94 protein-coding genes and 1 tRNA gene (2 of these 95 cut by a window edge) are annotated in these 115,343 nt (G+C 44.5%); 50 read left to right on the forward strand and 45 right to left on the reverse strand.

What is annotated here, in order from left to right; translation table 11 throughout:
* Window positions 1-804, forward strand: the 3' end of a protein-coding gene (locus AC23P2_RS09725) for a hypothetical protein (protein WP_487773007.1). Its footprint begins 1,251 nt before the window's first position; only the last 804 of its 2,055 coding nucleotides appear in the window; its start codon lies off the left edge, out of view; it ends in the stop codon at window positions 802-804.
* 92 nt (window positions 805-896) lie between these two features.
* Here AC23P2_RS09725 and AC23P2_RS09730 read toward each other — a convergent pair whose 3' ends face one another.
* The 3 genes from AC23P2_RS09730 to AC23P2_RS09740 all read right to left on the reverse strand — a co-directional run bounded on the left by AC23P2_RS09730 (window position 897) and on the right by AC23P2_RS09740 (window position 8,517).
* Window positions 897-2,459 carry a RagB/SusD family nutrient uptake outer membrane protein gene (locus AC23P2_RS09730; RefSeq protein ID WP_487773008.1) on the reverse strand — a complete coding sequence of 521 codons (1,563 nt, stop codon included), beginning with the start codon at window positions 2,457-2,459 and terminating at the stop codon, window positions 897-899.
* A gap of 32 nt (window positions 2,460-2,491) precedes the next feature.
* Entirely contained in the window at window positions 2,492-5,671 is a 3,180-nt protein-coding gene (locus tag AC23P2_RS09735) for a SusC/RagA family TonB-linked outer membrane protein (protein WP_487773009.1), read from the reverse strand.
* A 740-nt stretch (window positions 5,672-6,411) separates the two neighbouring features.
* Complete coding sequence (locus tag AC23P2_RS09740) at window positions 6,412-8,517, reverse strand: S9 family peptidase (RefSeq protein WP_487773010.1); 2,106 nt, start codon at window positions 8,515-8,517, stop codon at window positions 6,412-6,414.
* 148 nt (window positions 8,518-8,665) lie between these two features.
* Here AC23P2_RS09740 and AC23P2_RS09745 point away from each other — a divergent pair, with 148 nt between their 5' ends.
* The 8 genes from AC23P2_RS09745 (at window position 8,666) to AC23P2_RS09780 (ending at window position 15,522) form a co-directional block, all read left to right on the forward strand.
* Window positions 8,666-10,060: an aldehyde dehydrogenase family protein gene (locus AC23P2_RS09745; RefSeq protein WP_487773011.1), complete on the forward strand. Its 1,395-nt coding sequence runs from the start codon at window positions 8,666-8,668 to the stop codon at window positions 10,058-10,060.
* Window positions 10,061-10,190: 130 nt separating this feature from the next.
* On the forward strand, window positions 10,191-10,502 hold the full coding sequence (locus AC23P2_RS09750; protein ID WP_487773012.1) for a type II toxin-antitoxin system HigB family toxin: 312 nt from the start codon (window positions 10,191-10,193) through the stop codon (window positions 10,500-10,502).
* A 289-nt stretch (window positions 10,503-10,791) separates the two neighbouring features.
* Entirely contained in the window at window positions 10,792-11,139 is a 348-nt protein-coding gene (locus AC23P2_RS09755) for a helix-turn-helix domain-containing protein (RefSeq protein ID WP_487773013.1), read from the forward strand.
* A 15-nt stretch (window positions 11,140-11,154) separates the two neighbouring features.
* A complete protein-coding gene (locus AC23P2_RS09760; protein WP_487773014.1) occupies window positions 11,155-11,601 on the forward strand; it encodes a hypothetical protein in 447 nt (148 codons plus the stop codon).
* A 180-nt stretch (window positions 11,602-11,781) separates the two neighbouring features.
* Window positions 11,782-12,540, forward strand: coding sequence for a glutamine amidotransferase-related protein (locus AC23P2_RS09765; protein WP_487773015.1), 759 nt, complete (start codon window positions 11,782-11,784; stop codon window positions 12,538-12,540).
* A gap of 55 nt (window positions 12,541-12,595) precedes the next feature.
* Window positions 12,596-13,198, forward strand: coding sequence for a hypothetical protein (locus AC23P2_RS09770; RefSeq protein ID WP_487773016.1), 603 nt, complete (start codon window positions 12,596-12,598; stop codon window positions 13,196-13,198).
* A 92-nt stretch (window positions 13,199-13,290) separates the two neighbouring features.
* Window positions 13,291-14,067, forward strand: coding sequence for a 3-keto-disaccharide hydrolase (locus tag AC23P2_RS09775; RefSeq protein WP_487773130.1), 777 nt, complete (start codon window positions 13,291-13,293; stop codon window positions 14,065-14,067).
* Between the two features lie 78 nt (window positions 14,068-14,145).
* Window positions 14,146-15,522: a glycoside hydrolase family 30 protein gene (locus tag AC23P2_RS09780; RefSeq protein ID WP_487773017.1), complete on the forward strand. Its 1,377-nt coding sequence runs from the start codon at window positions 14,146-14,148 to the stop codon at window positions 15,520-15,522.
* 33 nt (window positions 15,523-15,555) lie between these two features.
* On the opposite strand, the gene AC23P2_RS09785 is transcribed toward AC23P2_RS09780, so the two are convergent.
* Together AC23P2_RS09785 and AC23P2_RS09790 are read right to left on the reverse strand one after the other, a co-directional pair.
* On the reverse strand, window positions 15,556-16,131 hold the full coding sequence (locus tag AC23P2_RS09785; RefSeq protein ID WP_487773018.1) for a helix-turn-helix transcriptional regulator: 576 nt from the start codon (window positions 16,129-16,131) through the stop codon (window positions 15,556-15,558).
* Between the two features lie 705 nt (window positions 16,132-16,836).
* On the reverse strand, window positions 16,837-17,409 hold the full coding sequence (locus AC23P2_RS09790; protein WP_487773019.1) for a helix-turn-helix domain-containing protein: 573 nt from the start codon (window positions 17,407-17,409) through the stop codon (window positions 16,837-16,839).
* A 236-nt stretch (window positions 17,410-17,645) separates the two neighbouring features.
* On the opposite strand from AC23P2_RS09790, the gene AC23P2_RS09795 reads away from it, so the two are divergent.
* Window positions 17,646-18,356, forward strand: a complete 711-nt coding sequence (locus AC23P2_RS09795; RefSeq protein WP_487773020.1) for a LytR/AlgR family response regulator transcription factor — start codon at window positions 17,646-17,648, stop codon at window positions 18,354-18,356.
* Between the two features lie 6 nt (window positions 18,357-18,362).
* Window positions 18,363-20,246 carry a sensor histidine kinase gene (locus AC23P2_RS09800; RefSeq protein ID WP_487773021.1) on the forward strand — a complete coding sequence of 628 codons (1,884 nt, stop codon included), beginning with the start codon at window positions 18,363-18,365 and terminating at the stop codon, window positions 20,244-20,246.
* Between the two features lie 126 nt (window positions 20,247-20,372).
* Here the strand turns inward: AC23P2_RS09800 and AC23P2_RS09805 are convergent, their stop codons facing one another.
* From AC23P2_RS09805 to AC23P2_RS09820, 4 genes are all read right to left on the reverse strand, one after another.
* Complete coding sequence (locus AC23P2_RS09805) at window positions 20,373-20,954, reverse strand: helix-turn-helix transcriptional regulator (RefSeq protein WP_487773022.1); 582 nt, start codon at window positions 20,952-20,954, stop codon at window positions 20,373-20,375.
* A 261-nt stretch (window positions 20,955-21,215) separates the two neighbouring features.
* Window positions 21,216-22,181 carry a glycosyl hydrolase family 18 protein gene (locus AC23P2_RS09810; protein WP_487773023.1) on the reverse strand — a complete coding sequence of 322 codons (966 nt, stop codon included), beginning with the start codon at window positions 22,179-22,181 and terminating at the stop codon, window positions 21,216-21,218.
* A 90-nt stretch (window positions 22,182-22,271) separates the two neighbouring features.
* Complete coding sequence (locus AC23P2_RS09815; RefSeq protein WP_487773024.1) at window positions 22,272-24,836, reverse strand: GH116 family glycosyl-hydrolase; 2,565 nt, start codon at window positions 24,834-24,836, stop codon at window positions 22,272-22,274.
* Between the two features lie 23 nt (window positions 24,837-24,859).
* On the reverse strand, window positions 24,860-26,623 hold the full coding sequence (locus AC23P2_RS09820; RefSeq protein ID WP_487773025.1) for an SGNH/GDSL hydrolase family protein: 1,764 nt from the start codon (window positions 26,621-26,623) through the stop codon (window positions 24,860-24,862).
* Window positions 26,624-26,754: 131 nt separating this feature from the next.
* On the opposite strand from AC23P2_RS09820, the gene AC23P2_RS09825 reads away from it, so the two are divergent.
* Complete coding sequence (locus AC23P2_RS09825) at window positions 26,755-27,993, forward strand: MFS transporter (protein WP_487773026.1); 1,239 nt, start codon at window positions 26,755-26,757, stop codon at window positions 27,991-27,993.
* Between the two features lie 181 nt (window positions 27,994-28,174).
* Complete coding sequence (locus tag AC23P2_RS09830) at window positions 28,175-29,347, forward strand: cytochrome-c peroxidase (protein ID WP_487773027.1); 1,173 nt, start codon at window positions 28,175-28,177, stop codon at window positions 29,345-29,347.
* Window positions 29,348-29,461: 114 nt separating this feature from the next.
* On the opposite strand, the gene AC23P2_RS09835 is transcribed toward AC23P2_RS09830, so the two are convergent.
* From AC23P2_RS09835 to AC23P2_RS09850, 4 genes are all read right to left on the reverse strand, one after another.
* A complete protein-coding gene (locus tag AC23P2_RS09835; RefSeq protein WP_487773028.1) occupies window positions 29,462-30,826 on the reverse strand; it encodes an alpha-L-fucosidase in 1,365 nt (454 codons plus the stop codon).
* A 171-nt stretch (window positions 30,827-30,997) separates the two neighbouring features.
* A complete protein-coding gene (locus AC23P2_RS09840; protein WP_472490830.1) occupies window positions 30,998-32,056 on the reverse strand; it encodes an isoaspartyl peptidase/L-asparaginase family protein in 1,059 nt (352 codons plus the stop codon).
* A gap of 80 nt (window positions 32,057-32,136) precedes the next feature.
* Window positions 32,137-33,573, reverse strand: coding sequence for an alpha-L-fucosidase (locus tag AC23P2_RS09845; protein WP_472490829.1), 1,437 nt, complete (start codon window positions 33,571-33,573; stop codon window positions 32,137-32,139).
* Window positions 33,574-33,652: 79 nt separating this feature from the next.
* The gene (locus AC23P2_RS09850; protein ID WP_472490828.1) at window positions 33,653-35,068 is read right to left on the reverse strand and encodes a glycoside hydrolase family 125 protein; all 1,416 of its coding nucleotides are present in this window, start codon (window positions 35,066-35,068) and stop codon (window positions 33,653-33,655) included.
* Window positions 35,069-35,428: 360 nt separating this feature from the next.
* Between AC23P2_RS09850 and sov the strand changes: the two genes are divergently transcribed.
* A complete protein-coding gene (gene sov / locus AC23P2_RS09855; RefSeq protein ID WP_487773029.1) occupies window positions 35,429-42,829 on the forward strand; it encodes a T9SS outer membrane translocon Sov/SprA in 7,401 nt (2,466 codons plus the stop codon).
* Between the two features lie 297 nt (window positions 42,830-43,126).
* On the opposite strand, the gene AC23P2_RS09860 is transcribed toward sov, so the two are convergent.
* Both AC23P2_RS09860 and argB read right to left on the reverse strand, forming a co-directional pair.
* Window positions 43,127-43,591: a RidA family protein gene (locus AC23P2_RS09860; protein WP_028522147.1), complete on the reverse strand. Its 465-nt coding sequence runs from the start codon at window positions 43,589-43,591 to the stop codon at window positions 43,127-43,129.
* Window positions 43,592-43,626: 35 nt separating this feature from the next.
* Window positions 43,627-44,418 (reverse strand): acetylglutamate kinase, encoded by a 792-nt coding sequence (argB, locus tag AC23P2_RS09865; protein WP_487773030.1) that lies wholly within the window; start codon window positions 44,416-44,418, stop codon window positions 43,627-43,629.
* A gap of 78 nt (window positions 44,419-44,496) precedes the next feature.
* Here argB and recO point away from each other — a divergent pair, with 78 nt between their 5' ends.
* A complete protein-coding gene (gene recO / locus AC23P2_RS09870) occupies window positions 44,497-45,192 on the forward strand; it encodes a DNA repair protein RecO (protein WP_487773031.1) in 696 nt (231 codons plus the stop codon).
* A 296-nt stretch (window positions 45,193-45,488) separates the two neighbouring features.
* Here recO and AC23P2_RS09875 read toward each other — a convergent pair whose 3' ends face one another.
* Window positions 45,489-46,217: a metallophosphoesterase family protein gene (locus AC23P2_RS09875; protein ID WP_487773032.1), complete on the reverse strand. Its 729-nt coding sequence runs from the start codon at window positions 46,215-46,217 to the stop codon at window positions 45,489-45,491.
* Between the two features lie 379 nt (window positions 46,218-46,596).
* On the opposite strand from AC23P2_RS09875, the gene AC23P2_RS09880 reads away from it, so the two are divergent.
* From AC23P2_RS09880 to AC23P2_RS09900, 5 genes are all read left to right on the forward strand, one after another.
* Entirely contained in the window at window positions 46,597-46,782 is a 186-nt protein-coding gene (locus AC23P2_RS09880; RefSeq protein WP_487773033.1) for a hypothetical protein, read from the forward strand.
* 74 nt (window positions 46,783-46,856) lie between these two features.
* Window positions 46,857-47,231 carry a helix-turn-helix domain-containing protein gene (locus AC23P2_RS09885; RefSeq protein WP_487773034.1) on the forward strand — a complete coding sequence of 125 codons (375 nt, stop codon included), beginning with the start codon at window positions 46,857-46,859 and terminating at the stop codon, window positions 47,229-47,231.
* An 84-nt stretch (window positions 47,232-47,315) separates the two neighbouring features.
* Complete coding sequence (locus AC23P2_RS09890; protein ID WP_487773035.1) at window positions 47,316-49,274, forward strand: alpha-1,4-glucan--maltose-1-phosphate maltosyltransferase; 1,959 nt, start codon at window positions 47,316-47,318, stop codon at window positions 49,272-49,274.
* A 12-nt stretch (window positions 49,275-49,286) separates the two neighbouring features.
* Window positions 49,287-50,705, forward strand: a complete 1,419-nt coding sequence (locus tag AC23P2_RS09895) for a pyridoxal phosphate-dependent decarboxylase family protein (protein ID WP_487773036.1) — start codon at window positions 49,287-49,289, stop codon at window positions 50,703-50,705.
* Window positions 50,706-50,759: 54 nt separating this feature from the next.
* Window positions 50,760-51,494 carry a class I SAM-dependent methyltransferase gene (locus tag AC23P2_RS09900; protein ID WP_487773037.1) on the forward strand — a complete coding sequence of 245 codons (735 nt, stop codon included), beginning with the start codon at window positions 50,760-50,762 and terminating at the stop codon, window positions 51,492-51,494.
* A 473-nt stretch (window positions 51,495-51,967) separates the two neighbouring features.
* Here AC23P2_RS09900 and AC23P2_RS09905 read toward each other — a convergent pair whose 3' ends face one another.
* The 10 genes from AC23P2_RS09905 to AC23P2_RS09950 form a co-directional block, all read right to left on the reverse strand.
* Window positions 51,968-52,099, reverse strand: a complete 132-nt coding sequence (locus tag AC23P2_RS09905; protein ID WP_487773038.1) for a hypothetical protein — start codon at window positions 52,097-52,099, stop codon at window positions 51,968-51,970.
* Between the two features lie 32 nt (window positions 52,100-52,131).
* Window positions 52,132-52,377 (reverse strand): PIN domain-containing protein, encoded by a 246-nt coding sequence (locus AC23P2_RS09910; RefSeq protein WP_487773039.1) that lies wholly within the window; start codon window positions 52,375-52,377, stop codon window positions 52,132-52,134.
* The gene (locus AC23P2_RS09915) at window positions 52,377-52,592 is read right to left on the reverse strand and encodes a hypothetical protein (RefSeq protein ID WP_487773040.1); all 216 of its coding nucleotides are present in this window, start codon (window positions 52,590-52,592) and stop codon (window positions 52,377-52,379) included. The genes AC23P2_RS09910 and AC23P2_RS09915 overlap by 1 nt, the downstream gene beginning before the upstream one ends.
* 34 nt (window positions 52,593-52,626) lie before the next feature.
* A complete protein-coding gene (locus AC23P2_RS09920) occupies window positions 52,627-53,301 on the reverse strand; it encodes a restriction endonuclease subunit S (RefSeq protein ID WP_487773041.1) in 675 nt (224 codons plus the stop codon).
* Between the two features lie 23 nt (window positions 53,302-53,324).
* Window positions 53,325-54,869 carry an HsdM family class I SAM-dependent methyltransferase gene (locus tag AC23P2_RS09925; RefSeq protein WP_487773042.1) on the reverse strand — a complete coding sequence of 515 codons (1,545 nt, stop codon included), beginning with the start codon at window positions 54,867-54,869 and terminating at the stop codon, window positions 53,325-53,327.
* Window positions 54,870-55,027: 158 nt separating this feature from the next.
* Window positions 55,028-55,459 carry a type I restriction enzyme HsdR N-terminal domain-containing protein gene (locus tag AC23P2_RS09930; RefSeq protein ID WP_487773043.1) on the reverse strand — a complete coding sequence of 144 codons (432 nt, stop codon included), beginning with the start codon at window positions 55,457-55,459 and terminating at the stop codon, window positions 55,028-55,030.
* 158 nt (window positions 55,460-55,617) lie between these two features.
* Window positions 55,618-55,691 (reverse strand) — tRNA-Asn (locus AC23P2_RS09935).
* Window positions 55,692-55,820: 129 nt separating this feature from the next.
* Complete coding sequence (locus tag AC23P2_RS09940; RefSeq protein ID WP_028522138.1) at window positions 55,821-56,096, reverse strand: PH domain-containing protein; 276 nt, start codon at window positions 56,094-56,096, stop codon at window positions 55,821-55,823.
* Between the two features lie 32 nt (window positions 56,097-56,128).
* Window positions 56,129-56,749, reverse strand: a complete 621-nt coding sequence (rsmG, locus tag AC23P2_RS09945; protein WP_472493283.1) for a 16S rRNA (guanine(527)-N(7))-methyltransferase RsmG — start codon at window positions 56,747-56,749, stop codon at window positions 56,129-56,131.
* A gap of 11 nt (window positions 56,750-56,760) precedes the next feature.
* On the reverse strand, window positions 56,761-57,936 hold the full coding sequence (locus AC23P2_RS09950) for a glycosyltransferase (RefSeq protein ID WP_487773044.1): 1,176 nt from the start codon (window positions 57,934-57,936) through the stop codon (window positions 56,761-56,763).
* Between the two features lie 137 nt (window positions 57,937-58,073).
* Here AC23P2_RS09950 and tgt point away from each other — a divergent pair, with 137 nt between their 5' ends.
* The 4 genes from tgt (at window position 58,074) to glf (ending at window position 63,532) form a co-directional block, all read left to right on the forward strand.
* Window positions 58,074-59,207, forward strand: a complete 1,134-nt coding sequence (tgt, locus tag AC23P2_RS09955; protein ID WP_487773045.1) for a tRNA guanosine(34) transglycosylase Tgt — start codon at window positions 58,074-58,076, stop codon at window positions 59,205-59,207.
* 171 nt (window positions 59,208-59,378) lie between these two features.
* On the forward strand, window positions 59,379-60,890 hold the full coding sequence (locus AC23P2_RS09960) for an OmpA family protein (RefSeq protein ID WP_487773046.1): 1,512 nt from the start codon (window positions 59,379-59,381) through the stop codon (window positions 60,888-60,890).
* A 110-nt stretch (window positions 60,891-61,000) separates the two neighbouring features.
* Window positions 61,001-62,290 carry a nucleotide sugar dehydrogenase gene (locus AC23P2_RS09965; RefSeq protein WP_487773047.1) on the forward strand — a complete coding sequence of 430 codons (1,290 nt, stop codon included), beginning with the start codon at window positions 61,001-61,003 and terminating at the stop codon, window positions 62,288-62,290.
* Between the two features lie 141 nt (window positions 62,291-62,431).
* On the forward strand, window positions 62,432-63,532 hold the full coding sequence (gene glf, locus AC23P2_RS09970; protein ID WP_487773048.1) for a UDP-galactopyranose mutase: 1,101 nt from the start codon (window positions 62,432-62,434) through the stop codon (window positions 63,530-63,532).
* A gap of 72 nt (window positions 63,533-63,604) precedes the next feature.
* Here the strand turns inward: glf and AC23P2_RS09975 are convergent, their stop codons facing one another.
* Window positions 63,605-63,886, reverse strand: a complete 282-nt coding sequence (locus tag AC23P2_RS09975) for a GNAT family N-acetyltransferase (protein ID WP_183975150.1) — start codon at window positions 63,884-63,886, stop codon at window positions 63,605-63,607.
* 6 nt (window positions 63,887-63,892) lie between these two features.
* Window positions 63,893-65,224 (reverse strand): 4Fe-4S dicluster domain-containing protein, encoded by a 1,332-nt coding sequence (locus AC23P2_RS09980; RefSeq protein WP_487773131.1) that lies wholly within the window; start codon window positions 65,222-65,224, stop codon window positions 63,893-63,895.
* A 137-nt stretch (window positions 65,225-65,361) separates the two neighbouring features.
* Here AC23P2_RS09980 and AC23P2_RS09985 point away from each other — a divergent pair, with 137 nt between their 5' ends.
* From AC23P2_RS09985 to AC23P2_RS09995, 3 genes are all read left to right on the forward strand, one after another.
* Window positions 65,362-69,282 carry an AAA domain-containing protein gene (locus AC23P2_RS09985; RefSeq protein ID WP_487773049.1) on the forward strand — a complete coding sequence of 1,307 codons (3,921 nt, stop codon included), beginning with the start codon at window positions 65,362-65,364 and terminating at the stop codon, window positions 69,280-69,282.
* 116 nt (window positions 69,283-69,398) lie between these two features.
* Complete coding sequence (locus AC23P2_RS09990; protein WP_487773050.1) at window positions 69,399-70,682, forward strand: LVIVD repeat-containing protein; 1,284 nt, start codon at window positions 69,399-69,401, stop codon at window positions 70,680-70,682.
* Window positions 70,683-70,698: 16 nt separating this feature from the next.
* Complete coding sequence (locus tag AC23P2_RS09995) at window positions 70,699-71,289, forward strand: hypothetical protein (RefSeq protein WP_487773051.1); 591 nt, start codon at window positions 70,699-70,701, stop codon at window positions 71,287-71,289.
* A gap of 274 nt (window positions 71,290-71,563) precedes the next feature.
* On the opposite strand, the gene AC23P2_RS10000 is transcribed toward AC23P2_RS09995, so the two are convergent.
* The 6 genes from AC23P2_RS10000 to nadD all read right to left on the reverse strand — a co-directional run bounded on the left by AC23P2_RS10000 (window position 71,564) and on the right by nadD (window position 76,212).
* Window positions 71,564-72,190 (reverse strand): DUF2441 domain-containing protein, encoded by a 627-nt coding sequence (locus tag AC23P2_RS10000; RefSeq protein ID WP_487773052.1) that lies wholly within the window; start codon window positions 72,188-72,190, stop codon window positions 71,564-71,566.
* Window positions 72,191-72,712: 522 nt separating this feature from the next.
* Window positions 72,713-73,165, reverse strand: a complete 453-nt coding sequence (locus AC23P2_RS10005) for a hypothetical protein (RefSeq protein WP_487773053.1) — start codon at window positions 73,163-73,165, stop codon at window positions 72,713-72,715.
* A 136-nt stretch (window positions 73,166-73,301) separates the two neighbouring features.
* Window positions 73,302-74,048, reverse strand: a complete 747-nt coding sequence (rnc, locus tag AC23P2_RS10010; RefSeq protein ID WP_028522124.1) for a ribonuclease III — start codon at window positions 74,046-74,048, stop codon at window positions 73,302-73,304.
* A gap of 12 nt (window positions 74,049-74,060) precedes the next feature.
* Entirely contained in the window at window positions 74,061-75,314 is a 1,254-nt protein-coding gene (fabF, locus tag AC23P2_RS10015) for a beta-ketoacyl-ACP synthase II (protein WP_028522123.1), read from the reverse strand.
* A gap of 31 nt (window positions 75,315-75,345) precedes the next feature.
* Window positions 75,346-75,582, reverse strand: a complete 237-nt coding sequence (locus tag AC23P2_RS10020; RefSeq protein WP_028522122.1) for an acyl carrier protein — start codon at window positions 75,580-75,582, stop codon at window positions 75,346-75,348.
* A gap of 57 nt (window positions 75,583-75,639) precedes the next feature.
* Window positions 75,640-76,212: a nicotinate (nicotinamide) nucleotide adenylyltransferase gene (gene nadD, locus AC23P2_RS10025; RefSeq protein WP_487773054.1), complete on the reverse strand. Its 573-nt coding sequence runs from the start codon at window positions 76,210-76,212 to the stop codon at window positions 75,640-75,642.
* Window positions 76,213-76,319: 107 nt separating this feature from the next.
* Between nadD and AC23P2_RS10030 the strand changes: the two genes are divergently transcribed.
* The 3 genes from AC23P2_RS10030 to AC23P2_RS10040 are packed head-to-tail and all read left to right on the forward strand — an operon-like array spanning window position 76,320 to window position 78,795.
* Window positions 76,320-77,507 (forward strand): M20 metallopeptidase family protein, encoded by a 1,188-nt coding sequence (locus tag AC23P2_RS10030; protein ID WP_487773055.1) that lies wholly within the window; start codon window positions 76,320-76,322, stop codon window positions 77,505-77,507.
* A gap of 4 nt (window positions 77,508-77,511) precedes the next feature.
* Window positions 77,512-77,976, forward strand: coding sequence for a hypothetical protein (locus AC23P2_RS10035; protein ID WP_487773056.1), 465 nt, complete (start codon window positions 77,512-77,514; stop codon window positions 77,974-77,976).
* A gap of 45 nt (window positions 77,977-78,021) precedes the next feature.
* A complete protein-coding gene (locus tag AC23P2_RS10040; RefSeq protein ID WP_487773057.1) occupies window positions 78,022-78,795 on the forward strand; it encodes a glucose 1-dehydrogenase in 774 nt (257 codons plus the stop codon).
* A 114-nt stretch (window positions 78,796-78,909) separates the two neighbouring features.
* Here the strand turns inward: AC23P2_RS10040 and AC23P2_RS10045 are convergent, their stop codons facing one another.
* On the reverse strand, window positions 78,910-79,914 hold the full coding sequence (locus AC23P2_RS10045; RefSeq protein WP_487773058.1) for a 4-hydroxyproline epimerase: 1,005 nt from the start codon (window positions 79,912-79,914) through the stop codon (window positions 78,910-78,912).
* A gap of 154 nt (window positions 79,915-80,068) precedes the next feature.
* Between AC23P2_RS10045 and AC23P2_RS10050 the strand changes: the two genes are divergently transcribed.
* Window positions 80,069-81,589, forward strand: a complete 1,521-nt coding sequence (locus AC23P2_RS10050; protein WP_487773059.1) for a P-loop NTPase family protein — start codon at window positions 80,069-80,071, stop codon at window positions 81,587-81,589.
* A gap of 180 nt (window positions 81,590-81,769) precedes the next feature.
* On the opposite strand, the gene AC23P2_RS10055 is transcribed toward AC23P2_RS10050, so the two are convergent.
* From AC23P2_RS10055 to AC23P2_RS10065, 3 genes are all read right to left on the reverse strand, one after another.
* Complete coding sequence (locus AC23P2_RS10055) at window positions 81,770-82,072, reverse strand: helix-turn-helix domain-containing protein (RefSeq protein WP_487773060.1); 303 nt, start codon at window positions 82,070-82,072, stop codon at window positions 81,770-81,772.
* Window positions 82,073-82,100: 28 nt separating this feature from the next.
* Window positions 82,101-82,559, reverse strand: coding sequence for a hypothetical protein (locus tag AC23P2_RS10060; RefSeq protein ID WP_487773061.1), 459 nt, complete (start codon window positions 82,557-82,559; stop codon window positions 82,101-82,103).
* Window positions 82,560-82,743: 184 nt separating this feature from the next.
* A complete protein-coding gene (locus AC23P2_RS10065; RefSeq protein ID WP_487773062.1) occupies window positions 82,744-83,733 on the reverse strand; it encodes a hypothetical protein in 990 nt (329 codons plus the stop codon).
* A 287-nt stretch (window positions 83,734-84,020) separates the two neighbouring features.
* Between AC23P2_RS10065 and AC23P2_RS10070 the strand changes: the two genes are divergently transcribed.
* The gene (locus AC23P2_RS10070; protein ID WP_487773063.1) at window positions 84,021-85,055 is read left to right on the forward strand and encodes a tetratricopeptide repeat protein; all 1,035 of its coding nucleotides are present in this window, start codon (window positions 84,021-84,023) and stop codon (window positions 85,053-85,055) included.
* Between the two features lie 49 nt (window positions 85,056-85,104).
* Entirely contained in the window at window positions 85,105-85,989 is an 885-nt protein-coding gene (locus AC23P2_RS10075; RefSeq protein WP_487773064.1) for a DMT family transporter, read from the forward strand.
* Window positions 85,990-86,022: 33 nt separating this feature from the next.
* On the opposite strand, the gene AC23P2_RS10080 is transcribed toward AC23P2_RS10075, so the two are convergent.
* Window positions 86,023-86,550 (reverse strand): hypothetical protein, encoded by a 528-nt coding sequence (locus AC23P2_RS10080; protein ID WP_487773065.1) that lies wholly within the window; start codon window positions 86,548-86,550, stop codon window positions 86,023-86,025.
* Between the two features lie 48 nt (window positions 86,551-86,598).
* Between AC23P2_RS10080 and AC23P2_RS10085 the strand changes: the two genes are divergently transcribed.
* Entirely contained in the window at window positions 86,599-87,417 is an 819-nt protein-coding gene (locus tag AC23P2_RS10085) for an endonuclease/exonuclease/phosphatase family protein (RefSeq protein WP_487773066.1), read from the forward strand.
* Window positions 87,414-88,289, forward strand: a complete 876-nt coding sequence (locus AC23P2_RS10090) for an AraC family transcriptional regulator (protein ID WP_487773067.1) — start codon at window positions 87,414-87,416, stop codon at window positions 88,287-88,289. The genes AC23P2_RS10085 and AC23P2_RS10090 overlap by 4 nt, the downstream gene beginning before the upstream one ends.
* On the opposite strand, the gene AC23P2_RS10095 is transcribed toward AC23P2_RS10090, so the two are convergent.
* The 3 genes from AC23P2_RS10095 to AC23P2_RS10105 are packed head-to-tail and all read right to left on the reverse strand — an operon-like array spanning window position 88,283 to window position 89,546.
* Entirely contained in the window at window positions 88,283-88,657 is a 375-nt protein-coding gene (locus AC23P2_RS10095) for a DoxX family protein (RefSeq protein WP_487773068.1), read from the reverse strand. The two genes, AC23P2_RS10090 and AC23P2_RS10095, sit on opposite strands and share 7 nt — an antisense overlap.
* Window positions 88,654-89,073 carry a VOC family protein gene (locus AC23P2_RS10100; RefSeq protein ID WP_487773069.1) on the reverse strand — a complete coding sequence of 140 codons (420 nt, stop codon included), beginning with the start codon at window positions 89,071-89,073 and terminating at the stop codon, window positions 88,654-88,656. The genes AC23P2_RS10095 and AC23P2_RS10100 overlap by 4 nt, the downstream gene beginning before the upstream one ends.
* An 11-nt stretch (window positions 89,074-89,084) precedes the next feature.
* The gene (locus tag AC23P2_RS10105; RefSeq protein ID WP_487773070.1) at window positions 89,085-89,546 is read right to left on the reverse strand and encodes a VOC family protein; all 462 of its coding nucleotides are present in this window, start codon (window positions 89,544-89,546) and stop codon (window positions 89,085-89,087) included.
* 128 nt (window positions 89,547-89,674) lie between these two features.
* Here AC23P2_RS10105 and AC23P2_RS10110 point away from each other — a divergent pair, with 128 nt between their 5' ends.
* Both AC23P2_RS10110 and AC23P2_RS10115 read left to right on the forward strand, forming a co-directional pair.
* Window positions 89,675-90,649, forward strand: a complete 975-nt coding sequence (locus AC23P2_RS10110; RefSeq protein ID WP_487773071.1) for a GlxA family transcriptional regulator — start codon at window positions 89,675-89,677, stop codon at window positions 90,647-90,649.
* A 111-nt stretch (window positions 90,650-90,760) separates the two neighbouring features.
* Window positions 90,761-91,666, forward strand: a complete 906-nt coding sequence (locus tag AC23P2_RS10115; protein ID WP_122933939.1) for a dihydrodipicolinate synthase family protein — start codon at window positions 90,761-90,763, stop codon at window positions 91,664-91,666.
* Between the two features lie 133 nt (window positions 91,667-91,799).
* Here AC23P2_RS10115 and AC23P2_RS10120 read toward each other — a convergent pair whose 3' ends face one another.
* The 3 genes from AC23P2_RS10120 to AC23P2_RS10130 all read right to left on the reverse strand — a co-directional run bounded on the left by AC23P2_RS10120 (window position 91,800) and on the right by AC23P2_RS10130 (window position 93,805).
* Complete coding sequence (locus AC23P2_RS10120; protein ID WP_487773072.1) at window positions 91,800-92,042, reverse strand: hypothetical protein; 243 nt, start codon at window positions 92,040-92,042, stop codon at window positions 91,800-91,802.
* Between the two features lie 68 nt (window positions 92,043-92,110).
* Window positions 92,111-93,121 carry a helix-turn-helix transcriptional regulator gene (locus AC23P2_RS10125; RefSeq protein ID WP_487773073.1) on the reverse strand — a complete coding sequence of 337 codons (1,011 nt, stop codon included), beginning with the start codon at window positions 93,119-93,121 and terminating at the stop codon, window positions 92,111-92,113.
* A 51-nt stretch (window positions 93,122-93,172) separates the two neighbouring features.
* Entirely contained in the window at window positions 93,173-93,805 is a 633-nt protein-coding gene (locus AC23P2_RS10130) for a transposase (protein ID WP_487773074.1), read from the reverse strand.
* 624 nt (window positions 93,806-94,429) lie between these two features.
* Here AC23P2_RS10130 and AC23P2_RS10135 point away from each other — a divergent pair.
* From AC23P2_RS10135 to AC23P2_RS10195, 13 genes are all read left to right on the forward strand, one after another.
* Window positions 94,430-95,530, forward strand: coding sequence for a slipin family protein (locus AC23P2_RS10135; protein WP_487773075.1), 1,101 nt, complete (start codon window positions 94,430-94,432; stop codon window positions 95,528-95,530).
* A gap of 148 nt (window positions 95,531-95,678) precedes the next feature.
* Window positions 95,679-97,118, forward strand: coding sequence for a sulfatase family protein (locus tag AC23P2_RS10140; protein WP_487773076.1), 1,440 nt, complete (start codon window positions 95,679-95,681; stop codon window positions 97,116-97,118).
* Window positions 97,119-97,267: 149 nt separating this feature from the next.
* Window positions 97,268-98,125 carry a sugar phosphate isomerase/epimerase family protein gene (locus tag AC23P2_RS10145; protein WP_487773132.1) on the forward strand — a complete coding sequence of 286 codons (858 nt, stop codon included), beginning with the start codon at window positions 97,268-97,270 and terminating at the stop codon, window positions 98,123-98,125.
* Window positions 98,126-98,414: 289 nt separating this feature from the next.
* Entirely contained in the window at window positions 98,415-101,432 is a 3,018-nt protein-coding gene (locus AC23P2_RS10150) for a SusC/RagA family TonB-linked outer membrane protein (protein ID WP_487773077.1), read from the forward strand.
* Window positions 101,433-101,447: 15 nt separating this feature from the next.
* Complete coding sequence (locus AC23P2_RS10155; RefSeq protein ID WP_487773078.1) at window positions 101,448-102,821, forward strand: RagB/SusD family nutrient uptake outer membrane protein; 1,374 nt, start codon at window positions 101,448-101,450, stop codon at window positions 102,819-102,821.
* A gap of 158 nt (window positions 102,822-102,979) precedes the next feature.
* Complete coding sequence (locus AC23P2_RS10160) at window positions 102,980-103,537, forward strand: RNA polymerase sigma factor (protein WP_487773079.1); 558 nt, start codon at window positions 102,980-102,982, stop codon at window positions 103,535-103,537.
* Window positions 103,538-103,568: 31 nt separating this feature from the next.
* The gene (locus AC23P2_RS10165; RefSeq protein WP_487773080.1) at window positions 103,569-104,579 is read left to right on the forward strand and encodes a FecR family protein; all 1,011 of its coding nucleotides are present in this window, start codon (window positions 103,569-103,571) and stop codon (window positions 104,577-104,579) included.
* Between the two features lie 184 nt (window positions 104,580-104,763).
* Window positions 104,764-108,108 (forward strand): TonB-dependent receptor, encoded by a 3,345-nt coding sequence (locus AC23P2_RS10170; RefSeq protein ID WP_487773081.1) that lies wholly within the window; start codon window positions 104,764-104,766, stop codon window positions 108,106-108,108.
* Window positions 108,109-108,141: 33 nt separating this feature from the next.
* Window positions 108,142-109,623 carry a RagB/SusD family nutrient uptake outer membrane protein gene (locus AC23P2_RS10175; RefSeq protein ID WP_487773082.1) on the forward strand — a complete coding sequence of 494 codons (1,482 nt, stop codon included), beginning with the start codon at window positions 108,142-108,144 and terminating at the stop codon, window positions 109,621-109,623.
* Between the two features lie 26 nt (window positions 109,624-109,649).
* Window positions 109,650-111,023, forward strand: a complete 1,374-nt coding sequence (locus AC23P2_RS10180; protein WP_487773083.1) for an FAD-dependent oxidoreductase — start codon at window positions 109,650-109,652, stop codon at window positions 111,021-111,023.
* Window positions 111,024-111,083: 60 nt separating this feature from the next.
* Window positions 111,084-112,235: a hypothetical protein gene (locus AC23P2_RS10185; protein WP_487773084.1), complete on the forward strand. Its 1,152-nt coding sequence runs from the start codon at window positions 111,084-111,086 to the stop codon at window positions 112,233-112,235.
* Window positions 112,236-112,354: 119 nt separating this feature from the next.
* Entirely contained in the window at window positions 112,355-113,668 is a 1,314-nt protein-coding gene (locus tag AC23P2_RS10190; protein ID WP_487773085.1) for a sulfatase family protein, read from the forward strand.
* 87 nt (window positions 113,669-113,755) lie between these two features.
* Window positions 113,756-115,343: the 5' portion of a family 78 glycoside hydrolase catalytic domain gene (locus AC23P2_RS10195; RefSeq protein ID WP_487773086.1), read on the forward strand. It continues 1,256 nt past the right edge of the window; the window shows 1,588 of its 2,844 coding nt (coding positions 1-1,588); it begins with the start codon at window positions 113,756-113,758; its stop codon lies off the right edge, out of view.

Genomic DNA, 115,343 nt, shown 5'->3' on the forward strand with positions numbered 1-115,343 from the left:
ATCAGCGACATCACGGGTTTGTGGCTCAACAAAGGCATTACGGGAGCCGTATTTGATTCCATCGAAACAGATGTTCGCATCAAACTCCACGGCGACGGCTATTACTTTGGGTTTCCTAATGTACCCGATGGTAGGCACCGAGTGGGGACGTTCATTAGTCATATTCCTGCCAAACGTAACTACGTTCAGCCATTGAGTGCTGATTTGACGATTGATAAATTACACATTGGGAGGGGCTCAGGGGTGATTTTTGCGATGGGAAATGCTAAAATTGGAAGTATCACGCAGGACAACGACAGCCGAGGAGTGTTTGAAAGTCGCGAGAATCGGTTTAAAAATGCCGACCTTTTGTACAATGGTTTTATTGTAGATAAGTGCCAAGCGACGGATATTCTATGGCGCTTTAATTGGTTCGTTAACCAAAAACAATTGACGGACGAAGCGACCGTTCAGGCGGGTGAAAGGTATGAATTTAAGAACTTTACGGGCAACAATTACTTAGAATCACACACGACATTTACGGCGTCCAACGAAACTTCATCGTACGTGACTGCGTACCGATACGATGGCGATGCGACGATTCAGCGCAACGTGGAGCAGTTTCTACAGTTTGTTGAATTTAATTGGACCAACGTCAAAATGAAATTGATTGATGGATCGTCTAGTAATTTTGCACGACGTTTTATGCCCACTAAATACACCGAAAAACCACTGCTTCTGAACCTATCTCGTAAGCCTAGGCCTTTGAAGGGCTGGAAAATGGATTGGAAAACCAGCGTGTTTACGCAATGTGTGATTGAGTAAAAGCCCATAAAAAAAGCTCCAATCGCCAAAACGATTGGAGCTTTTCAACAACTTCCCGAAAGTTTTAAACTTTCGGGAAGTTCACCCGATTCCTAGTTAGGATAACCTGGGTTTTGTGGTTTCAAGTTAGGGTTGTTAAGCATTTCTTGCTTTCCTAACGGCAACAACAAGTGTTTTTCTTGCAAAGCTTGGTTCGAGCTTAGGTTTACGTGACCAACAAAGTTGTCGAAACCGTTTGTCTTCTCGTTATATACTTTACGAAGACGTACCATGTCAAACCATGTGATTTGCTCATAGCACAACTCGTGCCAACGCTCTCTCCAAACCGCCTCGCGGAATGTTGTTTGCGTATAAGTACCAAGTGCAGGAGTGGTAAGCTGGGCACGATCTCTGATGCGTTTGAACGCGTCATACGCAGCTTGTGTAGGACCACCTACTTCGTTTTGAGCTTCAGCAAACAACAATAACACTTCAGCATAACGGATTTGAGGTACGTTCAAGTTGTTTTGACGACTACCAGCTGTACCAGAAGTACCATTTGCTGTACGGTTAAAGTGTTTGAAAATATAAGGCGCGCCTAGCTCAAAACGAGCTCCGTTTCCGTTGGTGAAATACGTTGTGTAAAAATAACCATCTTGGTCTTTAGCGCGTAAGTCACCTGCTTCGTACGACTTGTAGAAGAACGACGTAGGTACTGTACTTCCTGTTCCTGATGGACCGTTGTAGGTTACAGGTTTGAAGTTAGGATACATGTTATCCATTGGGTTACCAGCTACCGACGTGTTGTATTGAAGCATGAAAAGGTGCTCAATACGGTTCTTTGTGCTTTCCTTGTGAACGTCCTCGTAGGTAGGGAAGAGGTTAATCGTTCCAGGGTTTGCATTGGCGTAAGTGATTACTTCCAACGCTTTGTCTGCCGCTAGTTTATAGTGAGCCGCTCCTTTGTTAAGAGGGAAGCCAGCCATTGTCAAATAAACACGAGCTAGCTGTGCTTTCACCGCCGCCAAGTTAGCGCGTCCGCTTGCATCCATCCAAGCCAAACCAGCACTTTCTGCTGCCACCAAGTCATCAACAATAAGCTTATATACTTCTTCTTGAGGAGCACGACCTGGTTGGAAGTCTTCCGAAGCCGCCGTTTGAGGTTTTGTTACCAATGGAATATCACCCCATAAACGTACAGCCGTGAAGTAAGCAGAAGCTCTCAAGAAGCGAGCTTCTCCCAATACTTTCTTTTTCTGTGCATCGGGCATTGTTGTAATACCAGGTACTTTATCAATTACTTGGTTAGCTTGCGCAATTACTTTGTACAAACCGTTCCAATAGTTGACAACGTGCGCGGTGTTTCCGTCGTGAACCAACCCATAAAGGTTGTTCAAGTCAGAGTTTTGCGCCGTTTCGGTGGTTGAAGTTCCTGTAAGGGCTTCTAACAACTGCCAGTTTGACGAGAAAATACCCGCACCATCGCCCATGAAACGCAAGTCAGCATATACCGAGGCCAAAGCTGCTTCTGCGTGGTCTGGAATTGTATAGAAGTTATCGGGAGTAAGGTTTGAAGGGGCTTGTTCGCTCAAGAAATCCGAACAGCTCGAAGGCCCGATGAGAACGGCTCCGATAAGTGCGGCTTTTCCTAGGTTCTTTATAATGTTTAGTTGCATGATAATGTTCAATTTAAGTGAAAGAGTGTGAATTAGAACCCAACCTGAATACCCAACATGTAAGTAGTAGGTTTAGGGTAGTTGTGCCAAATCATCCCTTGTGAGAAAGCACTGTTACCGTCTCCTTGGTTGGTTGGAGTAACTTCTGGGTCACCAACAATCTTGTCTTTCAATGCCAAGAAGAAGTTTTGGGTAGTAGCATACACTCTTAGACGGCTCAACTTCAATTTACTTGTTACGTGGCTAGGAACTGTATAGCCCAACAAGAGGTTTCTACCACGAAGGAACGAACCATCTTTGATCCACCATGAGTCAACGTTAGTTACGTAACCTGCACGTGTATCACGGATTTCAGCAATCATCGAGTTTTGGTTTTGTGGAGTCCACGCGCCCAATACCGAAGTATAGCTGTTTGCCAATGCTTGACGGTCTTCACTTGCGTGAAGGTTCATCATCATAACGTCGTTTCCGTACGAGAACTGAAGCTCAAGAGTAAGGTCGAAGTTATTGTAACGGAACGTGTTTGTCATCGCACCCCATGATTTAGGGCTACCATTTCCGATGATGCTACGGTCAGCGTCAGTAATGGCTTTGTCACCGTTTACGTCAAGGTACTTGATGTCACCAGGAAGAATCGTCAAACCATTACGGTAGCTAGTGTATTTAGCTGCTTCTTCGCGCTCAGCTTCGCTCCATACGCCCAAACGCGTAAGTCCCCAGAACGAACCTACTGGCTCGCCGATACGGATGACGTTGGTTGGGTTAGTAAAGTTAGGACCACCTACGTTGAAAATGTCTGAAGGTGTTGCCAACGAAAGTACTTTGTTGCGGTTAAATGAAATGTTGAAAGTTGTATTCCACTGGAAGCCACCACGGTCGATGTTCACAGTGTTGATACCAAGTTCAAATCCTTTGTTTTGCATCGAACCAACGTTTTTACGGATTGTTCCGTAACCGCTTGTACGTGGTACTGGAGCATCCAAAAGCATGTCAGTTGTCTTACGATAGTAGTAGTCAGCTTCGATTGACACTTTTCCTTTGAAAAGAGAAATCTCTGCACCTACGTCAGCTTGAGCTGTTTTTTCCCAACGTAAGTCTGGGTTAGCCAAACGAGAAATACCTGTACCCGACACACGTGAGTCGTTATAGATAGTAGCATAGTTAGAGCTCAAAAGAGACAAAGAAGAGTAAGCTGGGATTTCTGAGTTACCTGTCAAACCGAAGCTAGTACGTAATTTCAAATTAGAAATAAACGAGTTGTTTTTCAAGAACTCTTCTTCAGACACACGCCATGCCAACGCTCCTGATGGGAAGAAGGCAAATTTGTGGTTTTCCCCGAATTTCGATGAACCGTCGGCACGTCCTGTTACTGTTACCAAGTATTTATTGGCCAATGAGTAGTTGATACGTCCAAAGTATGAGTTAAACGCAAAACGAGACGCTCCTGAGCCTACTGCAGGGTTAGTTGCACCTGCCCCTAAGTTGTTGTAAAGGAAGTAGTCTGTGGCAAAGTTGTTAATACTCGCACTCATAGAGAAGAGGTTCGTTTCTTGCCACGAAATCCCCAAAAGGGCGGTCAACGAGTGCTTGTCGCCAAACTGTTTGTTGTACGTCAAGTAGTTTTCCAACGACCAGAAACTCTCTTTACGGTTGCTAGTAGAAGCGTTACCGTTACCACCGATGTTGAGCGTACGCGTTTGCGACTGGTTGTTTTCTTGTGTTTGTACGTTGACACCAAACACCGTACGCATTTCAAGTCCTTTTGCAAGGTTGATGTTTGAGTACATACTTCCTACCGTTGTTTGGGTATTTAAGATGTAAGTACGGCCCATCAAACGGTGCAAAGAGCTCATTGTTCCTTCTGCATAAGGATAATCGCGGTTGTTGGCATACGTTCCGTCAGCGTATTTAGTAGGCATGAACGGGAAGTCTTCCACAATCTGACGAGCTACGGCATCACCTTGATCGACAATGTTTTCGCTTTGGTTATTGTAGCTCAATGTACCCCCTACTTTCAACCATTTTTTGATTTGATCGTCGATGGTAAAACGTCCAGAATAACGCTTCATGTACGAAGTTTTGAGAAGCCCTTGGTCGTCGCGGTAGCCCAATGAGAAGGAGTACTGCGTGCGCTCGTTACCACCGCTGAAACCCAACTGATGGTTTTGAGAAAGACTATTTTGTGACGTTTCTTTGAACCAATCGGTATCGTAAAGTGGGTTACCGTTGCTGTCAAAGATACGCGGGTCAGTGCGGCGGAGTTTAGGGTTTAAGTACGCCCATTTACCCGCTGCCCAACCTGTTGGGTCATACTTAGCCATGTTTGCCCATGCCAAATCTTCAACGGCAAGGTATTCTTTGGCGTTGAGTACTTGTGGACGGTTTGGCCCGATGGTGTTTACGCTGAAATCAGCATTGTAGGTAACAGTACCTTCGCCTGCTTTTCCTTTTTTGGTAGTTACCAAGATAACCCCGTTGGCGCCACGTGCCCCGTAAATCGCCGTAGAAGAAGCATCTTTCAATACTTCTACCGACACGATGTCGTTCGGGTTGATGTAGTCAATTGCCGAGCTAAATTGGTTTTGGTTTCCTTGTGGAAGCATCACCCCATCGACTACATAAAGTGGGTTGTTTGACGAGTTGATAGAGCTAAAACCACGAACACGAATCGTAGTACGACCACCTGGGCGACCAGAGTTAGTGTTTACTTGAACCCCTGGCATACGTCCCGAAAGGGCTTGCGTCAACGAAGGCGCAGGACGCTCCATGAGTTGTTCGGCTTTTACCGAACCTACGGCACCTGTTAAGTCAGATTTCTTCAAAGTACCATAACCGATAACGACGATTTCTTCAAGTACTTTGCTGTCCACTTTCATGGTCAGGTTAAGCACATTTTGGTTACCCACTACTACCTCCTGTGGCTCATAACCAACAAAAGAGAGAACCAATGTTGCTTTTTCAGGTACATCAAGACGGAACTGACCGTTTGCGTCAGTTACAGTTCCTTTTTGTGTTCCTTTGATGACGATACTTACCCCTGGCAGCGGGCTGTTGGTTTCGTCCACAATTTTACCAGTGATGGCCTTGTCCACGGCAGTGGCTTCAACAAGAATGGCGTGATTCCGCGTTGGCACTCCTGCTACAGGAGCTGCATAAGCGAAATGGAGGCAGGAGAGAGACAATAGGAGGGGCGCCGAAGAATTTCGTGCCATCCTAACAACCCGCCGGTGTGGTTGTAGTTTTCTTTTCATACAAGTTAGAATTCTGTGCTGGTGTGAGCAGCGTTTAGGGTGGAAAATAGGTTAAAGATATTAACTATCACCTCATACAAGGGACAAAACTAGGCAAACTACTCTATTGTTTTATAAAAAAAGTGTTAATAGATATAGGTATAATTTAATAATTTTATTAACTGTATGTCTTTTTATTTTCGCCTTACTTTATTTTATTATAAATATTATGGTTTGATGAACGCGCTGGGTTTTGGTATAAATAGTATAATAAAAGAAGAGTATTGGCTAAGAAGGATATTAATGTAGTTTGTTATGATTGAGTTTTAGGCATATTTTTTATTGTATTGCTCAAAATGTAACAAACAAAGTTTAGCGCTGGGTGTAATATTTTGGGTTTTACCTGTTAAAATATGTCTTTTAGTGAGTAAAAATAGACGGCATTTTTTGCAAAAAAAAGTTGCATATTTTGCAAACTGTAAGAACAGAGGGATTAATTAGTAGTTAAAGTGTAGAATATTGTACAAAATGAAGCGAAAGCAGATGAAATATGAAGTAGGAAAGATTTGTAAGAGAGTAAATTTTGCTAAAATTGAAAATGACACTAGATGATAGATTTTTAATCTATGCCTTATAATTTGAATGGGTCAGACAATAAGCCGATGGCTGAAAGAGTAACAGACTTACCAAGTTTTAAAAACTTGGTAAGTCTAGGTTACAACTTACAATTTCTTCAGAAAGAAGGCCGCAATGGCTTTGTTGACGTTGACCTGATTTTGGTGTTTCATAAAATGGTGAGTATCATCCACAATCACTAGGGTTTCGTGGTAAATGTTTTTATCTTCTAATCGGCGAACAAGGTCGGTGCTTTGGCTAAAGCGTACATTGCGGTCGTCGTCGCCATGAATGATAAGTACGGGCGATTTCCACGTATCCATATAGGCAATAGGGGATGATTTCCACGCCACTTCGAGGGCATACTGGGCATCGGGGGCGCGGTCGTACTGGTCGGGAAGTACCATGTTACGCGTACGCTCAATGGTGCGGTCATGTACACCGTGAACATCCACGCCCGCGGCAAAAAGCTGCGAATCTTTGCCCAAAGCCATTGCCGTCAGAAATCCACCGTACGAGCCCCCGTACACCCCAATTCGTTTGGAATCCACTTGGCTTTGTTTGGCAAGCCATTCGCCCGCGGCCTTGATGTCAGTGTATTCCGAAGCACCATAACCACCTCCATTTTTGGGATTATGAAACTCAAATCCGTACCCAATTCCCAAACGATAATTGACAGAAAGAACCACAAATCCCAAACTCGCTAAGTACTGATTCATGGCGTAGGCGTTGGCATAATAGTCGGAATAGTGCCAACCAAGGAGCATTTGACGAGGTGGCCCGCCGTGGATATAAACAATGGCTGGTTTTTTGGAAGGACTTCCCGCTTTTTCAAAAAGTTGTCCATGAACGGTAAAGCCGTCGGGGGTTTTGAAGGTAACTTGTTTGGGCGTCACCAACGACGACGCAGGATATTGGGCAGGAAGCTTGTCGGCCGCGAGGAGCTGAGGAGTAGCATTAGAAGTAAGCGCAAGTACGTGGGGCATGGGTGGGCGCTGGGAAGTAGCGCCAATGAATGCTATCGCTGCGCCATCGCCAGTTAAAACAGGCGACCATTCTAATCCTGAGCCTGGGGTAATGACTTGCATATCGGCGCGGTCAACGGATACTTTTACTACGTGGCGACGGTCGATGTCGAGCGGGTCAGTACCTGCATTGGCCGTAAATAATAGCGTTTTTTTGTCAGAACTCAGTTGAATATGTTCACACATAAAATTGCCAGGAGTCAGTAAAATAGGCGCCCCTCCTGACTCGGCCAACGAGTACAAATGTGGCCAACCGTCGTGGTATGATAAAAAGATAATGCGGCTGGCCGCCCAGTGTAAATTGGTAGAACCGTGGGTGGTGGGAAAGGTGCCATTCAGGCGCTTGGGTGATGTCCAGATAGGCGTTGTCGTACCCGTTGAAAAATCGAAGGTAAGAATCGACCAAGGAGTAGGACGGCGGGCCAAAATAGAATCTGGCTTTCCGCCGAGACCGTTGGTGCGAACAAAAACTAATTTTTGACCGTCGGGCGACCAGCGTGGCGATTGATCACGTTTGAATTGCGGGTCAATCCACCGAATAGGTGTTTGGGCATCGGTATAGACACCAATAAACTGGTGGTCGGTGCGGTTGGATTGGAAGGCAATGCGGCTACCGTCGGGCGACCAAACGGGTAAACTATTGGTGCCACGGGACGTAAAAAGCACCGTAGCAGGTGCGGCACCGTCGATGGGTACGGTATAAATTTGTCCCCCTCTAGTGTATGCTACCTTATCACTTTTGGGAGAAATGACGGGGTTTTCGCCTTCGCCTAGCGATTTGGGCTCTCCTCCCGAAAAAGGAATACACCATACTTGGACTTTGGTTGGTACAGGATGAAAGCTAGGGTTGACAGGGAGCTCGTCGTTCCAGTTGGAACCGTGGTCGCCCCCGCGAACATAAATGACCCATTTTCCGTCGGGTGAAATGGCCACACTACTAAGTTCTTGCCCATCGTCTTGGAGATAATTAGTGAGACGACGAGCGGTAAACGTTGGTCCTTCGGCGACGTAAATGTTGCGCTGACCTTGTTCATTAAAAGCCCAAGCAATGCGAGAACCTGTGGCAGCAGCGGTGAGTTCGTTGGGAAACGGATACGCTTTAAGGGCATCCATGTCAAGTTGTTGGGCAAAAATAGCCATCCAGCCACCCAAAATGAGGTGAATAAAGAGGGTGTAGAAAAATTTCATACGATTAGGTTTGCGATGTTCTCAAATGTACAAAATAAAGTAGTACCATCGGAGGTAAATTCGGCCTTTTGGGAGGTAGTATGCGTAGCGGCTTTGCTGTATTTTAAAAATTAACCCGTATTTTTCGGACTTATATGTCACCAAACTGATGAAAACGTTTCAAGTCATTTCTCCTGTCGATGGCTCGGTTTATTTAGAACGCGAGTACGTTACAGCTTCCCACATCGAAACAGTATTAACTACTGCCAAAGCTGCCCAAAAAGCATGGAAAGCCGTTCCGCTGTCGGAACGTATTGCCATTTGTGAACGAGCAGTTGCTTATTTTATCGAACATGCCGACGCCATCGGCACTGAGCTAACGTGGCAGATGGGACGTCCCATTGCTTATACTCCCAACGAAATCCGTCGAGGTTTTCAGGAGCGCGCGCGTTATATGATGCAAGCCGCTATAGGGGCTCTGTCTGACGTCTCAGTGTCTGAAAAAGATGGTTTTCAGCGTTTTATTCGCCGCGAAGCCCTTGGGACAGTCTTTGTTGTAGCCCCTTGGAACTACCCTTATTTGACGTCGGTCAATGTGGTTATTCCTGCCTTGTTGTCTGGAAATACCGTTATTCTGAAACATGCGCAACAAACCCCCCTTTGCGCCGAGCGCTACGCCGAAGCCTTCAAAGCGGCGGGCTTGCCAGAAGGCGTGTTTCAATATATTCATACGACCCACGACTACGTAGCACGAATCATTGCCGACTCTCGCGTTGATTTTGTGGCATTTACGGGTTCGGTACCGGGTGGTCACGCAGTGCAACGGGCAGCAGCCGAGCGTTTTATCGCAACAGGCTTAGAGCTTGGGGGAAAAGACCCTGCCTACGTTCGAGCGGATGGGAATGTGGCATTTGCGGTTGAGAACCTTGTGGACGGGGCGTTGTTCAATTCGGGGCAATCGTGTTGTGGAATTGAGCGCATTTATGTTCACGAAAAAGTCTATGACGAGTTTGTACACGGTGCGGTGGACTTGGTCAACAAATACATTTTAGGGAATCCGTTTGACGCAGGTACGCACCTTGGACCGATGGTGCGTACGTCGGCGGCGGAGTTTGTGCGTGAGCAAATCCGTGAAGCAGTAAGCCAAGGTGCCGATGCACTGATTGACCCTTCATTGTTTCCAAGCAATCAGGTAGGGACTCCTTATTTAGCACCTCAGTTGTTGGTAAACGTCAATCACTCGATGCGCATTATGACGGAAGAAACGTTTGGGCCTGCCGTCGGAATTATGAAAGTGAGCAGTGATGAGGAGGCGATTGCGTTGATGAACGACAGCGATTATGGGCTTACGGCATCGGTGTGGACGGGGGATGCCGAAGCGGCACTTTTCATTGGAAATCAGATTGAAACAGGTACGTGGTTTATGAATCGTTGCGATTATCTCGACCCAGAATTGGCGTGGACAGGCGTGAAGGATTCGGGGCGTGGTTGTACTTTGTCAGCCTTGGGTTATGAAGCGCTTACACGACCAAAGTCTTTCCATTTGCGCGTGGGAGGGTTTTAATTATAATTAATAGAATTTCAAAAAGTTTCCTAAAGGTAAACAAATTTGTTTACCTTTAGGAAACTTTTTGAATGCTCAACAGCCAAATTGTATAAAGTTGTTGTTGTAAGTGCTTTAAAAATAGTAAGTTATGGTAAATGTGTTGTCTACAAGGACTTTAAACTATTATATCCAAAAATACCCTGAAGCAGGAGAAGCATTGCGAAAACTATACAAAGAATTGGAGAAGAGTGAGTTTAATAATTTTAATGAGTTAAAGGCTGTTTATGGAAATGCGAGCGTTGTAGGAGATAGCCGAATTATTTTTAATGTTGTAGGGAATAGATATCGCCTGATTATTAGAGTTAATTTTCAGTTTAAACGGATGATGATAAAATGGTTTGGAACACATGAAGAATATAATTCTGTTGATGCAGCAACGATTGAATATATCCATGAATGAAATAGCATAGCGATTACTTTTAAAAGGGGAGATACTAACTAACTGACTGATTTTTCAAAAGAATACTGATTCAATTTTAAGATAAAGTACTCATCGTAAAATCGCCACGTTAAATCCTATCATTTAGGGATTGAAATTTTTAACATACCTTAATTATGAGCTGATTCTGGACGATGGCGATATTCTTCCAGAGTAATTGCCAGAAGGACAAGGATTGAAGTCACAAAAAGGAAAAAACTAACTCTACAAATCGGAAGAAATTCTTCTGATTCACAAAAGAATAAATAAAATGAACCACGTTTTGAGAACCGAAAAAGATTACAACGATGCTCTTCTTCGAATTGATCAAATTTTTGATGCAGCTCCAGGTACACCAGAAGGGGACGAGGCTGAGTTACTTGTAGTTTTAATAAAAGATTATGAAAATAAATATCATCCTGTTCTACCTCCAGATCCAATTGAAGCAATCAAATTGACATTAGACGAAAGAGGAATGAAAGCAAAAGATTTGGTAGGGCTAATTGGTTCCAAAGGATATGTTTCGCAAATACTAAACCGAAAAAAACCACTAACTGCGGAAATAATGCGGATATTGAATCGACAATTAGGAATTCCTGCTGATATTTTACTTTCGTAGCCATGACGAGCTTTTATGAAACGACTTTTGTTGCTTTTCTGGATAATTGCTTGGTCTGAGGTGGGGCAGGCGCAACAGCGTACCACCCTGTTTTTTGAAGGTTTTGGAACGGGGTTATTGACGTCGATTGGGGTTGACCAGTTGGTAAAAACCACCCCTTCTTATAAAATAGCCCTCAATGGAGCGCTTGGCTTTTTTCCATTCAATGGACGAAAAATGTATTCTGTTCCTGTTTCGGGGAGTTTATTGTTTGGAAGAGAATCTCATTTCTTTGAGCTAGGAATTGGAATGGCGTATGTCCAGTTTAGACAGCATTGGAAAACGTCAATGATATTTTTCGATGATATGGGTATGTATCCTACATCCGAGAAGTATCATGTGAATAAACTTGTAGAACGAGAACAGTATCTCTTCGTGACCACCCGTGTGGGGTATCGTTTCCAAAAGCCAGAAGGTGGATAGTTCTTTAAGGTTGGCTTTACTCCATTAAGTTCTATTTTTTGGGAAGATAAAAGTATTTATAAGGGAGATAACCCATACCCTTCGATAACACATAGTAAAAGCTGGGGGAAAATCGACCGCAAATTCTTGTTATGGGGTGGAGTGGGGGTAGGTTATACATTGAAATAAGTGATACACAAAGTGAAAAACACCATAAAAATCGGCCTTTTAGAGTGCGACCACGTTCGCGATGAATTTCGACACATTGCGGGAGACTATCGAAATATGTTCCCAGCTTTGTTTCTACCCCTTGCTCCCGAATGGGAATTTACTTTTTATGACGTCTCCAATGGGCATTTCCCAGCGTCGGTCGATGAGTGCGACGCGTACTTGAGTACAGGTTCTAAGTTTTCGGTTTATGACGACGAACCGTGGATTCATACCCTAAAAGCATTTGTGGCAGATTTGTACGCGCACCAAAAAATCTACGTAGGCGTTTGTTTTGGGCATCAACTTCTGGCGGAAGCATTGGGAGGGAAAGTACAAAAATCGTCGGTGGGGTGGTGCGTAGGCGTGCATCGGTTTACAGTTTCGGGTTTACAGTTTACCGTTTCAGGTTTGCCTCTGGAGGGAAGTTATCCACAATGGATGCAACCTTTTCAACAAAACGTCAATTTATTGATGATGTGCCAAGACCAAGTACAGGTATTACCACCCGACGCGCAGGTACTTGCTACTGCTGCCGATTGCCCAGTGGCCATGTTTCAAGTAGGCCAGCGGATGTTGGGCGTGCAAGCGCATCCCGAATTTACGGTTCCTTACGAAGAAGCGTTGATGGGGTCGCGGGTGGAGCGAATTGGCACAACCAAAACCCAACAAGGCTTAGAAAGCTTATCTCAGCCCTTAGATAGTGTCTTGGTGGCGCGTTGGATTGTGGAGTTTGTGGCGTCAAGGTTGTAAAAAAAGCGCGAAAGCGCGTTATTTGCCGCTTCAATTTGTCATAACACCCCACTACATGGTTTTTGCGCAATTTCAAGTCAGCGAGCTGGCAGAGTTTCTCAAGTACGGTATTTCAGGATTGAGCGCGATTGCGTTTATTTTATCGTTTTTTTTGCTCAACCGTGAAAGTAGCCGTCCGAAGCCACGCCCCGAAATGCTGCGTTCGATTCGGATGTTTATGGGCCTGACGTTGGTGCTGGGGCTGGTGTCGGGCGTTGCAGCCATTATGAATCCCGAAAGTTCGCCCAAACCAGAAAAAACAAAAACGACTACAACACCGACGAAAAAAGCCTCATTGATTAGTAAAATTACCAGCCCGCGAAAAGCGTGGGTCGTCGAGGTTTTTTATGATGCAGGGGCGAAACCATTGGCTGAGCAACTGGCTGAAGAGTTGGCTGCTTATAAAGAATATGAAGTAAAAACAACGCAGTTGTCGTCATCAAGAAAAAAAGAATTAAAAATAACCCGTAGTCAAATTCGTTACGAACTCATTGAAAAAGAGGGGGCTATGCAGTTGCAAAAACGTTTGACTAAAATACTTCCCCAAGATGTAAGCCTCAGTCTAAAACAGATTACATCATCATCGCCCGATTATTTAAGCATCTTTGTATGCGATTAATGCGTACGGAACGTTAAAAAGACCAACCGTTTGACTTTGTAGAAAAAAAGGTTGTTTGATTCGTAAAACTTTTAATTTCTAATACACCCATGATGAAAAAAACGCTCCTTACTGCGTCGCTCGTCGCTTGTGCTGCTGCCGCTTTTGCACAAGGTTATCCAGGTACTCCTCCTGCGGTTTCGCCTATGCCAATGAAACCCGAAATGACTGAAATTTGGGAGCCTGAAGTAGCAACCGTTACTCCAGCTAAAAACCTTGGAGATGCACCTTCGGATGCTATCATCCTTTTTAATGGTAAAGACTTATCTCAGTGGGTTTCTGCCAAAGATGGTGGCCCTGCCCCTTGGAAAATTGTCAACGGCGATTACCTCGAAGTAGTGCCTAAAAGTGGTGACATCAAAACTAAAATGAAATTTGGTGATTGCCAGTTACACCTTGAATTTAGCGCTCCTGACAAAGTTGAAAGCGCAGGCCAAGGACGTGGCAATAGCGGGGTTTTCTTCCAAGATCGTTATGAGTTGCAGATTTTGGATTCATACCAAAACCGTACCTACCGCAATGGGCAAGCAGGAAGTATTTACAAAGACCACGCGCCGCTCGTTAATCCAATGCGTAGCCCATCGGAGTGGAATGTGTATGACGTAGTATATACGGCACCGCGTTTCAAGCCAGATGGCCGTTTGGATGCTCCTGCTCGTATCACTGTATTTTTGAATGGAGTGTTGGTACAAAACAATACCACCATCAACGGTCTAACGCTTTACATCGGTCTTCACCACTACCCAGAAGCACATGGAGAGGACGTAATTCACCTCCAAGATCACAATAACGCGACTCAGTTCCGCAACATCTGGATTCGCAGACTGTAATCGTTGTATAAACTGCACGCACAGCCCCGAAAGAACACTTTTTGGGGCTGTTTTTTTAGAAACCTATCTATTTGAATTATGAAGAAGTACTACTGTTATGTGCTCTTATTATGGGCGTCAGTTGGACGTGCCCAACAGACGGAAATTTGGCTTACCAAAGCTGATAAATCGGTTCTTTTTCAAAAACAAACCGAGAAGTTGTCGTTTGGAGCCAATACCAATACGCTTCCAAGTATTTATGTTGATGACACCAAAACGTTTCAAAAAATGGATGGTTTTGGATATACCCTCACGGGAGGGAGTGCGCAATTGCTGGCTTCTATGAAGCCCACTGAGCGTGCAAAATTGCTGAAAGAGCTCTTTGCCACGGATCAAAATAACATTGGCGTGAGCTATTTACGCATTAGCATTGGGGCATCTGACTTGAGCAACCACGTGTTTACCTACAACGACCTACCAGCGGGCCAAACCGACCCAACACTGACAAAATTTACGTTGGCAGAGGAAAAAAAAGAACTCATTCCTGTGTTGAAAGAAATACTTTCGATAGCGCCCTCGCTCAAAATCATGGGCTCACCTTGGACGCCGCCTGCGTGGATGAAAACCAACGCTACCTCGAAAGGTGGAAGTTTGAAGCCTGAATTTTACGATGTATATGCCCGCTACTTAGTGAAATACATTCAAGAAATGCAAAAAGAAGGGATTCAAATAGACGCAATCACGGTACAAAACGAACCCCTCCATCCAGGAAATAACCCAAGTTTATTGATGTCCCAAGATGAACAAGCTGCGTTCATCAAAAAGAGCCTTGGGCCAGTATTTAGAAAGGCTAAAATTGGTACAAAAATCTTGATTTACGATCACAACGCCGATCGCCCCGATTATCCCATCAGCATTTTAAATGACTCCGAAGCGCGTCAGTACATCGATGGTTCGGCGTTTCATTTGTACGGGGGAAGTATTGAAAGCCTGAGGGATGTTCACGAGGCTCACCCAGATAAAAACCTGTATTTTACCGAACAATGGATAGGTGCACCTGCTAATTTTGGGGGTGATTTGATGTGGCATCTTAAAAATCTAGTCATTGGAGCGCCGCGCAATTGGTGTAAGACGGTCTTAGAGTGGAATTTAGCCGCTGATCCACAGCAAAAACCCTATACCGAAGGCGGATGTACCGCTTGTTTGGGCGCACTTACTATTGGCGAAACGATTGTTCGTAATCCTGCTTATTATATCATTGCGCACGCGTCAAAATTTGTTCGACCCAATTCTGTACGTATAGCATCAAACGTCACAATGAGCCTATCAAATGTCGCATTTAAGACACCAGATGGCAAAACGGTACTTATTGTTATCAACGAAAGTGATAAACCAATAGCGTTTAATATTCGTTACAAAAACAAACAAATTACGCCAACGCTCGAAGGAAAAACCGTAGCAACGTTTGTTTGGTAATGGTGTGGATAAGGTGGTTGGTTGTGTGGAAAACTATCGGTAATGTTCAAGTTGGTACTTTTTAGGAGTGATTCCAAAGTGTTTTTGAAACATCTTATTAAACTTGATGGCAGAGTTGTTACCATAACCAACTATTTTGGCTACTTCGTTGCAAGTGAGTCCTTTACGTAGAAGCTTGCCAGCGTATTCCATTCGCTTTGATAGGTAAAGTTGATAAAATCTTTGGCCATAAATCCGCTTAAACAGTGTTCGGAATTGGCTAGGGGTTATGTGTAATTGAGATGAAATCTCGAACTCAGTAGGTATTGATTGACTTGATTGTTTTTGAATATAATAACTGTGCGCCCATTCAATTTTTTGGCGCAGTGTAAGTTGTGACAATAGCTCTTCGGGTATTATTTCTTGTTTGGAAGTAGGGGTAGATACTGACATTGGGATATTTTTTTGCGCAGTTGGTGAAGCAGCTTGGTAAACTAATTCGAAAGAAATTTGCTGAGCCATTAAAAATGATAAAAGTGCAGGAGTATCTTGCTGCTCAATTTGAATACAGACCGTTAATTTTTGATTTTTAATAGCTTCACTTGGGGAGGAAATAGGGTAATTATTCATACTGCATCAATGTTTAATTGTTCAAATTACTTATAGGGTAAATACAAAAGAGTTAGAACGACTTTTGATGAAACCTTGGAAATTTTAACTTGATGCAAAGTATGTGTACCTTTTGGAAATATGCTATTTTAGGGGGTGGACAATTAAGGTGGACACTTTTTAAGTATCTAATAGATAGGTGTTTATGCTGAAGTGATACAAACTTTCTCCATATACTTTTTTAAATGCGCTTTTAAATTTCGTAGGCGAAATCGCTGCTTCGCTTGCTAACACTTGAGTTGTAGGGGGGGATATTATTTAAAAGTAGCCTCTCTGCTTTTATCAAAGCATCAATGTCACCTTTTTTAAAGTTATGTTTAATGGGGCTTTGTTGCATGGCTATGTTGGCTGGTATTTAACAGTCTTTTGGCATCCCCAATTTAGTGAATTGATCTAGGCAGTTGGCTTTGACTTGAGCCTCGGTTTGCTAGTGGGTCAACAATCGTGTAGCTAACCGTTCGCCAAAGCAAGCCTTTACCTGATCGTAGGCGCTATCACCCCCTACTTTAGCAAATAGTCGGCTTAATATCAACTCCGTGCTTTCTGACCTTATTATAGTGCTTTTTTATGCAGCTTGTAATGATTTACTATAGCCATGCAACAAAGTAAGTTTGAAAGGCTTTCGAAATAAAACTGTGTTAAACGAAAAAATAAACCAATACAACTTTATCTAATACCCAAGTTTTTTTCTGCAAAATTTTGTTGGAATTTTTTGGGCGTTATTTGAAAGTGTTTCTGAAACATTTTGCTAAACTTAATAGGGTGAGTATAACCTATGGCATCCGATACTTTTTGAGCTGTATAACCCATTTTTAGCAATTCGGCAGCATAGTTCATTTTTCTTTCCAAATAGTACTGATAGAACGTTTTTCCGTATTTACTCTGGATTTTCGCATTCATGCTGTTGCTTTTTATCCCAATTTTTTCTGCAATGATCTCAATCGTAGGTATTACTCCGTTCTCTAAATACTCATTGATAAGTCTATCTAATCTATCCCAAAAAAATTCTTGAATATTAGGGTATCGTTCTACAATTGACCCATTTGCTAAAGGCGAAGGGGCTGTAACCGTTGTTTGCTCGTTGTTATCTAAAGAGCAAGAGTAGTTTAGTTTGAAACAAACCCCTGTTTGGAACAATGTAGTAATGATTTGTGATAGGTCTTTTACTTCAACAGATAAAATAATCTGCGTTTTGCCATTAATTGGTGTGTTTTGGCTTGGAAGATTCATCGCTTTCATACCTTGAATATTTAGTATATACATCGAAAAATTGTACATTTTTTGGTAAATAACAGCAATTATTTACCCATCTTTGTTCAGATAACACCATTATGTGTATGTAAAGCGAAAAAAGTATATGTTAAAAAAAGAAAAAGCAATATGTCACCAAATTGTAGCAGAATATCCCCAAACGAACCGAAGGTTTTTGAGTTGGAATAGAATGGCATCACCCTATTTTAAAACGTCATAGTTTAATGCTCAAAGTACTAATCATAGAAGATGACATTATTTGGCAGATTAAACTACAGGTAATGTTGGAGGAGTTTGGTTTTTCTATTCAGCTTTCGACTTCACTGGAGGAAGCCAAACAGTTGTTGACGACCGAAACACCGCACATCATTTTGTCAGATGTCCGTTTACCCGATGGCTCAGCCTTAGAGTTCTTTCATCTTTATCCTATTAATATTCCTATCGTTTTTGTGACCGAATACGCTGACCGCCAATATGTAGAACAGGCGCTTGAGATTCCCTTTAGTTTATTTTATGTGAAGCCTTTTCATCCGCTTACGTTGGTGGCAGCTATACAATCAGCGTATGCAAATTTCAGAAATACTAAGACAGAAGATTTACCCGTCAGAACGCTCAAAGTACCCATACGTTACGGTAAAAAAGTAGAAATACCTTTCAGTAATATATGTTGGATTGAGGTAGAAGGCAATTATTCCACGCTTCAAACTACCGACCGAAAATACGTACAAAAGCTTTCCTTTAGTAAATTATTACCAGAGCTTGATGAGCAATTTGTCCAAATTCATAAATCTGCCATTGTGAATCGAAATTACATTACAAAAATTAACTTGGTGAATGATACGATACTTGTCCGTGATCGTGTGTTTCCAATCGGTCGCTCTTTTCGAAAAGGGCTCATTGATCGGCTAGACAAACATAAATATTTTTATTCTTGACAAATTGTGAAACGCTACTTCTGCACTTTTTTAAGTATTATTCTTTGTGGGGCTTTTTTTTGTTCAGCACAAAAAACGCCTTTTACTTTTGCCGATGCTTACCCAGTTACCAATATTGATAGCCTTGATAATTGGCTCAAAGCCCATCCACAGCCAACCGACGAAAGGCTAAAAAACTTAATACGACTGTATCGAATCCCTTATATTAATAAAATTCCCCAAAGTCACTATTTGGGGGAAATTAGTCAATTGTCAGAACACCTGAAGCAGCCTGTAGGTAAAATAATTAGCGACTTTTGGAGCAGCTCCGATTTTGAAGATAAAGTACAAGCCCTCAAACAATTTGAATCACTAAAAGATACTTCAGGGATAATTTATGTACTTACGAAACTGGTTCGTTCCAACTATGACATGGGTTTGCTAGGGACAGGAGACCAATACGCTGCCGAGAGCTACTTAATTCGAGCAAAACAATTATTGAAGGCTCGTTTTAATGTTCATGATTTTTTTGCAGTCACCAATGCAGAGTTTGTTTATCATGGTGCGAAAGAAAACAGTAACCACGAAGCTGTTTTACAGTCGCTGACCAAGGCATTGCGATTGTGTGAAAGTGCTCCTGAATATCGGTACGCGTGGATGTTATTTAAAGGAAATATTGCCGTAACGCATTTTTATCGGAAAGATTATGCAGCTTCTTACGCCATCAACAAAGAGATTTTGGCGCATCTCCAATCTAGCCAGCTGATAGGAGCTAAGATTATGTTTACACAAAACTTAGCCAATGACTGTAAGTTTTTAAAACGCTACGATGAGCGGTTGGCGTTGTGTAAGAAGATAAGCACACTGATTCGCCCCTATCCCAAAAGTGTTATTCCTAATGATTATTTAAACTTTTATGTAGCGTATAAGGAAGAAATGGATCTCCGAGGGCATTACCGCGAAGCGTCACAATATGGCGATAGCATTGTGATGATACAAGATACCATTTATAATATGGAGCGAGAACGAAAATTGATTGAGTTTGAGGCCAAAAATAAACAAAGCCAAATTGCGGAACTAACTCTCCAAAAACGCGATACGGAAAATCGTAACCGTTTTATAATGACTTTGTTGGCTATTTTTGTCGTCGTGGCACTCGCTTTGGGTTATTTGGGTGTCCGTTTAAGACAAGCAAACACCCGCCTCAATGACCTCGTACAGCTGCGGGATGAGTTTATTCGTATTATTGCGCATGACTTGCGGCGTCCTCTACACGCTTTTTACGGCCTAAGTGAAGTATTTAGCAAACTTCTTCAACGGGGTGACCAAGCGGCGATTGTTAAACTCTCTCAGTCGATTGATCAATCAGGATTGTATATTCGCCAAATGCTTGACAACTTGTTGTACTGGGCGTTGTCTCAAAAAGGGAAGTTGGGTCTCCAGTCAGTTACGTTTGTTCTTCAACCTCAGCTAGAGGCGCTCGTTTCGGTGTATAGCGCTGTTACGCTCGTTAAAGGAGTTGGGTTAACTTATACTTGCCCCCCTCACTTGACTATACATACCGATCTAAATGCCTTTAATCTCATTTTGCGTAATCTCATTGATAATGCCACCCAACATACAGCTGCTACGGGAACCATTCATATTGAAGTTCAGCCCGCTACCGAGCCAAATGAAGTGCAAATTAGTATTAGCGATGACGGTAAAGGCATGACAGAAGCGCAATTGCACTTGATCAGAGAGGTAATGACAACGCCTCAGCGTTTTCAGCCCAAGCAACATAATCTTGGCTTGGGGTTAATCATTGTCAGTACCTTTGCTCAACAGGCTGGAATTAGGATGAGGGTAAAGAGTAAGCAAGGACAAGGTACAACTTTTGAATTGTACGTTAAATTGGGTGTGTCGGCCTGAGATGGGCGCAATTTAACGTTCTACCCAATAGTATGTAAGGTGTTTGGAACGTGAATTAATCGAAAACTGGTGCTGCAAAAATAAAAAACTAATAATGATGTGTGTATGAGAAACGCCTAAAAGCGATTAATGCATGTGTTGGAGCTGGTACTTTTTGGGTGTCACTCCAAAGTGCTTTTGGAACATTTTGTTAAATTTAATCGCCGAATTACTACCATAGCCTACCATTTTGGCCACTTCATTGCACTTGAGCCCCTTACGGAGTAGTTTACTTGCATACTCCATTCGTTTTTCGAGGTAAAGTTGATAAAATCCTTTCCCGTAGATTTTCTTAAAAAGGCTGCGAAATTGGCTCGTAGCTATTTCTAATTGTGAGGCAATTTCGGTTTCGGCAGGGACGTTTTGGGTATATTTTCGTTGAATATAATAGTCGTAAGCCCACTCTATTTTTTCACGTGTACTTAGGTGAGAAGATGGGACGGCTGATACTGATTCTTCCTTTGGTACATAGCCATCGGATGGAAGTACTGCGACGTTTGCCTTGAGGGAAGAAGAAAGTACTGGTTGATAGACTAACTCAAACGAAATTTGTTTGGACAACAAGAATGAAAGAAGGGTTTGGGTGTCTTGCTGTTCAATTTGTAAACATACTGTTAAGTCCTGATTTTTAGGAAGGTCAGGGGGCGATGTGAAAGGATGTGAATTCATGGTTTTCAAAGTTTGGTGAAAAATAGGGTATTAAATGTATAATAGGTAGATGGATGACGTGGATTAGTATCTTTCGTCACATGGTATAAGAACTTTTTTTTACTATTTGTAAACAATCTAATTTTGACATACCAAAAGAAATATGCCTGTTATCCCGTCGTCTAATTAAATTTGAGGATATAAAAACAAAAAGCCCCCAACAGAAAAACTCCGTTGGGGACTGAATAAGAAGGGAATAATATAATTTGAGGACAGACAAACTTATTTTTTTGCCCCTCGTTTAATGGCCTGAAGCAGCGAAAACTCATCGTTGGTGTCGCACGAAATTTCCCAAATCATGACACCACCGCATCCTCGGTCTTTGGCCAGCTTGGTTTTGAGTTCAATCGTGTGAATACCATTATAAAAAGCCCCTTTCCAATAGTCGTCGTAAGGACTAGCTCCGTCTTTGAGCAACCCTTTGTAGTCGGGGCCATAGTTGCCCATTCCTTTTTTAGAATAAAATGGCAGTCCTAAAATAGCTTTTTTCGCGGCAACTCCGCGTTCTTTTGTCCAATAATCTAGGCTTTTAACGGCCAAAGAATACGGAGAATGGGCGCGGATGTAGTTGGGGCCGTAGTCGTCGTCGTAAGCCATCACGTTGACCCAATCCATTTTATCAAGGGCTTCTTTTTTCATTCCATAGCCTTTTTTACCGTATGAAATCACGGCGGCAGTTAGTTTTTTCCCCTGAGCATGAAGCGAATCACCGAGTTCGCTCATGAGGGCTACGTAGTGGTCGGCCGAGGGCGAGTCTTCGTCGGGGTATTCCCAGTCCAAATCCACGCCATCTACTTTGTACGTACGAACAAACTTCATGACGTGTTGGACAAAAGTATGACGACCTTCGGCACGTTCGGCCATTTTGTGGAAGCGGGTATCATCTCCGCCGCCATCACCAATACCCCAACCACCGATGGAGATAAACACTTGGATGTTGTGTTTGTGCAAATACCGTACTAAGCTGTGAAGTGCCTCGGGATTTCGGAGTGGTTCGAGGGAATCGCCCGTTTTGGCAGGAATTGCAAAGGAAAAATTGACGTGGGTCAGAACATCCACGGGAATTTGTTCAGCAGGGATATTGGGTACGTAATAGCCAATAACTTTAAAATCGTTTGATTTTTTTTGAGCAAAAACGCCCAAACTTAGCGCTACCAAAGCGCTCGAAATAAAGGGTTTGATGTTCATAGAAAGGGGAATTATGAGAGGATAGTTGAAGATGAAATGGGTTTATACGCTCAAATTTAGCCTTTTTGGTCGGAATTGGCTATTTCTTTCTTATTTCAATAGCATCGTCAAGGTTTGTCCTTCTTTAAGCTGATGGTTTGCTTCAAAAGCTTTGGTTAGTTTACCTATTGAAAACTTTTCTAACGCAACGTCTCCGTTTAAACTGGAGAGTTTGATGCTAAAGCCATTTCCCATTTTTTTGCACTGAACGGTTCCGTAGGCATACCCATTTGACCAAAAGAAGGTCCCTTCTTGAGAATGAAAAGCCATTGTTTTTTTTACTCCCGAATACTGAAACCCTGAAAGAGCTAATACGGCGCCCCAGCTTGTCATGGCTCGTGCGTAATGGTGACCACATTCGGCTTCATCAAAAGGGCTACGCTTAGCTCCGTCGTAGCGGTCTCGTATATTTTTGATGCAGAGTAAACCCGACTCGGTCTGACCTTCGTAGAGCATTCCGATAGCAGCCGTATATTCAAACCCTGTCATGACTTCTGAAAAATATGGAAATGGGATTTGCGGACGATCACCACGCGGATAACTCGCCATCAACAAGGCCGCCTCGTCGCCCAAAGCGTACGAACGCATATTGTTAAAATGATTCAACATACTGGAGCGGTAATTGTATTTGAGGATGCTTTGAAGCGTTTTTTGAGCATTTTCGGGCTTTATCAGATACCCAAGCCCATACACGTGAGCCATGTATTGCCCAATGAGCTGGTCAACCAAACAGCCTTTCCCTAATTGATAGGGTGGGTCTTGGGTGTAAGCGCGGCCGCTGGCTACAGTTGCCATCAAGATTTGGTCTTTATGAGCTGCTGTCTGAACGATTTGTTCGTAATATTCTCCATTGAATAGACGTTCATCGGCAAACTTTTTTCCTCGTTCAAAAAGCTGACGACATTCTGCGGCAAAAATTGGTTCGTTCATTGCATTAGCCATTTCTTCCATCGCACGTAAGGCTCCCAAGTACCAAATCTGCATTTGAGGATTAGGGCCATAGTACTCTACGTCCATCGTATTGTGTTGACACCCTTCCATGACGCCATCTTTGTCGCCGTCCCAACCTCCTTTAAGCCACGCAAATTGTAAGCTGCGTTTAACTGCGGGATAGAATTGTCGGAGAAATGACGTGTCGCCAGATAGCTGCCAATCGCGGTAGAAGCGCATGATGGTGCCCATTTGTCCATCGGCGGCGGCGGCTTTGTAGCGTTGGGCGTTGGTGGCTAGGGGTAACCCCACCCGAAAACTCATAAAACCAGTTTCATCGAGCGCGGGTCCAAACTCCGTTTTGCGCATAGTTTGGGCCAATTGGCCAAATAAAAAACCCGTTGCCTGTTCGTAATTCCATACGTGCGTGCAGGAGCCCTGACACGAGCCGTAGTTGTCCATGCAGCCTTCCCAGCCCATCATGGTGCCGTCTTTGATTCGGAAAACAGTTTGTGAACGTAGCGTGCTGAGGTTGAAGAGAGCGGCTTCTTTCACTACCTCAGGTAGTTTGCTTTGCATAAATGCCCTGACAAACTCAACGGTTTTTTGCTCTAGTTGTGGTAATCGTTCGGTGGCTTTTTGGGCTACGTCCCAAGCGTCGGTATATTGGGTAGCATAGTAGTTCCCTACATTCTCAGACGACCAAGCAAAGCGATTGGGGAAATGCCAAGTAATGTAAAATGTATAAACACGGCTTTGATTAGCAGGGATTTGCATCTTTACTGCTAATGATGCCTGAGGGTCATTGTCCACCAGTTTTTCCTTATCAGTGAGTTCGCCATCGGCACTAAAATCATCCCAAAAATCCAGCAGGGCGTTTTCCCAGTCGTTGCTTCTGGACGAGCGTCGGTACGTGACTCCTGTTTGAGCGGGAGTTACCAGTGCCATTGTGCCCCATTGTTCTGCTGTTTTCTTGACGCTGTCAGAGTACATGAAAATTCCTTGCACTTGACCTGATGTACGGAAGCTATTTTGGTTGTTTTTGGCGCCAATCGGAATCAAATCACCTTTCCAATCCATCCGAGTTTGTGAGCCATCATTACCAATAAAATTACGCATCAAACCGCATACCGATACCGTAATGGGCTGATTCGTGGTGTTTTTTACTTCGTATTTTAGTACGGCTAACGGCATTCCGCTGGCATCGGCATCGGTAGGAATCAAAGGGTTAAATGCTTTGAGCCGAACGCTGACGGGGAGGCTAGGGTCAGATAAATTGACTTGACCAAAAGGGTATGTAGCATCAAACGAAGCGTTACGAAAACGCGGAATACCGTGGTTATCCACTGGGCGTCCCTCTTTGTCCTGATAATCGACGGGGTCGAGTGGCCCCATTAGCCCTTTGGTATGCGTTTTACCGTTGGTTTCTCTAATAAAAATAGAAAAAAAAGGTACTCCATTTCCCATCTGTCCCCCACTAAATCCTTTGGCGGGTCGATTCATAATTTCCCAATCTAGGAGTTCGCCTTTGCCCGAAAGAGACACCGTTCCTGTGCCAATGCCTCCGAGGGGAAGAGCGATTCGGTACAGGTGATTTTGGTCATAATGCTTCAAAATAGGTACATCTTGTGCGCATACTTGTGGAATAAAACTCCCCAAGAGAGCAATCAGAAAATAAGATTTCATTAGTGAAATGGGGGTATAAAATGTTACTTCTTCAACAACTCCTGCTCTAAGCGTTTGCCAGCTTCTTCATAGCCTGCTGCGTTGGGATGAAGCCCGTCCGAAAAGAAGCTTTCATTGATTTTCCCATCTTTTTGTAAAAACCCTTTACCAATGTCCGAAAAGCCTACTTTTTCGGCTTTGGTCATGGCTTGGATGGCTTTGTTGAGCGAGGCTACGCGAGCCTCTTGTTCGCGACGAGGGTAAATGCCCAACAGCGTAATTTTGGCTTGGGGCTGACGAGCTTGAATGGCTTGTACTAAAAAACGGAGTCCTTGCACAATCTCATCGTCGGTATTAAGCTGGAGGTTGTTAGTGCCAATGTTAATGATGATTTTTTCGGGCGTAATTCCGTCAAATTCATCGTGATAGACGCGCCATAGTACGTTCTCGACGCGGTCCCAACCAAAACCAAAGTTGCGCACTTGGTAGGGTTCTACGTATTTCTGCCACGAATCGGCTCCTTTAATGCGGTTGTTGAGCGGTTTTCCACCCCAATTATGGGTAATCGAATTGCCAATCAAAACCACTTTAGGGGCGTCAGTTTGATTCAAACGAAGCATATCATAATGGCGGTCTTCCCACACGTAGCTGCCTGGTTCGCGGTTTTGGCGGGTGGGAATTTGCGTTTTGATTGTCCCAGCAGGCTCCTGCATGATTTCGCGCAGCTTTTTCTCATACGCCTCGGCGTAGCGCATCATCCCGATGTCGTTGGGGTGCGTCCCGTCCACCATTCCTTCGTGGTCGATGTTGATGTCGGAAATGGGCAACGAATACACGCCCGTAATTTTTTCGTTGGCTAATTGTGCCAAAGCTTCGCGTAGGTCTTTGTTGGCGTCCTCAAACAAGGGCTGGCGATGAGGCATCAAATAACCTTCGGTATAACCGTCGTGGTCGGTAAGCAAAATCGGGGTATTGGGGTGTTTGGCGCGAAGGGCTTTTACCGATTCTATGATTCTTTTTTGAAGTTCTTTATGATCTACGATGGGGACAATCAAGTTGGGCAAGCAATCCAAGATAAAGACTTTGGCATCAAGCTCATTGATAAGGTCGATGACTTCTTTCTCCAAACGGCCATTGCCCGAAAACCCGAGATTTATGACCGTTCGGTCAAGCTTTCGAGACAGGATATTTGTCCATGCCATGCCTGGGCGGGTAGCGCAAGCGCCTTGGGCAATGGACGTTCCGTAAACCACAATCGGTTTTTCGAGGCGTTGGGGTAATACTTTGAATAAACTACCTTCTGGGATGCCAATCTCCAGATTGCGAACGCTGTTGTACAAAGGCAAAAACAGCCGATACTCGCGGCCGAGCTTGTGGTAGTTGTCGTTGGGGCGAAGCTGTGCAAAAACGTACTGAACCGTGTCTTTGAAACTGTATTTGCCATTGGCCCACTGCCAATTTCCGTCGCTGTCGATGCCGTACAAATCGACTCCACTTACACCCGTGGAGGGCATGTGGGGCATATTGACAGCACCTGTCACTTTGTAGCGAACGACGATTTGGTCAGCATTACTTATAAAACGAATCGAAAGCCCTGCGCTGTTACGCGAGAGGTTCCAAACAGCTTTGCGGACGTTGGCTTCGGCGCGCGGTGGAAAACGTTGGATGGTGTCGCGCATTTCGCTAGACCACGCTTGGCCGTCGATAACGGGAAAATTACTGTCGGAAGGTTTCCACCAAACCAACTTCGTTTGGGCAGAGGCAAGAAAGGCGTTTAAACTGAATAGAAATGTGATGAACAGACGCATGAATGGATGAGGTAAGGGTTTAATTTCGGTAGCAATTTAAAGTAAAATACGCACTCAATAGTATTTACTAGGGGATGACGCGTATATTTTTAACGAACATCTTTTAACCTTCAACCTTTCTATTACAACCAATGACGAAGTCTTCCCGTTACCCTTGGATTTTGGTCGGCCTGCTGTGGGTCGTTGCATTACTCAATTACATGGATCGCCAAATGTTGGCAACCATGCGGCCTTCCATGCAAATCGACATTGCCGAACTTCAACAAGCCACTAATTTTGGTCGATTGATGGCCGTGTTTCTATGGGTATATGCTTTTATGAGCCCCGTAGCAGGGATGATTGGGGACCGATTGAATCGTAAGTGGTTGATTGTCGGAAGTCTGTTTGTTTGGTCGGGAGTGACATTTGCGATGGGTTACGCTACTTCTTTTTCGCAATTGTACGTTTTACGGGCCTTGATGGGGATTAGCGAAGCGCTTTACATGCCGACAGGCTTGGCCATGATTGCAGATTTTCACTCGTCACGTACCCGTTCAATGGCGATTGGGGTTCACCTTTCGGGAAACTATATGGGGCAAGCATTGGGTGGATTTGGTGCTACCATCGCCGACAAGTTTTCGTGGAATACGGCTTTCCAGTCGTTTGGGATGATAGGGATGGCGTATGCAGTGGTGTTGATTGTTTTTTTACGAGAAAAAAATAAAAGTGAACTAATCGAAGAAACGGCAAGTCTCAAAAACCAGGAAAAAGTCCCGCTGCTCAAAGGTCTTGGTGTATTGCTTGGAAACCCTGCTTTCTGGCTGATTTTGCTTCTCTTCTCGGTGCCAAGTTTACCAGGATGGGCGGTGAAAAACTGGCTGCCTACACTCTTTGCCGATAAGTTAAACATTGAAATGGGGCAGGCTGGCCCACTTTCCACGATAACTACTTCCCTATCGTCGTTGATTGGTGTCATCATTGGGGGATATTTATCCGACCGTTGGGTGCAAAAGCATCTGCGGGGACGCATTTATACAAGTATCATTGGTTTGGTGTTGACCATCCCTGCGTTGTTACTTATTGCGTATGGCACAACCATTACTCATGCGATTGCGGCAGGTATGTGTTTTGGTCTAGGCTTTGGAATGTTTGATGGAAACAATATGCCAATTTTATGTCAATTCGTTTCGCCAAAATACCGTGCTACGGGCTATGGTTTTATGAATATGATGGGAATCATGGCGGGCGCGCTTATCACCGAGTGGTTGGGAAAATCGACTGATTCGGGGGGCTTGGCAGGAGATTTTGCACTGTTAGCGGGAGTCGTTTTGGCGGTAGTAGTAGTGCAGCTTCTGTTCTTGCGCCCCAAAGTGCGTGATTTTGTTGACTAAAAATAGGTAAGCGTGAGTTATCGCCAACAAAGCGCCTTTCCAAACGACTTGGGAAGGCGCTTTTTTTATCTGTAAAAATGAGTCTTTCATATTTTTTGCAAAAAAAATAAAAACGGCCGCAAGTTTTTAGCAGAAGATACATCTAAAGAAGCAGTGTTTACCTCAAACTAGACTTCTATCTATGAAAACAAATGCGCTCGGAACCCTAGTCACTGCTGCCGTTTTTGGATTAACGGTTGCTTGCCAACAAGAAAATGTATCTACCGAAGCCGTTTCTGCGGGTATGGGGGGGCAGAATGCCAGAGTAGATGCGATCCCTACTTTACCCGCAACGCCGTTTAATTACGCCGCTCAAGTGCTGCCTGCCTACCTCACAACGCCCCAAGTGGCAGGTCAAAACAATACGCCACCCAATAATCAGATTACCGACCACGGCGCTACACTCGGGCGAGTGCTTTTTTATGACAAAAGTTTGAGTTTAAATAATACGACCGCCTGTGCTTCGTGTCACCAACAAGCCAATGCTTTTTCAGACCCTGCGCGCTTTAGCCGAGGGTTTGCAGGAGGGCTTACTACCCGCAACTCCATGTCGCTCATCAATGCGCGCTATTACCCAAATGGGCGCTTTTTTTGGGATGAGCGTTCGGTCTCGGCCGAAGCCCAAGCTTCACAGCCAATTGTTCACCCCGTGGAAATGGGTATGACAATGCCAAGTGCCGTAGCAAAGCTCCGAACCTTGAATTATTATCCAGGTCTATTCCAAAATGCGTACGGCACACCGACCATCGACTCGGCTCGCGTTGTTAGGGCGTTGGCACAGTTTATCCGTTCGATGGTGTCGTACCGAACCAAATACGATATAGGCAGGGCAGCTTTAGCGGTAAATCAAAACCCTGCTAATGTTAATTTTGCTAACTTTTCGGCGGAAGAAAACCAAGGGAAACAATTGTTTTTTGGGCCAGGTAACTGTGGTGCATGTCACGGGACAGAGACGTTTACGGCGGCAGGAGCCCGTAACAATGGGCTAGATGTTGTTTCGACCGACAATGGCGTTGGGGCAATTACCAAAAATGCCGTACAAAATGGCCTCTTCAAAGTACCTTCATTGCGTGACATTGAGAAGTCGGCACCGTATATGCACGACGGGCGATTTGCGACGTTGGAGCAGGTAGTTGAACACTACAACAGCCAAGTGAAACCTCATGCTAATTTATCGCCGCAGTTGCGCGGGCCAAATGGGCAGCCACGCCGTTTGAACCTGACGCAAGCCCAGAAAAACGCGCTTGTTGCTTTTATGAAAACACTTACGGATACAGGTATTGCCTCCGATCCCAAATTCAGTAATCCATTCTAAGTGCTAAAGTGCAAGTTAATCGTTATTTGTTATCCGTTCAAACCCAGTAAAAAGCAAACGGCCTTCTACGCTTTATAAAGATAGAAGGCCGTTTGCTTTTTATTGGGTTGGTAATTAAGGCGTTATTTCAAACGTCCAAGCGTATTGACAAGGAATGTTACTTGGATTGACTGAAGGGGCGAGAATGCGTAAAACGTTGTTTTTGTAGCTAAATTTTACCTCTCCTTTGAAACCAAGCAGGCTTACTTTGGTTGGTTTGGGAACGTTAGAAATTACAATTTCATTTTGCCACGAACGAGCAATCGCGTACAATGTGCTGCCTTTTTGGGTAAAATAAACCTGCGAATCTTTGTTGTATGGCGGGGCTTTTTCCCATTTGCGTGTTCCGTAAATGGCGTCTCCGTTGACGCGTAACCAATGGCCTATTTCGTGCAGCCGTTCTTGCATAATCACAGGAATGCGACCGTCGGCGGTAGGGCCGATGTTGAGCAATAAATTGCCACCACGGGCTACAATATCAATGAGTTGATGGACGAGTTGCTCGCCCGTTTGATAACTGTCGAGATTTTCGTTGCGGTTGTACCCAAACGATTCCCCCATACCTCGGCATTCTTCCCAAGGGCGCACAAAGCCCGTTACCTCTTTGTTGTCGGCTCCGCCGTGCCCGTATTCGGAAGTGTAAAAACTCCCGTGTTGGCTCTTGGTGTCATTGCCCCAGCGGTCGTTGACAACGATGCTGTTTTTAACGGGAGATTCGTTGTAGAGCCACGCCAAAAATTCCTCGCTACGCCACGTCTTGGCAGGATGATCCCACTCGCCGTCGGTCCATAAGATATCGGGTTGGTATCGCGACACAAGGTCTTTCATTTGGGGAATCATGCGCTCGTTGACGTACTGATTGACGTTCGACTTATAGACAGGATTGAACCACTCGTACAGTGAATAATAATATCCCATCCGAAGATTACGGGCTTTGACCGACTTGGCCAAATCGCCCGCCAAATCACGGTGAGGCCCCACATCGACGGCGTTCCAGTTCCACGACTGTGGGCTAGGCCACATTGTAAAACCTTCGTGGTGTTTGGAGGTAAGCACTACGTATCTAGCACCTGCTTGCTCAAACATCTTCGCCCAGTCGTCGGGACTAAATAGTTCCGCTTTAAAGTCTTGGGCAAAATCTTGGTACGTTCGAGTGCCGTAGTTTTTTTTGTGAAACTCCACAAACTCAGGATGAATTTTGAGGTTAGGCGCAAAAAGCCGTTGCCAGTACCATTCTGAGTAACCGCTTCCAAAACCATCAGCATTGGATTTTGTCGCCCACGCAGGAACAGAAAAGACGCCCCAGTGAATAAATATCCCAAATTTGGCATCTTCAAACCAAGCAGGCGTAGGGCGTTGGTCGAGGCTTTGCCAGTTGGGTTGGTATTGGGCGAATGTAAATTGAGTAAGAAAAAGAGAGAAAATGAATATTTTTTTCATCGAAGAAACAGAAAAACTCTGTGCTTTTTCTGTGAGATTCTATCTGTGGGTTTCTGTGTGGAAAGCTATCCCTCACAAATGCGCACAGAGGTAGGGCAGAAAGAGGCACACAGATGGAGTTAAAAATAAGCCGCCATTCATGCAACACGAGCGACGGCTTTTGGGGTTTGATTAAGCTTTTGGAAAATGGCTCTTGGCCATAAATACCTTGCCCCCATCGTCGGCGAGGGTAACGGCGTAGCTGAATCCGTGATGGAGAGAGTAAGCGCCGTATTCGCCTTGTTTATTGATTGCAATAAAACCTACCTGAAAATCTTTGGCTTTGGTGGGGTTAATTTTGACGATGCGTTCTACCGCAATTTTACAGGCGTCTTCGGGGCTTTTGCCCTGGCGCATCATTTCAACAATCAAAAAAGCCCCCGCCACGCGGAGCACTTCTTCACCTTGACCAGAACCTGTAGCAGCGCCTACTTCATTGTCCACGTACAGCCCCGCACCGATAATGGGCGAATCCCCCACGCGACCCCGCATTTTGAAACCCATACCGCTGGTCGTACAAGCTCCCGACAGGTTGCCCGTGGCGTCCATCGCAATCGTCCCCATAGTGTCGTGGTTAAAGCTACCATCGTCGAAGAAATTAGGCGCAAAAGGCCCGTGTCCAGCTTTGGTTTTTTGTCCTTTGCCCTGTTGCTGTTCGATGTTGATAACAGGCTTATATTCCGATTTTTTAAGCCACTGTTTGTAGGTCTTTTCGGCGTCGGCCGACAGTTTTCCTGATTCTTTCTGAAAACCACTTTCAAGGGCAAACTGAAGCGCTCCGTCGCCTACAAGCTGAACGTGGGGAGTCGTTTCCATCACTTTGCGAGCTACCGAAATCGGGTGTTTTATTTGCTCCAATGCCATTACTGACCCGCAGTTAAACTTGTCGTCCATGATGCTGGCGTCGAGTGTAACTTTGCCTTCGCGGTCGGGGTTGCCGCCCAAGCCAACGCAGCAATTGATGGTATCTTCAATCGAACGAGCACCTGCTTCAACTGCATCAAGGGCGCGGCTGTTGGGTTGTTTTAAGACTTTCCAGGCGACTGCATTCACAGGTAAACCGCTGTCCCAAGTCGAAACGACGATGGGTTTGGTAACGACTGAAGGCGATGATTTAGCAAATAATTTTCCCATTGATAAAAGGGGCATACTTAATGCTGACCAACGGAGAAAGTTTCTTCTTGTACTCATGGTTTTTAGGTTGATTGGGGTTTAAACCTTTAAACCTTACAGGTTTTTGAAACCCATAAGGTTTGGATTTGCTTGTTTACTTACTTCGTAATCTTTAGTACCCAAGCATAGTTATTAGGTACTTTTTGGGCTAATTTTTGGGGAATTTGAACCGTAATTTTTCCCTCTTTTTGCACCCATTTCAAATTATCAGGAAGCCCTAAAAGGTTGATTTTAGAGGTTTTGGTCAAGTTTATTTTTTCAAGGTCAAACGACAGCGGAAAGCTTTCTTTTTCGTCGGCGCAGTAAATGGCGTATGTTACATTATCTCCTTTGTGCGTAAACACAAACTTACCTTGTTTGCCAACTACATTGTCGCCGCGTGTTTCGTAAATCGCTTCTCCGTTTATCTTTATCCATTTGCCAATTTCTTCCAAACGCTGGTACGCTTCGGCGTCAAAATCACCTTCTGGGCTAGGAGCGATATTGAGTAGCAAATTGCCATTTTTTGAAACAATATCCGCCAAAATGTGAATTAACTTTCGCGCTGATTTGTAATTTTCCTTTGGTACATAGCTCCAAGAGTCGCCCATGGTCATGCAGGTTTCCCACGGAATAGGCATATAGCTGTCAGGGATTTGGTGCTCAGGCGTTACGTAGTTTTCAAACTCACCTGATACGGTTCTATCCACGACCAGAAGGCCAGGCTGTAATTCACGGCCACGCTTAGCGATTTTGGCCATGTCGATATCTTGGTCAAAAGGTATGGTTTTTTGCCACGAAATGGTCGTGTCAATGGTGCTAAACGGACGAACCCAACCGCCATCGAGCCAAAGAATGTCAACCTTTCCGTAGTCACTCATCAACTCCTCAATCTGGTTGTAGGTAAACTTCTTAAAGCTTTCCCATTTCTGAGGATACTTTTTAGGGTGATACGATGGGTTACGGTCTTTAGGCGGGAAATACGACCACCAATAATCATCGGTATGCCAGTCGGGTTTTGAGAAGTAAGCACCTACCATAAAGCCCTCATTGCGAAAGGCACCAAAGATTTCTTTTGCTACGTTACTGCGAGGATTGGAAGAAAACGGCGATTTGGTGATTTTATAATCCGTGTATTTAGAGTCAAACATACAGAATCCATCGTGGTGTTTGGTGGTAAAAACCACGTACTTCATCCCCGCATTTTTGGCGGCAGTCGCCCATTTTTCAGGAGCAAATTGGGTAGGATTGAACGTGTACTGGAGTCGTTCGTATGCTTTTTTGTACTCGTACCAATTGTCTTTGTACGGCCCCCGGCGCTCGCACCATCCTTCATCTTCGGGACATAAGCTCCAGCTCTCAACGATGCCCCATTGGCTGTATGTACCCCAGTGCATGAGTAAGCCAAACTTTACGTTTTGCCACTGACCTAGTTTCTCTCTGACTTTCGGGTCAGACGGAACCACGTATTTGCTGTGGTTTTGTTCTGAGTGTTGTTGGGCCAAAGTAGCGAGGCTCAACAAAGAAATTCCGACGGATAAAAGTGTTTTTTTCATACGGCATAAAAACCCCAAGCCCCCAGAGGAGGCTTGAGAGATGGGTAGTTTATAAGTTAGGCAGTAAGTACATAAATGACTAGCTAAGTAAATGTGGACGCTCGCGCTCAATCTTGAGTAGCAACTCACCAAAAAGGGTATTGGCCCACGCAAACCATTTACGGGTAAACTTCGAGGCGTCGTCTTTATCAAATGACTCGTGCATGAAGCCCGTTCCTGCGTGGGTCGATTTTAAGAACCGAAGCTGGGCAGCTATTTCTTGGTCGTTGGTAGAGGTCATGGCCCGCATGATAATACTCATCGGCCAAATCTGATTCACCAGCGTGTGTGGGCTACCGATACCTTCGGCCGCTTTTCCACGGAAGAAATAAGGGTTGGAATCACTCAATATAAACCGCCGCGTATTTTGGTAAATCTTATCATTGGCGTTTACAGCGCCCAAGTAAGGCAAACCGAGCAAGTTGGGAACGTTGGCATCGTCTTGGAAAAGGCAGTTGCCAAACCCATCCACTTCCATCGCGTACATTGGCCCGAAGGTTGGGTGGTTGATAATAGCGTATTTTTTGATGGCCTGTTCGACTTCATTGGCAAACGCACGGCATTCTTGGGCAAACGCAGCATTTTTATAAACAGTCTCAGCAATTTCACCCATTTGGCGGAAAGAAACGACAGCAAACAGATTTGAGGGAATCAAAAACGGGTACAGCGTAGCGTCATCTGATGGTCTGAAAATGCTGTGAATGAGTCCGTTGGGTTTGGTGTTGTTGCCGTAACCATTGCCTGGGACGGTATCCGTTGACCAAGAAGTCGTACGTCCAAAACTGTAGCGGCCTCGCCCTTTCAAACGCTGTTGTTCGCGGCAAGTCGCAATGATAAGCTGAGCGGCTTTGAGCCATTTGTCGTCAAAAACACTCGTGTCTTGGGCGGTTTTCCAATAGTGATACGCCAACCGAACCGTATAACAAAGCGAATCTAACTCCCACTTACGTTCGTGCAACTCGGGCTTCATATCGGTATGGTCTTTCAACCATTCGCTATGCCCAGGGCCGTCGTTAAACGCATTCGCATAAGGATCAATCAAAATGCACTCTGTTTGGCGATTGACTACCCCCGCAATGAGTTTTTTCAATGACTCATCTTGCTTGATTAACGGCAAATAAGGCCATACCTGAGCGGTGCTGTCGCGCAGCCACATGGCATGAATATCGCCCGTAATGACAAACGTGTCGGGGCGGCCGTCTTTTATTTTATGATGAACGGTGGTGTCGAGCGTGTTAGGAAAGCAGTTTTCAAAGAGCCATGCCAATTCGGGGTCTTTGATGACGTTTTTCATGCGACTAATGGTCGCCTCAATCGTCGAACTGTTGAACTTACGCTGGGCAGCTGGTACACGAACCGTCGGGAAGGAGTTCGCAAAAACAGCGGGAGCCATTAAAACTCCCGCGCCTGCCATTGAAGTGGTTTTAATAAAATGTCTGCGATTCAATGATTTCATGTGTGATAGGAACAGATCAATGGCATAAAAATAGTGCGAAACGCCGAAAAACGTGTGTAAAAATCGGAAAAATAAATGAAGTATAAAAAAATATTTTAAAATATAAGCTATTTTAATGTAAAAAAATCATTAAATTATTCTTTCCTTACTTTCACAAAGATATGTTTGTTTGGGGAGAAATAATACAATAAAAGCTGCCCCCAAATCATTCTATCACCTAGGGCATTTTAGCAGGAATTTACTTTTTTCGACAGTTATCCCTATCTTTAGCCCGCTTTCTTAAAAATATCCGTTTACTCGAAGACGATTGGCAAGGTTTTGGCCGTTAAGCTTTTGAGTACGTAAGACCGTTGAAGCATCGTGGGCATTATTACACAAAAATTCTATTTTAGTTCTGTTAAATCGTACGCTATCGCCAGTTTGTCAACCGCCTTGTGGCTGGGTGCCGAATCTGCTGAAGCTCAGACTTCTAACCAAAGTCGGAGAACGGCCGTTCAAGACACCAGCCGCGAGAACCGTCAAAGTCGGCGATTCCTGTACTCTCGTTGGGACGATCGCCCAAGCAATCGTTTCAATTATGTTCCTCCTCGTTCCTCACTTTTTTTACGTGAGCCTAAAAGCCTCACCAATGAGTTTCGATTAGACACCAACCGACGAATGTCGGTCTATGAGCGCATAGGTGATCCTAAAGCGCCGCCACTCAACTACCGTAATCCTCTGAGTATGACTTACGAGGATTTTCAGAAGTTGCAAGATCGCCGCGTTTTTAACTACCTCTGGCGCGATTATTCATCGAAGCAAGACGGAAAAGGGGCGTTGGGAGCCAAGGGGCTATTGCCTAAATTGGATTTGCCTCCAGGGTTCGACCGAATCTTTGGGAGCAATGGTATTGACTTTAAACCCAACGGCTTTGTGTTGTTGGATTTTGGCGTCATGCACCAAGAAACCGACAACCCGCTGATTCCGATTCGTCAGCGTCGGGCTACTAACTTTATTTTTAACGAACAAATCAACGTCAACTTCAATGGGAAGATTGGCGATAAATTGGGCTTGTTGACCAACTTCGATACCAAGTCGAGTTTCAATTTTGAAAATCAGCTAAAACTCGACTACCGCCCAGGGAAAGTGAACCAAAACTTGCCCAATGTTCCTAACATGCCCAACGGGGCGGGTTTGGGACAAGGTGTGCAGAATGGACTCAATCAACAAGGGGTGGGTGTCGGTCAAATGGGAACTGGGCCGCTTGATTATATCCCCGAAAACGAAAGTATTATTCAAGGTATTCAGGCGGGGAATGTCAACTGGCAAATCCCTTCTCAGTTGATTCCTGGGGTACAGAATTTGTTTGGAGCAAAAGTTGACCTTCGTTTTGGACGTTTGACTGCGACGGTCGTGGCTTCGCAACAACGCTCTCGTCAGCAGTGTATCACGCTGCGGGGAGGAGCCCAAAACCGTCAGTTTGAGATTCGGGCAGATGCTTACGACGAAAACCGCCACTTTTTCTTAGGACAATATTTTCGCGAGAACTACGAACGTTGGTTGGGTAACTTGCCGATGATTATGTCGGGAGTGACAGTTACGCGTTTGGAAGTATATGTAACCAACCGTACCAACAACACAGAGACCCTACGAAATCTTGTCGGTTTGTCCGACTTGGGAGAACCTAAGCCGTTTAATACAGCCAACCCGAACGTTCAACCGATTGCCGCAACTCGCCCGTTGGATAACAAATCGAACGGGTTGTACCAAAAAATTACGACGGATGCCAACGTACGCCAAGCCGACCAAACAAGTACGGCCATGGAGCAGTCGTACAACCTTCGCCGTGGTGATGATTATGATGTGTTGCGAGGAGCGCGGCGTTTGAGTGAGCGGGAGTTTAAATTTCATCCTGAGTTGGGATATATGTCGCTTTTGACTCCCCTTCGGAACGATGAAATCTTGGCCGTTGCTTATGAATATACCCTTAACGGGCAAAAATATAAAGTAGGGGAGCTGACCGAAGATTACCAAGCTCGTCCCGAAGACCAAGTATTGGTGTTAAAATTGTTAAAATCATCGACGATTCGTAACAATACCAATCACCCCATGTGGAATTTGATGATGAAAAACATTTATTCACTCAATACCACACAATTGGGAAAACAGAATTTCCAACTTCGGGTCATTTATAAGGATGATATAACAGGGATGGATATTCCTAACCTACAGGAAGGGCCAATTGCCAATATCCCGCTGCTACGCGTGATGGGGCTCGATAAGTTGAACCCGCTCAACGACCCCGTTTTGGACAATAACCGCAAGCCTATTGGTGACGGAAACTTTGACTTCATTGATGGAACAACCGTTGATAGCCGTTACGGACGGATTATTTTCCCTGTATTGGAGCCGTTTGGGTCAAATTTAGCCAAGCAATTTACGGGTGATGAAGTTCTTGCCAATAAGTACGTTTTCAACGAGTTGTATCGCTCTACCCAGATTGATGCACAACAGATTACGGAAAAAAATAAGTATTTCTTGAAAGGCTCGTACCAAGGTTCGATGGGAGGCGCAACGGTGCCGTTGCCATTCGGGGTATCCGAAAAATCGGTGATTGTACGGGCGGGTGGCGTTCAGCTTACCCCAGGCGTAGATTACATGGTCGAAGGACAGTCTGCCGTGCGGATTATGAACGAAAGTGTAATTAATTCGGGTCGTGATATTGAAGTATGCTACGAACAGCCCGATTTGTTCCAAAACCAGATTCGTACCTTATTAGGAACACGCCTCAACTACACCATCAATCGCTATGTGCAAGTAGGGATGACGGCCATGCGCCTACGCGAAACGCCCGCAGGGTTTTTGACGCGTGCTGCTTTGGGTAACGACCCTGTAAGTAACAGCATCGTTGGGTTTGATTTTACCTACCGCAAAGATGCGCCGTTCTTAACAAAATTGCTGGATAAACTTCCGTTGATTCAGACCAAAGAAATGTCGAGTATTCAGTTTCAGGGCGAAGTCGCACAGTCATTTGCAGGCTTGCACCCACAGGTACGAAACCGAATAGTGGTCGATGACTTTGAATCGGCACGGACTCAGTATGACCTGACCCGTCAGCCTACTCGTTGGCGGATGGGGGGCACACCGCAAAACTTCCCGCAAGGGACATTGTCTAACCCATTGGAATACGGGTACAATCGGGCAAAAATATCGGCCTATTCCATTGATATTTCGTTTTCTCCCAACGCCCAGATTGGCCTTCCGCAGCGTCCTAATATTGTTCAAGAAGATTTTAACAACGTTTATGAGCGCTTGTTTACACCGCAAGAAATCTTCACAGGACGGGGCTTGTATTTGGTGAATTTGCCAGAAAATATTCTCGACGTAGCATACTTTCCGAGTGAGCGTGGGCAGTACAACTATAACCCAGACCTTGATCCTGACGGGCGCTTGCGCAATCCTCGTAAAAACTTTGGGGCTATTACCCGTGCCATTGGATCGGATGTGGACTTTGACAATGCCAACGTCGAAATCTTAGAATTTTGGATGATGGATCCATTCAAAGAAGGGGTAAATGGTGTTGTGAAAGATGGATTTGTTAACAAAAATAACGTAACTGGAGGAAAGCTGTTTTTTAACTTGGGAGAGATTTCGGAAGACGTGATGAAAAACGGACGTTACGACTTCGAGAACGGATTACCTGTTGGAGAAAAAACAACGACTCCTACGGCAACTCAACCCACTGCAACGGTAGCTCAGACTCCTTGGGGATACAGCACACGTCAACAGTTTATCATTAATGCTTTTACCAACCAGTCTGGTGCACGCGAAAAGCAAGATATTGGGCTAGATGGTTTGAATAACGCCGAAGAAAGTACCTTCTTTAATAATTATCTTCAAAGTTTACCCGCTAATCTAAAGTCAGAAGCCCGTCAAAGAATTGAGGCTGACCCCTCTGGTGACGACTTTGAGTTTTATTTTAGTGCTAAAGCCGATAGCGCCAATAAAAAAATTGTAGAGCGTTATAAAAACTACATGGGGACGGAAAATAATACCCCTGAGTTTGAACGTACCAACGCGATTACAGAAGCGGCCACTAACTTGCCCGATGGAGAAGACCTCAACACCGATAATACCATCAACGACCAAGAAGCGTATTATGAGTACGAGGTTGATCTGAAACCTGGCCAACTCGACGTTGGGAAACCTTATATCGTCGATAAAGTGACAGCTTCCAACGGGGCAGGAGACAACGTTAACTGGTATTTGTTCCGTATTCCTGTACGTGAGTTTACGCGCAAGGTGGGTAATATCAACGGGTTTAAATCCATTCGGTTTATTCGAATGTATATGACAGATTGGGACAATCCTGTGGTACTTCGTTTTGCTCAACTCCAAATGGTGGCGACACAATACCGTAAATATACAGGCGATCTCAATGCCAAAGGCTTGCAAGAAGTGCCTGAGCCTTACGATGCTCAATTTAAGATTGCGACAGTAAGTGCTGAAGAAAACAGCTCGAAGGTAGTAGCAGGCTCAGATACGAAGAAACAAATCTATGCTGTGCCTCCAGGTTGGCAGCGCGACGTCGATTATACTACGCCAAACCAACGCCCATTGAACGAACAAGCTATGAGCTTGTGCGTGACCAACCTTCGTGATGGCGATTCTCGTGCGGCGTTTAAGAACGTGACAAGCCAAAACATGCTTTTCCGTGAGCGGTTGAAAATGTTTGTTCACATGCACAACGATCAAGACGAAGACGGGCAAGTGTCGGCTTTCTTGCGTTTGGGAACGGATGTGACGGAGCATTATTATGAAGTTGAAGTAACGAAATTACGCGCAACTCGTCCGAATACCGACATTCCAGAGCAAGTATGGCCTGAGCAAAACGAGATTGACATCGAAATGCAATGGCTTATCGAAGCCAAACAAGAGCGCGATCGACAAACAGCCCCTTCGCTGACAGTGCCTTATACCATTACCAAAACCGATGCTTTGGGACGAATCTATCGAATTACGGTGGTGGGACGGCCCGATTTGAGTAATATCATGGTGACCATGATTGGTTTACGGAATCCGCGTTCGGATGACCAACAAGCCAAAAGTTTTTGTATTTGGGTGAATGAACTGCACGTGCAAGGGTTTGAAAACCAATCGGGGACAGCGGCTATCGCTAGGGCTGATATTAAATTGGCAGATTTGGGTACAATCCAAGTAGCTGGGAAATGGACAACTTTTGGTTTTGGTGGGGTTCAGCAAAAACTCGCCGACCGCTCTCGTGACAATACCACGGAATTTAGCTTGTCGTCGGCGTTGGCGTTGGATAAGTTTTTACCACAACAATGGGGCTTCAAAATTCCTGTTTATGTCAACTACGACCTGCGTGAAGTGCGTCCTCATTTTAATCCCTACGACCCTGATACACCTCTCGCGACTTCGTTGGCCAATTATGCCGAAAATGATGCCCGAAGGATGCAGCTAGAAAATTCGGCAGTTGAAAAAATGGAACGACGGGGTATCAACTTCTCAAACGTTCGAAAGACAAAGGTTGGTCCGAATGCCAAACGACATCTCTGGGACATTGAAAACTTCTCGTTTACGTATGCTTTCAACGAGCAGACGCGTCGTAGCAGTTTGCTGGCAGACTATACCCAACGCCAATACCGTGGAGGTATCGTGTACCAATACAGCTTCCCGCAAAAGCCTTGGGCGCCGTTTAAGACTGTAAAAAGCCTCGAACGTCCTTATTTAGAGTTGTTGAAAGAGTTCAATCTTTCGTTGTTGCCAACCCAGGTGGCGGTGCGTTTTGACGCCGATCGTAGTTTTGTTCGTACACTGTACCGAACGGGCGATTTGACTTCGTTGGGGCAGTCTCCGTTGTACGAAAAATACTTCTTATTCAACCGCTCGTATGATGTGTCGTGGAATTTGACCAAAAGCATCATGTTGTCTTACAGTGCGTTGGCCAATGCCGTGGTGGACGAGCCTCAAGGTGACATTGACACGCGAGCAAAGCAAGATTCGATTTGGAACAACTTACGTCGATTTGGACGGACTAAAAACTTTGACCAAAAACTACGGCTAACGTACCGCTTGCCGTTGGATAAAATCCCGTTGCTCGACTGGATGACGGCAGATTATAGCCACAACATTGGTTATCAATACCAAGCCAATTCACTCGGGATTAGCGATACGCTGGGGATTTTTTACGGAAACACCATTCGGAATAGCTTAGATCGAAGCATTCGTGGTAAAGTGGATTTTGTGATGTTGTACAACAAACTCCGCTACTTACGTTTTGCCAATACGCCGTCGCCCAAAAGGAAAAACTTTGCGCGTAGCCCAGGGGATGATGAAGAAATAAATCGTGAACCGAGTAAATTGCTGAAAAATATCACCCGCTTGTTGATGACGGTACGTGGTATCGACGTGGATTATTCGCGCCAAGAGACGACCACCCTACCAGGGTTTTTGCCCGATGATCCTAACAGATTTGGGCTAGACGCGGCCATGAATGCCCCTGGATTACCTTTTGTATTGGGAAGTCAAGACCGCAATTTCCACCGACAAGCTGCCGATAAAGGTTGGTTGACAAAAAGTACGATGCTCAACTTGCCGTTTATGCAAACGCTCAATCGGACGTTCCGAATGAACACTCGTTTGGAACCGTTCAAAGATTTCAGGGTTCAGATTTCGGCGACTTTAACGCGAGGGGATGACTATCGAGAATTTTACCGACCCTCTACCCCAGGTGGGCCTTACGAAGTCCAAAGCCCGATTCGTAACGGTAATTTCCAAATGTCATTTATGTCGTTCCGAACGGCTTTTGCCAAAATTAATGACGATAATACGTCGCCTATTTTCGACCGCTTCAAAGCCTATCGCGAAGATTTTGTGCAAATTTTGACGGAAAAACGCCTGCGTGATAACCCTAATGCTACATTGGGTGAGTACAATGTTAATTCACAAGATGTACTGATTGCGGCGTTTTTTGCGGCTTACAACGGTAAAGATCCGAAGAAAGACCCCTCAAAAGTACGCACCAATCCATTCCTAGGCTTCCCAATGCCAAACTGGCGGGTGGACTACAACGGGTTGTCGCAGCTGGGTGCTTTCAAAAAGATATTTAGCTCATTTACCTTGGAGCATAGCTATCAATCAACCTACAGCGTGGGGAACTTTACTTCATCGCTTGACTATCAGTCGATGTATGTCAACCTTGCCGTGATGAACTATCCGTTAGCGATATTGCCAGGAGATAATGGCCAAGCCATCCCTGTGTTTGTGATGAGTACGATTTCACTATCGGAGAAATTTGCGCCTTTGATTGGGATTCGTGCCCGTACGCAGAATAAGATTGACATGCAGTTTAGCTACAACCAAGACCGCAACGTGGCGCTCAATTTGTCGAACTCACAAGTGGCAGAGTTGTTTAACCGTGACATAACGGCAACGATTGGTTTCACGCGCAACAACGTACGAATTCCGTTCCGTATCAATGGTGAGTTTAAGAAGTTGAAAAATGACTTGCAGTTCCGCTGTAGCTTTACCATCAGGGATACGCGCGCTATTCAGCGTCGTTTTGAGGAACCTCCAACGGCTACGCAAGGGAATTATAACTTCCAATTGCGCCCACAGTTGAATTATACAGTGAGCAAATTGTGGAGCTTACAGTTTTATTTCGACCGTACGTTCAACAATCCTTACGTACTTAACTCGTATCGCCGTTCCGTTACTTCTGGTGGTATTCAAGTACGATTCAACGTCGCTGAGCTGTAGTGAACATATATGAGGTAGGTTGCTCACAATCTACCGTTTGAGCGAAACAAAAGCCCTCCGAGAGTTTTGATGCTTTCGGAGGGCTTTTTGTTTGGGGAGTTTCCCATTTTGTCATCGCGAGGTATTTTGTCACCCCAATGTACTTTGTCACCCCGACGAAGGAGGGGTCTAACACCTTACCCCAGAGACTCATACTCGGCGGGCGGGGTTGTGAGCAACCCCTGACACGGCTCGGTTGTAAGCAACCTCGAACACAGCCCTGACACGGCTCGGTTGTGAGCAACCTCTCTCATGCTTTTAATCAGCCAATTCAAAAATTACTTCAATTTCGATGGCGGCCATACGTGGCAATGAACCCATGCCTACGGCACTGCGTGCGCCTACGCCACGCTCATCTCCCCAAATTTCGGCAAATAGCTCGCTGCAACCGTTCATGACGTAAGCGTGCTGCTCAAACTCAGGAATGGCGTTAATCATGCCCAATATTTTTACTACTTTGTTGATTTTATCGAGGCTACCAAACTGCGAACGAAGCGTCGAAAGAAGTAAATAACCCGTTTTACGAGCGGCTTCTTTGGCTTCGTCGGCGGTTAAGTCTCTGCCAACTTTTCCCGCAATCAGACTACCGTCAAGTTCCAAGGAGATGTGTCCAGAGATGTACGCTAAATTTCCTGTGACAACGACAGGTGTGTAAACACCCCCTTTGGCTGGTGGAGGTGGTAAAGTGATTCCAAGTTTTGCGAGATTTTGTTCGGCAGTCATAAAAAAATAGTATGGTTGTTAGAAATATTTACTTTTTATTCGTTGATGAGCTGGGTGCCTGCAGTGCCATCATTGACGGCCGTAGCAAGCTGGTCGGCATGACAAATTGTTACTTTGGCTACGCCATTTTGGAGTGCGGCGAAGGCATTGTCAAGTTTGGGAATCATCCCTTTATTAATTACCCCTTCGGCTTTGTAAGCTTGGTAGGAACTTGGGGCAATTTGAGGTATGACTGCGTCATCGTTGGTAGGGTCAGACAAGACCCCTTTTTTCTCAAAACAATACACTAAGTTTACTTCAAACTGGGTCGCTAAGGCTACTGCCACCGACGATGCCATGGTATCGGCGTTGGTGTTGAGCATACTTCCCGAAGCAGGGTCGAAGGTCAAAGGGGCAATGATAGGCACAAGACCACCACGGAGAAAGGCGGAAAGTTGGTTGCTATTCACTGCCTCGACGTCGCCTACAAACCCGTAGTCGATTTCTTTTACGGGGCGTTTACGGGCCTTGATAACGGCCGCATCGGCACCCGTGAGCCCAATCGCATTGCTGTCTTTTTGTTGTAGTTTTCCAACGATGGTTTTGTTTACCAAACCTCCATAAACCATCGTGACGACGTTCAGCATGGCTTCGTCGGTAATGCGTCGGCCATCGACCATCAAGGTTTCGATGCCTAACTTTTCGGCCACTTGGGTCGCGATTTTGCCGCCACCGTGGATCAATATTTTGTGTTGAGGCAAGCCCGCAAACGACGATAGAAAGCGGTCGAGGGCTTCAGGATTATCAATGACGTTGCCGCCTATTTTAATTACTAGCAATTTTTCCATAAACTTGACATCTAATTTGGTCGGCAAATTACTGAAATTCCTACGACACACGCCCTACAATTCGCCATCATCTCCTTTATGATTCACAAAACCCGTGGCATAGCCCTCAATTTCCTTCGTTACCGAGAAACGTCGATTATTGCCAAAATCTACACGGAAGAGTTTGGTATTCAGAGCTATATCGTGAACGGTGTAAGGTCGGCCAAGTCCAAAACCAACCGAATTGCGTTGTTTCAGCCACTGACTTTGCTCGACTTAGTGGTGTACCACAAGAGTAAAGAACAAACCATCCATCGTCTATCCGAAATTAAATGTAGTTTGCCTTTTAAAAGTCTCCCGTTTGATTTTGTAAAATCGAGCATTGCGCTTTTTATCACCGAACTTTTGGTTAAAACACTCAGAGAGGAAGAAACTAATACTCCTTTGTTTGAATTTCTTACCGAATCCATCACATATTTGGAAGAAACGACAACGGGATACGAAAATTTTCACCTTCAGTTTTTGGCAAAATTTGCGTTTTTTCTAGGTTTTGGGCCCGAAACGGTCAAGGAAATTGAGGAGCAGCTGGCCGAGAATTTATATCCATATACCCTCGAACCCGAAATGCGAGAGGCAGTACAAGTGTTTATACATTTGCCTTACGAAGCCAGAGTCCATTTAGACCGACTTCAACGCAGCAAATTGCTGGACGCCCTTATTTTTTTCTATAAAGTCCACCTGGAAGGGCTTGGAGAAATTAAGTCGTTGGATGTACTTCGGGAGTTGATGCGTTAGTTTTTCTGTTTCCTGTTTTGGGTTTACTGTTTCCTGTTTTGGGTTTCCTGTTTCTTGTTTTGGGTTTTGGGTTTCCTGTTTCTTGTTTTGGGTTTCCTGTTTCTTGTTTTGGGTTTACTGTTTCCTGTTTCTTGTTTTGGGTTTTTTGTTTTCCAAAAATGAAACCTTCAAACCTCCAACCCCAAACCTTCAAACCTCAAACAGTAAACCTCCAACCCCAAACTGTAAACCTGCAACCTCAAACAGTAAACCTCCAAACCCCAAACTGTAAACCTCCAAACAGAAAACTTAAAAACTCACTTCTTCCCCCTTCCTTCTTCGCCAGGGTAGAGGTTTTGGACGATGTCGCTTTGCCAGTGTTCTTTAGTGGTTGCATCCATTAATGTGAGTTTTCCGTGAAAAGCAGCGCCGGTATCAATATTCCAAATGTTGGCACGGTGCATGGGCAAATCAGTGTGGTAATTGAGGGTTGGCGTATGGCCAATGAAAATTTCTTTGAAGCGCTTAAAACGCTTAGGGTAAAGCGTTGAAGACAGGTTTTTATCCATACTAACTGCGGTTTCCCACAAGGTACGATCCCAGCAGCAAATGGTTTCATCCTCCTCTTGTTCGGGGCCGTAAACCGACGTAAAGCCGCCGTGTACAAACAAACGGTTTTGAGAATCAATGTAGTAATATTTCATCTGACTAAAAAAAGCCAAATGAGCCAGCTTGGCCTCAATGTTGTAGCGTTGATAACTTTTGGCCGTGCTACTTCCTCCGTGCAGCAACCAGTGGTGCGGGGCAAGTCCCATTTCAAGCCAGCCCTCACACCATAAATCGTGGTTTCCTTTGATAAAAATACAGGGTTGTTTTGACGAAAGCTTCATCAAAAAATCAATGACTTGGGCCGATTCGCTCCAGCCATCGACATGATCGCCCAAAAAAATGAGCGTATCCTCGGTCGTGACAGTAGCCCGCTGCATCACTTGCTGTAACGCACGCAAACCACCGTGTATGTCACCTATAACCAAGGTTCTTCTCATAGAAAAAGTGAATAAAGTATCAACGTCGTCTCTTTAACATCGTTGAAAAGGTTGGCGATGTATAGTAGCAATTATACGTAAAACCCCAGTTGAATCAAAAAGTAAAGCTGTTTCTTTGAGCTTAATCAATGAAAAATTTTTGATAAAACAATAAAAATGAAACTGATTAAACTAGCACATAATCAAAAAGTTAAGGGGAATTACTAGTGACTTTTGCTCCTTTTTTACTTGTTTTAAAAAGAGAAAACCTTAAAAAATTGTATTTTTCAAGGAATTAATTTGAACTTTAATAATTTTTTAATTTTTTTTTAAGGAAACCATTGCAAATATTAAAAATGTATTTACCTTTGTAACGGAAACCTTAAAAACATCACAAAAAATGAAAAAGGCATTTGCATTCTTATTTGTTGCTGGTATGATGACTCTAGCAGCTTGTGGCGGTAAAACTGAAGAAGCTGCTACTACTGACACTACAGCTGCTGCTGCAGTTGACACTACTGCTGCAGTTGATACTACTGCTGCTGTTGATACTACTGCTGCTGCTGATACTTCAGCTGCGAAATAATTTTCGCCGCAACAAACGAGTACAACAAATGAAAGCTTTGCGAACCTTCGCGAAGCTTTCGTCGTTTTTATAGCATGATGAAAACGATTGCTGAAAAAATCCGACTCCTTCGCCTCGAAAAAGGCTTTTCGCAAGAAAATGTGGCCGATATGCTCGGTATCTCTACCACAGCCTATGGAGATATTGAACGAGGTAAAACCGATTTGACCCTTTCGCGGCTCCAAAGTATTGCCCATGTATTTTCGACTTCATTGGGGCATTTAATGGGCGAAGAGGATGTTATTACTTCTCAAATTCAACAGTTAGAGCTCGAAAAACTGAAAATGGAGAATGAAAAGCTACGCCTTGAAAATCAGCTATTAAAAGAGAAGCTGGCAGGAAGAATCGTCATAGATTTGCTACGCGAACGTACGCAAGTTCCCGCCGAACGACAACGGATTGGTTTTTGAGTCAAGAAATAATAAATCCCTACCCCGACGCTTGTTCACGTCGGGGTATTTTTTTAGGTTTAGGGCGTAAAACCAAATAAACCTATGATGAATCTCGCTGAAATTGCTGGAAAAAACCGCGTTATCATTGAAAAAGTAACTCCTGAGCTAGACGGAGGACAATTTTATATCAAAGCCGTTCCTAACGAAGTGATTCAGGTAGAAGCGGATATCTTTTGTGATGGACACGATAAGACCGCAGCACGCCTCTGTTTTAAGCATCAATCCGAAAAAAAATGGTCTGAAGTACCCATGCGGTTTGTGAATAACGACCGCTGGGAAGGACAATTTACCGTCGAAAAAGAAGGAGACTATCTTTATACCATCGAAGCATGGGTAGATCATCTCGCATCGTGGGAGCATGAAATTACCCTCAAAATTCGCGATGCACAGCACGTCAATAGTGAGCTGTTGGTGGGGGCGAGTTTGCTGGAAAAAACGGTGAAAAATGCCTCTAAAGAAGATAAAAAAGCGATTCAAGAAGCGATAAAGCTGTTTAGAGATGAAAAACGCTACAACGACGCGGTGCTGTTGGCCATTGGTGAACAAATGGCCGAATGGATCGAGAACTACTCGCACCGCGAAAATGCCACTCGTTATAAAGAACTTCGCTTATGGGTTGACCGTCCGAGAGCAGGCTTTTCAACGTGGTATTCGATGTTTCCGCGTTCGGCTGCCAAAGAGCCTGGGCAGCACGGAACTTTTCGAGATGTGATAGATTTGTTACCCCGCATTGAACGCATGGGATTTGATGTACTTTATTTGCCGCCCATTCACCCGATTGGGATGCAGTTTCGGAAGGGAAAAAATAACAATGTATTGTGCCAGCCTGGTGAACCAGGGGTTCCGTACGGAATTGGTTCTGACTTAGGTGGTCACGATGCAATTCATCCTGACTTGGGAACACTCGATGATTTTAAAGCCTTGGTTGCAGCGTGTAAAGCCCACGGAATGGAGATTGCGATGGACTTAGCGATTCAGTGTTCACCCGACCACCCTTGGGCCAAAAATCATCCCGAATGGTTTAAGATTCGCCCTGACGGAACGATTCAATATGCCGAAAACCCACCAAAAAAATACCAAGATATTTACCCCATCAATTTTGAAACGGAAGCATGGGAGAGCTTATGGTTAGAGCTTCGTCGCATTATTTTTGTGTGGGCTGAGTGGGGCGTGCGTATTATTCGGGTGGATAATCCCCACACAAAAGCGTTTGCATTTTGGGATTGGGTAATTGCCGAAACTAAGAAAAAATATCCTGATATGATATTTTTGGCTGAAGCGTTTACGCGCCCGAAAGTAATGCAACGGTTGGCTAAAGGTGGTTATAATCAGTCTTATACGTACTATACTTGGCGCACGTCGAAGGAGGAGTTAGTAGCGTACATGACCGAGCTAACGCAAACGGAAATGAAACACTATTTCCGCCCAAATTTCTGGCCAAACACACACGACATCAACCCGCCGTTGTTGCAGTCGGGGCATGAACCTAATTTCTTGATTCGCTATTTTATGGCCGCGACGTTGTCATCGAATTACGGGATTTTTGGCCCTACCTATGAATTTATGGTACATGAGGCTTTTCCAGGAAAAGAAGAATACTGGAACTCTGAAAAATACGAAATCAAACACTGGGATTGGAACCATACCAACAAACTTACCTACGTCATAACGCAAGTAAACCGCGCCCGAAAAGAGAATGCAGCGTTGCAACAAACCAATAATATTACGTTTTGTGACATCAATGACGACCAACTTTTAGCCTATCTCAAAACGCATCCCGATGGCAATCGTATTTTGTGCGTGGTGAATTTGGACGGGTATAACCGTCGAGGTAATACTGTGCGGATTCCGTTGCATAAAATTGGAAAAGCTGGTTGGGAAGATTTCATTGTCCACGATTTGCTAACGGGTTCTAAGTACGTTTGGAAAGGGGAGTATAACTACATCGAACTTGACCCGTATCTATTGCCTTTCCATTTATTCCGAATTGAAGATTTATAAGTTAGTAAGTTTATGCGTTTACAACAAGCGTACTCTGCGGAGCATTTTCGGGAAGAAGCCCATCGACTGGTTGACCAGCTCGCGGATTATTTAGCCGTTGTGCAAAGTCAGCAACTTGAAACGGTCATTCCTTACCAGTCGCCTGAAGAAAATTTTCTTTTCTGGCAACAGAATGCCCAAGAAGGCGTAGGGGCGTCGTCCGATTTTTTTGCAGAAGTGATCCAGCGCTCTACCCATCTGCATCATCCACGGTACATGGGGCACCAAGTGTCGCCGCCGTTGCCGATGGCAGCCATGGCGGGGATGCTGACCAGTTTGTTAAATAATGGCATGGCGGTCTATGAAATGGGATTGGTGTCCAACCCCCTTGAGCGCATTTTGAGCGAATTGTTGACTCAAAAAATCGGGTTTGGGGCGGAGGCCAGCGGATTATTGACTTCGGGAGGGACGTTGGCGAACCTCACTGCGCTGCTCACTGCTCGTGCTACTCAGACAGAGGTGTGGGAAAATGGCCACGAACAACCTTTGGCAGTATTGGTGTCAGAAGAAGCACATTATTGCATCGACCGTGCCGCAAGAATCATGGGAATGGGAAGTGGTGGTATTGTTAAAATCCCGACCAACGCACGCTTTCAGCTGCGAACAGAGTTGTTGGAAGATTATTATCAAAAAGCGGTTCAAAGTGGTCGAAAAGTAATTGCGGTCGTTGGAAGCGCTTGTTCGACCTCAACAGGCGCTTACGACGACTTGGTAGCCATTGCCGATTTTTGTGAAAAACACCAATTATGGTTCCATGTGGACGGAGCACACGGTGGGGCAGTGGTTTTTTCTGAACGCTATAAACCATTGGTAAAGGGCATCGAACGGGCCGATTCGGTGGTCATTGATTGGCATAAAATGCTCTTGACGCCAGCGTTGGCAACGGCTTTACTCTTTAAAAGAAACCAAGATTCGTTTCAAACCTTTCACCAAAAAGCGCAGTATTTGTGGGCAAACCAAGGCTCGCAAGAATGGTTTAACTCAGGCAAGCGGACTTTTGAGTGTACGAAACTGATGATGAGTGTAAAAATATACGCCATTCTCAAAACCTACGGAGAGGAGATTTTTACCGAAAATGTAGAGATATTACACGGCCTTTCCGTTCGTTTTGCGCAAATCGTAAACGAACGGAAAGGTTTTGAGTTGGCCTTAGCGCCCGAAAGCAACATCGTGTGTTTTCGGTTTGTGGGAGAGGGGCGCACAGCGGAGCAAATTCAAACGTTGAATGCCGCCATTCGTCAAAAACTACTGGAAGAAGGAGCTTTTTATATTGTTCAAACAACGCTTCGCGACAAATTGTATTTGCGGGTTTCGTTGATGAATCCACTAACGACCGAGGAAGATTTGACGGCATTGCTAGACGCGATTGAGCGTTTGGCGATGAAAATGTAGGGTAGCTTTTGTAAAGAAAGAAAATATTGTCGTATTTTTCTGAAAATCAACGATATGGATTCTAATTCTTACGACAATATTGCCAATGAATACCGAGATTCTAAGCAATTAGACTTCCGAAAATACATTGAAGAATATACCCTTCACCAACTGCTTGGAGAAGTGACTGGGCTGAATATTCTTGACCTAGCTTGTGGAGAGGGCATCTACACCCGCAAGCTTAAAAAACGGGGGGCTGCCACCATCTTGGGCGTGGATGTATCGGCTCGGATGATTGAACTTGCACAAGAAGCAGAAGCCAAAGCGCCTTTGGGGTGTGACTATTTGGTGCAGGATGCACTCACGATGAAACTTGGACGGCAATTTGACGCGGTGGTGGGTATGTACTTGCTGAACTACGCGCAATCAGCCGATGACTTACAGCAGTTTTGTCAAGTAGTGTACGAACACCTCCCACCTTCTGGTCAATTTGTAGGTTTTAATGACAATCCGCATAACCAACTCCATCATTATCTCAATTATCGCAAGTACGGTTTTATCAAAGAATCGACCAGTCAGCGAAACGAAGGTGAATTTGTTAGGTACCGAATGTTCAATTTAGACGGGACAGAGTTCAGCTTCAATAATTTCTATTTTCATCCTTCTACTTACGAACTTGCCTTTGCCAAGGCAGGTTTTCGAGATTTTCAATGGCAAGGTCCCTTTTTAGATTCATCACAAGCCTCGTCTGACTACTGGCACGAATTTATGACTAATCCACCATTAATTGGTTTTAGGGCGGTGAAATAGGGGTGGCAAAACTAGGCTAAATTCAAACAATCAAAGCTGTCTTGGAAGTTTTGACGATGAGGGTACATGGATGCTTTGTGGTAAAAGTTGTTTGTTGATGGTAATTGGCGAACCGTAGAATTGTTTGAGTCAAACCACCCCTATGACTTTTTTATCATCAACCGTAAATATCAAAACAATGAAATCTAATCAACAAAATACACCTGCCCCATTGACAGGCGAGCAGGTTGTTCAGAAAAAACTTGAGGCTATGAACAAACTTTTGAAAAAGATAGAAGTAGCCGAGTTAAAGAAATAAATCGTCACAACCAAGGCGACTCGTACGGAATCCTGACAGCATAAAACGTAAATCATAACCACCACGAAACGAAGGCTTTTGCCGATTTTAGAGACAGATTTCTAAGTAGAGAGATAAAAATATTTGCTCAACGCCCCCAATAACAGAAACAGCCGCTTTGTAGCGGCTGTTTCTGTTATGTTGCTTGTAAAATAACCTTAAATTCGTCTAAGCTCACTACGGTTACTTTAGGGAAATCGGTATTTTTGAGTACGTTAAAATCTTTGTCGTTGGTTACTAAATAATCTACCCCTGCGGCAATAGCCAAGTCTGCAAACTTGTTATCGTCGGGGTCTTCTTCTATGAGTTGCCAGTATAGTAGGGTTCAGAAAACAAAGCATTGGGTGCAAATGTGAGAACTGTTAACACCAAATGAGCCGTACGACTCGAATAACGTTCCGAAATTTTTTCGTCGTATTCGGTCAATATTTCGTTACTGATAGCCCACTCAAACCGTTCTTGCTCAAAGGCTTCATATAACCAATAATACGCCCCCTTTGGCGGAATGGAAGCCAGCAAACAGTTGGTGTCTATTACTACCCGCATTAGCTGTCTTGGTTGAGCATCGCATCAAAATCGGCTTGGGTGTAGCCTTTTTCGGCCACTACTTGTTCTACTTCATTACGGAGTAGTTCAGAATAGTGTTTTACCAATACGCGCTTGAGTGCCAAAATTTCATCGTCTGACATATCACGGTTGAACAACCGCAATAGGCTAACTTGTAGCGGGTTGAGCTTGTGAGTTATCGCAGTAGCAGCCATATCTTTTTGTTTTTTTGGCGAAATTACGATTTTCTTAGCTTTCGCCCAAAATCATCCTTTCTACTTCGGCTTTGGCCGTTTCTATCGCTTCTTTGGCTTCTGCTTCGAGTGTTTTTGCCCTTTGACGTAAATCGGTGATATGTTCGACTATTTCATTTTGAATTGACAGGGTAGGTAGTGGAATTATTATATTTCCAAGTTCTTCCTGAGTAATTGCAGGATAATTTCTGCCGCTGCTTCTTTGTGACATTTGATTTAGGCAAATCCGATGCCTCAAAATAATGTGAAGGTACTCTTTTAATAATTCCTTAACTTTCAAGTATCGGATTACTGAGAAACCCGTAGAAGCAATGCTAAAGTCTTGGTTTTTAGATATTTTTGCTATTGCTCCTGTATTCGGTCTGGTTGTAGAAACGATAATGTCATTTTCTCTGACAATCATTTTTGCCCTACTTGGTGCTTCTCCAATCGGAACGTGGTTAATCTCCTTGATTTCACCACTGCCTAAATCAATCGCGCTAATTTCAATATAAGGGAAAATGCTCTCAAAAAAATCTTCACCATTCCAAGTTTCATTTGAAAACTGGACTAATTGTAAAAGCTTCTTAGAAGGGTTTTGGGTAATTCGATTTATAATTAACTGAAATTCAAACTTGTAGAAATTAGGGTCTAACCTTTTATCTAACGCCCCTCTTTTAACCAAAAACATTTTATTTGGGTCAACAGAGGGGCTTAGACGAAAAAAGAGTCTGTACTTTTTTCAATGGCTTCGATAAACCGTTTAAGTTCATCGGTCATATCGGCCAAATCGTTTTGAGGTATGGTTTTGCCCGTAGCGTCGTAGCCAATGGCTTCGGCTATGCCCATAAAAATCGGGTAGTCGGGTAGTTCGTTTTGTTTTCGGGTTTGGTAGTGCTCTTCGATTTCTTCTTTAAAGTTACTGATACGCTCGTTGAGTTCTTCAATTTGGCTTTCTGTTACTCCTTCGGCTTCCTCAAAATGTGCTTTTTCTTTGGCTTTTAATTGTTTTTGGATAGCCTTTTTTTTCTTGTCCCATTGGTCAATTTGGGCTACCAAACGCCTTTCTGTGGCCAATTGGCCCTGAAGTTTCAGTTTGGCTTTTTTGATTTGTTGCGTAGTGGCGTAGGTATGTTTTTTCAGAAACAGAACCGAACTTTTTACCCCTGCCCCTGTATGCGTAAAGGCCGTTTGGGGTAGGCTCACAACGGCTACAATCCGAAACTTTTCTTCAATGCTTTCGCGCACGTACGCCAAAGAGCTATTGGTCAAAATCCCGTCGGGAATCACTACGGCCAAATAGCCACCTTCTTTCAAGAACTTGTAGCATTGCTCAATAAAAAGGATTTCTGTACTTTGATTTTCGCGGCCTGTAAGTGGGTGATTGGGCTTGAGTTGTTTGTCTATCCAATTGATTTCTTTTAGGCCAAAGTCATAATAAGGGGCTGTGGCCTTATCAAACTTCATGTATGATTTTTCGGATTGTTTGGCAATAGACCCAAACGGGGGATTGGTCACAATACAATCAAAGCTATCAGCGGCAAATCCTTTGTTTCCTGTGGTTTTAGCTGTGTAGTCAATCGAAAAAAGACCGTCAAAACAAATTACGTTGGTGTGGCCGTCGTCATGGATAATCATGTTCATTTTGGCTACCCTGCTAATCTGGTCGTTTATTTCAATCCCAAACAGATTTTTTTCGGCAAAACTATGCCAGTGGTTATAGTGTTCGACGGCTTCTTTGGGATTGGTCAAATCAAAAAGTTGGTCGGCTTGCTTGCGCACCTTATCCAAACAATACAGTAAAAAGCCCCCCGAACCGCAGGAAGTATCTAACACTTTGCTTTCGTTGGTCATGGGCAAAACATCTACGGCAAACTGGACTACATTGCGAGGGGTAAAATATTGCCCAAAATCACCCCTGAAATACGTTCCCAAAAACGTTTCAAAGGCTTTACCTTTGCTATCAAGGTCGGTATCAGAGAGGCTAATACCCTGAAAATATTCTACTACGGTTTTTATCCGTTCGGCGGTCAAATCAAGGGGTTTATTGAAAACTTCTTTGTCTTTTTCCTTGCCTTTGTCGTACAGTGCCAGGATACGCGCTTTGAGATTTTCGGGGTGTTCGTCTAATACTTGGAAATGATACGGTTCGCCTTTACGGGTGTAGCGTTCATCCCATATTTTACAGAAAACCACTTTGTCCAGTTCATCAAAAGCCTGTGAAGGGGTTAAGCTCTCCCCCTGCCCAAAAGGCGTCATGGGCTTGTTTAAAAAGTCGAGTTAATTCGGCTTCAGTAATGGGTTTAAGTTCGGCAGCCTTTACCGTTATATCTTTACCTTGCACACGGTCTTTATAAAAACCTCCTTTGGCAAAGCGGTATTTTTGCGCGTCTTCATACCGTAGTACGGAATGTTTGCTATTGGTTCTTTTGAATCCTTTTCTTTATTGAATCGGTAAAATTCCTCTTTGTTACACAAATAAACTTTGTTGTCCCTGCCAGTGCGTGAGCATAGCTAAAGGCTTGTTTTACAGCTTCTTTAAATTCGAGTTCTGAAACGTCTGCTTTTTTACATTTCACTACAATATGAGGTTTTGTAAATGTATCGTCACTGTAAACGATTAAGTCGGCTTCTTTTTCCGAACTACCCATTTTCACGGGTTCGTATTGCTTTATCTGATTGACTGGATAGCCATATTCTAAAACGAGTTTGCAAAACGTTTCGGCCTGAACTTGTTCTTCGGGGTTTGACCAGTTGCGTTTTTTATTCTGGAAGGTGTAAGTGATATACTTTTTTTCTGAATCGAAGCTAATCAGACCTTTTTCAATTCCTAATTCGATAAATGACATAGTAAGCAGTGCTTAAGAGGCTGTAACAAGTAGAGACATATAGAAGCACACACACTAACTTTGTTAAATATGGCTACACTCAAATACACAATATGTAGCCAAGGAAAATGAAAAAGCCTGATAATCAGTGAATTATCAGGCTTTCCTTGTGTTTGAGGCTCTCGAAGCTGGGCTCGAACCAGCGACCCTCTGATTAACAGTCAGATGCTCTAACCGACTGAGCTATTCGAGAGTTTGACCGTTATCGTTTCCGATTTTGGTGGTGCAAAAGTAGTAGCTTCTACGATTACACGCAAGAGTTTTTTGATATTTTTTTGCTGTTTTTTTGATTAAACAGCCTTTTGCTCTTAAAATCAGTCAATTATACTCGCTCTAAAATCAATTCTTTGATGCGTTGTGCATCCCCTTTGGTGAAGTTTTCAATCACAATTTCGGGCCTTGCACGAGGAATAACGCGAATAGTAGCAAAAAACATGCCGCTGTCAATCTCTACGCCTGAGATGTCGCTGTAAAATACAAACTGCTCGGTACCCCCAATGAGCTTCTTCAATTTGAAGCTTACCCCTTTGTCGGTAAGGTGTACTTCATTGGGACGAACTGGGTCTTTGATGCTACTTGATTTGAATATTTCGTTCATGATTTATGCGAAATTGATGATGTTAAACAAGTTTAGTTTGGAACGTACACAATCTTTTTTGTTTCAAAAAAATCTTCCTCAAAAAAGTCTTGTAAGTTGTAGATTTTGTATTTACGCTTGAGCTCGCTCATTTCTTCGTCTAAATCGCCCCCTTTTAAAGCTAATACGCCGTTGGAGATAGAATGAACGTGGTTGCGACTAATTTTATTTTTGACCCAGCCGTGTAAAGGTGTAATTCGGGCTACAGCGCGTGTAACAACAAAATCATAGTCGCTATCGGCCTGTTCGGCGCGGCAGTGTTGGGCACGTACATTGGTTAGGTTAAGGGCTTCCGCTACGGCTTCTACCACTTTTATCTTTTTACCAATACTATCAACCAAATGAAATTCGGCTTCTGGAAACATGATGGCCAGCGGTATGCCAGGGAAGCCACCTCCTGTACCTACGTCCAGGATGCTAGCAAATTCGGCAAATTGTACCACTTTGGCAATCGCCAGCGAATGCAAAACATGGCGCTCATAAAGATTTTCAACGTCTTGCCGTGAGATAACGTTGATCTGGGCGTTCCAAAGAGCGTATAATTCCTTCAAACGAGCAAAACGATCGTGTTGAGAAGGAGTGAGATGGGGAAAATATTTTTCGATGATTTCCATGATCAAATGGCTTACCGCCAGCGTACTTTTTTGCGTCGATTGGTCCACATCACCACCGACATAACGGTGTAATAAATAAACAAAACAAAATCCATGAATGGAATCGCAAACCAGCCTACAGATTTGTACAGCTTACGCGAAGCAATTCCTAAAACAATCCATTGGGATAATAAGCGTATTCCAAAAATAGCGGCAATGATAATAATATAGCCTAATTGCAAAGGTGGAAACGATACGCCTCCCCAGATTCCTAAACCAATAAAGAACACCCAACTGAGCACATGTGTTCCCGATAAAACTGATAGCCGAACTTTATTGGGAAATTTGTAGTACTTACTTACGGAGAGGTGGCGTTTCTTTTGCCAGTACCACGCCGCCCAAGTACTTTTGGGAATAGACACCATAAAGGCATCGGGGTCAAGGCAAACAGCGGTGTTTTGGGCAGTTGCTATTTCGTTCATCAAAAGGTCATCGTCTCCTCCCGTTACCCGCAAGTGGCTATAAAAGCCTTTGTTTTGAAGAAATAGTGACTTACGGTACATCAAATTTCGCCCAACACCCATGTAGGGTTTTCCCGCTAAGGCCAAAGATAAATACTGAACCGCCACGTAAAATGTCTCAAAGCGAATAAGTCGGTTGAGAAACCCTGGCTGCTTTTCGTAAGGTGAAAAACCTACAACGATTTGTTTGTCTGAAGTCAAACACGCAACCATCCCTTTGATCCACTGGTCGGTGGTAGGGCGACAGTCGGCATCAGTCAGTAAAATAATGTCATGTTTGGCACTGCGTATGGCCGTGGTGATGGCGTATTTTTTAGGAGTGACGTGGTCGTATTCCTGCTCGATGTGCAAAAAACGAACATGTTTCCACGCTTGGGCTTCTGTTTCGGCAAAATCAACCGTGCCATCCCAGGAGCGATCATCCATGACAATCACTTCATAGTTGGGATAGTCTTGCTCATTAAGCATTGGGAGCAATGCGCGCAAGTTATCAAGTTCATTGTGTGCACACACTACGACAGATACCGCAGGATACTGGGCAGGGGGTTCGGTAGAGCGCTTAAAGAGCAGCCTTGTAAAAACGCCCAAAACGTAATAAAGCTGAACGACGACCACGGCGCCGAATATGCCTAACGATAGATTAACAACGGGATGTGAAGACCAATCAGGGAAATAAAGTATATCCATGCATTCTCAATAAGTGCGCAAATATAACGGGGTATTTTGGCATACAGAAAGTTGCGGAACTAGATAAACCAATATTGACCTTTATTTTTGCAGAAAAAGTGCATCAAGTGCGCAAAAAATTAATCAAACTAACACGGATGAAATTTGACTTAGTGACCAACGACCCGCATTCAAAAGCCCGCGCAGGGGTTGTTCATACTGACCACGGGGCGATTCAGACGCCTATTTTTATGCCAGTAGGTACGGCGGGAACTGTGAAGGCGGTACACCAACGTGAATTAAAAGAAGACATTAAGGCGCAAATAATTTTGGGAAATACCTACCACTTGTATTTGCGTCCAGGACTGGATATACTCGAAAAAGCAGGAGGACTGCATAAATTTAACGGTTGGGGTTTTCCTATTTTGACCGATAGTGGAGGGTACCAAGTGTATTCGTTGGCAGGGACGGGGCGTAAGATTACCGAAGAAGGAGTGAAATTTAAGTCGCACATCGACGGGTCTTTGCACTTTTTTACGCCCGAAAGCGTCATGGATATTCAGCGGCGAATCGGAGCCGATATCATCATGGCGTTTGACGAATGTACCCCTTACCCCTGTGACTTCTCCTACGCAAGGAAGTCTATGGAAATGACGCATCGCTGGCTGCAACGCTGCTGCGAGCGATTTGATGCCACGGAGTCGATGTATGGGTATAGCCAGACGTTGTTCCCGATTGTCCAAGGAAGTACTTACAAAGACTTGCGACGCCAATCGGCCGAATTTATTGCGAGCATGGGGCGAGAAGGAAATGCCATTGGTGGGTTATCGGTAGGAGAACCCGCCGAAGATATGTACGAAATGACGGAGTTGGTGTGTGATATTTTACCCAAAGACAAACCTCGGTATTTGATGGGTGTAGGAACACCCGAAAATATCTTAGAGTGTATAGCCCTTGGTATTGACATGTTCGACTGTGTGCTTCCAACGCGCAACGCTCGTCACGGTATTTTGTACACCACGCAGGGAGTGGTTAATATCCGAAATGAGAAATGGAAGGATGATTTTAGTCCAATTGACGAAACATTGGGAGGTTATGTGAGTTCTTTTTATTCAAAGAGTTACCTGCGCCACCTGATTAAATCAGAAGAAATCTTAGGTTCGCAAATTGCCAGTGTTCACAACCTAACTTTCTACTTGTGGCTTGTGGGTCAGGCTCGTGAGCAAATTTTGGCAGGTACCTTTGCCCAGTGGAAGAACGAAATTTTAAAGAAAATAAACCAGCGGCTTTGAAAATTGGGCAAAAAGAATTTTCTTTAGAAAGCCAAAACATTTTTGAAATAAAAATTGAATCTCTACTTTTGTTGTCGAATTTGGTTCGGAAAGACTATTTTTGCCGTAGTAGAAGTCATTAAGATAAAGATAAACGTATCCCCCTTATTCAACATTACAAAAAGGTTTATTATGAAAAAAGTATTTCTGCTTGTCACGTTCTTAGTGTTGGGAACATGCTTGCTTGAGGCCCAAGCACAGTATAATCCGAAAGCTCCTTATGAAGGTCCCTACAAAATGAACACTTGGTCATTAGGAGTATATGCGGGTCCAAGTCAGTTCTATGGTGACTTGCGTGAGTATGACTTTTGGCCCGTTGGGACGAACAATTTCGATAGCCAGTCGGAACGTGGAACCATGCACGTGGGTCTAACACTTGGCAAACAACTTACCTACCTTTTTGGAGCACGCCTCGATGTGGGCGGAGGTAACCTCAAGGGAATGAAGCGCCGTATTTACCAATCGTACTTCAACGCCAACTATTTCCAAGCGGATGTAGCTGCGACTGTTAACTTGAAAGGGTTGCTCTTTGGCCCAACCAAGATGAAGCGTTGGAAAATGGATGTTTATGGTGGTGTGGGTCAAATATGGTTCCGTTCAACAGCGTATCAATTAGGCTCTGGCCGTTTGCAGCGCCGTTCGGATGATTCACCTACATTACGTAACGACATTACAGCGTTGAACAAAAAAGCTTCTGCCTATACGCAGGAATGGGTGATTCCTGTAGGGTTCACTACGTCGTATGAGCTTACGAAAAACCTTGACCTAGGTTTTGATTTCCGTTTGAACAACGTAAATACCGAAAAACTAGATGCCACAGTAGGTGGTGATCCATCAGCCATCTATGACGGTGGAGAAGGCGGTCGTTTGTACCAAGGAGGAACCGCAACCAGTTTCTTAGGAACTCCTAAAGGAAACTCGGCGCTTGACAAGTATGGTTTCTTCGCCATTAGTTTGACCTACAAATTGGGTAAAAACCCACTTCGTGTAGAAAAGAAAAATGGTAAATGGGCGTATGATTTCAATGCCCTGGATGCAGGAAAAGGCTTCTATCATTTGCGTTATACCGATCCTAAGTTGTTGGTTAAACCACCAAAAATTCTTTCATTGGCCGAAATCGATTCGATTGCTAAAGCCAACAAGCCAAAAGAAATCGACCCTCGTTTGTTGATAGATACCGACAACGACGGTGTATCTGATTACTTCGATAAAGAACCAAATACACCTGCTGGAAGTATCGTAACGGGTGCTGGTCAGAAAATTGATTTCGACAAATACGTGAAAGATGCCTTGCCAGGTATGGCTTGTTCAGAAATCTTTGCCAACGTATTGTTTGATACTGACAAAGCCATCATCAAACCTGAGTTCTACGACTTATTGAACAAAGTAGTAGAGTTGATGAATAAAACGCAATGCCGCCTCCAAATGGCTGGTCACGCAGACCGTCGTGCTTCTGACCGCTACAACGTAGCCTTGTCTGAACGCCGCGTAAATGCCGTGAAGCAGTACTTGTCGCAAGCAGGTTTGAAAGATCCAAACCGCATTGTGGTGGACGCTTATGGTGCATTCAAGCCAATTGCTGACAACGGTACAGTAGATGGATTGAAGAAAAACCGTCGCGTAGAATTGAAATTGATGCCATAGGCACTCAAAATACCATAATTTGAAACGGCCCTGACCCAAAATGTCAGGGCCGTTTCATTTGGTACTCAGTGGCGTAGTATGCTATATTTGTGGATTGATTAGAGAACAAAATGTATCAACAACTCCTCCAGAAAGAAAATCAGATAGCTGTCATTGGATTAGGGTATGTGGGTTTGCCCATAGCTCTCGAATTTGCAAAGTATTTTCGGGTCATTGGTTTTGACATTAACCATAGCCGTGTTGAATTGATGCAGCGTGGCATTGACCCCTCACAAGAACTAGAGACATCAGCGTTTGATGGAAAGGATATTGTTTTTACCTCAAATCTGGAGGATTTGCGACAAGCCCAATTTTTTGTGGTCGCTGTTCCAACACCCGTCGATGATTACAAAGTGCCCGACTTAAAACCATTGATAGGGGCATCGCACACGATTGGTAAAGTGCTTAAAACAGGTGATTATGTGATATACGAATCAACGGTTTATCCTGGCTGTACCGAAGAAGATTGTTTGCCTATTCTGGAGAAGGAATCAGGTTTGAAGCTCGGAAAGGATTTTAAGATAGGGTATTCTCCCGAGCGAATTAACCCTGGAGATAAAGACCGTACTATTGACAAAATTCTAAAAATTGTGTCAGGTAGTGATGCAGAGGCGCTGGAGGAAATTGCGCAGGTGTATGGCCAAATTATCTCAGCAGGAATTTATAAAGCACCAACCATCAAAGTGGCTGAAGCGGCCAAAGTTATTGAAAATACCCAACGAGATTTGAACATTTCGCTGATGAACGAGTTAGCGATTATCTTTGACCGTATGGGGATAGATACCAAAGATGTGATAGAGGCGGCGGGGACAAAATGGAATTTTATCAAATTTTACCCAGGCTTGGTAGGAGGACATTGCATTGGCGTTGACCCATATTACCTGCTTTATAAGGCCAAAAAATTAGGTTACGACCCGCAAGTCATTCATAGCGGGCGCCGTATCAATGATGGAATGCCTGCTTTTATCGCCAAGCGTTTGATACAAATGCTGATTCAGAAAAGTAAGAGCCCCCAAAACGCCAAGGTGCTGGTAATGGGAATTACCTTCAAAGAAAATGTGTCAGACATCCGTAATTCAAAAATAGCGGACTTAATCAAAGAATTGATGAGCTTTTCGGTCAATGTTCACATCGTTGACCCGTATGCTTCTCCCAATGAAGTAGCGCACGAATATGGCCTTACGCTGATGGACAAGCCTTCAAACGATTATGATGCAGTGATTGTGTCGGTGGGGCATAACGAATACAAAACACTAGATATTGATTACTTTAAACAAATCATGAAAGAAGCTCCCATTCTGATGGATTTGAAAGGAATGTATCGAAATACGGACGAGAAAATAACTTATTGGAGACTTTAACTTCAGTTGATTGCTGGTAGTCCATAGTTGATAGTCCATAGTCCACGGTTGATAGCTTACAGTAATTCTCTGTTGGCTGCTGACCATCGACCATCGACTGTTGACCATCGGCCATCGAATTAACTGCCAACTTTAAACAAAATGTACGATTATCTAATTGTTGGTGCTGGATTGTTTGGAAACGTTTGGGCGCATGAAGCCACTAAACGTGGGAAAAAATGCTTGGTCATCGACCGCCGAAACCACATCGGTGGGAACACTTACTGCGAAAATGTAGAAGGAATCAATGTGCACTACTACGGCGCGCATATTTTCCATACCAACGACAAAGAGATTTGGGACTACGTGAATTCGTTTGTAGAGTTTAATCGCTACACCAATTCGCCCATTGCTAATTACTACGGGGAGTTGTACAATTTGCCGTTTAATATGAACACCTTTTACCAAATGTGGAAGGTGAAAACGCCTGAAGAAGCAAAGGCTAAAATTCAGGAGCAAATTGAGGCGGCGAATATCAAAGACCCTCAAAACTTGGAAGAACAGGCCATTTCGTTGGTAGGAACAGACATCTACGAAAAACTCATTAAAAGCTATACCGAAAAGCAATGGGGGCGTAAATGCGTTGATTTACCAGCATTTATTATCAAGCGTTTGCCCGTTCGCTTTACGTTTGACAATAACTATTTCAACGACCGCTACCAAGGAATCCCGATTGGTGGATACAACAAGTTGAACGAAGCCTTGCTTGAAGGAACGGATGTGCGTTTGGGTGTAGATTTTTTTCAGAATCGCGCTGAGCTAGAGGCATTGGCAAAACAAGTAGTTTATACGGGGCAACTGGATGAATACTTCGGTTTTCAATTAGGGTATTTGGAGTACCGTAGCTTGCGTTTTGAGCACGAAACGCTGGATACGGCTAACCATCAAGGAAATGCCGTGGTGAATTATACCGACGGCGAAACAGCGTTTACGCGAATTATCGAACACAAGCACTTTGAGTTTGGAACGCAAGAGAAAACGGTGATTACGCACGAATATCCGCAAGAGTGGACGCCAGGGCAGGAGCCTTATTATCCTGTCAATGACGATAAAAACGACCGTTTGTTGAGAGAATACCGCAAATTGGCGGAAGCTGAAACCAATGTGATTTTCGGAGGGCGCCTGGCAGAATACCGCTACTACGATATGCACCAAGTGATTGGCTCGGCTTTAGTGAAAGTACGTAAACATTTCGGCGAATAAAACAGGGAAGTTTTACCCAACAAAAAAGCGGATCAAATACTTGTTCCGCTTTTTTGTTGGACAATTTTATGACTATAGAAAAGTAAGCTGCTGATATTCGGGGTGGCGTTGGATGTAGGTTTTGATAAAGGGGCAAAGCACGCGCACTTTTAAATGGTGCTTCTGTGCGTAATCCAACACGTGTTTAGCCAAACCTGACCCTATCCCTTTCCCTTCCAACGATGGAGGGACTTCCGTATGATAAAAGGTAATTTGCTCGTCTTCGGTTTGGGCATAATCGACAAAAGCGACTTGTCCATCAATCCACCATTCAAAGCGGTTTTCTTCGGTATTATTTACAATAGGGACGTTCATTGGTTGTTATTTTAAGTTATCAGCCCAGTTGAAGCGGTCACTTGGTGAAAACTTCCAAGGAGCCTGATTGGTTTCAAGGTTGTTAAACATGGCGTTCCATGAGCTTGGTGCTTGGGCTTCGTCCATGATTTTATAACGGCGTAATTGAAGGATAATGTCCAACGGACTAATAAGAACGGGGCATTCCTGAACGCAGGCGTTGCAGGTTGTGCAGGCCAAAATCTCTTCTTCGGAGATATAATCACCGAGCAGACTTTTGCCGTCGTCTTTAAATTCGCCACCGTTGGTCAGCATGATTTTACCTACATCTTCCAAACGGTCGCGGGTATCCATCATGATTTTGCGCGGTGAAAGGGCTTTACCTGTAATGTTGGCGGGGCAAGAAGAGGTGCAGCGTCCACATTCGGTACAAGAATAGGCGTCCATTAAGTTTTTCCAACTCAAATCGGTAACGTCTTTTGCGCCAAAACGACCGATTTCGGCGGGAGCCTCGGTAGCGTCAGGTTGGTCTAAACCGAGCATGATTTTTACCTCTTTGGTGATTTCTGGCATATTTTGCATTTCTCCTTTGGAGGTGAGATTGGCAAAATAAGTATTGGGAAAAGCCAAAAAGATGTGAAGGTGCTTTGAGTACGTTACGTATAAGGCAAAGGCGAAAATTCCTAAAATATGGAACCACCAAGCCCCCCGCTCAATGGCAATGAGGGCACCGTCTGATAAACCCGAATATAAAGGCTGCAAAAAAGTACTAAAAAAGAAACCACCTACCAGTGGATAATGCTCAGCACCACGTTCTTGCAATAAAGCATCGGCCGCATTCATGCTCAAAATAGCGAACATCAAGACAATTTCCGTTACTAAAATAACGTTGGCATCCAGCGAAGGAAAACCATTTAACTCGCGGTGACGCGTGGGTTGTAAGCGTTCTACGTTGGTGATGTTGCGACGAATCAAGAAAATAACGCAGACAGCAAGGACGCCAACGGCCAAAAACTCAAAAAAATTGATAAGTGCGTGGTAAAAACTTCCGAGTACAGGAGCAAATAAACGGTGTGTACCCAAAAGCCCATCTAAGACAATTTCAAGCACTTCGAGGTTGATGAGTAAGAATCCCGCATAAATGACAAAGTGCATAATCCCTACAATGGGTCGGTCAAACATTTTCTTTTGGCCAAACGCTACGCGTATCATGGTACTCAGACGTTCGTTGGGGCGGTCAGTGCGGTCGTCGGATTTGCCTAGCTGAATCGTTTTTTTGATAATTCCTACCCGTTTTGACATAAGCCATGCCGTTACTCCTAACGCCACGGCAAAAAGAACTTGTTGAGCTATCTGCATTTCGGTTTTTAGGGTTGATTGTGTTTTGTCATTTCGTCGGTGGTCTGCAAGCATACCATTGACAAATATCGTGAAAGTTTACTGAACTCAAACAAGGAGGTGTATATTTGTTTTACGCCCTATTTCCCCCTCAAAGAATGAATCTGACTCCTGATATTCTTAAAAAATACTTGCGCCGTTTGACCAATCTGAGTAGCCGAAACCGTTCGTTGGTGTTATCAACGCTTTCGGCTGACCAGTTTTTGGATTGGAAAGCGCTGGATTTTGTGGACAATCGCTCGGCATTTGATGTTTTGAGCGACCTGATTGCCCAGAAAAAAACGGTTCGCTTGGGACAAGTGATTGACCCGCGTTCGGAAAAAGGCAATGAAGTAAGCAAGCGGTTGCGGAAATTGGCCCGTACGGAGCGATTTATCGAAGAAGAACGTGGTTCGGAAGATTTGTACGTGGGCTATCCGTTTGTGAGAGGAAAATTGATGGACGGAACAGTGATACATGCACCTTTGGTATATTTTCCCGTAACGCTTCAAAAAAATGAAGAAAATGTCGCCTACTGGGAGCTTCGCCGCCGCCCCGAGCCAACCTTGCTCAATCGTAGTTTTTTGCTGGCGTATGGGTATTTTAATCAGATAAATATTCCAGATGAGTTGTTGGAAAAAAACTTGGAAGAACTGAGCCGAGATGCGCTGGTGTTTCGGACGGAGTTGTACGAACTGCTCAAAGAAAGCGCGCTTAAACTCAATTTCAACCAAGCTATTTTTCAGGATACGTTGCAGTATTTTGACGAATGTTCAAAAACAGACTTGGAGCTTTTGGAGCAAAATGGCGAACTAAAACTCTTTCCTGAGGCAGTTTTGGGGATTTTTCCGCAAGCGGGAAGTTATTTAGCCCCCGATTACGAAGCGCTTATTAACCAAGAGATAGAACCCGCCGATGTTGAAAGTGGTGCGGCAAACGTCTTTTCTGTTACCATCAAAGAAGCCAATACTTTTACCGCCTTTCCGCAAGATGCGTCGCAAGAACAGGCGTTGCTAAGGGTAAAGCAAGGAGAGTCGTTGGTGGTGGAAGGCCCACCAGGGACGGGAAAATCGCAGTTGATTGCGAACCTGATGACCGATTTTGCCGCACGTGGTAAACGTGTGCTTTTGGTATGTCAGAAACGAGTTGCGTTGGATGTGGTGTACGAACGGCTTCGACAGGTAGGTATAGCGCCTTTTGCGGCCCTTATTCACGATTTTAAAAATGACCGCGCGGATTTGTACGCCCAACTTGATGCCCAAATTGGCCAAGTTGATGAATACCAAAAGCAAAATTATGCGCTGGATTCGATTGTGCTAGATAGGCAGTTTTTGCAAGTAAGTCGCTCTATTGAACAGCTTTGTAGTGAGCTCAACGCCTTCAAAGAAGCGCTTTTTGAGGCTAACGAATGCGGTTTATCGCCCAAAGAATTGTACCTCACCAGTTCGACGCAGGCGGCCAATATTCCCATTCCTGCGTTTCGACAGTTTCGGTTTGACGATCGCTTGGAGACATTGCTACAAAAACTGCGTCGATTGGAGCAATACCAGCGTTTTTTGCCTTCACAGCATCCTTGGGAAGAACGAGTTGACTTTTCTCGCATTGGTTTTCAGGAAATAACAGTGGTAAAAAATACCATTGAAGAAGCTACTCAAACCTACGAGTATATCCAAAAATCGACCAATGAGTGGTTGGGACAAACATTGAATGCGGCTCATTTACGGCAACTTCATCGGCAAGATACCCAAGTAAAAACATGGCAAGAACGATTGCAACTTCCCTTGAATTGGGATTTTTTTGAGCGTAGCGTTAGCGGAAAAATGACCAAATCGCTCACCCAATGGTTAGCTAAGGCACACAAAAGTGAGCAAAAATTAGTGGGAGGGCCAGTTTTAATGGATGAACTTTTAACATCCGAACTCCCTCGTTTTGAACACCGCCTTGAGGCATTGATACAGGCGCGTCAGTCGGTAGTAAAATGGCTTTTTTATTCGGATAAAGACTATTTTCGAGACCTTACGGCTTCTCTTGGTTTAACCCTAGAGCTGACTGATTTGTACCAACTGCGTCAACGACTCGAAAACCGAAAAGCACTGGAGCAGTGGGTGGACGAGGTTGAAAATAAGTTAGCGATCTCGATACGAGAAAGAAGCATGAGTCAGACCCTGCTTCGGTGGGAGGAAGTGGTGGCGTCAATGGAAGAAGCAGGACAGCTACAGCTTGAAATGCAACAAAATGCTCCTTTTCTGGAAAATTTGGCTTTAAAAGGAAGAAATGAATGGGAGAGCGTGACAAAGAAGTTGTTGACTTTGGCCTCGGAATTTTCGGGTAAGTACCAACGTTGGCAACGTTATTTGACCCAAGGGCAGTTGTTGCGGTTGGAGGAGTCGGCTGCGTACGGAGCAGAACTAAAAAAAACGCTTGAGGCAAATTTTGATGCTCTGGTAGAAATGGATTCGTTGAAAGGCGAATTGTCCGAATCAGAACGAGAAATACACGAAAGGCTGCAAACCGAAACATCGCATTCTTGGATCGACGTACTTCAAAACTCGCTACGGCTGGCTTGGCTGGCGTATTTAGAAGAAAAAAATCCTGTGCTTAGGGCGGTTTCATCCTTAAAAATGAATCAGTGGGAGGAAGAACTTCAGCAGCTTATTGAACAAAAACAGGCGTTGAGTCGGGAAATATTGGGAATGCAACTTCGCGAGCAAACCTATAAAGAAATTAGCTTTAATCGCTTGCAAAACCGCACAACCTACCGCGAATTGCAGCACCAAGTGACCAAAAAGCGGAAGATTTGGCCCGTACGAAAATTGATGGAACACCACGCCAATGAAGTATTTCATTTGGTCCCTTGTTGGATGGCATCGCCTGAAACGGTTTCGGCGGTTTTTCCGCTTCAGAAAGGGCTGTTTGATGTGGTGATTTTTGATGAAGCCTCTCAATGTTACGCCGAATATGGCATTCCCGCGATTTATCGGGCAAAACAGGTCGTGATTGTGGGAGATAGCAAGCAATTGGCGCCGTACGATTTGTATCGGGCGCGTTATGAAGACGAAACCGAAGAAGAGCACGTTGCGTTGGAAGTGGAGTCGTTGTTGGATTTGGCCAAACATTTCTATTCGGATACTTTGCTACAAGGGCATTATCGAAGCCGTTCTTTGGACTTGATTGACTTTTCAAACCAACATTTTTATAAGAATAATCTTCGCCTGCTGCCTCATTTTCAGGATATAAACGAAGGTATTCCTGCGATTGAATACGTTAAAGTGGACGGGATTTGGGAACAAAACCGCAATACGACAGAGGCTGAGCGGGTGGTAGAGTTGGTGAAAATGTTACAAAATGAGCAACCTAGCGCATCGGTGGGTGTGGTGACGTTCAACTACCCACAGCAACAGTTGATTGAACAGCTCCTGCAAGAAACAGTCGAACAAGGCGAGGTAGGATGGAAGAAATCATTTTTTGTCAAAAATATTGAAAATGTGCAAGGAGATGAGCGTGATATTATTATTTTTTCGGTGGGATATGCGCCTGACGCTCGCGGGCGATTGCGTGTTCAATTTGGGAGTTTGAATGCCCGTGGTGGAGAAAATCGGTTGAATGTGGCGGTCACTCGGGCGCGGCAAAAGGTCTATGTAGTGACGAGCATTTGGCCCGACCAACTTCAGGTGGAAACAGCCGTACATTCAGGGCCTAAACTGTTGAAGTCGTACTTAGCGTATGCGCTGAATGTGTCTTCGGGTACCTACCGACCGCGGCCATTAGAACTTAATCAACGACCGTCGAGCTGGCTTTTGAAACATCGTTTGCAGCAAACTGCATTGGAAAAAGGGGATACTTTGTTAGAAGAACTTCCTTTTGCGGATTTGACAGTAAAAAAGGGTGAGCGCTACGAAAAAGTTGTTTTGACTGATGATGAGTTGTACCAACAAGCGATTTCGGTCAAAGAATCACATGCTTATATCCCGTTGCTGCTGCGAGCCAAAGGATGGGGTTTTGAGCGTCGTTGGAGCCGCGAGTGGTGGCGGGGAAAATAATTTTTCACGCAAATGTTCGCAGATTTCTGGGTGCTAGAATTTTTTATTTGAGTTCCAACGTAATGGAATAGAAAAGCGTCATTGGGGTATAAACACCTTAAACCCCCACGCTTGCCATGAGACGTTTACTTTTACCTATTCTTTTTATTGTTGGTCTTGCGCAATGGTCGTGCACCGACCGCTGTACCGAAACGCGTAAGTACAAACGCTTCACGCCCGTGACCATTTCATTGGCCGAAATTCGTCAAGGTGTACGTACCGAAACTGCGCACGCACTAGAAACCCCAGGGAAAATCTACGCCAAAGGAAATTATCTATTTATCAATGAGCAAAAAAAAGGCTTACACATCATTGATAATTCTAACCCTGCCGCGCCCAAAATCATTTCATTCATTACGATTCCAGGCAATGGCGACATGGCCGTCCGTGGGAATATTTTGTACGCCGACAGCTATTCTGATTTGGTGGCGTTGGATATTTCTAATCCATTGGAAGTGAAAGAAATAAGCCGTCAAAAAGATGTGTTTCAGACGGGTCAATTCGATGGCGCTTGGTGGTCGCTCAACACAACCACGGGAGCGATTCAGGACCAAAATGTGCAGATTGTGACCGAAACCATTCAAACCAACTGTGAAAATAACAATGGTTCGTGGTGGGGAGGAACATTTTTGGCGATGGATAGCCGCAGTGCCGCTCTTCAGTCTAGCACTGTTCCGTCGAACTCAAATGCGCAAGGACAAGCAGGGTCGATGGCACGTTTTGCGCTGTATGACAAGTACTTATACACCGTGAGCCAAAGCGATATGCAGCTGTTTGACATTGGTATCCCTTCACAGCCCAAGGCTTCAACAAAAATCCGACTGGGTTGGGGAATTGAAACCATTTTCCCGTACCGCGACAAGCTTTTTATTGGTTCTACAACGGGAATGTTTATCTATGACAACAGCAATCCTGAAAACCCGCAGCACATGTCAACCTTCCAACACGCCATGTCGTGCGACCCTGTCGTGGTGACTGACAATCGTGCTTACGTCACGTTGCGTTCGGGAACTACTTGCAACCGTGGTCTTAACCAACTTGATGTAATTGATATTACAGACTTACGGACACCTCGCTTGTTGAAATCGTATCCAATGCAAAATCCACACGGTTTGGGTGTCGATTACCCTAATTTATACTTGTGTGAAGGCACGCACGGACTTAAATCATTGAACATTGCCAATGATTTTGACGTCAAGCAATTACAACATTTGAAAGACATGGACGCGTACGACGTGATTCCGTTGTCTAACAAAACACTTTTGATGATTGGCAAAGATGGACTTTATCAGTTTGACGTTTCAAACCCGTCGGGGCTTCGTGAAATTAGTAAGATTCCAGTAAAACGGGTTGAAATTTAAACCAATGCCTGAAAATATGAAAAAGATACGAATTGCGTTGATCTTCAGCTGTTTATTGGCTTGTACATTCACTGCATCCGCGCAATTTAAACCTCATTACGTCAACATGACGGAAGTGGGAGGGTTGTTTGGGCGAGTGGTATATGATATTCCGTGGAGTGTTCCCGTTCAGCAACAAGTCGAAAATCGCCTTAGTTTAACGTTGCAAACATTTAACGGAGTCCAACTAAAGCCACGCATGGCCGTGGGACTGACAACGGGATTGGATTGGTACCAATCGGCCTTATTGATGCCCGTTGCGGCAGGCATCCGCTACGATTTAGCCAAAAGTAAAAACAACGTGACCTTGTTGGGAATGCTGGATGGGGGCTACGGGTTTCAGTGGCTTCATGCCGATGCAACGGGCTACAAAACCGACGGCGGAATGATGATTAGCCCAGGGTTAGGGCTAAAGTTTGGATTAAAATCGGGGAGCGCCTTGCTACTCTCTCTCAGCTATAAACGACAACAAGCCAAATCGACCGAGCCTTTGGGTTGGGGAGAAATTGAAAAATGGGAAAACCGTGTCTATAACCGAATGGCCGTGCGGTTTGGCTTCGTATTTTAAAAATATGGATGGCGCGAGCGTCCTGCGCTCGTGCCTTTATTTCAAGGCTCTAAGTAGTCGCTCGTGTCCCACGAGTGACTACTATTTCAAGGCTTCCAGCCTGTGACCTCAAAGACCATCCCATCGAATTTTCACTCCGCCCCGCGAATAAGTTGCAAACATGACAGGAGGGTCAAAGGATAGCATTGAAACCTCTGTCACTCCACCGCCTGCCTCCTTTTCAGTATAACCCCACATCAGGTATTTCTTCAATTTTTTCAAGATAGTTACTTTTTCAAAGTCTGATTAGTCTCAGAATTTCTATTTGTCCATCAAAAATTAGTTCTGAATTAATCTCTTCTGGTTGGTTAGGTGTCCAATAGTAAGATGCCATTCTTTCGTGCTCTTCAATGTTCAAAATATCTAAAGCAATATGTCTACTACTTGCCAAATGACCCGTGCCATTTAGTCTGACTTCGAAAATTTGAAACCCCTTTTGATATGCACCAAGTTGCTGTATCCAGTAATTTGCACAATTCAAATCAGGAGTAAAAAACCAGATACAATTCATTCTTGAAGGTAAGTACGGAAAGTTTCTACGTCTGAAATCTTCGAGTATAAGTTCTCGAATCATGGAGAACTGCTTATAATGATAATGAATACTTAAATCTTGTAGTTTTTTTAACTGATCTGTGTATTCTTGAGTACTTAAACCATTGCCATTTGAGAGAAGTATATTGTTTGATACTTCAAGTAAACTTCTTTGAAATCCATTATTTTGTAACTTGAAAGGAAAGCTGTAGAGGTCCTGCCAGCACTTATTTACTCTTCTGTTCCAATTAAAGGTATTACCAACAGTCCATTCATTGTGTGGTGTATTAGCTAGTTTGATATGCCAGTAAATGCCATTGTTTAGGTTCATATTTAGCGGTAATTTTTAATGGTAAAATTTTGTAACTTAGGTTTAAATTTATGTGATGTTGAGTGGCGAACTAATGTGCCCAGAGATTCTTATTTTATATATTTTTCATCAGTGTGCCACTATCGACAATTGTAGTACACGGAGTTTTTAAGAATGTAAGCAATCTTCGGGAGCAGTAGAGTCGAACATGATAAAATTATTCAAAAAAATATATTATAACTAATTTTTTTAAAGTTTTATCAATCAATAGAACTTGTATGAGTGCATAAAAAATCAGGTGTCTTTTTATGCATCTTAAAGTGCTAATTTCGTCAAAAAGTAACGGCTATGTCAAATTATTTCCTAGCCATCGCTCGTATCCACGAGTGACGAAATGGCTTCCTACTGATAGATTCAAAGACTACTCCATCGGACTTTCACTCCGTTGTGTAGAGTACGTTGCAAACAGGAGACCTTTGGTCTCACTTTTTACCAAGATATAGCCTTGCTGAGGCTACTTTGCCTTTAATGTGTTCAACTTGATCAAATATACCCAATGACCGAGCTTATTATTTCCCAAGAACTATTGGCTTGTTTCGTTAAATTAGCTGAAAACGTTAGACCCGTCCCTTTAAACCTAAAAAATACTTTGGCTTCATTTGGGGCTACCATTTCGAGTTTAGTAACTTCCAAGAAAAAAGCAGGTTTGTATGGGTTTAGGAGGGTTTCACTTGTTGAGTCAATGGCACTTAGTAAAACCAGCTTCCCATTTTTATACACGTTGTATTGTTTAGGAATGGTTTGGTTTTGAACAATTTTAAGCTGCTGTTTTTTGAATCCACTGAGCGATGATTCTAGCTGGGAATCGGTAAGAATGACTTGAAGTATTTGAGTTGTGTCAAACTCGTTAAACGTAGCTTTCGTGTGTTGGTGATTACAACTCGTTAATGTGAAGCAAAAAACGCTAATCGCAAGGTAAATGAAATATTTTTTCATATGATACCATATCAGTCATTACCGATGGCGCGAGTGTTTCGCTCGTGTCGCTTATTCCAAGGCTTCCAGCCTTTACTTTTTACAATACAACTAAGATGAAATAGCCTACACGAGTTCAGTGCCTCGTGGATTCCCATTACTTCAACTCCAAAATCTCGCAAGCTTTTTCGGCGGCCGATTGTTCGGCTTTCTTCTTAGAATAGCCGTTACCTGTGGCAAACACTTCACCATCAAGGGTAACTTGTGAAATAAACTCGCGGAAGTGACGACTGCCGTTCTCTTGGACAATCGAAAAACGCACTTCTTTACCTTCACGCTGTGCCCATTCGATGAGGCGGCTCTTGAAGTTGGCGTTATTGTTGATAAGGGCGTCTAGGTCGTAGTGGGTAAGGAGCTCTTTGGTGATGAATTTCTTGGTAAACCGAAATCCTTTGTCCAAATATACCGCTCCGACGAGTGCCTCAAGGGCATCGCCATACATAGAAGAGTTGGGGGGCATTCCCCGACGGTTGCCGTCAAATTCAATTAGGCGATCGAGGCCGATTTTACGGGCAATACCATTAAGTGTCTCACGATTTACGATGCGTGAGCGAATTTCAGTAAGGAATCCTTCGTCTTTGTAAGGGAATTTTTTGAAGAGATATTCCGCAATGACCATGCCCAAGACCGAATCGCCGAGGTACTCAAGACGCTCGTTCGATTCTCTAAATCCCTTAATCGACGTCTCCTTAGACGCAGAAGTATGGCGAAAAGCTAACTGGTAAACCTCTATATTAGAAGGTTTTGCGCCGATGATTAGCTCCACGGCCTTTTTAAACTTCTTATCTGGGGATAAGTTCCCAGGCTTGAAGAAATCAATTATGGGATTTAATACCGTAGGCAATTGGGATGAATTTTATCCTTCAAATTTACGAAATATGACGCAAGTATTATGTCCACCGAAGCCAAAAGTGTTGCTAAGTGCAATTTTCACTTCGCGTTCTTGCGCTTTATTGAATGTCAAGTTTAAGCGAGGATTGATGTCTGGGTCATCCGTAAAGTGGTTGATGGTTGGCGGGATAATTCCGTGCTGAATAGCCAGAATCGACGCCACCGCTTCTACCGCTCCTGCTCCTCCCAACAAGTGCCCAATCATGGATTTGGTTGAGCTAATGTTGAGTTTGTAAGCGTGTTCTCCAAAAAGTCGTTCAATCGCTTTAATTTCTTGAGGGTCTCCAATCGGTGTCGATGTTCCGTGGGTATTTACATAGTCCACGTCCTCAGGGTTGATACCAGCGTCTTCAAGGGCATTTTTCATGCACAAGTAAGCGCCGATACCATCAGGGTGGGGAGCAGTGATGTGATACGCGTCCGAAGACATACCACCACCGATAAGTTCCGCGTAGATTTTAGCTCCACGGGCAATCGCATGGTCATAATCTTCGAGAATCAATCCTGCACCGCCTTCGCCCAACACAAAACCATCACGGTCTTGGTCATACGGGCGAGATGCCGTTAAATAATCGTCGTTACGTTCCGAAAGAGCTTTGAGGGAGTTGAATCCACCCACGCCTGCTTGCGTAACGGCTGCTTCTGACCCACCCGTCAAACAAAAATCAATTTTGCCCAAACGAATGTAGTTAAAAGCGTCGATGATAGCGTTGTTAGAAGAAGCACAGGCCGAAACAGTTACGTAAGTAGGCCCACGGAATCCGTGACGCATCGAAAGAATCCCCGAAGCACTATCGGCAATCATTTTAGGGATAAAAAATGGGTTAAAACGAGGAGTACCGTCGCCTTTCCCAAAAGAAAGCACTTCTTCTTCAAACGTTTTAAGACCTCCAATTCCTGAACCCCAAATAACGCCAGCACGGTCGAGATTTTCTTTTTCAAGGTCTAACCCGCTATCTTTTACCGCCTCATCGCCAACGACGACAGCAAATTGTGTAAAAAGATCCATTTTACGAGCTTCTTGACGAGGAATAAACTGGGCCATGTCAAGTCCCTTCACTTCGCAAGCGAAGCGGGTTTTGAATTTGGTCGCATCAAATCGGGTGATGGGGCCAGCTCCGCTGACACCGTTAAACAACCCTTCCTTGTATTCCGATAGTGTGTTACCGATGGGAGTCAATGCACCCATACCTGTCACTACCACTCGCTTTAGAATCATAAAATGGATCTATAAGTTACAAAAAATATGCTTATTTGACGTTTTCTTCGAGGTATTTTACTGCTTGACCTACAGTGCCGATGTTTTCAGCTTGGTCATCAGGAATTGATACGTTGAATTCTTTTTCGAATTCCATGATCAATTCTACCGTGTCAAGCGAATCCGCACCAAGATCGTTTGTGAAGCTTGCTTCATCAGTCACTTCGGCTGCATCTACGCCTAATTTGTCAACAATAATCTGTTTTACTTTGCTTGCAATCTCTGACATTTTTGTGAGAAGTTTGGTTCAAAATCGCTGCAAAGTAATGTATTTCAAAGCATATTGTCAAATATAAAATTTCTTCCTTGAAATCATTTCTTCGACAATGTCAGGCACCATGTACCGAATAGAACGATTGTTTTTGATACAATCACGAATATATGTTGCGGATATGTCGAGTAGCGGGGCCGAAATGAATTGTACGGCAGGGTGATTGCCAAATTCGTGAGGAGCCGAATTTGGACGTGGATAAACGTATAAACCGTAGTACTGAAGGATGGCTTCGTGGTTTTTCCAGTTCTTAAATTGCTCCAAATTGTCTTCTCCAATGATTAATTTGAAGGTATGTTGCGGGAATTTTTCTTGCAATTTCGTCAGAGTATCAATGGTATAGCTTGGTCGAGGCATTGCAAACTCAATGTCGGTCACTTTGAGCTTTGAGTTGTCAGAGATGGCTCGGTCAACCATATCAAATCGGTCAAATTCATGCAACAGACTCTTGTTTTTCTTGAACGGATTTTGGGGCGAAACCACAAACCAAACTTGGTCGAGGTCGGTGGAGGTTGCCATGGTATTGGCAATGATAAGGTGCCCCATGTGGATGGGATTAAATGATCCGAAGAATAGTCCAATTTTCATGCGTCAGCGTATAGAAAAATAGAATTTATCTGCGAAAATCGCCCGTGTTTGCGTCTTCCGATGTTCTATTTTGTAGTTTTGTCTGGTCAAAGTTAAGACTAATTACCATGTTAGAAAAAATCAAAGCCTTGTCGAAGGCGCACGCCGCAGCTACGGTGGCCAACCGACATTACTTACATACAAACCCAGAGTTGTCGTTTCAAGAATATAATACGGCAAAATTTGTAGCTAACCAGTTGAAACAGATAGGCATTACTCCGCAAGAAGGAGTAGCCGATACGGGAGTGGTAGCACTTATTGAGGGCCGAAACCCAAGCAGTAGAGTAGTCGCACTGCGTGCTGACATGGATGCGCTGCCAATCGTCGAAGCCAATGATGTTCCTTATAAATCTCAAAATCCAGGGGTGATGCACGCTTGCGGACACGATGTCCACACGTCGTCGTTGTTGGGAACTGCTCGTATTTTACACGAGCTTCGTGACGAATTTGAGGGCTCAATAAAATTGATATTCCAACCAGGGGAAGAAAAAATTCCAGGTGGTGCGTCGTTGATGATTAAAGAAGGAGTGCTGCAAAACCCTAGCCCTGCGAGTATTTTGGGGCAGCACGTAGCGCCGAATATTCCCGTTGGAAAAATTGGTTTCCGTGAGGGAATGTACATGGCAAGTACTGATGAATTGTACCTAACAGTAAAAGGAAAAGGAGGGCACGGAGCCATGCCAGATACGCTTATCGACCCTGTGTTGATTGCCTCACACATTATTGTAGGTTTACAGCAAGTCATCAGTCGTAACCGTAAACCCGCCGCGCCGTCGGTGTTGTCGTTTGGGAAAATAATTGCGAATGGCGCAACCAACGTCATTCCGAATGAAGTATATATAGAAGGTACGTTCCGTTGCATGGATGAAGAGTGGCGCGAAGAAGGCTGGAAGCGTATTACGAAAATTGCACAAGGATTGGCCGAAGCCATGGGTGGAAGCTGCGACGTGGAAGTGCGTAAAGGCTACCCATTCCTCAAAAACCACCCAGAACTCACGCGCCGTACCAAAGCAGCCGCCGTGGCCTACATGGGGGCTGAAAACGTGATTGACCTCGATTTGTGGTTGGCAGGTGAAGATTTTGCCTTTTATTCGCAAGTAACCGATGCTTGTTTTTACCGTTTAGGAACGCGCAACGAGGCAAGAGGAATTGTTTCGGGCGTACACACGCCTACGTTTGACATTGACGAATCGGCATTGGAAATTGGGCCAGGCTTAATGGCTTGGTTGGCGTTAGAGGAATTGAAACTCAGCTAAATTTATGAAGCAGTTATTGATTCTAGTCATTTTGATTGTGGGGGTAAATTCGGTGGTTTTGGGGCAAGAAACGTCACCGAAACCGACGCCTTTTGCCGTGTCGAAACACCCGTTTACCTATGCGGGGCAGCAACTGATTGTGGGGCAAAGCATCGGTAATTTAGAGAAAGAATACCGCTTGTTGGAAGACGGAGGGATTTATCGCCGCATCAATTCCGCCAAAGAGTTGGAGGTATTGGGTGAGCAAACTCCCAAAAATGTAGCTACGGCGTTTCAATCGCTGAAAGACATTGACTTTGAAAAAATAGACTTTCAGCACCCGAGCCGCATTTCGTATTTCCTGATTTACAAAAAAGGGAAAAAAGAACACAAAGTGAGCTGGGGCGACCCTAAACACCCAGCACCTGAGGGGGCGGTACGGGTCTATAAAGCATTTATGGGGATGATTCCCAAAGAGATGCGACTTTAATACTTAATAACACCAATCTAAATTCATAATTACATTTCTAAAAACATGCGCTTAAAAGACAAAGTAGCCCTTATTACTGGAGGAAGTAGCGGAATTGGCCGTGAGACGGCATTATTGTTTGCTCAAGAAGGAGCCGCAGTAGTAGTAGCCGACGTAAATGATACCGCAGGGCAAGAAACTGCCGACCTCATCAAAGCCCAAGGCGGACAAGCGGTTTATGTCCGTGCTGATGTATCGAAAGCGGCAGACTGTGAAAACATGGTCGCAGTAGCAGAACAAACATTCGGTAAATTGAACATTGTGTTCAACAACGCAGGTATCATGCACAGCGACGACGACAACGCCGTTACTACCGAAGAGTCAGTTTGGGATTTGACCATGAATATTAACGTTAAAGGGGTATTCTTTGGCTGTAAATACGCTATCCCTGCGCTTCGTCGCGCGGGTGGAGGAAGCATCATCAACACGGCTTCTTTTGTAGCCTTGTTGGGAGCTGCTACGCCACAAGTAGCCTATACAGCGAGCAAAGGGGCGGTTCTTTCAATGAGCCGTGAGTTAGCGGTTATTCACGCCCGTGAGAATATCCGCGTAAACGCACTTTGCCCAGGGCCACTTCGTACCGAGTTGTTGATGAAGTTTTTGAGTACGGAAGAGAAAAAACAACGTCGTTTGGTACACATCCCAATGGGACGTTTTGGGGAAGCGAAAGAAATGGCTTACGCGGTTCTTTATTTAGCTTCGGACGAATCTTCGTACGTAACTGGTACTGAGTTTCTTGTAGATGGAGGTATCACAGCAGCGTACGTAACGCCTGAATAATATCAAAGCTATGAGGTCTGACTACTACGATAATCAGACCTCATAGGTTTAAAAGATTATCAAAACCTATAAAGTCCGACTGCTTTAATAATTAGACCTTATAGGTTTAAAAAATTATATCACCTGAAACCCGTGTGCATACGGGTCATCTTCGTCGTCGATGGTGATGGTATTGAGGCCATATACTTTTGCCCAACCTTGAATCCCAGGCACAATAGCCTCAAAGTCACCTACTTTGGCCGTGTCTTCTACCGTGCCAATGAATTTACTTCCAATGATGCTTTCGTGGACGAACGTATCACCTTTTTTCAGTTTACCCTGAGCAGCCCACTGCGCCATACGAGCCGACGTACCTGTACCACAAGGAGAACGGTCAATTGCTTTATCGCCGTAGAAAACGGCATTTCTGGCCGATGAAGTAGGGTCGATGACTGCGCCTGTCCACTCGATATGGCTCAGGCCATTGATAGTAGGGTCGTTGGGATGAACAAACGTATGATTTTCGTTGATACGTTGGCGTAAAACCCGAGCCCAAGCTACCAATTGTTCAGCTTTGAAGTGTTCGAGCCCTGGGAAGTTTTCTTGCACATCCACAATGGCGTAAAAGTTTCCTCCGTAGGCAACATCCACTTTCAATAGCCCTAAATCGGGGCATTCCACTTCGATTCCCTCAGCAGCAAGATATGCGGGGACGTTGACCAGTTTTACCCATTTTACTTTGTTACCTACTTGTTCGTAACTGATGAGCACCAAGCCCGCAGGTGCTTCCATACGCACGATTCCTGGGGTTTTGGGTTGGATGAGTCCGTGTTCGATGGCAATGGTGATGGTGCCAATCGTTCCGTGGCCACACATGGGAAGGCAACCGCTGGTTTCGATAAAAAGCACCGCAACGTCATTTTCGGGGTCGTGAGGTGGGTACAAAATACTACCCGACATCATATCGTGGCCGCGTGGCTCAAACATTAAGCCTTTACGAATCCAGTCGTATTCACGAAGAAAGTGTTGGCGTTTTTCGCTCATATTGCGTCCTTCCAATAAAGGACCGCCCCCCGCAACTAAGCGCACAGGGTTGCCGCAGGTGTGGGCATCAATGCAGAAAAAGGTTTTTGAAGACACGGATGAATGAAATTTTTAGAATAAAACGAGCGCATAAAAGTAACGAAAAAATATAACCTAGGCGGGTATCAAAAAAACTTTAAACCTCGCCTCAAAACTATTCAAATACGATGGCTGTTACTTATCTATTGAAACAAACCAATCTTTAGAACGTATGGCCTACCGCGATTTAAAGCCCAAACAGCTTCTCCAACTCCACACGCTTGGCGAACTGAAAGCTGCGGGCTACCAGCCCAAATCCATTAAGCAAGAACTCCGCGACAACCTTATTGAGAAATTACGGGCAAAAGAAAGTGTTTTCCCGGGCATTTGGGGGTACGAGGATACCGTTATCCCCGACGTAGAACGGGCTATTTTGTCGATGCACCATATTAATCTGTTGGGGCTTCGTGGACAGGCCAAAACCCGCATTGCGCGATTGATGGTTAATTTGCTCGATGAATACATTCCTGTGGTGGCAGGCTCGGAACTGAACGACGACCCGTTGCAGCCACTATCACGTTTTGCACGCGATCTTGTGGACGAAAAAGGCGACCACACGCCGATTGCGTGGGTACACCGTCAGGAGCGATATGCCGAAAAACTAGCCACCCCCGACGTATCGGTAGCCGACCTTATTGGGGACGTTGACCCCATCAAAGCTGCAACGCTCAAATTACCCTATTCGGACGAACGTGTGATTCACTTCGGACTCATTCCGCGTTCGCACCGTTGTATTTTCGTTATCAACGAATTGCCTGATTTACAAGCGCGTATTCAGGTATCCTTATTTAATATTTTGCAGGAAGGCGACATCCAAATTCGTGGATTTAAGTTGCGCTTACCTTTGGATATTCAATTTGTCTTCACGGCAAACCCCGAAGATTATACCAACCGTGGAAGCATTGTGACGCCGTTGAAAGACCGTATCGACAGCCAAATTGTGACGCACTACCCTAAGACGCTTGAAATCGGAAAGAAGATTACGGCGCAAGAGGCCGTGGTGAAAACCGAGCAAAAAGGCATGGTTAAAGTCAACGAAATCGTGAAAGATTTGGTAGAACAAATTGCTTTTGAAGCCCGCGACAGTGAGTATGTGGATTCGAAAAGTGGAGTATCGGCGCGTTTGACGATTGCGGCTTTTGAAAACTTACTTTCAGCCGCCGAACGTCGAGTACTGCTCAATGGTGAAAAAGAGACTTACGTGCGTATTTCGGATTTGTATGGAGCTGTGCCTGCCATTTGTGGAAAAGTAGAATTGGTATATGAAGGCGAAGTCGAAGGCCCTGTTATTGTGGCGCAGAACCTGATTGGCAAGGCGATTCGTACGCAGTTTTTGACTTATTTCCCTAATCCTGAATCTCTAAAAAAGAAAAAAGGAGCGAAGAATCCGTTCCAAAAAGTGCAACAGTGGTTTGGGGAAAACGAAATGGATATTTTGAGCGAGCTAACAAATCGTGAGTACGAAGCTCGTTTAAAGACAATTGAAGGTTTAGACGATTTGGTGGATGATTTTCACCGTGGTTTGAGTCGCGAAGAAAAGCTGTTCATGATGGAATTTGCTTTGCACGGAATGGCCGAACATTCACTCATCGGTAAACAAATGCTCGACCGAGGATTGCACTTCAAAGACTTGTTGAGTAGTATGTTCTCGGGACCCGACCAAGAAGATGACGACGACGATGATGTATTTTAATGTGTCCGTGGATTCTCAAATCCACGGGAATAAGCTTATTAAATCTTTATAACAAACAGGCCGAAAGTTTTTACACTTTCGGCCTGTTTGTTATAGGCTATAAAGGCTTACATCCTGATAGCCTAAAAAAGGTTATTTGAACGTCAATGCTCTGTCAACTATAAATAGATTGACAAAAATTTAAGCTGAATGAAGTGTAGTGGTAGGCACCTCAAACAAAGTTATGTTCAAATACGACTCTATCAAGTAAAGAGTTTCCAATGTGAAGTTATGAGTACCAGATAGCCACTTTGTGACTTCCGATGGGTTTTTATGCATGATATCGGCTAATTGTTTCTTACTCCAGCCTTTACTTTTAAGTGCTTCATCAATTCGGGCTGCTAGTAACATATTACGTTTAACTTTTTCAAAATCATTGGTATTGCGATTGGCAATCAAAGAGCCAATTAAGGGACTACGGTATTTTTTTGGATTTGTCTCCATTGTTTTATTCTTCAAAAATGAACGTTCCTTATAATTTTAAACCATCTTGACCCCACCATAAATCCCCCGATTTGATTGCTTCGGTGATTTTGCGGGAAATGTAGCGCAAAAGGTAGTTTTCGTACTTTAGTTTTGCGTCATCCTGTAATGCTCTCACATTTTTTAATCCTCCTCCTCCTAACAGGATACATGTGGTACCGTAACGGATACAATACAATCTTAGTTTTTTATCGGGAGAGTCATACAGTGCACAAACACCATCGCCGAGTGTACCTTCGTTGAGTTTGAAAAAATGCTCTCTTGCTCCTGTATTGTGTCCTATAATTTCGATGCGGTCAACGATAGATTGAATTTCCTGAGGATGTTGTGCATAATTTTCTTCTATAAAGCGCTCAAAGAGTGTGGAAGAGTTTTCGGGCATCCATACAGAATAAATAGCCGTCTTTTCTCCCGAAAACTCTTCTAGTTCGACAATTTCAAATTTCATAAAGCAAAGGTAGGTATTTTACTTATAAGTAAAATACCTACCTTTGCTTTTGATTGTATTTTAATACTTATCTTGCCAGTTTCTCAAACCGCTGGGTTGGGTATGAGTACCCAACCTCACACGTTTTTTCGTGCTCGTGGGTTTTCAAATCCACGAAGGAGGTTTCTCAAAACCTCGTGATGGCTCAGAATCTGGTCACAGCACTTACGATGGGGATGATTCCGTTTTCGTAACGCTGTTGAAGAAAACTCTGACGTAAGTACGAAGGCAATTCCTCAATCCACTGTTGATAGGCTTTTAAACCCATTACTTTGGCCACATAACATTCGTGGATAAAGTTGAGGTACTTCACAATATTGAGCAATGACTGATGAAACTTCGGTACGTCGATGTCAGCTTCTACAAAACGCTCAATTTCTCGCTGAGTGCCCGAAATTTTCAACCGACTCATGAGGTCAAAGTAGGTTGTTGGCCCCGTGTGTTTGGCGATTTCTTCCCAGTGCGTTGTACCAAATTTGGTGATAACTTTTCCCGTTTTTGAGCGCAATGCTTTTTCTGGGTTTGCTTGTAAACGGCGGCGGTAAGCCCGTAAGCGTAAGTCACGCGTTGTTTTTAAAAACTGAGCAATGTGCGCTTCGGCTTGTTTCGGCGTTTCGAGCGGTTGGAGCAATGCTTGTTCGGTAGTTTGCGGTAATTGATGATAGGTATAGTGTCCTAGCGGCCCATCGACATAAAATCCAATGGATTCGGGATACCAGCCTTTGGCAACATACCCATTAATAATTTGTCCGACGACGGCCTCAATCGGCACGTCGATGCCTTGGATGGCTAAAAACGCCTTGGCTCCGTATAAGACACTATAGTAGGCTTGCGGAAACGTCCAGTGGAGGGAGTGCTTTTGATAGTTTTCGTCGGTATGACTGGCGGCGGTTCGGAGTGTATATTCGGCACTCCATGCGTGCAATAACCATTTTTTTGCGGCACCTACGCGTGCTCCTTCTCGTTTGGGATTGAAGCGTTGGAGGGTACTTAATTGACGAACCTCTTCTAATGGGGTGGTGTGGCGGATGTAGTAGTCGATACTACGAAAATGGTTCAAGAATACCTGCGCAGGAATGGACTTCTGCCACTCTTCGTGCGTGTTTGTTGGTATATTTTGTTGGTTACTTATCATGGCTTTTTGCATTATTCTAGTAATAGAATCTGTTACAAATAAAACGAAAATGACGATGTTTTAGTTTGTAAAGTGGTGTCGATAAGCTGAGTTTAAGTGGTTGTATTCCATAAAGTTGTTGACTATTGATAGACAATAACTGTGCCAAAATGGTATGTCTAATTAAGGAATTTTAATTTTGGTATTTTTTTTATTTGAAATGCAAGGCACGTTAGAAGCCTGTATCTTTGTAGCCAAAAGTCTCTTTATTTCTCATTAAGCCACTTTTTGTAATGATATTATATAAAATGAAAAGGTTTCACTGGAGCATGATGCTTTGTGTTTTTTTTGCGATAAGTTGGGCGGGCTGCTCCGAACAAAGCCAAACGGAGGCTGCTCAGTTTTTTTTGAAAGGAAATCTTAAACTTGAGAAAAGAGAGTATGCCGAGGCAATTCGCTACTATGACGAAGCGATTCTAAAGCAAGGTGACATGGCCGATGCGTTTTGTAATCGAGGTATTGCTTACTTGCATGTCGGAGAAACGGAAAAGGCATTGGAAGATTTTAACAAAGCCATTGAACTAGATAAAAAACTCGACGAGGCGTATTTTAATCGGGCAGGGGCGTTGGTGGATCGGAAAGCGTTTACTCAGGCAGCAGCAGACCTCGAACAGATTCGTAAGAATTACCAAGACTCCACCAATTATTACCTTCGCTGGGGTGACTTGAAGTTTAACCAAGGGTTTTATGACCAAGCGCTGGCTGAGTACGACCGCGCCATTACGCTACGGCCCGATAACGTGCAAGCATTGGTCAACCGTGGGGTAGCGTATTTTGAAAAGAAAGACTTTAAATCTGCTCAGGTTGATTTTGAAAAAGCCCTCAAACTTGATTCACAACAACAACTTGCGTACAATAATTTGGCGCTAATTTTTGCACGGCAGAACCAACTCGACCAAGCCGTGAAAATGGTAGAACGCGCCTTGGATTTTGATCCTGTCAATCCTATTTACCTTAATAATAAAGGCTACATCTTACTTTTACAGAAAAAAACAGAAGAGGCGAAAAAGTTGGTTGAACGTGCTTTGGAAAAAGATCCTCAAAACAGCTACGCACACCGCAATTTAGGGTTGTACTGGATGCAAACGGGCAATAAAGTAGAGGCATTGGCTGAATTGAAAAAAGCGTATGACTTGAACCCTTCTACCGACCAAATTCACTTTTGGTTAGGTAAAGCCCAGGCCGATAACAACCAAAAAGACGAAGCCTGCCGTACGTGGCAAAAAGGAGAAGCCATTGGCGACGTAGAAGCTGCCTCCGAACGGAAGAAGAACTGTCGATAAACGACTTTAACAGCATCCCTAAAGTTTAAACTTTCGGGATGTTTTACCAATGAAAAATACAATTATAGGAATCCTTTTTGCGATGCTTTGGGCATCAGCTTCGGTGGCGACAAAATTTGGAATTCGGTCGGCCGACCCGCTCATTTTGGCCAATGTTCGGTTTTTGTTGGCAGGTACGCTTATGCTGACCTTTGGATATACTTTTGCCAATAGCGAAAAAACACTCCCACGAGGGCGTGAATGGGGCCAATTGGCCCTTTTTGCCCTGTTCAATACAACTTTATATTTGAGTGCCTTTGTGCTTTCGATGCGGGAAGTATCGGCAGGGATTGGAAGTTTATCCACGGCTACTGGGCCGTTGTTTGTCATTGTGCTATCCGCAATATGGTTACAGCGCAGTCTCAAGTGGAACGAAGCCCTAGGGGTTGTATTAGGGCTTTCGGGAGCGGGATTAGCCACTTGGCCTTTGCTCCAAAATAGCTTTGCTACCCCACGCGGGCTTTCTATTTTGATGGCAGGAATTGTGTCGGTATCGGCTGCGAGTGTGTATTATGCGCGCATCTCGTGGCGATTACCCAACGTGCTCATCAACGGTTGGCAAGTAATGTTGGGGGGAATTATGCTCTTGCCTTTTACGGTTTATTTCGCCGATTGGCAACATACCCGCTGGGACGCGCAATTTTGGGGCTCAGTAGGTTGGCTGATTGTTCCCGTTTCGGTTATTTCGTTGCAATTATGGTTCTATTTACTGCGGCTAGATGCCGTGCGAGCTTCGATGTGGCTTTTCCTTTGCCCCGTTTTTGGTTTTACGTATTCTTCTTTTTTTCTGGGAGAACCCCTTTCTTGGCATACGTTTGTAGGGACAGCACTCGTTGTTGCAGGGCTGTACGTTGCTCAACGTATCCGTGCGAAGGGTTTCTCAAAACCCGCCTAGCGCTGGAAAAAGCAAGGATATAAGTATCCTTGCTCACATGTTCCAAGCTATGCCAAACCCCACTGCGGGGTGCTGAAAAGGGGTATTTTGCAGCGAAAGGCCAACCCTGGGTTGTGCTAAACGACTGTTATAGACACCGACCGCTCGACGAATTTTTAACGTAGAAATGATATTGGCCGTCAGAGATACGCCGATGGAGGCAAGGTAAGTAGCCCAGAACGTGCGACGACTTACGTTGGCCGAACCGCCTTCAAGCAAATAATAAATGGTAGGAAGCACCGAGACCACCGTACCGACCGTTCGGATGACGCGTGCACTTTTAAAATAGTGATTTACCTCAGGGTCGTCGAGCTCGCCGAAGGGGATTTCTAACGAATAATTGCTACGCAGACGAACCCCGCCGTAATAATACCTGCCGTTGGCTCCTACTACAATCGGTTTAAGGTGAGCAAACTGATACTTTTTGAGCAACGCCATAGTGCTGTCTATGCGAGAAACTTGGGCTTGAATGCCAAGACTGAACGTCAGGAAGAGGAAAAGAAGCAGATACTTTGTTTTCACAGCAGAGGTTGTATTTTTGTTGAATTACTAACGTTTTTTCTGTTATAGATGGTAAAGATACTAACGGTGAAAGTGCTCAAATATAGTCTTTATTTATTGATTTGCTGGGGAAGTCTGGCAGGTGTAGAGGCCCAAAAAATCAAAACAAAGCCTGCTCCAAAGCCCATGACCTTAAAAGTGATGACGTTTAATATTCATCACGGCGAAAATAACGTAGGAAAAACCAACCTTACGCGCGTAGTGGAATTGGTCAAAGAGTACAAACCTGATTTTGTGGCGTTGCAGGAGATAGACAGCGTGGTGCCTCGGTCGGGGAAGTTGAATCAAATGCGAATTTTGTCGCTTCTCTCTGATTATCATTCGGCATTTTCGGCCGCGATAGACTTGCAGGGAGGAAAGTACGGCTTGGGGATTTTGTCAAAACGGCCGATTGAGCACGTTCAAAAATTAAAGTTGCCCAATCCCGACTCAACCGAACAGCGCATTTTGATGTGCGCGTTGGTACCTTTATCGGAAGGGAAATCTATTCGATTTTGCAACACCCACCTCGACCACAAATCGGCCTTGAATCGTGGGTTACAAGCGGCTATTATCAACGAAAACCTCCAAAATAGTATTTATCCCGTGATTTTGGGAGGGGATTTTAACGCTACTGCCGACCATCACACGCTGGAGGCACTTACCAAATATTGGAACGATGCAGGGGCGAACTCAACCCAAGCCACTTACCCAGGCAATGGAAAACGCATTGATTATTTTTGGACGCACCAATCGGCTCCTTTTAAAGTCGTAGAATATAAGGTGCTAGACGAGCCCACCGCGTCTGACCATTTACCTGTGTTGGTTACTTATTTTTTTGGCAAATGAAAGCACTTCTATTTCGAGTTCCGACAGTGGATGACCGCTCGTTTCGGGTGCAGGTGGACGAAGGGGCGCATTTTTACGAACGACTCCATTTTCACCCCGAATTTCAGTTGACCCTCATTTTGGAAGGAACGGGCACGCTGGTCGTCGGTGACCGTATCGACCGTTTTCAACCGTTAGATTTGTTGTTGTTAGGTGCCGACGTGCCGCACGTCCTCCTCAGCGACCCTGCTTATTTTGAGCGAAACGAGGAGTTACAAATCAAGGCGTGTACCTTTTTTTTTAGAGAAGAATTCTTCTTGCAGTTTTTTGAGAAAACGCCAGAATTACGGCACATTCACGCCATACTGCAAGACGCAAAACGCGGGGTGCGGCTGCGGTTTGGGCAACCTACTGATGTAACAAATCAGTTTGAGCAAATTGCTCAAAAACGTTCTTTTGAGCAATTTACGGCCTTACTGACCTTCCTTGATTTTCTGACGTTGTCGCACGACTACGAACTTTTGGCGGGGGCATCATACCGAAAGCCTAAGCAGCCCGTGGATCAACAGCGGTTAGAAAACGTCTTCAATTTTATCTTAGGACATTACGCCGACCCTATCACGCTGGAGGACGTAGCCAATGTTGCTAATTTGACTTCGCCTGCTTTTTGTCGGTTTTTACGTACCCACACGCGCAAAACATTTTCAGAACTATTAAGCGAAGTCCGTATTGAGCACGCGTGTCGTTTGCTCAAAGACTCCACCAAGAGTGTCAGCGAAATTGCCTTTGAATGTGGGTACAGTAATTTATCCAATTTCAACCGTCAGTTTAAGCAAGTCACCAAGCTTACGCCCCGAGAATACGTAAAATCGGCGAGAGAATTGGGTCAATGAAGCGTAAGGTAACGTTTCCAGAGGTAGTAGTTGGTGGCCATGATGGCAAGTACTATCAACGGAAAAATGGCAAAAGCCGTGTGCTCGCCCACAAACGCCCACGAAAGGGCAGCACAGATGAAATTGAAGGTAAAACCTGCATAGGCCCACTCTTTTACGATGGGCGAATAGGTTTGCAATAAGCCTATGACGCCGAGCAGTTTGGCCGCACCTACGATGAGTAAAAGGTACATTGGGTAACCGAGCATTTTGAAGGCTTCTTGCCCATCTTTTTGTTGGGTAACTCCGCCAATACCATCCATTGTCATAAACAAAACAAAAATAATTGTAGTGGTCCAGTAGCTGATTTTTAGGGTTTTAGGGCTCATGAGTTGGGGTGTTTAGAAAAGTGAAATATCCAGTGATTGCCAAATTTATCGGTAAGCATTCCGAGCGTTGCTCCCCAAAATGTTTGATGGAGAGGTTGGGTTACTAGGCCGTTTTGGGATAATTTTTCAAAGGCAACTTGTGTTTCGTCGAGCTGCTGAAAATAAATAGAAAGGGTGATTGAATTTCCTCCAATCCGTTTATTTTCAAGCATATCAGAGGCCAAAAGCAATGTTTTTCCTTCTTTTTCCAAGACAGCATGTAAAATTTGATTCCCAGTTTCGGCGGGCATTTGAGCCGACATCGGCGACTCTGCTACGGGTTGTAGCCGTAGTTCTCCTCCCAAACACTGTTGGTAGTACAGCATGGCTTCGCGGCAATTTCCCTCAAAGTTGAGGTAAGGTGTAAGCTGCATCATGGCTCAGAAAATCAGGCGTTTGCAGCAGCTTTCAATTGAGCAATATCTATTTTTTTCATAGCAAGCAAGGCGTTTAAGACCCGTTGGGCTTGTTGTGGGTCAGGGCTACCAAGCATTTCGCTGAGCTGAGTAGGGACAATTTGCCAAGAAACTCCAAACTTATCTTTGAGCCAGCCGCACTGTTGGGCGTTTGGGTCAGCGTCAGCCGATAATTTTTCCCAGTAGTAGTCGATTTCGTCCTGAGTTTCGCCATTGACGATGAACGAAATAGCCTCACTAAAACTAAATTGCGGTCCTCCGTTGAGGGCCACAAAGGGTTGCCCGTTGAGCTGAAAAGCAATAGCGATAATTTTATCGCCCGCTCGGGTAATGGGCCCGACGCTTGAAGTAGTAAAAATGGCTGTATAAAATGCGACGGCTTCTTCGGCATTGCCGTTGAACCAAAGATTAATGGAAAGAGGGGATGTTTTCATGGATGTTGTGCGATAAATTGATAAGGCAAAAGTACAGACGGAACCTGTGATCAAAGCTGTGTAAAAACGACAATCTGAGGGGTTGATTCCGACACTGGCGGCTCGTACTTTTGTAAAAAACTTCGACCATGAAACACGTCTCAATTTTAGTGCCCGAAACGGCAGTATCTGCGGCTATCGTTGACCCCCGTTATATGTTTACGGCCGTCAATGAATTTATCAAAGGCCAAGGGCGCCCGCCGTTGTTTAATGTGCAATTGGTGGGTATGACCAAAGAAGTGCGGCTTAACGATGGGCTAATTTCTATTCATTGCGACGCCGTCATTAGCAATCTTTCCAAAACCGATCTCATCATTGTACCTGCCATTAGTGGGCATATCGCGCACGCCTTGGAGCGAAATCAAGCCTTGGTACCGTGGATTGTTGACCAATACAAGCGCGGCGCCGAAGTAGCGAGTTTGTGTTTGGGGGCTTTCTTATTGGCTTCGACGGGACTGCTCAACGGGAAATCGTGTTCGACGCATTGGCTTTTTGCCAACGAGTTTCGACAGATGTTTCCCGACGTAAACCTCACCGACGACAAAATCATCGTTGAACATAATGGCCTGTATTCGAGCGGTGGGGCACATTCGTACTGGAATTTGCTGCTGCATTTGGTCGAAAAATACGCAGGTCGTGAAATGGCTATTTTGGCAGCTAAGTTTTTTGTACTCGATATTGGGCTCGATAGCCAATCACCATTTAGTATTTTTAAGGGTCAAAAAATGCATGAAGATCTCGAAATTAAGAAAGTGCAAGACTTTATAGAAACCAATTACCAAGATAAAATTACGGTGGATGACCTCTCGGATAATTTTGGGATTGGACGCAGGACGTTTGAGCGACGGTTTAAAAAAGCTACCAATAATACGGTAGTGGAGTATTTGCAACGCGTCAAAATCGAAGTAGCTAAGAAACAGTTTGAACTTACCCGTAAAACGGTCAACGAAGTAATGTACGACGTTGGCTACACTGACACCAAGGCTTTTCGGGATGTTTTTAAGAAAGTAACTGGCCTCTCACCCATTGATTACAAAAATAAGTACAACAAAGATGCGGCCTGATTTTGACCAAAATAGTATCAGAAATTATTAATCTAAGCCAAAGAAACGGAGGTAAAGCAGGTACCTTTGTATTGCAAATCTTGATATAAAAGAAAGAAATAAACTAAAAATATGAAACCAAGCTGGATTGGAGTTTACCCTGCCGTCACGACGAAGTTTTTCGAGGACGAGACATTAGACATTAAGATGTTTACGTACAACATCGACGAACAAATCAAGGCAGGAGTGCACGGAATTATCATCTGTGGTTCGTTGGGAGAAAATAGTACCCTAACGTACGATGAAAAACTAACCCTCCTGACGGCTGCTCGCGAGGTGATTGCCGACCGTGTACCGTTGGTGATTGGCGTTGCTGAAAATAGCACCCGAGTAGCGGTAAATTTTGTAAAAGAAGCTGAGCAAGCAGGCGCCGACGGTATCATGTTGTTGCCTCCGATGCGCTATCCTTCCGACGACCGTGAGACGCTCCACTTCATGCACACCGTAGCCGATGCTACTGACCTTCCGTACATGGTATATAACAACCCTGTGGCGTACAAGACCTTTGTAAGCATTCCGATGTTCAAAGATTTGGCTCAAAATGCGCACTTTGAATCCATGAAGGAATCAACAGGAGATGTGCGTTATATGACGGATATTATCAACGAATTGGGCGGACGTTTCAAAATTATGTCGGGGGTAGATGACTTGGCACTTGAAAGCCTTTTGATGGGGGCTGATGGCTGGATTGCAGGATTGGTGGATGCTTTCCCGCGTGAAACAGTGGTTATTTATGAATTGGCTAAACAAGGCCGCATCGCCGAAGCACGCGAGATTTACCGTTGGTTCTTCCCATTATTGCACCTTGATGTTTCGACGAAGTTTGTACAAAATATCAAATTGGCCGAAGTTGCTACGGGTTTAGGAACGGAGTACGTTCGTCAGCCACGTTTGCCATTGGTAGGTGAAGAACGTGAGCATGTATTGAAAGTTATCAACGACTCGTTGGCAAAACGCCCTGTATTGCCACAGATTTAGGCATTCGCATTTCCATTTTACCCTACCCTGAAAGGCAATAATCAGCAATGGTTATTGCCTCTTTTTTCTTGAATCCACTATATCTAAAATTAAAAGCTCTCGTTTAGCTTCAAGTGTGCCTCTTCTGACCATCTTATTTCGTAATCCATGCTTGCATTTTAGTTTTCAATTCGGAAGTTGATATGGTAGTAGCATTTTCCGCGTTTTGTAATGATTTTGATAGCTTCTCGACAAAAGCGGGGTGATTGCTATCAAAATGAATATCACGACTCTCTAAAAATAAATTGATGGTGGCGTACAAGTCTTCAATGTCCTCGTTTTCAATGAGAAGGTCAACTTGGCGGTGTATTAATATTTTGAGTTCAGTTGCAGACATATCATATCTTTGATTTTTAACAAAAATAACAAATTTTCAATATCTCATGTGTTTTACAATAAATGCGTTTACCCGTAATTCTCAGCACCCTCCTTCAAACGCTGCTGAATGCGTTTACGGAGGGCGTCGGGCGATAGGACTTTGATAATTTCTCCGAATCCCAATATTTCTTTTTCTAATTCAAAATTAAGTTGGACAAACAGCTCAATCACCACCCCTTCTGGTTGGCGCTCCAACGTTACTTGTGAACTGTGCAGTGGCTTGGTTTCTAAGTAAGGTGCATGGGCCGCAGCCACCCAAAGCCGCACTCGTCGGGGGCGTTGGTTAGGCTGAACTGTTACTCCAATGACGTGCTGATAAAACGCTTCGGGCTGTAGGTGTTCATTGGCTCGAAAAGGTTTGTCTTCGTCGATACTACATTCAATGATTCGATCCAGCGCCAAGTGAAGGACTTCAGTGAGGTGGTTTTTGACTCCGACCGCAAACCAACGGTTTTTATACTCTTTGAGCCACCACACATGAAACGTAAATTGATTTGCTTCTCTGGCTCGAAACGATTGATAAGTCATCGAAACTGCCTTTTGTTGCACCACGGCTTGGTATAATGTTTCCAAAAACGATAACCCCCGCAAATTCTCATTCTTCTCAAAATCAATGACCGTTCGTTGGTGGTGTTTGGCAGCATATACGTGTCCTTCTAGTTTTTGAATGACGTCGGTAAGCTGTTGGAAATGAGAAAAGCCTTTGAATTGGCGCAGTACTTCCACGGCTTCGTTCATCCGTTGTAAATCCAGCTCCGTCAACGGGATTTGCGTAATGCTATAAGTTGGGTCTTCATAGGTGTAGAATTTTTTATCCACCACCACAATTGGCGCAAAGTAGCCAAGCTTATCGCTTCGCATCATTTGAAGGTCGGCCTGAATGGTGCGGCGACTGATGCCTTTGTCCATGCCTTCGTATTCATACATGGCTTCGGAGACTTTTTCAATGAGGTCTTCGAGCGTCCATTTGCGGTATCGATTACGTAAACAAGCGTCAATCGTCTTGTATCTTATGAGGGCGTTGCGGTTGGCGGGCATAGGTTGGTGACGTTTAGCTAGACTTTCCAAGTTTTTGAAACTTGGAAAGTCTCATTCTTCGATAATGTACTTTTTTATCTCATGAAAAGAATTGTTCAGAGCGTGAAATTTTATAAACTCCTCCTTACCCCCAAACCAATCTAAGACATATTGTTTTTGTAGTTTTGAAGGTTTGTCTATTAGTATTCGGCGGTATGACGACCACTGATATTCGTCGTCCCGTATTTTAAATCCATGATGTCGCATCTGTGAATGAATATAGCTAACAACTGTCGTAAAGTAAGACTCATCGTCAACATGGATTCGTTTGAAATTTTTACGAAATAAACTTCCTTTTCGCTTTTGTTGAGTGTTAATGGCTTTTGAATAGCCCATTAAAAAACGTCTAAATAGTTCACTGATAGTATTTTCAGCAGTTAGTTCTTTCCCTGAAGGAAGTTTGAGTGTTTCTAAACTCTCAATAATTGTGATGTCTTTAACACGGACTAAAAAGTGGAAATGGTTTGGAAGAAGGCAAAAAGCATAGGTTTCCAAAACATCAGATAGGTATTCATCATACTTTCTTAAGAAGTAGGAATAGTTTTCCACCGTGTAGAATACTTTTTCGCCGTTATTTCCTTGATTATAAATGTGATAATAGCAGTTGGGATGTAGTGGGCTATAAAATTGTGTTTGTTCTTGCATAGATAGACAAGTAGTTACTTTGAGTCTTAGACCCAAGTCACGTGCGAAAGCAACTAAATCTTCTCTTTTCCCCGAAAAATTTCCGAAAATAATTTCAACTGCGCAAAAAGACTGCGCAGAAGGTATAAACCTTTGTATCGTCAAGTTAATGATAACGAACCTGATGCTGGTGTTCATCGCCACATAGTGCCGCCGACGTATCGCACGGTATGCTGTCGAAATCACCCTAATTTGACTTTCACACTGTGGGTCGAGGGTTCGAATCCCTCCTTGGTGCAAGCCATGTAACTCAGCTGGGTAGAGTAACAGACGTAGAAGAAAGCCACTTCACCAAAAATGGCTACCATTGGGCTAATAAGGGCAAAAAATGCTTCTGTGACGGGGCAATCTCGTTGCAGTTTGGAGAAAGCCAGTAAACGGAACAATACTGCCTTTGGCGTTTGAGGTTCTTTTTGACGTGAAGACTTGCTTTGATAAACACAGAGTTGTGCTGTTTGGAAAACCAAGGTAAAACGTCGGAAAAAACCCTAAACAAAGAAGACAAAACCCGCTTCCGCCTTCAAAAAACGAAGTGTTTTTTGCCCTGAAGCTAAAATAAAACAGTCATCATTAATGCTTAAAATCATGAAAATTGTTCGCATCAGCGCTTACCAAGTAGGGCTAGTTTTTCGTAATGAAACGTACGTAAAAGCGATTACAGAGGGCACACACTGGCTGTCGCCTTTCACAACTGTGAAAATATACAATACCACACAGCCTTTCGTAGCGCCTTGTGCGCTGGATATTTTGCTGAAAGACACCACTTTGGTAGCTATGCTCGATGTGGTAGAGGTAAAAGATAACGAGATTGTGTTGCAATACGAAAACGAGCTATTCAAAACGGTGCTTAAACCAGGGCGTTATGCGTTTTGGAAAAGCATCATCAACTACCGCTACGTACGGGTAGATTTAAGCAAAGTAGAGATTACCGAAGAGATTGATTTGGCCGCACTTGCTGCCAAAGAGGTACTAACGTATATGCGTACTTACACCGTAGAACCTTACGAAAAAGGGTTGCTTTTTGTGGATGGCAAGCTCCAAAAGATGCTAGAAGCAGGAACCTATTACTGGTGGCGAAACAACTTATCAGTTTTTGTTTCAAAAGTCGATATGCGTCAGTTACAACTAGAAGTAGCGGGGCAGGAGATTTTGACCAAAGACAAAGCGTCGTTGCGCATCAACTTTCATGTTCAGTACAAAGTCACTGACGTTATGAAGGTACTTATGGAGAACAAAGACGTTGATAAACAGCTCTATATCCTCATGCAATTGGCATTGCGCGAGTACATCGGGACGCTGTCTTTGGACGAATTGCTTGAGAAAAAAGAAGTGATTTCTGAGTTTATTTTGGCCGCAACTGCCGATAAAGTCGCCAAACTAGGTTTTGTCCTTGTAGGCTGCGGTATTCGGGATGTGATTTTGCCAGGCGATATGAAAGAAATCATGAACCAAGTGTTGGTGGCGGAGAAAAAAGCCCAAGCCAACATCATCATGCGCCGAGAAGAAACCGCTTCGATGCGTAGCTTGCTCAACACCGCCAAACTGATGGAGGAAAACGAAATGCTTTTTCGCCTGAAAGAAATGGAGTATGTCGAGAAAATTGCCGATAAAATCAATACCATTTCGATTGCGGGGGGGGGGCAAGTGCTTGACCAACTGAAGCAGCTTTTCGGAACTGCTAAGTAATGTCTTTTGACTCTTTGATTTTAAAACACATAGGGCACATGAGGATATTCACATTGTGAAAACTCTATGTGAACTATGTGTTTATTTTAGGTATAAAAGGTGATTTTGTACTTTTAAAATAAGAACCTTACACCTTTCTTTCCTTCGTATGTTTCGAATTGTACTTTTTGTGCTGAGCTTTTTCGTGGTCAATCAAACGCTGGCACAGTCGCCCAAAACCAACATCCTTTTTCTTTTTGCTGATGACCTCCGTGCTGATGCCTTAGGGTGTTACGGAAACTCGTACGTCAAAACCCCGCATCTGGACCAACTGGCTCAAAGTGGGACGCTGTTTAGCGAAGCACATATTTTGGGTGGTTTGCACGGGGCGATTTGCGCGCCTAGCCGAGCCATGTTGATGAGTGGGAAAGGGTATTTTCGAGTGACCGATAGGCTCAAAGGCGTAACTACGTGGCCCATGCTCCTGCGTCAGCAAGGGTATCATACGTTTATGACGGGCAAATGGCACAACGAACCAGCGGCCGTTGGGGCAAGTTTTGTGGAAGCTAAAAATGTCATGTTGGGTGGAATGGCTGACCATTATCAAACCCCCATGTGCGACCTCAAAGCCGATGGGACTTTCACCGAACCCGTAAAAAAGGGATTTTCAACCGATCATTTTGCCCAAACGGCGATTGACTTTTTGGATAAACAAACGGCCTTGAAACCTTTTGTGACCTATGTGGCGTTTACGGCTCCTCACGACCCCCGCTCGCCCTTGCCCGACTACCTCAAACGCTACGGAACTTCGCCGCTTCCCCCCAATTTTATGCCTGCTCACCCGTTCCATTTTGGCAGTAGCATGAGCGAACGCGACGAAATGTTGGCGGCTTTTCCACGTACGCCCGAGGTCATCAAAGCGCAGTTGACCGAATATTACGCCATGATTACCCACCTCGACGAAGCCATTGGCAAAATCTTGGCCAAACTCAAAGAAAAAGGCTTGGATAAAAATACCATCATTGTTTTTGCGGCCGACAACGGTCTGGCGATGGGAAGCCACGGGTTGTTGGGTAAACAAAACCTCTATGAACACAGTATGAGAGTGCCGCTGATTGTGAGTGGAAAAGGTATCCCTAAAGGACAGCGGAGCGATGCCTTTGTCTATTTATTTGACTTATTTCCCACGTTTTGCCAACAACTAGGAATCTCCGCGCCGAAAGATTTGGAAGGAAAAGACATCTCAGGCATTTTACAACAAAAAACAAAATCGGTGCGAGAACAGGTATTTACGGCTTATCGGGCTTCCATTCGTACTGTCCGTGACCGCCGTTGGAAGTTGATTCGCTACCCGCAAGTGGATTATACCCAGCTTTTTGATTTAGAATCAGACCCTTATGAACTCAATAACCTAGCGGGAAAGCCTGAGTTTGCGGACAAAGTAAAAACGATGACCGAAGACCTACGGAAACAGCAGCAATTTTACGGCGATACCGCACCATTAACTGCTTCGGAAATTCTCCCACAAACCTTTGATTATAAAGGCATCGTGCGTAAGCCCGATCAGTGGCAACCCAAAGAAGTTTTGGATAAATACTTCAAAGACTAACTTCTGCGTCAATCTGCGGGTATTCCATCTGCGCCACTCTGCGAGAAAAACATTTTCACATAGAAACCCACAGATGGAATGCACGCAGAAAAACAGTAAACGTTACCAGAAAACACCTTTTGTAGTAAACGCTCTTAACTTCAAAAATGATGAAAAAAACAAGCTTAATGGGAGTAATTATGCTCTTATTGGTAACTATTGCGGGCGAGAGCCTAGCCCAAAAAGGAAAATTATATTCGTTTCCCATTGGGATGCAAGCCTATACCTATCGGGCTAGTTTCCCCAAAAACGTAGCCGCGACATTGGATACCCTCAAATCGCTGGGTATCACCGAACTTGAAGGTGGAGCACAAAAAGGAACGACCCCTGCCGAGTTTCGTAAAATGTGCGAAGAACGAGGAATCAGCATTGTTGGAACGGGCGGAGGCTACGAAGAACTGGCCAAAGACCCCCAAAAAGCAGCAGAAACCGCCAAGGTTTTGGGCTCAAAATTCTTAATGTGCGCTTGGATTCCGCACAAAGTAAAGGGAGGCTTTACGTTTGAAGAAGCAAAAAAAGCGGTGGAAGATTTTAACCGTATCGGCAAAGTGTTGAAAGAAAACGGCATTACGTTTTGTTACCACAACCACGGCTATGAGTTTCAGCCGTACGAAGGAGGTACGCTGTTTGACTACATCGTCAAAAATACCAACCCAGATTATGTATCGTTTGAAATAGACATTTTGTGGGCATTTCACGGAGGTGCAGAGCCTGTGAGTTTATTGAAAAAATACGGAAATCGTTTTAAACTGGTTCACCTCAAAGACCTTCGTAAGGGAGTAAAAGGCGATTTGACGGGTGGGACTGCCCTCGAAAATGATGTCGTTTTAGGAACGGGACAAGTGGATGTGGCTGGGGTGATTCGTGAGGCAAAAAAGATTGGGATTAAGCACTATTTTATCGAAGACGAAAGTCCTACGTGGAGTCAGCAAGTTCCTAAGAGCATTGCGTACTTGAAGAGTTTATAAGTTAGAACAAACGTCATAACTGCCGTTTTTGAAGCACCTTTGGCTAGCCAGGGGTGCTTTGTTTTTTTTGATTTTTGCCATAGTTTCTTTGGTTTGGAATATCAATTTAGTTTAAATATTTTCTTGAATAAATTTATTTGAATATAATTGCTGTCACAACTCTCTTGCAACAGCGTAAAATTCTTCTTTGATAAAAAGCCATTGGGCCTTCAAAACAATTAAGCAATCGCTATTGTTTTTGAGTTGTCTATACTAACTAATTAACTAAACTAAATTAAACACCAAATCTATGTTCAAATCTACTGATTCCTCAGTAGCAAAACTTGCTTTTGCTATGGGGATGTGGCTGCTGACGTTCGTTGCAGTGGCTCAAAACAAAATCGGCGGAACGGTAAAATCTGGAGATGGGTCGCCCATTCCAGGAGCAAACGTGGTTGTCAAAGGAACAACCATCGGGACGGTCAGTGGCGCAGATGGTACTTACTCCATTACACTTCGCCAAGGTAATGCCATTTTGGTCTTTTCGTCTATTGGATTTCAGTCAAAAGAGGTGGCCGTTGGAAACAACAGTACCATTGACGTAACCCTGACGGAAGATGTGTCAAACCTTCAAGAGGTGGTTGTGACAGGGTTGGCATCGAGCATTAAGCGTTCTAACTTAGCCAATGCCGTTGCGACTATTTCGGCCAAAGAGTTGATGGGAACAACCCAAATTCAGACCGTTGACAATGCTTTCTACGGGAAGCTGGCAGGTGTCAACATGAACACCAACGGCGGTGCGCCAGGGGGTGGTGTCTCGGTGCAGCTCCGTGGGATTTCGTCGCTCGTGGGGGCATCGCAGCCGCTTTACATCATTGATGGGGTGTATGCCAACAATGCCGTAAATCGCTCTGGGCGTGCTTCGGTAACGGGGGCAGGGGCAGAAACCCAAGACGATGCCTCCAACCGTATTTCGGATTTAAACCCCAACGACATCGAAAACGTAGAGGTGCTTAAAGGGCCATCGGCGGCGGCTATCTACGGTACGCGTGCCAATGCGGGGGTAATCATCATTACGACCAAGCGCGGAACCGCAGGGAAAACCAAAGTGTCGTTTGCCCAAGACTATGGAATGGCGACGCCGCAGCGTTTGTTTGGGGTAGATAACTGGAGCGAAGCGAAAATTAATACTTTTTTTGCGGCCGCTCGTCGCCCTATCGAATTGGAGCGTTTTCGCGCTGCTAATGGCCAAACGTGGGACTATGAAAAGTATTTTTACGGAAATACCGCCACACTTTCTAATACAAGATTGGGAATTTCGGGAGGGAATGATAAAACCAAATTCTTTATTTCTGGAGCATTGACGGACGAGAAAGGAATTATCCGCCGTACGGGCTTCAAACGTTACTCGTTGCGGGCAAATATCGACCACAAATTGACCAATGACATTACGTTGTCGGTAGGGTCAAATTACATCAATACCAATACCGATCGTGGTTTTACGGGAAATCAAAACAACTCAGGGGCAAGTATTGGCTACAACATTGCGTACGTGCCCAACTATTTCAATCTCTTCCCCGATGCAAGTGGACGTTATCCCGATAACCCTTACTTCGCCGAAAACCCCGTAGCAGTGACAGACCGTGGAATTAATAACACCAACGTCAACCGCTTTATTCAGTCATTTAATCTTACTGCCAATCTTTACAAATCAGAAAAAGCCTTGCTTAAATTGGTAGGACAAGGTGGTTTTGACTACACACAAGGAACCACGTTTGTGTATCTTCCTGAAGATTTGCAGTACCAACGCGCCCAAGGAAACCCTGGGGACGTGATTTGGGGAAAAACCGAAAACGTCAACACTAATTTGCAGGCTGCCTTGGTTTTCAACTGGAATATCGGAAAAGTTAACCTTACTTCTCAGGCAGGAACGGTTCGCCTCAATTTCCGCGAAGACCGATTGCTCAACCGTTCGCGTGGTTTGGCAGGGGGACAAACCAACTTGCGCCAAGGAACAGTGCAAGAAATTTTTGACCAACGCTTCCAAAGTATTACCGACGTCGGGGCGTTTGTACAGCAAGAAGCCAACTGGGACGATAAAATCATTGCGACAGCAGGGGTTCGTTGGGATAAATCAACCCTTATCGGAGATGCTAACAAGTTTTGGGCGTTTCCAAAAGCATCGTTGGCCATTAACCTAGCCAATTTTGACTTTATTCGTTCTTCTAGTTTGTCTTCTATTTTCTCGCAAATTAAGCCCCGCGTAGCGTACGGTGAAACGGCGGGGGTACCAGGTTTTGGAACAACGTTTACGCCACTTAACTCAGCAAATATTGGTGGATTGCTCGGCTCGGTCGTAACGACTGCGGCAGGGAACGCGGCCATCGAGCCTGAGCGTGCGGGTGAGTTGGAGTTTGGTTTGGATTTAGGATTATTTAACAATCGCATCCAACTCGAAGCTACTTACTATGACAAACAAACGCGCAGCAACATCCAAAACCTCCAGCTTTCTCCTGCGGTGGGGATTAGTACGATTCCTACCAACTTGGCCCAGCTCCAAAACCGTGGGGTAGAACTTTCGTTGGGTGGAACGGTCGTTCAAAAGGAAAAATTCCGCTGGAGCTCGCGCGTATTGTGGTGGAAAAATGACATCCTTTTGACTAAATTGGGGATTCCTGCCTATAACTCAGGAGCATTTGGGGTAACACTCGGTACGTTTTTGTACCAAGAAGGATTCTCTCCAACAACGATTGTAGGAACGCGTCCCGCACGTGATGCCAACGATACTCCCTTTAACACCGACAAAGTTACGACTGGAGCATTTGTTCTGGGAAATAATCAACCCGACTTCCAGATGTCATGGAACAATGAAATTAACTTCCTCAAAAACTTCGATTTCAATATGCTTTGGCATTGGAAAAAAGGTGGCGATAATATCAACTTGACGGAGTTTTTGTGGGACGGCGGTGGAACTTCTCCTGACTGGGACGACGATGATAACGGCGACGGTACGCCTAATGGCCGCCAGCGAGGATTAGCTCCTCACAACGGTGCCGACCGCTGGGTGCAAGATGCGACTTATCTTCGTTTGCGGGAGGCGGCCTTGTACTATACCGTACCTACCAGCTCTTTGAACAAGTGGTTCAACAATAAAATATCTCGCGTCAAAGTAGGTTTCTCTTGCCAAAACCCATTGACATTCACTAAGTACCGCGGTTACGATCCCGAAACTTCTACGTTTGGGTTGCAGGCAGTAGCATCGGGGGTTGACATTGCTCCGTATCCTACGCAGCGTCGCTTTTTTGGTCATTTAGTTGTTGAATTTTAAAACATGATAAAGACAATGAAAAATATAAACTCGGTTTTTGTAGGGCTGTTGTTGATGATGAGTTCGTGTAACTTTTTTACCCTCGATACGCCCAATGACCCCAACAACCCTTCATTGGGAAGTGTGAGCCAAAATGCGTCGCGTACTCAAGTGCAAAACTTAGTAACGGGTCTTGAGTCACGTCACCGTGATTATCTTTTTACCGTAACAACCTTGTACGGAACAATGGGGCGCGAACTTTGGTATCTAAATGCCTCTGACCCGCGTTGGCAGACCGACTGGCTCGGGATGAACGGCCGTCAGGCCACGCCTAACATGTTTGGATACCTGAATACGTACCAGCAACCTTATTTTGCTATTCGTCAGGCACAAACGGTGATTGATGCCGTGAGCAACACCAATACGTTTACGACCGAAGAAAAAAGCGCGATTTCGGGTTTTGCCAAAACGATTATGGCGTACCAATACCTGATTGTGGCCATGGGTCAATACGAAAACGGCATTCGGATTGATGTCAAAGATGTGCAAAACCCAGGGCCATTTTTGCCACTTCCTGAAGCGTTGACTCAAATTAAGCGCATTGTTGATGAAGGAAATACCGAACTTGGTGCTGGAGGAACTGGCAACTTTCCGTTGCGTTTGACGACGGGTTTTACGGGCAATGGCTTTGGAACCATTGCGGCGCTGCGTCAGATGAACCGCGCGATTGCGGCCCGTTTGGCCGTTTATCGTCAAGATTGGCAAGGGGCATTAGATGCCGTGAATGCCTCGTTTTACAGTGCAACGGGTAGCTTAGAAGCAGGCCCTGCTCATACGTACGGTGCACCCCCAGATGCCTTCAATCCGATGTTTTTTGTGAGAAATGCCGCGGTAAGTACGTTAGTGGTCGTACACCCGTCGGTACTGCGTGACACAATCGCAGGCGATGCCCGCGTACGAGCTAAATTCTTCCGTCGTACGTCAGCCGTTTCGGTTACTTCTGACGGAACGCCATTGTCAGGTCAGTACCAAGATAACCGATATGCAACAAATACCAGCGAAATTAAGTTTTTCCGCAACGAAGAACTGCTACTTATCGCTGCCGAAGCCAATGCCCAGCTCAATAAACCGACCGAAGCCGTTGCGGCCATCAACCGCATACGTACGGCAGCAGGAATTGGAAACTACACGGGTGCGACCACTAAAGAGGCGCTCATCGACGAAATTTTGTTCCAACGCCGCTACTCACTTTGGGGTGAACCTTGGGGACATCGTTGGGTGGATTTACGCCGCTATGACCGCCTCAATGCCACCAACGTTGACGTGAGCCTCGACCGTGGAACTATCTTTAAGCAACTAGCTCGTCCGCAAGCCGAAGTTAACTGGGACGATTACGTAAAAACGCGTTAGTTTCTGTAATACTTTTCTTACGAAAATCCCTGCTACTCGAAGTGGCAGGGATTTTTTGTGTGCGTTGGGCGGGTATATATTAATTTTTGAAGATTTTTTAAAATCATTCTAGGGATTTTGGCGACTTAATTGACTATACACTAACCGAACACCATGCTATGAAGTACCAAACCTTTTCCGATGACCAATTAGTCGATTTTCTGAAGAGCGATAGCCAAGGCGCTTTTGAGGAGATTTATAACCGCTATTGGTATAAATTATTGGGAGTGGCCTATCACGAAACAGGCACTCGCGAAGAAGCAGAAGAATTGGTACAAGACCTGTTTGAAAGTCTTTGGCAAAAACGCCACGTGAGTGTGATACGTCATTTGAGTGCCTATTTGGTGGTTTCTATCAAACACCTGAGCACCAATTACATCAAGTCACAAATCACCCAGCGGAAATTTCAAGAATACCTGATTTTTAACGAAATCCGCCAGTCTTATGCGACCGACGAAAGCGTCCAATTTGCCGATTTGTCGAAAGCCGTGGAAGAAGCAATGAAAAAATTGCCCGAAAAAAGTGTTGAAGTCTTCAAGTTAAGTCGCTTCGAGAACCAATCGGTCAAGGAAATCGCTCGGCAATTAAATCTATCCGAAAAGGCCGTTGAGTATCACATCACCAAATCGCTAAAAGTGCTCAAAGAGCATTTGAAAGCTTTTCATTCTGACAATTAATCCACCCATTTCTTCATAACAAACCAAAGACATGAACCAACACGAATTCAATCAGTTGCTTGAAAAATACCTTTCGGGAGATTGCACGCCCGACGAGGAAAAACTGATTCATGATTGGCAGGCTCATTTACTCCAGAATACATCGCTCACGTTGGAAGAATCAGAAAAAAACGGTGTTAAAAAACGGCTTTGGCAAAATATTCAGCAAACAGTTTGGGCACCCGAAGCGGAGATTGTTCGCCCACGGTGGCGTTGGGTGGGCTGGGCAGCGGCAGTATCGGCGATTGTCGTGGCAGGCGTTTTTTGGTGGAATACCCGTCGCATAGACGTAAACGATGGGGCGATTAGCCCACGAATAGAAACGCCCAACGGCATTGAAGTAAAAAACACCGCGGCCAATCCGCGAGAAATAAAACTGGAAGATGGTAGTATTGTGCTATTAAAAACCAACAGTAGCGTGACGTATCCCGAGCATTTTGGGCAAAAAAATCGGAGTGTTTTTCTGAAAGGGGAGGCATTTTTTAAGGTAAAGCATGACCCAACCAAGCCCTTTGTGGTACACGCTGGCGAGCTAGTGACCGAAGTACTTGGGACAAGTTTTACGGTAAAGTCGTACGAAGAAGCGCAGGCGATTGAGGTAGTAGTAGCGACGGGGCGCGTATCAGTTTATGAAAATTCCCCTAAGAAATCATTGCAACGAAACGGAGTGATTTTGACACCTAACCAGAAAATTACGTTTGATAAAACCTCTCGGAAGCTTACACCCAGCCTAATCGAACGGCCCGTGGTGATTCATGTGCCCTCCACCCCGTCTTTGTTTGTATTTGAAGAAACGCCCTTACCCAAAGTCCTCAAAAAACTAGAAAATGCGTACGGGGTACAAATAATCGTTGAAAACCAAACCCTTAATCAGTGTGTGTTCACGGCCGATTTGAACGAACTCCCACTCCATACCCAACTCGATTTGATTTGTAAATCTATTAATGCCACCTACGAACAGCGCGGTACCAGTTTGTTCATCAATGGCGAAGGTTGTAAGTAAGTGTTTTAAACAGACCTTATAGGTTTTGAAAACCTATAAGGTCTAAAAAAGCCGACAATGCTCAGAACACTGTCGGCCTAGAGTGACCCGCAACCGAATTGGCGTTCGGTTGGTGCAAATTCATTGGCGTGAAGCACCAACGCGGGTAGTTTTTGTCTTTCTAAACCAAAAACATGTTAAAACTATGCAAAAAAATGGACGAACCAAAGCGTTCTTGCTCAAAGCAATGAGAATGACGGTTACTCAACTTGCCATGCTAATCCTGTTTTGTGGGTTGGCCAGCGCGCGCGACACCAAAGCGCAAGAAGTATTGAATACAACCATTTCGATTAAGATCGAGGCGGTCGAAATCAAGCGCGTATTTAGTACCATCGAAAAACAAGCTGGGGTGAAGTTTGTGTATAGCCCCAACGCCATTCGAGCCGACCAAAAAGTCTCATTGGCTACGACTAACAAACTATCGGAGGTACTCAAAGAACTGTTGCAACCTCTTCAAATTTCGTATGAGGTCGTTGGGTCACGGATTTTATTGCGCAAAAAAATGCCAGAAAAAGCCGCTCTTTCCGACGAGATATCCGCGCCAGTCCCAAACGCTACGGTTCCTTCCGATCAAGTCGTAAAAGGAATGGTGGTGGACAATGAGAAAGGCGAAGCCCTGCCAGGCGTCAGTGTTTTACTGAAAGGTACCCAACGAGGTGCCACCACCAACCCCAACGGAGAGTTTTCTCTCAGTGTACCCAATGGCGATGCGGTATTGGTATTTAGTTTTGTTGGATACGAGCCTCAAGAACTCGTTGTCGGAAACCGTACTCAAATTAACATCAAACTCAAAGTCGATACCAAAGCACTCGAAGAAGTGGTAGTGGTGGGGTATGGTGTGGTGAAAAAAAGTGATTTGACGGGTTCGGTAGCCCAGGTCAAATCCAAAGAATTAAATTCTTTTCCGACGGCCAACGTATTGCAAGCCTTATCGGGGCGCGCAGCAGGTGTGCAAGTAACCCAAAACACAGGAGCGCCAGGAGGGGGCGTCAGTGTACGGATTCGAGGTACAAACTCTATCCAAGGAAGCAACGAACCACTTTATGTGGTGGACGGCTTTCCGACTACGGGGAGCAATCCTACCATTTTGAACAACGTTGATATTGAAAGTATTGAGATTTTGAAAGACGCATCGGCAACAGCTATTTATGGCTCGCGCGGAGCAAATGGTGTTGTGCTGATTACAACCAAGCGAGGTAAATCTGGTAAAACAAAAGTGGATTTTGAAACAAGTTTTACGTCTCAAACCCTCATTCGTAAACTTGATTTGATGAATGCCAATGAGTATGCCACGTTTTATAACAAACAAGCTGCTAACGATAATCTAGCGCCGTATTTTACGCAAGCACAGTTGGATGGCTTTGGGCAAGGGTTCGATTGGCAGAATTTAGTGTTCCAGAAGGCGCCAATGAAGACCACTTCTTTGAACATCAGCGGAGGAAATGACAAAACCCAGTTTTCTGTTTCAGGGAGCTTTTTTGGTCAGGATGGCATTATCAAAGGCAGCGATTATAAACGTTACTCACTTCGTACAAATTTAACTCATAAAGTAAGCGATAAGTTTAGTGTCAACCTTTCTACCACACTTTCAAGGCTAAAAACCGACCGCCGCGACAGTGAAGGAGGGTCACGTGGAAATTCCATGATTTCGGCGGCTATCTCAGCACCTCCTACCCTGATGCCGTACAATGACGATGGCTCGTACCGCGTATTAGCGATTGCCTATCCATTTGTGGCCACAGACTTAATCAATCCGCTCAACTTTATCAATGAGCAGACCAACCGAATCAAAGCCAACCGCGTATTGGCGAATGCGGCATTGATTTATAACCCTATTCCTGAAATCACGGTCAGAATATCTGGAGGAATTGAAAATGCCGATGACCGTACCGACAACTACACCACGCGCAATTACATCAATTCGCTCGGCCGTGCGAGCGTAAGCACAACGCAGCAAACAAGCTTGCTGAACGAAAACACCATCAGTTATAACAAGACGTTTGGACAAGGGCACAACATCTCGGCAGTAGCAGGGGTTACATACCAAGATTTTGTGACAACGACGCTTTCGGCTTCGGGCACAGGCTTTTTGAGTGATATTATTGAAACGGGAGGTCTTGGTTCAGCCATTACGCCAGGCATTCCAGAGTCGGGCTATTCCAAAAGTGTCTTGCTGTCGTATTTAGGGCGAGTCAATTATAACCTTAAAGATAAATACCTGATTACTGCCAGCATTCGCCGCGATGGCTCGTCGCGTTATAGCGATGGCAACAAGTGGGGGTACTTTCCCTCAGGGGCTGTGGCATGGCGGGTTTCGAGCGAAGAGTTTATGAAAACTATCCCGTTTGTCTCCGACCTAAAACTTCGTGCAAGTTGGGGGCTAACTGGTAGCCAAGCTATTAGCCCGTACGCTACTCTCAACCAGCTTTCGTCGTTCCGCACTGTATTTGACGATGCGCTTTTTACCACTTTTTCTCCAGGAACTCGCCTACCAGGAAATCTGAAATGGGAGACAACGGAACAAAAGGATATAGGGGTGGACGTGGGAGTTTTAAATAACCGAGTACTTCTAACGGCTGATTATTACATCAAAAACACCCGCGATTTGCTTAATACGGTTGTTTTGCCTTCATCGCTTGGTTTTACGTCCACCATTCAAAATATTGGTGAAGTCCAAAATAAAGGTTTTGAATTTGGCATCGACAGCCGACTATTTACGGGTGCTTTTAAGTGGGATGTCAACGCCAATATTTCATTTAACCGAAACAAAGTAGTAAAGCTTTACGGAGGAGGGGATATTCTCACGGGTAATGTCAACGTAGTCGTTATCAATGACGTGACAAGCATCTTGCGAGAAGGACAACCTATTGGGCAGTTTTGGGGATATGTAGAAGACGGTTATACCGAAAAAGGGGCGATTAAGTTCAAAGATTTAGATGGAAACGGTACGATTACCCAGACGGATAAAACCTATATTGGCGACCCTAATCCTAATTTTATCTATGGTTTTAACTCGACCATGTCTTACAAAAACTTCGACCTGTCTTTGTTTATTCAAGGGGTTCAGGGCAATGATTTGTTTAATGTAAGTTCGATTGTTAATACAATGGATTATGGTTTTGGGTTGAATATGCCTCGCGAAGTACTTTATAATCACTGGACGCCAAGTACGCCCAATGCGAAGTATCCGATTATTAGCCGCAACACCACTACGCGCGTTTCCAATCGCTTCATTGAAGATGGCTCATATCTGCGCCTTCGTACCATTCAATTGGCGTATAATTTACCACTCGAAAAATGGGGTATCAAGTGGGTTCGTAGCGCACAAGTATATGGCAGTGGCCAAAACTTGCTCACTTTTACCAACTACTCATGGTGGGATCCTGAGGTCAACTCACGCGGCGGCTCTAACTCAACCATTCAGGGGATAGACCACAACAGTTACCCAACGGCTAAGTCGGTGACGGCTGGGCTTCGTGTTAGTTTTTAATTTTTTCAGTTCACTGCTTAATTCCCTAGCAATATGAAAAAGTCATTATCTTCTTTTATAAAAATACCTTCAACCCTGTGGAATAAAAAATGGCTAGGAGTCGTGTTGGTACTTGGCCTATCTTCGTGCGAACAGTTATTGAAGGAAGAACCCAAGTTTATCGTTGCCGAAAATTTCTTTAATACTGCGGCAGAAGTAGAGGCTGCCACCAATGCCATTTATAGCCCTTTACGCAGTACGAATTACGCCGTTTATGAAACGTCGTTGGAATGCCAAGCAGACTACGCCTACGGGCGAGGAAGCTGGGCACCTCTTCACGAACACCAAGGACTCAATGATGCCAACATCAGTCGGGTAGCTGGTTTATGGAATGCCTTTTATCTAAGTATTCGTAATGCCAACTTGGTGATTCAGAATGCCCCCAAAGGGAAGGCGATTAGCCCTGCCGACCTCAATAAGTACGTAGGTGAAGCCAAGTTTTTACGCGCATTTAATTACTTTCAACTGGTGCGCAACTGGGCAGGAGTACCGCTTCGTACGGAGGAAAATATGACTCAGATTGATTTACGTCGTAGTAGCGTAGAAGAGGTATATACACTTATCCAAGCCGATTTGAAAGAAGCAGAAACAAACCTTCCCGATAAGCCTGCAAACGTGGGCCGTCCTTCAAAATGGGCTGCTAAGACGCTCTTGGCCGATGTGTATTTGACTTTAGGTAAATACACCGAAGCACGAGATAAAGCTGATGAAGTGATAAAAAGTGGTAAATTTTCGCTGGTACCCATTGCCTCAAAAGCTGATTTTCAAACAAAAGTCTATGGCCCAGAATTAGTATCGACGACTGAAGAGATTTTCTATTTGAAATACACTCGTCAAGTGGATCAAGGAAATTATATGCTCTGGATTACCAACCATCCGAGTACGAATCTGTTCAATTTCGGGGGGGCGTATGTGGTCTATGGCCAAACCACCGAGCCGCTGTATAAAGGCTGGAATGATGCTGATATTCGCAAGTCGCTTTGGGAAAAAGTTAACATTGGGCTAGGAGCCAATACGGTGATTAGCTCCAAATTTGCTGACCAAAAGGCTATTAGCCAAACAGGAGCAGGAAATGATGATCCCGTGTATGCCTACGCCGATGTATTGTTGATATACGCCGAAGCGGCCACCCGTGTCAATAATGCCCCAACAGCTCAAGCATTGGAGGCGCTGAACCAAGTTCGTCGCCGTGGTTATGGTAAAACTCCTACCGCAGTGTCTTCGGTCGATTTTGTATTAGCTGATTACAACGCCTCGACGTTTGTGGATGCAGTCATCCAAGAAAGGGCGTACGAATTTTTGTATTTGGGCAAACGTTGGCTCGACCTCAAACGCATCGGGAAAGTGAAAGAGGCGATAAAAGCGGCCAAAAATGTCAACGTAGCCGATAAGCATTTGCTATGGCCTGTGCCAACGTCAGAGCTTAACTTTAACAAAGCAATGGATCCTGTCAAAGACCAAAATCCAGGCTATTAGCACTTGGGACTTTAAAAAACTACTTTATGGAAAAAATGAAACGAAGAGCGGCATTAGCCTCATTAGGAAGCCTTTCGTTGGGAGTATCGGCTCCCATATTGGAAAAAGGGGAGGTTCTCCAGGCGCCTTATTCCGTAAAAAAAACGAGCTTAAAAACAGATATATTGGTGGTTGGTGGTGGAACAGCAGGGGTGATTGCTGCCATTCAGGCAGGGCGTGCTGGCCGTAAAACCATTTTGGTTGAAAGCGGTAGCCAATTGGGCGGCACCACTACTACTGGAGGTGTGGCTTTCCCTGGTATTTTTTTTGCGTGGGGTAAACAGGTAATTAGCGGCATAGGTTGGGAATTGGTACAAGCGGCTGTCGCCATGAACGATGATCAATTGCCGAATTTTTCTATTCCCCACGGTAAAAATCACCCACGGCATCAAGTGCGCCTTAATGGTCAGTTATACGCCATGCTTATCGAAGAAAAGTGTGTGGAGGCAGGAGTACAATTGCGTTTTTATGAAACCCCCACCAAAGTAACGCCGCAAAAAAACGGTTGGCTGGTGCAAACGATGGGAAAAGGAGTGATTGCCGAAATCTCTTGCAACCAGCTCATTGACTGTACAGGAAACGCGTTTGTGACCTCAATGGCAGGTTTTCCTGTACTACGTGAAGCCGAGACGCAGCCAGGTTCATTAATGTTTCAAATTGGAGGATATGATTTTAAATCGTTGGATTTAAAGCTGATTCAAGCGCGTTATCAAGAAGCTATCCAGAAAGGAGAGTTGGTGAAAACCGACTTTCGTAACAATATCGCAGGGGTGTTACGCTCGGCAGGTGACAACATTTCGCACGTAATGGGGGCTGATTCTACTACCTCCGAAACGCACACCGTAGCTAATCTGAAAGGACGGAAAGCGTTATTAGATACGCTACGGTTTTTGCGCAGCTTACCTGGTTTAGAAAAAACAAAACTGATTGACATGCAAAACGAAACGGCCGTTCGCGAAACGTTTCGGATTGATGGTCACTACAAAATTACCCATGCCGACTACGTAACGGGTAAAATGTTCGACGATTCGGTTTCGTATTCATACTATCCGATTGACGTTCACGATGAGAATGGCGTCGTACCTGATCACTTGAATGAGGGTATTGTCCCTACGGTTCCATTGCGAGCGTTGGTGCCGAAAAACAGCCGTAACTTTTTGGTGGCGGGTCGTTGTGTTAGCAGCGACCGTTTGGCCAATTCGGCGTTGCGTGTACAGGCATCTTGCATGGGAATGGGGCAAGCGGCAGGCGCTACGGCAGTACTGGCAAGCCTTCAAAATAAGAGCCCACTCGAAGTATCAATAAAAGATATTAAACAGCTTATTGAAGAGCACGGCGGTATTGTGCCCACGTTTGTATAAATAGAATGGTGAATACATGTTGGGTAGGCACGCTATGGCCTGCCCACATTACTTACTTATATGTCGTTGAAACTAATAAGCGTATTGAAGTTACCTGTTTTATTCCTTTTACTGTGGGGAATCGGCGGTTTTGTTTCTGAAGTGGCGGAGCCTATCCGTTATTTTCGGCCATACACACTTGCATTACCCGTTGCCAAAACAATTTCTTATCTTGTTGATTTTGAAGAGGAAACAGGTACAGATACTTTGTTTCAGGCAGTATCTCAGGAAGGGTGTCCTGTTTCGTATTTTAGACACATCCAAAGCAATGTTTGCTTTGATGGAAAGTGCCGTATGTTGGTAGCTACGCTTTATTGGAATCCCACAGGTCGATATTTAGGGTTTGAGCTACCCAAAGGAGAGTTTTTGAGTAAAACCGATCATGACCCTTTTACCCCCGAAGAATACACACGTTTGAGCGAGATACTTGCTGATTCTTTATCGCCTCTCGGCACTTTTACTTACAATGCCCTGGTGCCAAAAGCTGCTGTGGACGTTCAAAAAGTGGATGGAGTGTCGTCGCCTACTGCGCCCGACGTACTCGACTACATCATCAAGGGCGCAGCTTATACAACGTATAAATTATGGCATTTGGTGTATGGGCCAACTCAGCTAGAAATTGAAAAGTTGACCCAAAAAACGCTCTCGGCTGATTTACTTTTGAAAATACTGGAAAGCAACGATTTGGGGGATAAAATGTGGGCTGTTCGCCGTGTCCGACCTTTTATTTCAGCACACACTTTGTTGCAGCAAAAAGTAATATCGCTTATTCAGGACAATCAATATAATCTTTCTGAACAAATCATTAGGGAATTACCTACAACAGACTCGACGATTCAACGAGGTTTGGCAATGGCTTTTTTGAAAAACAACTACGCGATTAAAAAACTTATTGTGGAAAAGCTAAAAATGGCACCTTCGTTGACACCAGAGATGGTGGCTTTGTTTACTTTGGCTTTGCCCTCACTTCAAGGAGAGTCGGTGGCTAGTATATTGGAGCTTTTGAGAATAAAAAAAATAAATGACCCTGTTACGGGACGGGCTATTGCTGATTTATTACGTAGTGACAATAACTTTGTGGCTCGTAAAGCCTATGATTTTTTAACTAAACAAAAAATCAATGATCCGTACATTGAAGAGCAGTTAACGCGCTTTCAATCAAAGCAAAAGTAAAATTTCTACGCTTGTCGCTTCTAGTGTAAAGTTATCCTGCACGCGCTATGAAATGGGTCAGTTCTTGGTTTGTTGCTATCTCTTTGGCTCTTTTTACTTTTTCTTCCTTCAAGAGCCCATTGTCAATTTCTCGTCCCAATATCATCTTCCTCCTCACCGACGACCACCGCTGGAACTCTTTGGGGGCGATGGGAAATCCGATTATTAAAACACCACATTTGGATCAACTTGCCGCGCGCGGCGTCCTTTTCAAAAAGGCGTATGTTACAACGGCGATTTGCTGCGTGAGTCGGGCGAGTATTTTGAGCGGGCAATACATGTCGAGGCACAAAATTGAAGATTTTAATACCAGTTTTAAGCCCGCTGCGTTGGCCAATACTTATCCGCTGTTGTTGAAAAAGGCAGGGTATCAAATCGGTTTTATTGGAAAATACGGCGTTGGAGAACCCAAAGCACAGCCTAGCAATGTCTTCGATTTTTGGGCGGGTTCGGAAAAACCACAGCCCGATTACGAAATGAAGGATGCACAAGGCAATTTTATTCACCATACCGATAAAGTCAACAACGATATTCAACAGTTTTTGGCGCAAACCCAACCCGACGCGCCGTTTTGCTTGTCGGTGAGTTTTAAAGCGCCGCACATTCAGGACGGCGACCCGCGCCCGTTTATTGTTCAAGAACGTTATAAGCCAATGTATGCCAACGATTCGATTCCCGAGCCCGAAAAAGCCGACCCAAAGTACTGGCAATCGTTTCCCGATTTTTTTAGAACCGATAAAAATATTGCCCGCGAACGCTGGTATTTTCAGTTCGACGGAAACCGAATGTACCAAGAAAGCGTGCGACAGTATTATCGTTTGATTAGCGGCGTGGACGAAGTCGTTGGAAACATGATGAAAACCTTGCAAGACAAAGGCTTGGCTTCTAACACAGTGATTATCTTCATGGGCGACAACGGCTATTATTTGGGCGAATACGGCTTGTCGGGAAAATGGTTTGGCCACGAAGAGTCGATTCGGGTACCGCTCATTATGTACGACCCGCGTACTCCTCAACTTCGTAAAAAGACGTCCAACCAATTGGCGCTTAATATCGACATTGCTCCAACGATTTTACAATTGGCGGGAATTCAGGTGCCTGCGGAAATGCAAGGGGTGAACTTGGCGGAACTCGTGACGAAACCAAAACAAATCGCTCGAAGTGCCTTTTTCTACGAGCATACGTTTTTGGGTTCGCCTCGTTTGCCTAAGGTGGAAGGGGTAGTACGTAACGACCTGAAATACATGAAGTACATTGAGCATAATTACGAAGAACTGTACGACCTCCGCAATGACCCCGATGAGAAAATCAATCGGGCTAATGATGAAAACTACCTTTCTCAACTCGAAAACATGCGCACTCAGTACCAAACTTGGAAACAAAAAGTGCGTTGACAACCGATGGGTAGGGTAGTGAAGGATAGTTGTGGGTAGTATTTCTTTCAATTTTGCCTGTAGTAGTAGTGAAAACCCTTAACTGATATGTTTCAACGATTTTTTTCCTTGGCAGCTGCCCTGCTATTGGGCGTTAGTGTGTATGCACAAAGCGACCTCAAGGCCGTTTATTTACGGTGTGAATACAAAATCAATCCCGTGACGGACGTAACTCAGCCGCGTTTGAGCTGGGAGCTGACTTCGGCCGTCAATAGTCAATACCAAACGGGCTATCAAATTTTGGTGGCGACTTCGGTGGCGTTGTTGGAGGAAGGCAAAGCCGATTTGTGGGACAGCAAAAAAGTGACTGGAGAAACTACTTCCCAAATTGAATATGCGGGTAAACCGCTGGAATCGCGCCAAATCTGCTATTGGAAAGTAAGGAGTTGGGATAAAAAAAATATACCTGGGTCGTGGAGTGAACCTGCTAGGTGGGAAATGGGCTTGCTGCAAAAAAATGATTGGAAGGCCAGTTTTATTGGGCTTAATCTCAATCATTTAGGAAAGGGAAAAGAATACCACCTACCGCCTGCTCCGTTTCTTCGCAAAGAAATTGACGTAAAAGGCCCTATCAAAAAAGCGCGATTGTACGTGACGGCACTTGGGCTGTACGAATTTCAAATCAACGGCCGAAAGGTTGGAAACGACTACCTCACCCCTGGCTGGACTGACTACAACAAACGCCTCTATTACCAAACATTTGACGTAAGTAAAGAACTGAAACTTGGCAAAAATGCGCTAGGTTCTATCCTTTCCTACGGTTGGTATGCTGGCTACCTAGGGTATGCGTTGTTGGTGGGAAATCCTATTGTCAAAAACTTTTACGGCGATGTACCCGCTTTGAAAGCACAGTTGGAAATTGAATACACCAATGGCCAAAAAGAAACGATTGTGACTGATAATACGTGGAAGGTCAACTATGGTCCAATCGTGGAGTCGGATATTCTGAACGGTGAAGTGTATGATGCCAACAAAGAACTAACGGGCTGGAATCAAACGGGATACAACGAAACTGCTTGGAAAAAAGTGATTACAGTTTCGGAAAAAGCTGAGCGCCTACTTCAATCTTTTCCTGGCGACCCTGTGCGGGAAGTTGCCCGACTTACCCCCAAAAACATCAAACAGATTGCGGCAAAAGCGTATTTGGTTGACATGGGGCAAAACTTTGCGGGCATCATTAAGGTACGTTTCAAAACGGCCAAAGGCGATTCTATTCTTTTTCGGTTTGGTGAAATGCTTTATCCCGACGGAAAACTCATGACCGAAAACCTCCGAAAGGCACGCGGTACGGATTTGTACATTGCCAAAGGCGATCCCAACGGCGAAATTTATGAACCTCGTTTTACCTACCACGGCTTTCAGTACGTGCAAATCGAAGGGCTACAAAATGGCCTCGGAATGCAGGATATTTTGGGTCTTGTGCTGTCGTCGGCTACGCCCAAAGCAGGTACGTTTGAAACCGATAATGCTTTTGTTAATCAATTGTATCACAACATTATTTGGACGCAACAGTCCAACTATTTGGAAGTTCCGACCGACTGCCCGCAGCGCGATGAGCGTTTGGGCTGGACGGGCGATGCCCAAGCGTACGTAAAAAGTGCCACGCTCAACAACGATATTGCGGCTTTTGGGACAA

It is taken from the genome of Runella sp. R0.1_18 (assembly GCF_057652155.1).

What these genes read in the sequence shown, in the direction of transcription:
- AC23P2_RS09730 (WP_487773008.1), bottom strand. Translation starts at nt 2,459, where the DNA reads ATGCAACTAAACATTATAAAGAACCTAGGAAAAGCCGCACTTATCGGA.
- AC23P2_RS09735 (WP_487773009.1), bottom strand. Translation starts at nt 5,671, where the DNA reads ATGGCACGAAATTCTTCGGCGCCCCTCCTATTGTCTCTCTCCTGCCTC.
- AC23P2_RS09740 (WP_487773010.1), bottom strand. Translation starts at nt 8,517, where the DNA reads ATGAAATTTTTCTACACCCTCTTTATTCACCTCATTTTGGGTGGCTGG.
- AC23P2_RS09745 (WP_487773011.1), top strand. Translation starts at nt 8,666, where the DNA reads ATGAAAACGTTTCAAGTCATTTCTCCTGTCGATGGCTCGGTTTATTTA.
- AC23P2_RS09750 (WP_487773012.1), top strand. Translation starts at nt 10,191, where the DNA reads ATGGTAAATGTGTTGTCTACAAGGACTTTAAACTATTATATCCAAAAA.
- AC23P2_RS09755 (WP_487773013.1), top strand. Translation starts at nt 10,792, where the DNA reads ATGAACCACGTTTTGAGAACCGAAAAAGATTACAACGATGCTCTTCTT.
- AC23P2_RS09760 (WP_487773014.1), top strand. Translation starts at nt 11,155, where the DNA reads ATGAAACGACTTTTGTTGCTTTTCTGGATAATTGCTTGGTCTGAGGTG.
- AC23P2_RS09770 (WP_487773016.1), top strand. Translation starts at nt 12,596, where the DNA reads ATGGTTTTTGCGCAATTTCAAGTCAGCGAGCTGGCAGAGTTTCTCAAG.
- AC23P2_RS09775 (WP_487773130.1), top strand. Translation starts at nt 13,291, where the DNA reads ATGAAAAAAACGCTCCTTACTGCGTCGCTCGTCGCTTGTGCTGCTGCC.
- AC23P2_RS09780 (WP_487773017.1), top strand. Translation starts at nt 14,146, where the DNA reads ATGAAGAAGTACTACTGTTATGTGCTCTTATTATGGGCGTCAGTTGGA.
- AC23P2_RS09785 (WP_487773018.1), bottom strand. Translation starts at nt 16,131, where the DNA reads ATGAATAATTACCCTATTTCCTCCCCAAGTGAAGCTATTAAAAATCAA.
- AC23P2_RS09790 (WP_487773019.1), bottom strand. Translation starts at nt 17,409, where the DNA reads ATGAAAGCGATGAATCTTCCAAGCCAAAACACACCAATTAATGGCAAA.
- AC23P2_RS09795 (WP_487773020.1), top strand. Translation starts at nt 17,646, where the DNA reads ATGCTCAAAGTACTAATCATAGAAGATGACATTATTTGGCAGATTAAA.
- AC23P2_RS09805 (WP_487773022.1), bottom strand. Translation starts at nt 20,954, where the DNA reads ATGAATTCACATCCTTTCACATCGCCCCCTGACCTTCCTAAAAATCAG.
- AC23P2_RS09810 (WP_487773023.1), bottom strand. Translation starts at nt 22,181, where the DNA reads ATGAACATCAAACCCTTTATTTCGAGCGCTTTGGTAGCGCTAAGTTTG.
- AC23P2_RS09815 (WP_487773024.1), bottom strand. Translation starts at nt 24,836, where the DNA reads ATGAAATCTTATTTTCTGATTGCTCTCTTGGGGAGTTTTATTCCACAA.
- AC23P2_RS09820 (WP_487773025.1), bottom strand. Translation starts at nt 26,623, where the DNA reads ATGCGTCTGTTCATCACATTTCTATTCAGTTTAAACGCCTTTCTTGCC.
- AC23P2_RS09825 (WP_487773026.1), top strand. Translation starts at nt 26,755, where the DNA reads ATGACGAAGTCTTCCCGTTACCCTTGGATTTTGGTCGGCCTGCTGTGG.
- AC23P2_RS09830 (WP_487773027.1), top strand. Translation starts at nt 28,175, where the DNA reads ATGAAAACAAATGCGCTCGGAACCCTAGTCACTGCTGCCGTTTTTGGA.
- AC23P2_RS09835 (WP_487773028.1), bottom strand. Translation starts at nt 30,826, where the DNA reads ATGAAAAAAATATTCATTTTCTCTCTTTTTCTTACTCAATTTACATTC.
- AC23P2_RS09840 (WP_472490830.1), bottom strand. Translation starts at nt 32,056, where the DNA reads ATGAGTACAAGAAGAAACTTTCTCCGTTGGTCAGCATTAAGTATGCCC.
- AC23P2_RS09845 (WP_472490829.1), bottom strand. Translation starts at nt 33,573, where the DNA reads ATGAAAAAAACACTTTTATCCGTCGGAATTTCTTTGTTGAGCCTCGCT.
- AC23P2_RS09850 (WP_472490828.1), bottom strand. Translation starts at nt 35,068, where the DNA reads ATGAAATCATTGAATCGCAGACATTTTATTAAAACCACTTCAATGGCA.
- AC23P2_RS09860 (WP_028522147.1), bottom strand. Translation starts at nt 43,591, where the DNA reads ATGACTGCCGAACAAAATCTCGCAAAACTTGGAATCACTTTACCACCT.
- argB (WP_487773030.1), bottom strand. Translation starts at nt 44,418, where the DNA reads ATGGAAAAATTGCTAGTAATTAAAATAGGCGGCAACGTCATTGATAAT.
- recO (WP_487773031.1), top strand. Translation starts at nt 44,497, where the DNA reads ATGATTCACAAAACCCGTGGCATAGCCCTCAATTTCCTTCGTTACCGA.
- AC23P2_RS09875 (WP_487773032.1), bottom strand. Translation starts at nt 46,217, where the DNA reads ATGAGAAGAACCTTGGTTATAGGTGACATACACGGTGGTTTGCGTGCG.
- AC23P2_RS09880 (WP_487773033.1), top strand. Translation starts at nt 46,597, where the DNA reads ATGAAAAAGGCATTTGCATTCTTATTTGTTGCTGGTATGATGACTCTA.
- AC23P2_RS09885 (WP_487773034.1), top strand. Translation starts at nt 46,857, where the DNA reads ATGATGAAAACGATTGCTGAAAAAATCCGACTCCTTCGCCTCGAAAAA.
- AC23P2_RS09890 (WP_487773035.1), top strand. Translation starts at nt 47,316, where the DNA reads ATGATGAATCTCGCTGAAATTGCTGGAAAAAACCGCGTTATCATTGAA.
- AC23P2_RS09895 (WP_487773036.1), top strand. Translation starts at nt 49,287, where the DNA reads ATGCGTTTACAACAAGCGTACTCTGCGGAGCATTTTCGGGAAGAAGCC.
- AC23P2_RS09900 (WP_487773037.1), top strand. Translation starts at nt 50,760, where the DNA reads ATGGATTCTAATTCTTACGACAATATTGCCAATGAATACCGAGATTCT.
- AC23P2_RS09910 (WP_487773039.1), bottom strand. Translation starts at nt 52,377, where the DNA reads ATGCGGGTAGTAATAGACACCAACTGTTTGCTGGCTTCCATTCCGCCA.
- AC23P2_RS09915 (WP_487773040.1), bottom strand. Translation starts at nt 52,592, where the DNA reads ATGGCTGCTACTGCGATAACTCACAAGCTCAACCCGCTACAAGTTAGC.
- AC23P2_RS09920 (WP_487773041.1), bottom strand. Translation starts at nt 53,301, where the DNA reads ATGTTTTTGGTTAAAAGAGGGGCGTTAGATAAAAGGTTAGACCCTAAT.
- AC23P2_RS09925 (WP_487773042.1), bottom strand. Translation starts at nt 54,869, where the DNA reads ATGACGCCTTTTGGGCAGGGGGAGAGCTTAACCCCTTCACAGGCTTTT.
- AC23P2_RS09930 (WP_487773043.1), bottom strand. Translation starts at nt 55,459, where the DNA reads ATGTCATTTATCGAATTAGGAATTGAAAAAGGTCTGATTAGCTTCGAT.
- AC23P2_RS09940 (WP_028522138.1), bottom strand. Translation starts at nt 56,096, where the DNA reads ATGAACGAAATATTCAAATCAAGTAGCATCAAAGACCCAGTTCGTCCC.
- rsmG (WP_472493283.1), bottom strand. Translation starts at nt 56,749, where the DNA reads ATGGAAATCATCGAAAAATATTTTCCCCATCTCACTCCTTCTCAACAC.
- AC23P2_RS09950 (WP_487773044.1), bottom strand. Translation starts at nt 57,936, where the DNA reads ATGGATATACTTTATTTCCCTGATTGGTCTTCACATCCCGTTGTTAAT.
- tgt (WP_487773045.1), top strand. Translation starts at nt 58,074, where the DNA reads ATGAAATTTGACTTAGTGACCAACGACCCGCATTCAAAAGCCCGCGCA.
- AC23P2_RS09960 (WP_487773046.1), top strand. Translation starts at nt 59,379, where the DNA reads ATGAAAAAAGTATTTCTGCTTGTCACGTTCTTAGTGTTGGGAACATGC.
- AC23P2_RS09965 (WP_487773047.1), top strand. Translation starts at nt 61,001, where the DNA reads ATGTATCAACAACTCCTCCAGAAAGAAAATCAGATAGCTGTCATTGGA.
- glf (WP_487773048.1), top strand. Translation starts at nt 62,432, where the DNA reads ATGTACGATTATCTAATTGTTGGTGCTGGATTGTTTGGAAACGTTTGG.
- AC23P2_RS09975 (WP_183975150.1), bottom strand. Translation starts at nt 63,886, where the DNA reads ATGAACGTCCCTATTGTAAATAATACCGAAGAAAACCGCTTTGAATGG.
- AC23P2_RS09980 (WP_487773131.1), bottom strand. Translation starts at nt 65,224, where the DNA reads ATGCAGATAGCTCAACAAGTTCTTTTTGCCGTGGCGTTAGGAGTAACG.
- AC23P2_RS09985 (WP_487773049.1), top strand. Translation starts at nt 65,362, where the DNA reads ATGAATCTGACTCCTGATATTCTTAAAAAATACTTGCGCCGTTTGACC.
- AC23P2_RS09990 (WP_487773050.1), top strand. Translation starts at nt 69,399, where the DNA reads ATGAGACGTTTACTTTTACCTATTCTTTTTATTGTTGGTCTTGCGCAA.
- AC23P2_RS09995 (WP_487773051.1), top strand. Translation starts at nt 70,699, where the DNA reads ATGAAAAAGATACGAATTGCGTTGATCTTCAGCTGTTTATTGGCTTGT.
- AC23P2_RS10000 (WP_487773052.1), bottom strand. Translation starts at nt 72,190, where the DNA reads ATGAACCTAAACAATGGCATTTACTGGCATATCAAACTAGCTAATACA.
- AC23P2_RS10005 (WP_487773053.1), bottom strand. Translation starts at nt 73,165, where the DNA reads ATGAAAAAATATTTCATTTACCTTGCGATTAGCGTTTTTTGCTTCACA.
- fabF (WP_028522123.1), bottom strand. Translation starts at nt 75,314, where the DNA reads ATGATTCTAAAGCGAGTGGTAGTGACAGGTATGGGTGCATTGACTCCC.
- AC23P2_RS10020 (WP_028522122.1), bottom strand. Translation starts at nt 75,582, where the DNA reads ATGTCAGAGATTGCAAGCAAAGTAAAACAGATTATTGTTGACAAATTA.
- nadD (WP_487773054.1), bottom strand. Translation starts at nt 76,212, where the DNA reads ATGAAAATTGGACTATTCTTCGGATCATTTAATCCCATCCACATGGGG.
- AC23P2_RS10030 (WP_487773055.1), top strand. Translation starts at nt 76,320, where the DNA reads ATGTTAGAAAAAATCAAAGCCTTGTCGAAGGCGCACGCCGCAGCTACG.
- AC23P2_RS10035 (WP_487773056.1), top strand. Translation starts at nt 77,512, where the DNA reads ATGAAGCAGTTATTGATTCTAGTCATTTTGATTGTGGGGGTAAATTCG.
- AC23P2_RS10040 (WP_487773057.1), top strand. Translation starts at nt 78,022, where the DNA reads ATGCGCTTAAAAGACAAAGTAGCCCTTATTACTGGAGGAAGTAGCGGA.
- AC23P2_RS10050 (WP_487773059.1), top strand. Translation starts at nt 80,069, where the DNA reads ATGGCCTACCGCGATTTAAAGCCCAAACAGCTTCTCCAACTCCACACG.
- AC23P2_RS10055 (WP_487773060.1), bottom strand. Translation starts at nt 82,072, where the DNA reads ATGGAGACAAATCCAAAAAAATACCGTAGTCCCTTAATTGGCTCTTTG.
- AC23P2_RS10060 (WP_487773061.1), bottom strand. Translation starts at nt 82,559, where the DNA reads ATGAAATTTGAAATTGTCGAACTAGAAGAGTTTTCGGGAGAAAAGACG.
- AC23P2_RS10065 (WP_487773062.1), bottom strand. Translation starts at nt 83,733, where the DNA reads ATGATAAGTAACCAACAAAATATACCAACAAACACGCACGAAGAGTGG.
- AC23P2_RS10070 (WP_487773063.1), top strand. Translation starts at nt 84,021, where the DNA reads ATGAAAAGGTTTCACTGGAGCATGATGCTTTGTGTTTTTTTTGCGATA.
- AC23P2_RS10075 (WP_487773064.1), top strand. Translation starts at nt 85,105, where the DNA reads ATGAAAAATACAATTATAGGAATCCTTTTTGCGATGCTTTGGGCATCA.
- AC23P2_RS10085 (WP_487773066.1), top strand. Translation starts at nt 86,599, where the DNA reads ATGGTAAAGATACTAACGGTGAAAGTGCTCAAATATAGTCTTTATTTA.
- AC23P2_RS10090 (WP_487773067.1), top strand. Translation starts at nt 87,414, where the DNA reads ATGAAAGCACTTCTATTTCGAGTTCCGACAGTGGATGACCGCTCGTTT.
- AC23P2_RS10095 (WP_487773068.1), bottom strand. Translation starts at nt 88,657, where the DNA reads ATGAGCCCTAAAACCCTAAAAATCAGCTACTGGACCACTACAATTATT.
- AC23P2_RS10100 (WP_487773069.1), bottom strand. Translation starts at nt 89,073, where the DNA reads ATGATGCAGCTTACACCTTACCTCAACTTTGAGGGAAATTGCCGCGAA.
- AC23P2_RS10105 (WP_487773070.1), bottom strand. Translation starts at nt 89,546, where the DNA reads ATGAAAACATCCCCTCTTTCCATTAATCTTTGGTTCAACGGCAATGCC.
- AC23P2_RS10110 (WP_487773071.1), top strand. Translation starts at nt 89,675, where the DNA reads ATGAAACACGTCTCAATTTTAGTGCCCGAAACGGCAGTATCTGCGGCT.
- AC23P2_RS10115 (WP_122933939.1), top strand. Translation starts at nt 90,761, where the DNA reads ATGAAACCAAGCTGGATTGGAGTTTACCCTGCCGTCACGACGAAGTTT.
- AC23P2_RS10120 (WP_487773072.1), bottom strand. Translation starts at nt 92,042, where the DNA reads ATGTCTGCAACTGAACTCAAAATATTAATACACCGCCAAGTTGACCTT.
- AC23P2_RS10125 (WP_487773073.1), bottom strand. Translation starts at nt 93,121, where the DNA reads ATGCCCGCCAACCGCAACGCCCTCATAAGATACAAGACGATTGACGCT.
- AC23P2_RS10130 (WP_487773074.1), bottom strand. Translation starts at nt 93,805, where the DNA reads ATGCAAGAACAAACACAATTTTATAGCCCACTACATCCCAACTGCTAT.
- AC23P2_RS10135 (WP_487773075.1), top strand. Translation starts at nt 94,430, where the DNA reads ATGAAAATTGTTCGCATCAGCGCTTACCAAGTAGGGCTAGTTTTTCGT.
- AC23P2_RS10140 (WP_487773076.1), top strand. Translation starts at nt 95,679, where the DNA reads ATGTTTCGAATTGTACTTTTTGTGCTGAGCTTTTTCGTGGTCAATCAA.
- AC23P2_RS10145 (WP_487773132.1), top strand. Translation starts at nt 97,268, where the DNA reads ATGAAAAAAACAAGCTTAATGGGAGTAATTATGCTCTTATTGGTAACT.
- AC23P2_RS10150 (WP_487773077.1), top strand. Translation starts at nt 98,415, where the DNA reads ATGTTCAAATCTACTGATTCCTCAGTAGCAAAACTTGCTTTTGCTATG.
- AC23P2_RS10155 (WP_487773078.1), top strand. Translation starts at nt 101,448, where the DNA reads ATGAAAAATATAAACTCGGTTTTTGTAGGGCTGTTGTTGATGATGAGT.
- AC23P2_RS10160 (WP_487773079.1), top strand. Translation starts at nt 102,980, where the DNA reads ATGAAGTACCAAACCTTTTCCGATGACCAATTAGTCGATTTTCTGAAG.
- AC23P2_RS10165 (WP_487773080.1), top strand. Translation starts at nt 103,569, where the DNA reads ATGAACCAACACGAATTCAATCAGTTGCTTGAAAAATACCTTTCGGGA.
- AC23P2_RS10170 (WP_487773081.1), top strand. Translation starts at nt 104,764, where the DNA reads ATGCAAAAAAATGGACGAACCAAAGCGTTCTTGCTCAAAGCAATGAGA.
- AC23P2_RS10175 (WP_487773082.1), top strand. Translation starts at nt 108,142, where the DNA reads ATGAAAAAGTCATTATCTTCTTTTATAAAAATACCTTCAACCCTGTGG.
- AC23P2_RS10180 (WP_487773083.1), top strand. Translation starts at nt 109,650, where the DNA reads ATGGAAAAAATGAAACGAAGAGCGGCATTAGCCTCATTAGGAAGCCTT.
- AC23P2_RS10185 (WP_487773084.1), top strand. Translation starts at nt 111,084, where the DNA reads ATGTCGTTGAAACTAATAAGCGTATTGAAGTTACCTGTTTTATTCCTT.